This window comes from Rhizobium sp. 768_B6_N1_8, from assembly GCF_051811225.1.
In the GTDB taxonomy this organism is placed as follows: domain Bacteria; phylum Pseudomonadota; class Alphaproteobacteria; order Rhizobiales; family Rhizobiaceae; genus Rhizobium.
In genome coordinates, this window is the sequence record NZ_JBPWPV010000002.1 from 2,118,661 (window position 1) to 2,217,802 (window position 99,142).

At 61.0% G+C, this 99,142-nt stretch carries 95 protein-coding genes and 4 pseudogenes (1 of these 99 cut by a window edge); 40 read left to right on the forward strand and 59 right to left on the reverse strand.

Features of this window, described 5'->3' with window-relative positions:
- A protein-coding gene (locus tag AB8B33_RS34125) for a 2,3-butanediol dehydrogenase (protein WP_439018763.1) crosses the window boundary here: on the reverse strand, window positions 1–997 show its 5' portion. The gene continues 92 nt to the left of window position 1, outside the view; only the first 997 of its 1,089 coding nucleotides appear in the window; it begins with the start codon at window positions 995–997; its stop codon lies beyond the left edge, outside the window.
- Between the two features lie 90 nt (window positions 998–1,087).
- Complete coding sequence (locus AB8B33_RS34130; protein WP_439018764.1) at window positions 1,088–1,876, reverse strand: glucose 1-dehydrogenase; 789 nt, start codon at window positions 1,874–1,876, stop codon at window positions 1,088–1,090.
- 474 nt (window positions 1,877–2,350) lie between these two features.
- On the opposite strand from AB8B33_RS34130, the gene AB8B33_RS34135 reads away from it, so the two are divergent.
- Both AB8B33_RS34135 and AB8B33_RS34140 read left to right on the forward strand, forming a co-directional pair.
- Complete coding sequence (locus AB8B33_RS34135) at window positions 2,351–3,277, forward strand: NAD(P)-dependent oxidoreductase (RefSeq protein ID WP_439018765.1); 927 nt, start codon at window positions 2,351–2,353, stop codon at window positions 3,275–3,277.
- A gap of 76 nt (window positions 3,278–3,353) precedes the next feature.
- A complete protein-coding gene (locus AB8B33_RS34140; protein WP_113320229.1) occupies window positions 3,354–5,075 on the forward strand; it encodes an extracellular solute-binding protein in 1,722 nt (573 codons plus the stop codon).
- A gap of 82 nt (window positions 5,076–5,157) precedes the next feature.
- On the opposite strand, the gene AB8B33_RS34145 is transcribed toward AB8B33_RS34140, so the two are convergent.
- From AB8B33_RS34145 to AB8B33_RS34155, 3 genes and pseudogenes are all read right to left on the reverse strand, one after another.
- Window positions 5,158–6,219 (reverse strand): ketopantoate reductase family protein, encoded by a 1,062-nt coding sequence (locus AB8B33_RS34145; protein ID WP_439018766.1) that lies wholly within the window; start codon window positions 6,217–6,219, stop codon window positions 5,158–5,160.
- Window positions 6,220–6,329: 110 nt separating this feature from the next.
- A pseudogene (locus AB8B33_RS34150) lies at window positions 6,330–6,500 on the reverse strand (ketopantoate reductase C-terminal domain-containing protein); the annotation flags it as partial.
- A gap of 102 nt (window positions 6,501–6,602) precedes the next feature.
- Window positions 6,603–6,737 (reverse strand): hypothetical protein, encoded by a 135-nt coding sequence (locus tag AB8B33_RS34155; protein WP_310380319.1) that lies wholly within the window; start codon window positions 6,735–6,737, stop codon window positions 6,603–6,605.
- A gap of 405 nt (window positions 6,738–7,142) precedes the next feature.
- Between AB8B33_RS34155 and AB8B33_RS34160 the strand changes: the two are divergent.
- The 3 genes and pseudogenes from AB8B33_RS34160 to AB8B33_RS34170 all read left to right on the forward strand — a co-directional run.
- Window positions 7,143–7,631, forward strand: a pseudogene (locus tag AB8B33_RS34160) (transposase); the annotation flags it as partial.
- A 265-nt stretch (window positions 7,632–7,896) separates the two neighbouring features.
- Complete coding sequence (locus tag AB8B33_RS34165; RefSeq protein WP_439018767.1) at window positions 7,897–8,121, forward strand: antitoxin MazE family protein; 225 nt, start codon at window positions 7,897–7,899, stop codon at window positions 8,119–8,121.
- On the forward strand, window positions 8,118–8,441 hold the full coding sequence (locus AB8B33_RS34170; protein WP_439018768.1) for a type II toxin-antitoxin system PemK/MazF family toxin: 324 nt from the start codon (window positions 8,118–8,120) through the stop codon (window positions 8,439–8,441). The genes AB8B33_RS34165 and AB8B33_RS34170 overlap by 4 nt, the downstream gene beginning before the upstream one ends.
- A gap of 391 nt (window positions 8,442–8,832) precedes the next feature.
- Here the strand turns inward: AB8B33_RS34170 and AB8B33_RS34175 are convergent, their stop codons facing one another.
- Together AB8B33_RS34175 and AB8B33_RS34180 are read right to left on the reverse strand one after the other, a co-directional pair.
- Entirely contained in the window at window positions 8,833–9,066 is a 234-nt protein-coding gene (locus tag AB8B33_RS34175; RefSeq protein ID WP_439018769.1) for a hypothetical protein, read from the reverse strand.
- Window positions 9,063–9,551, reverse strand: coding sequence for a CHAT domain-containing protein (locus AB8B33_RS34180; protein WP_439018770.1), 489 nt, complete (start codon window positions 9,549–9,551; stop codon window positions 9,063–9,065). Before AB8B33_RS34180 ends, AB8B33_RS34175 begins: the two co-directional genes overlap by 4 nt.
- Before the next feature lie 359 nt (window positions 9,552–9,910).
- Between AB8B33_RS34180 and AB8B33_RS34185 the strand changes: the two genes are divergently transcribed.
- The 5 genes from AB8B33_RS34185 to AB8B33_RS34205 all read left to right on the forward strand — a co-directional run bounded on the left by AB8B33_RS34185 (window position 9,911) and on the right by AB8B33_RS34205 (window position 15,676).
- A complete protein-coding gene (locus AB8B33_RS34185) occupies window positions 9,911–11,164 on the forward strand; it encodes an ABC transporter substrate-binding protein (RefSeq protein WP_439018771.1) in 1,254 nt (417 codons plus the stop codon).
- Window positions 11,165–11,257: 93 nt separating this feature from the next.
- Window positions 11,258–12,157: a carbohydrate ABC transporter permease gene (locus tag AB8B33_RS34190; RefSeq protein ID WP_439018772.1), complete on the forward strand. Its 900-nt coding sequence runs from the start codon at window positions 11,258–11,260 to the stop codon at window positions 12,155–12,157.
- On the forward strand, window positions 12,154–13,038 hold the full coding sequence (locus AB8B33_RS34195; RefSeq protein ID WP_007812244.1) for a carbohydrate ABC transporter permease: 885 nt from the start codon (window positions 12,154–12,156) through the stop codon (window positions 13,036–13,038). The genes AB8B33_RS34190 and AB8B33_RS34195 overlap by 4 nt, the downstream gene beginning before the upstream one ends.
- Before the next feature lie 29 nt (window positions 13,039–13,067).
- Window positions 13,068–14,588, forward strand: a complete 1,521-nt coding sequence (locus tag AB8B33_RS34200) for a DUF5060 domain-containing protein (RefSeq protein WP_439018773.1) — start codon at window positions 13,068–13,070, stop codon at window positions 14,586–14,588.
- 17 nt (window positions 14,589–14,605) lie between these two features.
- A complete protein-coding gene (locus AB8B33_RS34205; protein WP_439018774.1) occupies window positions 14,606–15,676 on the forward strand; it encodes an ABC transporter ATP-binding protein in 1,071 nt (356 codons plus the stop codon).
- A 73-nt stretch (window positions 15,677–15,749) separates the two neighbouring features.
- On the opposite strand, the gene glpK is transcribed toward AB8B33_RS34205, so the two are convergent.
- The 9 genes from glpK to AB8B33_RS34250 all read right to left on the reverse strand — a co-directional run bounded on the left by glpK (window position 15,750) and on the right by AB8B33_RS34250 (window position 25,785).
- Window positions 15,750–17,246 carry a glycerol kinase GlpK gene (gene glpK / locus AB8B33_RS34210; RefSeq protein ID WP_439018776.1) on the reverse strand — a complete coding sequence of 499 codons (1,497 nt, stop codon included), beginning with the start codon at window positions 17,244–17,246 and terminating at the stop codon, window positions 15,750–15,752.
- Between the two features lie 115 nt (window positions 17,247–17,361).
- Window positions 17,362–19,092, reverse strand: coding sequence for an ABC transporter substrate-binding protein (locus AB8B33_RS34215; protein ID WP_439018777.1), 1,731 nt, complete (start codon window positions 19,090–19,092; stop codon window positions 17,362–17,364).
- 78 nt (window positions 19,093–19,170) lie between these two features.
- Complete coding sequence (locus tag AB8B33_RS34220; RefSeq protein ID WP_439018778.1) at window positions 19,171–19,452, reverse strand: DUF2160 domain-containing protein; 282 nt, start codon at window positions 19,450–19,452, stop codon at window positions 19,171–19,173.
- Between the two features lie 12 nt (window positions 19,453–19,464).
- Window positions 19,465–20,286 (reverse strand): carbohydrate ABC transporter permease, encoded by an 822-nt coding sequence (locus AB8B33_RS34225; protein WP_113320244.1) that lies wholly within the window; start codon window positions 20,284–20,286, stop codon window positions 19,465–19,467.
- Between the two features lie 14 nt (window positions 20,287–20,300).
- Window positions 20,301–21,167 carry a carbohydrate ABC transporter permease gene (locus tag AB8B33_RS34230; RefSeq protein ID WP_037108406.1) on the reverse strand — a complete coding sequence of 289 codons (867 nt, stop codon included), beginning with the start codon at window positions 21,165–21,167 and terminating at the stop codon, window positions 20,301–20,303.
- Window positions 21,168–21,170: 3 nt separating this feature from the next.
- Window positions 21,171–22,241 carry an ABC transporter ATP-binding protein gene (locus AB8B33_RS34235; RefSeq protein ID WP_113320245.1) on the reverse strand — a complete coding sequence of 357 codons (1,071 nt, stop codon included), beginning with the start codon at window positions 22,239–22,241 and terminating at the stop codon, window positions 21,171–21,173.
- Window positions 22,242–22,250: 9 nt separating this feature from the next.
- Window positions 22,251–23,327 (reverse strand): ABC transporter ATP-binding protein, encoded by a 1,077-nt coding sequence (locus AB8B33_RS34240; protein ID WP_113320246.1) that lies wholly within the window; start codon window positions 23,325–23,327, stop codon window positions 22,251–22,253.
- 42 nt (window positions 23,328–23,369) lie between these two features.
- Window positions 23,370–24,899, reverse strand: coding sequence for a glycerol-3-phosphate dehydrogenase (gene glpD, locus AB8B33_RS34245; RefSeq protein WP_439018779.1), 1,530 nt, complete (start codon window positions 24,897–24,899; stop codon window positions 23,370–23,372).
- Window positions 24,900–25,011: 112 nt separating this feature from the next.
- The gene (locus AB8B33_RS34250; protein ID WP_439018780.1) at window positions 25,012–25,785 is read right to left on the reverse strand and encodes a DeoR/GlpR family DNA-binding transcription regulator; all 774 of its coding nucleotides are present in this window, start codon (window positions 25,783–25,785) and stop codon (window positions 25,012–25,014) included.
- A 243-nt stretch (window positions 25,786–26,028) separates the two neighbouring features.
- Between AB8B33_RS34250 and ftsZ the strand changes: the two genes are divergently transcribed.
- Window positions 26,029–27,051 carry a cell division protein FtsZ gene (gene ftsZ / locus AB8B33_RS34255; protein WP_439018781.1) on the forward strand — a complete coding sequence of 341 codons (1,023 nt, stop codon included), beginning with the start codon at window positions 26,029–26,031 and terminating at the stop codon, window positions 27,049–27,051.
- 147 nt (window positions 27,052–27,198) lie between these two features.
- Window positions 27,199–27,363, forward strand: a complete 165-nt coding sequence (locus tag AB8B33_RS34260; protein WP_439018782.1) for a hypothetical protein — start codon at window positions 27,199–27,201, stop codon at window positions 27,361–27,363.
- A gap of 63 nt (window positions 27,364–27,426) precedes the next feature.
- Here the strand turns inward: AB8B33_RS34260 and AB8B33_RS34265 are convergent, their stop codons facing one another.
- On the reverse strand, window positions 27,427–28,650 hold the full coding sequence (locus AB8B33_RS34265; protein ID WP_439018783.1) for a flavin monoamine oxidase family protein: 1,224 nt from the start codon (window positions 28,648–28,650) through the stop codon (window positions 27,427–27,429).
- Window positions 28,651–28,754: 104 nt separating this feature from the next.
- On the opposite strand from AB8B33_RS34265, the gene AB8B33_RS34270 reads away from it, so the two are divergent.
- Entirely contained in the window at window positions 28,755–30,296 is a 1,542-nt protein-coding gene (locus AB8B33_RS34270; RefSeq protein WP_439018919.1) for a cation:proton antiporter, read from the forward strand.
- Between the two features lie 59 nt (window positions 30,297–30,355).
- Here AB8B33_RS34270 and AB8B33_RS34275 read toward each other — a convergent pair whose 3' ends face one another.
- The 3 genes from AB8B33_RS34275 to AB8B33_RS34285 all read right to left on the reverse strand — a co-directional run bounded on the left by AB8B33_RS34275 (window position 30,356) and on the right by AB8B33_RS34285 (window position 34,024).
- Window positions 30,356–32,353, reverse strand: coding sequence for a primary-amine oxidase (locus tag AB8B33_RS34275; RefSeq protein WP_439018784.1), 1,998 nt, complete (start codon window positions 32,351–32,353; stop codon window positions 30,356–30,358).
- 67 nt (window positions 32,354–32,420) lie between these two features.
- Window positions 32,421–32,570: a hypothetical protein gene (locus AB8B33_RS34280; protein ID WP_439018785.1), complete on the reverse strand. Its 150-nt coding sequence runs from the start codon at window positions 32,568–32,570 to the stop codon at window positions 32,421–32,423.
- A gap of 14 nt (window positions 32,571–32,584) precedes the next feature.
- A complete protein-coding gene (locus AB8B33_RS34285) occupies window positions 32,585–34,024 on the reverse strand; it encodes an APC family permease (protein WP_439018786.1) in 1,440 nt (479 codons plus the stop codon).
- Window positions 34,025–34,142: 118 nt separating this feature from the next.
- Here AB8B33_RS34285 and AB8B33_RS34290 point away from each other — a divergent pair, with 118 nt between their 5' ends.
- Window positions 34,143–35,156 carry an AraC family transcriptional regulator gene (locus AB8B33_RS34290; protein WP_439018787.1) on the forward strand — a complete coding sequence of 338 codons (1,014 nt, stop codon included), beginning with the start codon at window positions 34,143–34,145 and terminating at the stop codon, window positions 35,154–35,156.
- A gap of 68 nt (window positions 35,157–35,224) precedes the next feature.
- On the opposite strand, the gene AB8B33_RS34295 is transcribed toward AB8B33_RS34290, so the two are convergent.
- Entirely contained in the window at window positions 35,225–36,031 is an 807-nt protein-coding gene (locus tag AB8B33_RS34295; RefSeq protein WP_439018788.1) for a transporter substrate-binding domain-containing protein, read from the reverse strand.
- Between the two features lie 248 nt (window positions 36,032–36,279).
- Here AB8B33_RS34295 and AB8B33_RS34300 point away from each other — a divergent pair, with 248 nt between their 5' ends.
- Window positions 36,280–38,538: a putative bifunctional diguanylate cyclase/phosphodiesterase gene (locus AB8B33_RS34300; protein ID WP_439018789.1), complete on the forward strand. Its 2,259-nt coding sequence runs from the start codon at window positions 36,280–36,282 to the stop codon at window positions 38,536–38,538.
- A 23-nt stretch (window positions 38,539–38,561) separates the two neighbouring features.
- On the opposite strand, the gene fhuB is transcribed toward AB8B33_RS34300, so the two are convergent.
- From fhuB to AB8B33_RS34315, 3 genes are read right to left on the reverse strand one after another with little or no spacing between them, the layout of a single operon-like run.
- Window positions 38,562–40,526 carry a Fe(3+)-hydroxamate ABC transporter permease FhuB gene (gene fhuB, locus AB8B33_RS34305; protein ID WP_439018790.1) on the reverse strand — a complete coding sequence of 655 codons (1,965 nt, stop codon included), beginning with the start codon at window positions 40,524–40,526 and terminating at the stop codon, window positions 38,562–38,564.
- A complete protein-coding gene (locus AB8B33_RS34310; protein WP_439018791.1) occupies window positions 40,526–41,443 on the reverse strand; it encodes an iron-siderophore ABC transporter substrate-binding protein in 918 nt (305 codons plus the stop codon). The genes fhuB and AB8B33_RS34310 overlap by 1 nt, the downstream gene beginning before the upstream one ends.
- A complete protein-coding gene (locus AB8B33_RS34315; RefSeq protein WP_439018792.1) occupies window positions 41,437–43,581 on the reverse strand; it encodes a TonB-dependent siderophore receptor in 2,145 nt (714 codons plus the stop codon). The genes AB8B33_RS34310 and AB8B33_RS34315 overlap by 7 nt, the downstream gene beginning before the upstream one ends.
- A gap of 145 nt (window positions 43,582–43,726) precedes the next feature.
- On the opposite strand from AB8B33_RS34315, the pseudogene AB8B33_RS34320 reads away from it, so the two are divergent.
- The 3 genes and pseudogenes from AB8B33_RS34320 to AB8B33_RS34330 form a co-directional block, all read left to right on the forward strand.
- Window positions 43,727–44,623: pseudogene (locus tag AB8B33_RS34320) on the forward strand (LysR substrate-binding domain-containing protein); the annotation flags it as partial.
- A 250-nt stretch (window positions 44,624–44,873) separates the two neighbouring features.
- Window positions 44,874–45,119 (forward strand): type II toxin-antitoxin system VapB family antitoxin, encoded by a 246-nt coding sequence (locus AB8B33_RS34325; RefSeq protein WP_439018793.1) that lies wholly within the window; start codon window positions 44,874–44,876, stop codon window positions 45,117–45,119.
- Entirely contained in the window at window positions 45,119–45,523 is a 405-nt protein-coding gene (locus AB8B33_RS34330; protein WP_439018794.1) for a type II toxin-antitoxin system VapC family toxin, read from the forward strand. The genes AB8B33_RS34325 and AB8B33_RS34330 overlap by 1 nt, the downstream gene beginning before the upstream one ends.
- Before the next feature lie 38 nt (window positions 45,524–45,561).
- Here the strand turns inward: AB8B33_RS34330 and AB8B33_RS34335 are convergent, their stop codons facing one another.
- Together AB8B33_RS34335 and AB8B33_RS34340 are read right to left on the reverse strand one after the other, a co-directional pair.
- Window positions 45,562–46,296 carry a hypothetical protein gene (locus tag AB8B33_RS34335; protein ID WP_439018795.1) on the reverse strand — a complete coding sequence of 245 codons (735 nt, stop codon included), beginning with the start codon at window positions 46,294–46,296 and terminating at the stop codon, window positions 45,562–45,564.
- Window positions 46,297–46,453: 157 nt separating this feature from the next.
- Window positions 46,454–46,780: a hypothetical protein gene (locus AB8B33_RS34340; RefSeq protein WP_439018920.1), complete on the reverse strand. Its 327-nt coding sequence runs from the start codon at window positions 46,778–46,780 to the stop codon at window positions 46,454–46,456.
- A gap of 304 nt (window positions 46,781–47,084) precedes the next feature.
- Here AB8B33_RS34340 and AB8B33_RS34345 point away from each other — a divergent pair, with 304 nt between their 5' ends.
- Genes AB8B33_RS34345 through AB8B33_RS34365 form a run of 5 tightly spaced genes read left to right on the forward strand, consistent with a single transcriptional unit; the run spans window position 47,085 to window position 52,127 of the window.
- Window positions 47,085–47,921 (forward strand): metallophosphoesterase family protein, encoded by an 837-nt coding sequence (locus AB8B33_RS34345; RefSeq protein ID WP_439018921.1) that lies wholly within the window; start codon window positions 47,085–47,087, stop codon window positions 47,919–47,921.
- Complete coding sequence (locus AB8B33_RS34350; RefSeq protein WP_439018796.1) at window positions 47,918–49,081, forward strand: ABC transporter ATP-binding protein; 1,164 nt, start codon at window positions 47,918–47,920, stop codon at window positions 49,079–49,081. Before AB8B33_RS34345 ends, AB8B33_RS34350 begins: the two co-directional genes overlap by 4 nt.
- The gene (locus tag AB8B33_RS34355) at window positions 49,074–50,000 is read left to right on the forward strand and encodes a carbohydrate ABC transporter permease (RefSeq protein WP_439018797.1); all 927 of its coding nucleotides are present in this window, start codon (window positions 49,074–49,076) and stop codon (window positions 49,998–50,000) included. Before AB8B33_RS34350 ends, AB8B33_RS34355 begins: the two co-directional genes overlap by 8 nt.
- A complete protein-coding gene (locus AB8B33_RS34360; protein ID WP_113320261.1) occupies window positions 49,997–50,836 on the forward strand; it encodes a carbohydrate ABC transporter permease in 840 nt (279 codons plus the stop codon). The genes AB8B33_RS34355 and AB8B33_RS34360 overlap by 4 nt, the downstream gene beginning before the upstream one ends.
- 25 nt (window positions 50,837–50,861) lie before the next feature.
- Window positions 50,862–52,127: an ABC transporter substrate-binding protein gene (locus AB8B33_RS34365; protein WP_439018798.1), complete on the forward strand. Its 1,266-nt coding sequence runs from the start codon at window positions 50,862–50,864 to the stop codon at window positions 52,125–52,127.
- Window positions 52,128–52,148: 21 nt separating this feature from the next.
- Here the strand turns inward: AB8B33_RS34365 and AB8B33_RS34370 are convergent, their stop codons facing one another.
- Window positions 52,149–53,189, reverse strand: a complete 1,041-nt coding sequence (locus AB8B33_RS34370) for a substrate-binding domain-containing protein (RefSeq protein ID WP_439018799.1) — start codon at window positions 53,187–53,189, stop codon at window positions 52,149–52,151.
- Between the two features lie 87 nt (window positions 53,190–53,276).
- Window positions 53,277–54,194, reverse strand: a complete 918-nt coding sequence (locus tag AB8B33_RS34375; RefSeq protein WP_439018800.1) for a sterol desaturase family protein — start codon at window positions 54,192–54,194, stop codon at window positions 53,277–53,279.
- A 367-nt stretch (window positions 54,195–54,561) separates the two neighbouring features.
- Here AB8B33_RS34375 and AB8B33_RS34380 point away from each other — a divergent pair, with 367 nt between their 5' ends.
- From AB8B33_RS34380 to AB8B33_RS34420, 9 genes are all read left to right on the forward strand, one after another.
- A complete protein-coding gene (locus AB8B33_RS34380) occupies window positions 54,562–54,834 on the forward strand; it encodes a hypothetical protein (RefSeq protein WP_439018801.1) in 273 nt (90 codons plus the stop codon).
- 175 nt (window positions 54,835–55,009) lie between these two features.
- The gene (locus tag AB8B33_RS34385; RefSeq protein WP_439018802.1) at window positions 55,010–55,267 is read left to right on the forward strand and encodes a CrpP-related protein; all 258 of its coding nucleotides are present in this window, start codon (window positions 55,010–55,012) and stop codon (window positions 55,265–55,267) included.
- A 372-nt stretch (window positions 55,268–55,639) separates the two neighbouring features.
- The gene (locus tag AB8B33_RS34390; protein WP_439018803.1) at window positions 55,640–56,377 is read left to right on the forward strand and encodes a dienelactone hydrolase family protein; all 738 of its coding nucleotides are present in this window, start codon (window positions 55,640–55,642) and stop codon (window positions 56,375–56,377) included.
- Between the two features lie 272 nt (window positions 56,378–56,649).
- The gene (locus AB8B33_RS34395) at window positions 56,650–57,003 is read left to right on the forward strand and encodes a hypothetical protein (protein WP_439018804.1); all 354 of its coding nucleotides are present in this window, start codon (window positions 56,650–56,652) and stop codon (window positions 57,001–57,003) included.
- Between the two features lie 302 nt (window positions 57,004–57,305).
- Complete coding sequence (locus AB8B33_RS34400; protein ID WP_439018805.1) at window positions 57,306–58,079, forward strand: helix-turn-helix domain-containing protein; 774 nt, start codon at window positions 57,306–57,308, stop codon at window positions 58,077–58,079.
- A 113-nt stretch (window positions 58,080–58,192) separates the two neighbouring features.
- Window positions 58,193–59,152, forward strand: coding sequence for an alpha/beta hydrolase (locus tag AB8B33_RS34405; RefSeq protein WP_439018806.1), 960 nt, complete (start codon window positions 58,193–58,195; stop codon window positions 59,150–59,152).
- Between the two features lie 38 nt (window positions 59,153–59,190).
- Entirely contained in the window at window positions 59,191–59,718 is a 528-nt protein-coding gene (locus AB8B33_RS34410) for a nuclear transport factor 2 family protein (protein ID WP_439018807.1), read from the forward strand.
- A 29-nt stretch (window positions 59,719–59,747) separates the two neighbouring features.
- Window positions 59,748–60,239: a nuclear transport factor 2 family protein gene (locus AB8B33_RS34415; protein ID WP_439018808.1), complete on the forward strand. Its 492-nt coding sequence runs from the start codon at window positions 59,748–59,750 to the stop codon at window positions 60,237–60,239.
- Window positions 60,240–60,391: 152 nt separating this feature from the next.
- Window positions 60,392–61,369, forward strand: a complete 978-nt coding sequence (locus AB8B33_RS34420) for a L,D-transpeptidase family protein (RefSeq protein WP_439018809.1) — start codon at window positions 60,392–60,394, stop codon at window positions 61,367–61,369.
- A gap of 112 nt (window positions 61,370–61,481) precedes the next feature.
- On the opposite strand, the gene AB8B33_RS34425 is transcribed toward AB8B33_RS34420, so the two are convergent.
- Together AB8B33_RS34425 and AB8B33_RS34430 are read right to left on the reverse strand one after the other, a co-directional pair.
- The gene (locus tag AB8B33_RS34425; protein WP_439018928.1) at window positions 61,482–61,958 is read right to left on the reverse strand and encodes a TetR/AcrR family transcriptional regulator; all 477 of its coding nucleotides are present in this window, start codon (window positions 61,956–61,958) and stop codon (window positions 61,482–61,484) included.
- 28 nt (window positions 61,959–61,986) lie between these two features.
- Window positions 61,987–62,100: pseudogene (locus AB8B33_RS34430) on the reverse strand (TetR/AcrR family transcriptional regulator); the annotation flags it as partial.
- Between the two features lie 118 nt (window positions 62,101–62,218).
- Between AB8B33_RS34430 and AB8B33_RS34435 the strand changes: the two are divergent.
- Window positions 62,219–62,962 carry an SDR family NAD(P)-dependent oxidoreductase gene (locus tag AB8B33_RS34435; RefSeq protein WP_439018810.1) on the forward strand — a complete coding sequence of 248 codons (744 nt, stop codon included), beginning with the start codon at window positions 62,219–62,221 and terminating at the stop codon, window positions 62,960–62,962.
- A 39-nt stretch (window positions 62,963–63,001) separates the two neighbouring features.
- Here the strand turns inward: AB8B33_RS34435 and AB8B33_RS34440 are convergent, their stop codons facing one another.
- The 8 genes from AB8B33_RS34440 to AB8B33_RS34475 all read right to left on the reverse strand — a co-directional run bounded on the left by AB8B33_RS34440 (window position 63,002) and on the right by AB8B33_RS34475 (window position 72,693).
- Entirely contained in the window at window positions 63,002–64,936 is a 1,935-nt protein-coding gene (locus AB8B33_RS34440; protein ID WP_439018922.1) for a polysaccharide biosynthesis protein, read from the reverse strand.
- 172 nt (window positions 64,937–65,108) lie between these two features.
- Window positions 65,109–65,669: a sugar transferase gene (locus tag AB8B33_RS34445; protein WP_439018811.1), complete on the reverse strand. Its 561-nt coding sequence runs from the start codon at window positions 65,667–65,669 to the stop codon at window positions 65,109–65,111.
- A 75-nt stretch (window positions 65,670–65,744) separates the two neighbouring features.
- Window positions 65,745–66,011 carry a hypothetical protein gene (locus AB8B33_RS34450; RefSeq protein ID WP_439018812.1) on the reverse strand — a complete coding sequence of 89 codons (267 nt, stop codon included), beginning with the start codon at window positions 66,009–66,011 and terminating at the stop codon, window positions 65,745–65,747.
- A gap of 34 nt (window positions 66,012–66,045) precedes the next feature.
- A complete protein-coding gene (gene repC, locus AB8B33_RS34455) occupies window positions 66,046–67,257 on the reverse strand; it encodes a plasmid replication protein RepC (RefSeq protein ID WP_439018813.1) in 1,212 nt (403 codons plus the stop codon).
- A 206-nt stretch (window positions 67,258–67,463) separates the two neighbouring features.
- On the reverse strand, window positions 67,464–68,456 hold the full coding sequence (gene repB, locus AB8B33_RS34460) for a plasmid partitioning protein RepB (RefSeq protein WP_439018814.1): 993 nt from the start codon (window positions 68,454–68,456) through the stop codon (window positions 67,464–67,466).
- A 193-nt stretch (window positions 68,457–68,649) separates the two neighbouring features.
- Window positions 68,650–69,870 carry a plasmid partitioning protein RepA gene (repA, locus tag AB8B33_RS34465; RefSeq protein ID WP_007812135.1) on the reverse strand — a complete coding sequence of 407 codons (1,221 nt, stop codon included), beginning with the start codon at window positions 69,868–69,870 and terminating at the stop codon, window positions 68,650–68,652.
- Window positions 69,871–70,620: 750 nt separating this feature from the next.
- Window positions 70,621–71,898, reverse strand: coding sequence for an L-fuconate dehydratase (locus AB8B33_RS34470; protein WP_439018815.1), 1,278 nt, complete (start codon window positions 71,896–71,898; stop codon window positions 70,621–70,623).
- Between the two features lie 60 nt (window positions 71,899–71,958).
- A complete protein-coding gene (locus AB8B33_RS34475) occupies window positions 71,959–72,693 on the reverse strand; it encodes an SDR family oxidoreductase (RefSeq protein ID WP_439018816.1) in 735 nt (244 codons plus the stop codon).
- 367 nt (window positions 72,694–73,060) lie between these two features.
- On the opposite strand from AB8B33_RS34475, the gene AB8B33_RS34480 reads away from it, so the two are divergent.
- The 3 genes from AB8B33_RS34480 (at window position 73,061) to AB8B33_RS34490 (ending at window position 75,375) form a co-directional block, all read left to right on the forward strand.
- Window positions 73,061–73,846 carry an IclR family transcriptional regulator gene (locus AB8B33_RS34480; protein WP_439018817.1) on the forward strand — a complete coding sequence of 262 codons (786 nt, stop codon included), beginning with the start codon at window positions 73,061–73,063 and terminating at the stop codon, window positions 73,844–73,846.
- Window positions 73,847–73,923: 77 nt separating this feature from the next.
- Entirely contained in the window at window positions 73,924–74,748 is an 825-nt protein-coding gene (locus AB8B33_RS34485; protein WP_439018818.1) for an amidohydrolase family protein, read from the forward strand.
- A gap of 219 nt (window positions 74,749–74,967) precedes the next feature.
- Window positions 74,968–75,375: a helix-turn-helix domain-containing protein gene (locus tag AB8B33_RS34490; protein WP_113320281.1), complete on the forward strand. Its 408-nt coding sequence runs from the start codon at window positions 74,968–74,970 to the stop codon at window positions 75,373–75,375.
- Window positions 75,376–75,421: 46 nt separating this feature from the next.
- Here the strand turns inward: AB8B33_RS34490 and AB8B33_RS34495 are convergent, their stop codons facing one another.
- The 14 genes from AB8B33_RS34495 to AB8B33_RS34560 form a co-directional block, all read right to left on the reverse strand.
- On the reverse strand, window positions 75,422–75,688 hold the full coding sequence (locus tag AB8B33_RS34495; protein ID WP_007812121.1) for a hypothetical protein: 267 nt from the start codon (window positions 75,686–75,688) through the stop codon (window positions 75,422–75,424).
- 58 nt (window positions 75,689–75,746) lie between these two features.
- On the reverse strand, window positions 75,747–76,493 hold the full coding sequence (locus tag AB8B33_RS34500; RefSeq protein WP_439018819.1) for a TfuA-like protein: 747 nt from the start codon (window positions 76,491–76,493) through the stop codon (window positions 75,747–75,749).
- Window positions 76,490–77,752 (reverse strand): YcaO-like family protein, encoded by a 1,263-nt coding sequence (locus AB8B33_RS34505; RefSeq protein WP_439018820.1) that lies wholly within the window; start codon window positions 77,750–77,752, stop codon window positions 76,490–76,492. The genes AB8B33_RS34500 and AB8B33_RS34505 overlap by 4 nt, the downstream gene beginning before the upstream one ends.
- A gap of 13 nt (window positions 77,753–77,765) precedes the next feature.
- Window positions 77,766–77,909, reverse strand: coding sequence for a hypothetical protein (locus tag AB8B33_RS34510; RefSeq protein WP_439018821.1), 144 nt, complete (start codon window positions 77,907–77,909; stop codon window positions 77,766–77,768).
- A gap of 102 nt (window positions 77,910–78,011) precedes the next feature.
- A complete protein-coding gene (locus tag AB8B33_RS34515; RefSeq protein ID WP_439018822.1) occupies window positions 78,012–79,967 on the reverse strand; it encodes a BTAD domain-containing putative transcriptional regulator in 1,956 nt (651 codons plus the stop codon).
- A 684-nt stretch (window positions 79,968–80,651) separates the two neighbouring features.
- On the reverse strand, window positions 80,652–81,464 hold the full coding sequence (locus AB8B33_RS34520) for an aldo/keto reductase (RefSeq protein WP_439018823.1): 813 nt from the start codon (window positions 81,462–81,464) through the stop codon (window positions 80,652–80,654).
- 193 nt (window positions 81,465–81,657) lie between these two features.
- Window positions 81,658–82,557: a carboxylating nicotinate-nucleotide diphosphorylase gene (gene nadC / locus AB8B33_RS34525; protein WP_439018824.1), complete on the reverse strand. Its 900-nt coding sequence runs from the start codon at window positions 82,555–82,557 to the stop codon at window positions 81,658–81,660.
- Window position 82,558: 1 nt separating this feature from the next.
- On the reverse strand, window positions 82,559–84,103 hold the full coding sequence (locus AB8B33_RS34530; protein ID WP_439018825.1) for an L-aspartate oxidase: 1,545 nt from the start codon (window positions 84,101–84,103) through the stop codon (window positions 82,559–82,561).
- A complete protein-coding gene (gene nadA / locus AB8B33_RS34535) occupies window positions 84,100–85,071 on the reverse strand; it encodes a quinolinate synthase NadA (RefSeq protein ID WP_439018826.1) in 972 nt (323 codons plus the stop codon). Before nadA ends, AB8B33_RS34530 begins: the two co-directional genes overlap by 4 nt.
- A 71-nt stretch (window positions 85,072–85,142) precedes the next feature.
- Entirely contained in the window at window positions 85,143–86,039 is an 897-nt protein-coding gene (locus AB8B33_RS34540) for an NUDIX hydrolase (RefSeq protein WP_439018827.1), read from the reverse strand.
- A 99-nt stretch (window positions 86,040–86,138) separates the two neighbouring features.
- On the reverse strand, window positions 86,139–86,942 hold the full coding sequence (locus AB8B33_RS34545; protein WP_439018828.1) for a 3-methyl-2-oxobutanoate hydroxymethyltransferase: 804 nt from the start codon (window positions 86,940–86,942) through the stop codon (window positions 86,139–86,141).
- 50 nt (window positions 86,943–86,992) lie between these two features.
- Window positions 86,993–88,219, reverse strand: a complete 1,227-nt coding sequence (locus tag AB8B33_RS34550) for an NAD(P)/FAD-dependent oxidoreductase (protein ID WP_439018830.1) — start codon at window positions 88,217–88,219, stop codon at window positions 86,993–86,995.
- An 8-nt stretch (window positions 88,220–88,227) separates the two neighbouring features.
- The gene (locus AB8B33_RS34555; protein WP_192732019.1) at window positions 88,228–88,542 is read right to left on the reverse strand and encodes a MocE family 2Fe-2S type ferredoxin; all 315 of its coding nucleotides are present in this window, start codon (window positions 88,540–88,542) and stop codon (window positions 88,228–88,230) included.
- A gap of 36 nt (window positions 88,543–88,578) precedes the next feature.
- Window positions 88,579–89,667 carry a fatty acid desaturase family protein gene (locus tag AB8B33_RS34560; protein WP_439018831.1) on the reverse strand — a complete coding sequence of 363 codons (1,089 nt, stop codon included), beginning with the start codon at window positions 89,665–89,667 and terminating at the stop codon, window positions 88,579–88,581.
- A gap of 134 nt (window positions 89,668–89,801) precedes the next feature.
- Between AB8B33_RS34560 and AB8B33_RS34565 the strand changes: the two genes are divergently transcribed.
- Window positions 89,802–90,830: a LacI family DNA-binding transcriptional regulator gene (locus AB8B33_RS34565; RefSeq protein ID WP_310380182.1), complete on the forward strand. Its 1,029-nt coding sequence runs from the start codon at window positions 89,802–89,804 to the stop codon at window positions 90,828–90,830.
- Between the two features lie 215 nt (window positions 90,831–91,045).
- The gene (locus tag AB8B33_RS34570; RefSeq protein WP_439018832.1) at window positions 91,046–91,858 is read left to right on the forward strand and encodes a TIM barrel protein; all 813 of its coding nucleotides are present in this window, start codon (window positions 91,046–91,048) and stop codon (window positions 91,856–91,858) included.
- A gap of 5 nt (window positions 91,859–91,863) precedes the next feature.
- On the opposite strand, the gene cobM is transcribed toward AB8B33_RS34570, so the two are convergent.
- Entirely contained in the window at window positions 91,864–92,622 is a 759-nt protein-coding gene (cobM, locus tag AB8B33_RS34575) for a precorrin-4 C(11)-methyltransferase (protein ID WP_439018833.1), read from the reverse strand.
- 4 nt (window positions 92,623–92,626) lie between these two features.
- Window positions 92,627–93,856 (reverse strand): precorrin-6y C5,15-methyltransferase (decarboxylating) subunit CbiE, encoded by a 1,230-nt coding sequence (gene cbiE, locus AB8B33_RS34580; protein ID WP_439018834.1) that lies wholly within the window; start codon window positions 93,854–93,856, stop codon window positions 92,627–92,629.
- Here cbiE and AB8B33_RS34585 point away from each other — a divergent pair.
- Window positions 93,855–94,625 (forward strand): cobalt-precorrin-6A reductase, encoded by a 771-nt coding sequence (locus AB8B33_RS34585; protein ID WP_439018923.1) that lies wholly within the window; start codon window positions 93,855–93,857, stop codon window positions 94,623–94,625. The genes cbiE and AB8B33_RS34585 overlap by 2 nt on opposite strands.
- Here the strand turns inward: AB8B33_RS34585 and AB8B33_RS34590 are convergent.
- From AB8B33_RS34590 to cobF, 5 genes are all read right to left on the reverse strand, one after another.
- Complete coding sequence (locus AB8B33_RS34590) at window positions 94,589–95,353, reverse strand: precorrin-3B C(17)-methyltransferase (RefSeq protein ID WP_439018835.1); 765 nt, start codon at window positions 95,351–95,353, stop codon at window positions 94,589–94,591. The genes AB8B33_RS34585 and AB8B33_RS34590 overlap by 37 nt on opposite strands.
- Entirely contained in the window at window positions 95,350–96,075 is a 726-nt protein-coding gene (locus AB8B33_RS34595) for a precorrin-2 C(20)-methyltransferase (protein WP_439018836.1), read from the reverse strand. Before AB8B33_RS34595 ends, AB8B33_RS34590 begins: the two co-directional genes overlap by 4 nt.
- The gene (locus tag AB8B33_RS34600) at window positions 96,072–96,704 is read right to left on the reverse strand and encodes a precorrin-8X methylmutase (protein ID WP_439018837.1); all 633 of its coding nucleotides are present in this window, start codon (window positions 96,702–96,704) and stop codon (window positions 96,072–96,074) included. The genes AB8B33_RS34595 and AB8B33_RS34600 overlap by 4 nt, the downstream gene beginning before the upstream one ends.
- A gap of 2 nt (window positions 96,705–96,706) precedes the next feature.
- Complete coding sequence (cobG, locus tag AB8B33_RS34605) at window positions 96,707–98,068, reverse strand: precorrin-3B synthase (protein WP_439018838.1); 1,362 nt, start codon at window positions 98,066–98,068, stop codon at window positions 96,707–96,709.
- A gap of 78 nt (window positions 98,069–98,146) precedes the next feature.
- Complete coding sequence (gene cobF / locus AB8B33_RS34610) at window positions 98,147–98,911, reverse strand: precorrin-6A synthase (deacetylating) (RefSeq protein ID WP_439018839.1); 765 nt, start codon at window positions 98,909–98,911, stop codon at window positions 98,147–98,149.
- On the opposite strand from cobF, the gene AB8B33_RS34615 reads away from it, so the two are divergent.
- Window positions 98,838–99,142, forward strand: a 305-nt coding sequence (locus AB8B33_RS34615; RefSeq protein WP_439018929.1) for a hypothetical protein, incomplete at its 3' end; no start/stop codon positions are given. The two genes, cobF and AB8B33_RS34615, sit on opposite strands and share 74 nt — an antisense overlap.

Here is a 99,142-nt window from a genome sequence, read left to right on the forward strand (position 1 = left end):
TCTGCGCCGTGACGATCTTTTCGACCGGGAAGATTCCCGCTCCGATCATCTGCGCGATGCGCGGCCAGATCTGCACCGGATAGCACCAGGTGGCTTCGACGGTGATGTCCTTGAGCGCCCAGAGCATTGCATCGATTGCCGCCGGCCGGACGTGAAGCCCGACCTGCACGACCGTGCCCTGACGCCGGACGGCCTTGGCGCAAAGATTGAGCGACGCCTCGGCGCCGACGCATTCCAAGGCGACGTCGACACCGACGCCTTCCTCAGTGTGGCTGCGGAACAGCGCTTCGGTATCGGTCTCGCGCGGATCGAAGACAATCGCTTCAGGGACGAGCGTCTTGGCCAGCGCCCTGCGGTTGGGATTGAGTTCCGAGACGAAAATCGTCGTGGCGCCTGCCGCCTTTGTCGCCAGGAGCACGAGGGCGCCGATCGGACCGACACCAGACACCAGCACCGAGCTTCCGGAGGTGACGCGACCGCGATCGACGCCGTAAAGCGCGACGGCAGCAGGCTCGATCATCGCTGCCTGAACATCGGAGACGCTGTCTGGGACCGGAAAGACGTTATAGCCATTGACGACGGCGCGCTCGCCCATTCCGCCCCAGTCCCATGACAGGCCGACGCAGGCCATCTTTTCGCTGAGGTGGAAGAGCCCACGCCGGCCATAATAATCGTCGCGCGGCGAGATCAGCGGCTGGATCGAGACGCGCGAGCCTGGAGCAACATGCGTGACGTTCCTGCCGACCTCCAGCACACGTGCGGAAAATTCATGACCGAGGATCTGCGGCAGCGTGGCGCCGGAATAGACATGGGGGGTGGCCGGGGTGACGATCGGCCCTGCAATATACTCGTGGATATCGGTACCGCAGATGCCGCAAACCAGGGGGTCGATCAGCACCATGTCGTCGCCCAGGCGGCCGCTTGGCGCCGGCACGTCTTCGACGCGAATATCTTTCTTGGAATAGTACCGTACAGCCTTCATCTTCACGCCTTTCATGATGAACTTGTTATTGAGCCGCCGTCGCAGACCGGTCCGATGCCCAAAGCAAGACGCTTTCCGGTCGGTCCTGTCACAGCGCTCGCCCTTTTAGATCAGCACCATGCCGCCATCGACCATGATGGTCTGGCCGGTGACATAGTCGGATGCCTGGGAGGCGAGAAACGTCGTGACGCCGGCGATATCCTTGGGAAGCGATACCCGCCCCAGAAGGATCGATTGGGAAAAATCATTGATCGCCTGTTCCGGCTTTTCCGTCAGGCCGCGCTCGATGAACTCGCGGTCGAGCTGTTCCCACAGCTCGGTTTTGACGACACCCGGGCCGAAGCAGTTGACCGTGATCTTGTGTTCTGCAAGCGCGCGGGCAGCCGCCTGCGTGATCGCAACAACCGCGAATTTGGAAGCGCAATAATGGGCAAACAACGGGTAGCCCTGCTTTCCGGCGATCGAGGCAGTGTTGACGATCTTGCCACCATCGCCCTGAGCGATCATTTGCCGTGCCGCCTCCTGGGTTCCGATCAGAACGCCGCGGCCATTGATCGCCATGATCCTGTCGAAATCCTCATCCGTCACCTCCATGAAGGGGCAGGTCTGACTGATGCCGGCATTATTGAACATGACGTCGAGGCGGCCGAAACGAGATACGGTTTCGTCGATCAGCGCCCTGACGCTGGAACGGCTCGAGACATCGACGGCAATTGCAACCGCGCTGCCGCCCGCAGAGGAAATTTTTGATGCGGTTTGCTGCGCGCTATCAAGATTGAGATCTGCAATCACCACGCGCGCTCCATTTTTGGCAAGATCGGCGGCAATGCCCGCGCCAATACCGCGCGCCGCGCCGGTTACGATGACGACCTTATTGTTGACCGATCCACTCATGGCATTCCCTCCCAATAGAACTCCCGTCGCAGCTGAGACCGTCAGACGTGACGGACAGGGCGAATGCGACAGGTCGCGGTGCGATGGGATCCGACCGGGACGGCAGGCCGCCTCATCTGATCCACCCCTCCCCTGAACTGTCCGAACCGCTGACGACGCGGGATCAGGCGCGGAAGCGCTGGCTTCCGCGTCATCTCCAACATGTTGACGGCAATATTCCTCCCACAGGAACCGCCGTGCGATCCGAAGCGAAGGCTAGAGGATCAACCTGCGCTTCGACAAATCCTTAATTGTCCGAAATGGATATTTTCAATGCAGCAATAGGTCTTCGGCTGACGCTAGTATTTCTTCGGGAGGAGACGGCGCTTGCGCCGAGTTGAGGCATGTTTTCGCCCGGTTCGCTGGCGCTCCTTCGACATAGAGCTGCATCGAGAATTCCGGTTGGCGAACGCCTCCGGGGAAGGAAGGTTTTGCATGAGCGAGACGTTGAAAGTGGGATGGGCCGGAATCGGCAAGATGGGCGCGCCGATGAGCCGGCGCGTCCTCGAGAACGGATATGCCTTGTCCGTCTATGAGCCACTTCCGGAAAACCGTGCTTCCGTCGTTGCGCAGGGCGCGAACGTCGCCCACAGCCTGGAGGATCTGGTCGAGGCATCCGACATAGTGATCCTGACCATTCCGAATGACGAGGTGCTGCGTCAGCTCACACTTGCACCCTCCACGCTTGTCGAACTGCTCAAGCCCGGCCAGATCCTGGTGGAGATGAGCACCGTTTCGCCAGAACTTTCGGCCGAAGTTGCAGAAGCCCTTCACCGCAAGGGCGTCGACTATGTGCGTGCGCCCGTTTCGGGCAGTACGATCACCGCATCCTCGGGTCTGCTCTCGGTCATGGTCTCTGGTCCCGAACAGGCATATAAAAAGGTCGAGCCCGTTCTGGCGAGCTTTTCAGCGAAACGGTTCTATCTCGGCGAAGGCGAGCAGGCACGCTATCTGAAACTCGTGCTGAATGCGCTCGTCGGCGCAACGGCAGCCCTTCTTGGGGAGGCATTGACGCTTGGATTAAAGGGAAATCTGACCGTCGAGACCATGCTCAACGTCATCTGCGAGAGCGCTGTCTCGTCACCGCTGATCGCCTACAAGCGCGACCTGCTGGTCAACCGCAATTTCGATCCCGCGTTTTCCGTCTCACAGATGATGAAAGACTTCGACCTGATCCTTGGGGCGGCAAAATCCGATCATGTTCCGATGTATCTCGCCTCGATGATCCGCCAGCAGTACGAGGCAGCCTTCGCCGATGGTCTTGCCGAAAAGGACTTCTTCGTGCTCTTCGAACAATATGAGCGCCTTGCTGGCCTGGGCCGGGAAAAGGCTGCTGCTTCGCACGCCCTCAAGGCCATTTAGCGCATTGACGGGGCTGGCGAGCGGAAGAGTTGCCGGCTAGTCTGATTGCAGGCAGCGCGACGGTTGGGAGGCCGACGTGAACGAATATGAAATGCTGCGCGTCATCGATTTCATCGAGAAAACGCGCCGCCCCTTCAGAGAGGTCGTCGAAGCGGCCGATGATGATGCGATCTGGCTTATCGTCACGTTCCTGATCAAGTCGCATATTCTGAGCCAGCCTGTCTCGATCTCGACGCTCGGGCAGGAATCCGGTCTTCCCTATGCAACCTCGATGCGATTGATCAATCGCCTCATCGATGCCGGTTACATTCTCAAGGTCGCCAAGGGACAGACAGGCAAGAGCTTCGCGCTGCAGCCGAGCGAACAATTGCTTCGCTCCTTCGAGCTTTATGCCCGCAAGACGAAATCCCTGCTCGCCCAGACATTGGGGCTGCGGGCAGGCGAGGAGGAGGATGAGTATTATTTCGGGGGAACCCCGCTCGGTTCGCAAATCATCCCGCCGATGCGGCTGGTGCAGAAGCGCGCGGAATCGCAGATCGAGCTTCGTTTTCTCCTGAACGACGACAATTATTTCTCCGCAATGCGCAACATGTGGGCCGACTTCCGCAGCAACCTCGCTTCGCGCAAGAATTTCGACCTTCTGCCGCTTCCCGACCTTTATCGACGCGCGCGCGAAAATGGCGCCAAGCGGCTTTCCGATTACGACGTCATCGCCATCAACATGCCCTGGCTCGGCGAATTCGCCGAGAGCGGCGTTATCAGGCCGATCGACCAATATATCCAGAAGACGGGCATCAACCCGCTCGATTTCCATCCCTCCATCTGGTCTTCAGCGACCTGGGAAGGGCGTGACTATGGCGTTCCCGGCTATTGCACCATCGAGGTCCTTGCAGCGAGAAAGGACCTGTTTGCCGATGCGAGCCTGTCGTTCCCGAAGACATTCGATGATGTGATCAATGCCGGTCGCAAATTTCACGCTCCCGATGAGGGAATGTTCGGCGCGGTCTGGGATGGTGCGCGCGGCATGCCGATCGCCTCGAGCTTCCTGTTTTTCATGGGCGCCTGCGGTCAACCGGCGATTTCGCTGCGCAAGATCCGCGCGGGCTTCACGCTTGAGGGCGTCAACCTCGAAGAATTGAGCTGCACGATTCTGTCCGACGCTGGTTTTGCGGCGCTTGACTATATGCGCAGGCTGCTCGAAATCTCTCCGCCCAAGATCCTTGAAATGGCTTGGGACCAGACGCTCGCAGTGTTTCTCAAAGGAAAAGCAAGTCTCGGCTATTTCTGGACCATGCGCGCGGCTCGCTTCGAATATGACGTCCAGTCGGTCGTCAAGCGCAGGGTCGAATATCTGCCTCAGCCCTCTGGCCCGGGCGGCACGCGCGCCTCGCCGATCGGGGGCTTTCTCTTCTGCATTCCGACAAATCTGCCCGAGGAACGAGTGGAACTGGCCGCCGATGCAATCGCCTGGATGGCATCGAGAGAAGCAATGAAAGCGCATGTGAAAAACGGATTTCCGGTCGCGCCGCGCTTTTCCGTCAGTGCCGATCCGGAGGCTGCCGCAAGTTCGCCGATCGTGCGTTTCGTGGACCAGCTCGCCAAGAAGAACCTTCTGCAGACCTGGCAGCGCCCAAAGATCCCACAATATACGACGATCGAGAAGGTCCTCGGCGAAGAGATCCACGAGGCATTGCTCGGCAATAAGACGCCGCGGCTTGCCCTTGAGCACGCCGCCGCTCAAATTGAAGAAAGCCTCAAATCCACGCAGAGGAGCTGGACACGGCAAAGCACGGTCTAGCCAATCAAAATGCACCGGCGATGAACGACGACGGGTGGCCGTGGATATTTACCACGGCCCCAAAAAGCCGCCTGTTCTTGTCCTAGCTGTGTGCCATCACGGCCTGGTATGCCTCGATCAGTAGTGCTGCATTCTCCGGGCGCGCATCGATCTGACCGGCTTCGATATCAAAAGCCACGTCCATGACCCGTTGATTGACCGGGGCTTCCTGTCCGTGCACGCGCAGTATATCGACAACCCAGCCATTGACCTCCCCAACTTCCGCTCGGCGCCCCTTGCGCCAATCCTGCAGCGACGTCGTCAATGTGTCGGCCTGTGAAAAGGTCTTCAGCACTTCCTCGAAGATCTGATCGACATAACGTTCCGGATGATTGGTGGTCACCGGCGGCATGCCGATGATCGGAACGATTTTGGCTCCGTCGGCGAGTGCTGCCCGCATCGCCTCATATCCGGCGGCCCGCATGACCTCGAGCATGCCCGGTGCGCGCGCTGCATCGGCGAGCGGCAGATTGATGATGGCCGACGGAATAAGTTCGGCGGCATTGACGACAAGCTTCATCCACTTGGCGGAACGAATGTCGTCCATCACTTCGACCGTGCCGGAATTGCGCAGCAGATCGGCGACTGCTTCCACGCGATCCTGCGTCTTCGGATCGAGCGCGCCGAGCGCAAACCAGGACGTGTCATGATCGTTCTGCCGGTTGGTGACGCCGGCCACGAACATATTGGAGGCGATTTCGATGACGGCGCCGATCGTCCGCTCGCGGCCGACCACGTCGGCAATATCCTCATGCGTCATGCCGTTCTGGAGACCGACGACCAGCCCATCAGGCGCCAGACATGGCTCGATCAGCTGGCATGCCCATTTGGTGTCGTAGGCTTTTACCACGAGGAACACGACATCGAAGGGTTCCTTGATTTCGGCGACCTGACACAGGTGTAAAGCCGGGACCTTCGCATTGATGGTGCGTTTCGGCAGGTTCACCGTGATGCCCTTTTCACGGATCGCCATCACATGCTCCGGCCATTGCTCGATGAAGGTGACGTCAAGGCCTGCCAAGGCGAAATCCGCCCCGATGGACGCGCCTTGCGCGCCTGTTCCAACAAATGCAATCCGCGGACCGCGCGTCTCATCCCAACCCATGAACTTCTCCTCTCATACTGTTGCTCCGGCCGGTAACGGCCATTCATGCCTCGATAAGGGTGGCGTTTGACGGTTGCGCCGAAAGGCTGCCGCGCTCCGATGGCGCGGGCGATCTCGACGATCCGTTGATTGACAGGCGCGCTCTGGCCCGCCCTTTTCAAGGTTTCGACCACGTGACCCCTGAGATCGAGGACCTCCGCGCGCCGTCCCTTGCGCCAATCCTGGAGAGCGGTCGTCAGCGTATCCGACATCATCAGCAACCTCCCCTGTCGATGATCCATCACGCCACTCGATTAGAGGCCGATGTCCGTGGATACGCCGAAATCCTCCCGAGATTTCGTGAGAGATCGTAGGAAAAATCTCCAAAATGTGAAACGACGCAATTATCCATTCTGGATGCCGGGCGTCGTCCAATCACGCAGCCCGACCTCCGAGCCGGGCGAGATCGTCCGGGCCATGACTGGCTGGTGCAGCCTCGCGGCGATGGACGCCTCAAAGTCCGTCATGTCGAGACGCATGGCAACCCGCCTTCGACCGAACGAAGATCTGCTCGACTTGCCCGGTCCTACACAACCTATGAAGGCATGTAGAGGCGCTAGAGCTACGGCCACACGTTGCTGAAGCGCTCACTAAAAGTGACCGCGACCAAAACTGAAGCGTTTCCGCGATTGCTTGGTAGCTAATGCGTAGCGGCGATCAAGGTCCGATTCTCTCTCAGTCAGGATTAGACTAGCGCCCGCCACGAAGGGAGGGCGTAGTCCAACCGTAGTCACACCCGGCTTGGAGCAGATTTTCGGCGTCTCTCAATCGCGGTCGGTCCGATATTTTCGGTTTTCTAAATTGAGGAACCCGTTTGTGCCCGGTCGCGGCGATGACTGCGGACCTCTGGATTTTGAAACTGTAGCCGCGGACTTTTGCGTTCAGCCGCCGTGTCCAAGGTCCTTTCCGCTGCCTGGCAAAGATGCAGGGTTCACTTCATGCGCAATGCGCTGGCGCATGCCGGCAAGAGCGGGCGACGCGTGGTCTCAGCGTTCATTGCAACCGCTTTTGCCCAGGACACGCCGGAAGCTGCCAGCCAACAGTGGCGCAACGTCGCCGATCAGATCAGGCCGAAGGTGCCGAAACTCGCCGGCCTCATGGATAGCGCCGAGGAAGATGTCCTCGCCTATCTGACCTTTCCCAAGCAGCACTGGACCAAGCTTCACAGCACGAACCCCATTGAACGGCTGAACGGCGAGATCAAGCGAAGGACAGAGGTCGTCGGCATCTTTCCCAACGACGATGCCATCGTCAGACTCGTCGGCGCTTTGTTGCTGGAGCAAAATGACGAGTGGGCTGTTCAGCGCTCGCGATACATGACACTGGAAACCATCGCTACAATGAGCGATGATCCGCTTATCAACTTGCCCGCTCAAGTTGACCCGTTCCCGGCTCCGCCCGGGAAGCTCGACGATCGAACGAGCTACACCACTCCCAGGGACATCATCGCTGGTCGCTGGTGCTGGTCGCGAACACCCTGCTGACGGTCGTATATTCTCTAGTCGAATCGTTGCCTCGGTAAAAGCTTGTTCGTTTCCCCATGAGCCGAGGAAAGCTGGCGCTTCTCTTCTCCGGCCACGTTGACATGACAGCAGCTGGTTCTTATGTTACATGTAACAACGTCAAGGGAGTTTCCTCATGGCCACCTCTGTCAACGAAAGAGTTCAAAAGCGTCGTGAAACATTGCGGGCTGCCGGCCTGCGACCGGTGCAGATATGGGTCCCCGATACTCGCCGCCCCGGTTTTGCCGCCGAATGCCATCGTCAGTCCGTTCAGTCAGCCCTTGCCGATGCTGGCGACCGTGATTTGCAAGATTTCCTCGATGCCGCTCTCGGCGACCTGGACTCCGAAGGTGAAGCGTGAGGCGTGGTGACATCGTCACCGTCGTAATCAGCGGCGATTTCGGCAAGCCTCGTCCGGCACTTGTCATCCAGGCCGATCAGTTCGACGCCACAGGCACGGTCAGTGTGCTGCTGATTTCCAGTACACTCATCGACGCGCCGCTCATTCGGCCAACAATTCAGCCAACCGCGCAAAGCGGATTGCGGAAAGCCTCGCAAGTGATGGTGGACAAAGCCATGTCCGTGAAACGCGAAAGAATTGGTACGATGATTGGTCGCCTGGAAGATGATGCTCTCCTAGCAGTCACCCGGTCCCTCGCCGTTTTTTTGGGTATCGCGTAATTACGAATTTATGCCTACGTCAGATTCCTGTGTACTTCGACGTTTCAGTGACCACGAGGTTCAAGTATCGATAGTGGTTGATTTGAAGGACCGGCGGCCGGAAATGCCATCCCAGTCAGTCTTATCTCTTCGCCTTACTCGCTCCGGAAAACAGTCCAAGAAATGCCTTTACCGGCTCACTGAAATCGGCATATCCGGCCTCAGTGTTGATTTCTTCGAACGTTCCGTCCTTGCGCTGCCTGATGGTCCATTTCACATTCGTCGGTTTGTTCGGGCCGAAGGTGTAGATCGCTTAGAGGGCGATGAGTGTCACCGCGCCAATCTCCAACATCGGCATCTGGCGATCCGCGTGCGCGATCGCCTCGGAAATCAGTTGCTCGGTCTCCGGTTGCTACGCAGCGTGCGCAATCCACAGCAACGCAATTTCATTGAGGAGTTCTGGATGTTTGCGAAGCCTTTCGAGGGCCTCATCCACGTCTGCCTCGTCATCGACCACCGCTTTCAAATTCGACATCATCTCATCAGGCGATAGGTCGCCCGATGCTTCGAAGACGGTCGTATCCAGGACCTGAAGGATCGTCTCGGGCGTCGCACCCTTCTTGTTGAGATCATCTGCAATGCTCATTCCCAGGCTCCCTCGATGACAAAAGAATGGGCTTGCCATGCCGGCACTCCCCGGTTGATCGCGGCGGCGACGGCAGAGCTCATCGCCTTGTTCAGCGGTTGCCCGGCCACGAAGCCCGCTATCGCTTCGTCGAGGATGGGCAATGCCAGCTCTGCGTCAATTTTCCAGCGCGGCGCTACGACAGCGCTCGTGCCGACACGGCTCAGGAGCGTTGCGAAGCTCGTCCGTTCGTCCAGGCCGCCGATGGAGACGATACCCGACGAACAAGCCCCGAGAAATACCGTTCGAGCTGCTTTCGTCTTGTTCTTAAGCGCGGCACGGCCAAATCGATGTCCGCGGTTGGCGGCGACTAGAGCCGACATGGTGTAGCCTGGCGGCGGGTTGCCGTCGTGGTCAATGATGAGCGCGGCTTCACGATCGTCTTTCCAGACTTGCTCATGGCAGAGCACCTTCAAAACGTCGGTCGGAGCGAGCATGTCGCTCAACGCCGCACGCGTTTATCGATAGCTTGTCACTTGAGCCGATATCATTTCCATCTTGTTCAGTGCGGCAAAGAATGCTTCATCAGAGGCGATGGGGCAATCTCCTCATTGGTCAGCGCAACGAGCATCGAGCTACCGTGCACACACGAGGCTGGACGCCGAAGCTAGAAGGCGCCAGGTTTTCCAACCCGAAATAACCATTCCAACAAACGGATCCTCCCGGCCGCGGCCGCCTCCCCCAGGGCCTCAACGAAACTGGCATCGATCATAAGACGCCCATTCCTATGGTTAGCTCATCATACCAGTTGACATGTCAATGAGCATCCGGCAAGAAAGGCTCCAGCTTACAAGAGGAGGACGTAATGCTGACGCTTTCTGCAAAATTGAAGTCTTCATGCATGGCCGCCATCGCAATTGCGGCTGTTGCGGTCACCCCCGTCAAGGCCGAGGACATCACGCTCTGGACGCTGAACTTCGACAATAATGCCGCCAACGTGGCGTTGAAGAAGGTTGCGAGCGATTTCGAAGCGGCAAACCCGGGAACCCATATCGAGATCGTCCAGCGCGCCGTCGACGAGCACAAGACGGCGCTGCGCGTCGCTGCCGGTTCCAACCGCGGCCCGGACATCTATTTCAGCTGGGCAGGCCTTGGCCTCGGCGGCGAATATGTGAAGGCCGGCCTGTCGCTGCCGCTCGACAAGTACTACACCGAATACAAGTGGAACGACGAGCTGCTTCCCTCTGCGGCGGCCTTTGCCGATCTTTATCCGGGCGGCAAGCACGGCACCCCTTTCACCTTCAAGGGTGAGGCCGTCTATTACAACAGGAAGCTCTTCCAGCAGGCCGGCATCACCGAAGAGCCGAAGACCTATGACGAGCTTCTGGCCACAGCCGACAAGCTGAAGGCAGCCGGCATTCCGGGCTTCACCTTCGGCGGCACCGTCAACTGGCACGTCATGCGCCTGATGGATGTGATCCTGGAAACCAAGTGCGGTGCTGAAAAGCACGACCAGCTGAAGCTGATGAAGCTCGACTGGTCGAAGGAGCCCTGCGCGACCGACGCGTTCACCGAATTCGCCAAGTGGACGAAGGACTATACGCTGCAGCCTTTCATGGGCATCGACAACAAGCAGTCCTATAGTCTCTTCACCGCCGGTCGCGCGGCGATGATGCTGGAAGGCGACTGGCTGGTCGGCCAGCTGTCCGGCAGCGGCGTCAATCTCGACGATTACGGGATCTTCCCCTTCCCGACCAACACCAACCGTCTCTACGGTTTCGCCGAGTACAACTACATCAGCACCAAGACCAAGAACCCGGACATGGCTGCGAAATTCATCGACTATTTCCTGTCGACGAAAGTGCAGCAGGATCTCGTCGGCCAGATCAGCTCGATCTCGGTCAACAAGAATGTCCAGTACACCAACCAGAAGCCTCTGGAAGCCGAGTGGTTGGATATCTTCAAGACCTATAGCAAGATCTACATGAACGGCGACCAGGCCTTCCCGCTTGACGTGACGACGGAATATTTCCGCGTCATCAACGATGTCGCCTCCGGCAGCATCGAGCCGGCAGCAGCAGCCAAGCAGATGCAGGCCTTCATCGCCGGTAGAACCTAACTCCTCCCGAGACGCCGGCTGGCCGACACAATGTCGGTCGGCTGGCGCCGCATTCGCAAGACCGGCAGGGCCGTGCCCTGCCCGGAGGTGAGCATGTCATTGCGCCAAACAACTCATGATCCACGCATGCAGGCCTTCATCCTGCTCGTCCCGGCTCTGGCCATCTACGCGATCTTCGCGCTCTACCCGATGCTGAACGTGGTTATTATCAGCTTCCAGAAGTGGAACGGGCTCGATCCGCAACGGCCTTTCGTCGGCCTCGCGAATTATACGGCGATCTTCACGCGCGATCCGGTCTTCTGGGTTGCTTTCCGCAATACCGTGATCTGGACGCTGATGAGCCTGATCTTCCCGCCGCTGGTCGGGCTGCTCTTGGCGCTCAGCCTCAATCAGAAGATTTTCGGCCGCAACAGCCTGCGCGCCATCTTCTACCTGCCCGTCATCATTGCGCCGATCGCCGTCGCCACCATGTGGAAGTGGATGTACGATCCCTTCTTCGGCCTGTTCAGCCAGATGCTGACCTCCTGGGGCATGCAGACCTGGATCAAGGACTGGCTCGGCAACAAGGATATCGCGCTTTATTCCGTCTTCATCGCCTATCTCTGGCAAACCGTCGGCTTCTCGATGGTGCTGTTCCTCGCAGGTCTTCAGAACGTCTCGCAGACGCTGGTGGAAGCCGCCCGCATCGATGGCGCCGGCCGCTGGGCCGTCTTCAAGCATGTTACGCTGCCGGCATTGCGGCCCACCATTACCATCGTTCTGGTTCTCTCCATCATCTCGTCGCTGAAGGCCTTCGATATCGTCTATGGCCTGACTGGCGGTGGTCCCGCCCAGTCGACCCAGATGCTGGCACTTTGGGCCTTCACCCAGGCCATGCAGATATTCGATTTCGGCCGCGGTGCTGCGATCTCGGTGGTGCTGCTTTTAATCACCATGGCGATCGTCATCCCCTATCTGCGCTGGACGCAAAAGCATGAGGAGGTCGAATTGTGACAGTTCTCGGAGCGCAAGCCGATGATCTCGACATCGATACCAAGCCCCTTCGCCTGAAGCGCGATCCCATCCTCATCGGCTTGTGGATCGCCCTCATCCTTGTCGCGCTGATCTGGGTAGCACCCTTCGTCTTCATCGTCTTCACCTCACTGAAGACACCGGCCGCAGTCACCAGCACCGGCGCCTTCATGCCGCCGACCGAACTCGCCTTTCAAAACTACGCCGACGCCTGGAGCCGCGGCAATTTTGCCAGCTCCTTCTTCAACAGCGTCATCATCACGGTCATCAAAGTGCCGCTCGGCCTCGCGCTGTCGGCAATGGCCGCCTACGCGCTTGCCAAGATCAAGCTGAAGATCAGCAAGGCGCTCCTGCTGCTCGTCGTTTTCGGCACGATGATCCCTTTCCAGGTGATGCTCGCACCGCTCTTCACGCTGGTGAATTCCTTCGGGCTCATCGACACCTATCCGGGCGTCATCCTGCCCTATATCGCCTTCGGCGTTCCCTATCAGGTCTTCATCCTGCACGGCTTCTTCAAGGGCATTCCGAAGGAGCTGTCGGAGGCAGCCCTCATCGATGGCGCGACGCATTTCACCATTTTCCGGCGGATCTTCCTGCCCGTCTGCCTGCCGGTTCTCGCCGCATTGCTGATCCTCGACTTCGTCTCCACCTGGAACGAATTCGCCATGGCACTCGTCCTTTTGCAGGACCAGCACATGTGGACCCTGCCGCTCGGCCTCATGTCGTTCCAGGGTCAGTTTTCCAGCAATTACGGCCAGCTCAACGCCGCGATCGTCATGACCGTGCTACCGGCGACGATCGTCTATCTCATGTTCCAGCGCTACTTCGTGTCCGGACTGACCTCCGGAGCCGTCAAGGGCTGACCGAAATCTTGTTTACGAGGAGAGACAGAATGTCCGATGCAGCAGTCGAAAAATGGGGCGTGTTCGAAGCGGCCTTTGCCGGCCCGTCCGAAGGCAATCCCTATCTCGACGTGGCATTCGATGCCGTGTTCACGCACAAGAGCCGCGAGGTCCGCGTGCCGGGCTTTTATGATGGAAACGGCACCTACCGCATCCGCTTCATGCCCGACGTCGGGGGCGAATGGTCCTTCAAGACGCGCTCAAAGACGGCTGCACTCGACGGCAAGACGGGTTCGTTTACAGCAGCCGCGCCGTCGGCAGGCAATCATGGACCGGTGCGGGTGCGCAACAAGTTCCATTTCGGCTATGCCGACGGAACGCCCTTCTTCTCCTTCGGCACGACCTGCTATGCCTGGACGCATCAGCCGCTGGAGATGCAGAACCAGACACTGGAGACGCTGAAGAAAACCCGCTTCAACAAGATCCGCATGGGCGTCTTCCCGAAGGACTATCCCTATAATACCAATGAGCCGCTACATGCCTGCTTCGAAAAAGGCGCTGACGGCAGGCTAGATTTCGACCGGCCGAACCCTGCCCTCTTCCAGCATTTCGACCGGCAGGTGGCAGCCCTTTGCGCGCTCGGCATCGAGGCCGATATCATCATCTTTCACCCCTATGACCGCTGGGGTTATGCCGACATGTCGGCCGAGCAGGATTTCCGCTATGTCGCCTATCTCGCGGCGCGGCTTTCTGCTTACCGGAATGTCTGGTGGTCGCTTGCCAATGAATATGACTTCCTGATTGATACCAAGCCAATGGAGCAGTGGGACCGCTACTTCCATATCCTCGAAGAAAACGATCCCTACCAACACCTGCGCTCGATCCATAATGGCGACGTGACGGCGAATTTCGACCATCGCAAGCCCTGGGTCACCCATACCTGCATCCAGAACCCCGACGTCAAGCGCACGCAGGAATGGCGCAACGCCTATGGCAAGCCGGTCGTCAACGACGAGCCGGAATACGAGGGCGATATCCTGCAGTCCTGGGGCAATCTCTCCGCTCGGGAACTGGTGCATCGCTACTGGATCACCATGGCGCGCGGCGGTTATGCCGGCCACGGCGAGACCTATTCGCATCCCGAGGACCTGATCTGGTGGGCCAAGGGCGGCGAGTTGCGTGGCGAGGCCTGGAAGCGCATCGGTTTCCTGCGCGATCTGCTCGAGGCGGATGTGAAGCACGGGCTGGAGCCGCTCGGCATTATCGGTGAATGGCCCTGGTCGCGTGTCTCGGGTGCGCGGGACGGCGACGATAATTTCCGGCTGATCTATCTCGGCGAGCACCAGCCGGTCATCTGGTCATCGGGTCTGCCGCTCGACGACGACAATTACGATGTCGATATCATCGATACCTGGGAGATGACGATCACACCGGCCGAGAAGGTCGCCGCACCCATCCCGCATCCCACCCGTCATGGCGCGATCGTGCGCGGCGGCAAGCCGGATGCTGCTTTCGGCGTCAAGCTTCCCCGCAAGCCGCATCAGGCGCTGCGCGTGCGCAGGAAGCGCTAAGGATAGAAGGAGCCCCCATGTCCGGATTGAGCATCAACAAAGTCAAGAAGTCCTTCGGTTCGGTCGACATCATCCACGGCATCGATGTCGAGATTGCCGATGGCGAGTTCGTCATCCTCGTCGGCCCGTCCGGCTGCGGCAAGTCCACGCTCTTGCGCATGATCGCTGGTCTTGAGGAGATCAGCGCCGGCAAGATCAGCATCGACGGGCGCGTCGTCAACAACCTGCAGCCGAAGGACCGGGATATCGCCATGGTCTTTCAGAACTACGCGCTCTATCCGCAGATGACGGTCGCCCAGAACATGGGCTTTGCGCTGGAACTGGCCGGCGCCAAACGGCCGGAGATCGACAAAAAGGTGGCGGAGGCTGCCGCGATCCTCGGCCTGCAGCCGCTGCTCGAACGCAAGCCGGCGCAGCTTTCGGGCGGCCAGCGCCAGCGCGTCGCCATGGGCCGTGCCATCGTTCGCGATCCGAAGGTCTTCCTCTTCGACGAGCCGCTGTCGAACCTCGACGCCAAACTGCGCGTCAAGATGCGGGCCGAGATCAAGGCGCTGCACCAGCGCCTGAAGACGACGATCGTCTATGTCACGCATGACCAGATCGAGGCCATGACCATGGCCGACAAGATCGTCGTGCTGCAGGGCGGCCACGTCGAACAGATCGGCAGTCCGCTCGAACTCTACGACCGGCCGCGCAACATCTTCGTCGCCGGTTTCCTCGGCTCACCGGCGATGAATTTCCTCGAGGGCACGCTTGAGAACTCCGGTAGCCCGAGCCTCGCTCTTCCCGGCGGCGCGCGCGTCAAACTCTCGCAAGCGCCGGAGAATTCCGCTGGCAAGTCGCTGACGCTCGGCATCCGTCCGGAGGATATTTCGCTCGCTGGCGATGAGGGCATCGAAGCGGTCGTGAAGGTCATCGAGCCGACCGGTTCGGAAACCCATGTCGCCGTCGAGGTCGAGGGCAAGGAACTCACCTGGGTTGTGCGCGAACGCGTGAGCCTTGCACCCGAACAACGGATCAAACTGTCCTTTGCGACCCCGAAAGTGCACTTCTTCGACCGGCAGACACAGAACCGGCTCGACGCTTGACGCAAGACATATCGATGAGCCGGGCGGCCTGACACCGCCCGGCTCTTTCCCGACGGTGGTGGTCCGCGCTAGGTCAGGTCACCGTGCTGAGTGTTCGCGCAATCGCGTTGCGCCAGCCGACAATTCTCGCCTGCCTGTCTACGTCAGTCATATCGGGCTCAAAGCTACGGTCGCTCGCCCAGGCGCGCGCGAACTCCGTCCGGTCCGGCCAGACACCGGCCTTCGATCCGGCAAGCCAGGCTGCACCGAGCGCTGTCGTCTCCAAGGTCGCCGCCCGATCGACCGGACTTGAGAGAATGTTGGCGAGATGCTGCATGGTCCATTCGGAGGCCGACATGCCGCCATCGACGCGCAGCACGGTTTCGATCGGATGGTCGCCCCAATCGCTGCGCATCGCCACCAGCAGGTCGAGCGTCTGGTAGGCGACCGATTCCAGGACGGCGCGCGCCAGCTCCGCCGGGCCGCTGTTGCGCGTCAGGCCGAAGATCGCGCCCCGCGCCTCCGGATCCCAATAGGGAGCACCGAGGCCGGTGAAGGCGGGCACGACATAGACCCTTTGCTGCGGATCGGCTCTGTCAGCCAGAGCACCGGTTTCCGATGCGTTCCCGATAATGCCGAGACCATCACGCAGCCACTGCACGGCCGCACCGGCAATGAAGATCGACCCTTCCAGCGCGTAGGTGGTCTTGCCGTTCAGACGGTAGGCGATGGTGGTGAGCAGCCGGTTCTTCGAGTGGACGCGGTCGTCACCGGTATTCAGGAGCGCGAAACAACCGGTGCCGTAGGTCGACTTCACCATGCCCGGTTCGAAACAGGCATTGCCGATTGTCGCCGCCTGCTGGTCGCCCGCGACCCCGAGGATCGGGATCGCCGCGCCGAAGATGTCAGGATCGACCGTGCCAAAATCGTCGGCACTGTCCTTGACCTCGGGCAGCAGCGCCCGCGGGATGCGCAGGATCTCGAGAAGCTCGTCGTCCCAGCGGTTCTCGGCGATATTGTAGAGCAGGGTTCGCGAGGCGTTGGTCGCATCGGTGACATGCGCCCGCCCGCCGGTCAGCTTGTAGATGATCCAGCTGTCGATGGTACCAAAACAGACCTCTCCGGCTTCGGCACGGGCACGCAGTCCCTCGACATTGTCGAGCAGCCAGCGCAGCTTCGTGCCGGAAAAATAGGGATCGAGAAGCAGACCGGTCTTGGCGGTGAAGAGCTTTTCATAGCCATCGACTTTCAGCCGGTCGCACATTTCCGCCGTGCGCCGGTCCTGCCAGACGATCGCCTTGTGAAGCGGCCGGCCGGTGGCTTTTTCCCAGACGACGGTCGTCTCCCGCTGGTTGGTGATGCCGATGGCGGCGACTGCGCCAGGAGCTGCGCCGCTCTTTGCCAGGGCGTCGCGGGCCGTCGAAAGCACCGTGTCCCAGATTTCGTTTGCATCATGCTCCACCCAGCCGGTCTGTGGGAAATGCTGGGTGATCTCCGTCTGGGCCGACGATACGGTCCGCATCTGAGGGTCGAAAATTATGGCTCGTGACGATGTCGTGCCCTGGTCGATGGCAAGGATGTGGCCGCTCATGACATCTGTTTCCTGCGCAGCAGCCGTCGTTCCGCCGGAACGGCAGCTCTGTTCCCGTTATTATCATGGAAATTTAGGGATGGCCGGGCGCAGCCGCGCCCGGCCAGTTTGACGCCTACTTCTTGGCGTCGGCCCAGCTCTTGACGAGATCGTCATAGTTGATGGTGACGGGCTTTTCCTTCTCGTTCTCGATCTTCAGCTGCGGCGCAAGGTTGCCCTTCTTCACCGCGTCTGCGTTCCAATAGGCGAGATCATGCTCCTCGGCGAGTTTCGGGCCAATATCGCCCTGCACCTTCGCGCGTTCCAGGCGCTGCAGCACCTTTTCCTGTTCGCCGCACAGCGAGTCCATGGCTTCCTGCGCCGTCTTTGCACCGGAAGCGGCGTCGCCGATCGCCTGCCACCACAACTGCGCGAGTTTCGGATAGTCAGGAACGTTCGTGCCGGTCGGCGACCACTGAACGCGGGCCGGCGAGCGATAGAACTCGATCAAGCCACCGAGCTTCGGAGCACGTTCGGTGAAGCTCTTGTCGCGAATGGTGGATTCGCGGATGAAGGTGAGGCCGACATGGCTCTTCTTCACGTCCACGGTCTTCGAGGTGACGAACTGCGCATAGAGCCATGCAGCCTTGGCGCGATCGTCAGGCGTCGACTTCATCAGCGTCCAGGAACCGACGTCCTGATAGCCGAGCTTCATGCCGTCCTTCCAGTAGACGCCGTGCGGGCTCGGAGCCATGCGCCATTTCGGCGTGCCGTCATCATTCATGACCGGCAGGCCGGGCTTGACCATGTCGGCGGTGAAGGCCGTGTACCAGAAGATCTGCTGGGCGACCGCACCTTGTGCCGGCACCGGACCGGATTCGGAGAAGGTCATGCCGCCTGCCTCCGGCGGAGCGTAGGCCTTTATCCAATCGAGATATTTCGCGATCGAATAGACGGAAGCCGGACCATTGGTATCGCCGCCGCGTGCAACGCACGAACCGACCGGACGCGAATTCTCGTCGACCTTGATACCCCATTCATCGACAGGAAGGCCGTTCGGCAGGCCCTTGTCGCCATTGCCGGCCATCGACAACCAGGCATCGGTGAAGCGCCAGCCGAGCGACGGGTCCTTCTTGCCATAGTCCATGTGGCCGAAGACCTTCTTGCCGTTCACATCACGACCGGTGAAGAATTCGGCAATGTCCTCATAAGCAGACCAGTTGACGGGAACGCCGAGGTCGTAGCCGTATTTGGCCTTGAAATCGGCCTTGTTCTTCTCGTCGTTGAACCAGTCATAGCGGAACCAGTAGAGGTTCGCGAACTGCTGGTCGGGAAGCTGGTAGAGCTTCTTGTCCGGCGCGGTCGTGAATTTGGTGCCGATGAAGTCGTCGATATCCAGGCCCGGATTGGTGACATCCTTGCCTTCGTTTGCCATCCAGTCCGTCAGCGAGCGGGCCTGCTGGTAGCGCCAATGGGTGCCGATCAGGTCGCTATCGTTGACATAGGCGTCATAGATATTTTCGCCCGACTGCATCTGCGTCTGCAGCTTTTCGACCACGTCACCTTCGCCGATGAGGTCGTGGGTGATCTTGATCCCGGTGATCGCGGTGAAGGCAGGCGCGAGCACCTTCGATTCATATTCATGCGTCGTCAGCGTTTCGGAGACGACCTTGATGTCCAGGCCAGCGAAGGGTTTGCCGGCATCGACGAACCACTGCATTTCTTTTTCCTGGTCGGCGCGGGAAAGCGTCGAGAGATCGCCGACTTCCTTGTCGAGGAATGTCTTGGCCTCGTCCATGCCGGCATAGGCCGACGCGGTCATTGCCAGCAGCAAGCCTGCTGTCGTCGTCAGTAAGTGCTTTCGCATAATATCCTCCCGGGTTTGCGATTGCAGGTCTCACGTCTCAGGCGGCCAGTACCCCCGGCCATCTGTATCACCCTGGCATCACACGTAGCGGAACACGCCGATCGCGTAGATCACGGAGATGCCAAGAGCCCACCACAGGTTGGGTCCGATGAGACCCAGCCATGCAAGATGAATGAATGCTGCGCCGAGCAGCGAAATGAAGAGCCGGTCGCCGCGCGTCGTCTCGAAACGAAGCAAGCCGACGCGCGGCGAGCCGCCCGGCGAAAAATATTCCCAGACGCTCATGCCGATCAGCAGCGCCAGGATCGTCAGGAAGAACAGCGCCGTCGGCAGCGTCCAGGCCATCCAGGAAAAGCTCATGTCCGGTCCTCCTCAGACGCGACCCAGGGCAAAGCCCTTGGCGATGTAATTGCGGACGAAATAGATGACGAGGGCGCCGGGAATGATGGTGAGCACGCCGGCTGCCGCCAGCACCCCCCAATCCATGCCGGAAGCCGAGACGGTGCGCGTCATGATCGCCGAGATCGGCTTTGCGGCCGTGGTCGTCAGCGTGCGGGCAAGAAGCAGCTCGACCCACGAGAACATGAAGCAGAAGAAGCCTGCGACACCCACCCCGCTCGCGATCAGCGGAATGAAGATCTTGATGAAGAAGCGCGGGAAGGAATAGCCGTCGATATAGGCCGTCTCGTCGATCTCCTTGGGTACGCCCGACATGAAACCTTCGAGGATCCAGACCGCCAGCGGCACGTTGAACAGGCAGTGGGCAAGCGCCACGGCAATATGCGTGTCGATCAGGCCGAAGGCCGAATAGAGCTGGAAGAAGGGCAGCGCGAAGACCGCCGGCGGCGCCATGCGGTTGGTCAAAAGCCAGAAGAACAGGTGCTTGTCGCCGAGGAAGCGATAGCGCGAAAAGGCATAGGCAGCCGGCAGTGCTGCGGCGACCGAGATCACCGTGTTCATCACCACATAGATGATCGAGTTGATATAGCCGTTGTACCAGGACGGATCGGTGAAGATGACCGCATAGTTGCGCACCGTCGGGTTCGTCGGCCACAGCGAGAAGGCGCCGGTGATCTCGGCATTCTCCTTGAAGCTCATATTGACGAGCCAGTAGATCGGCAGGATCAGGAAGATGATGTAGATCGTCGGGACGAGCCAGGAAAGGTTACCTGCAGGTTTGTATTTTTTGGTCATGTCTGCGCCCTCCTTCAGCCGTTCGCGTCGCCGCTGGTCATCACGGTGTAGAACACCCAGGAGAGCAGCAGGATGATGAGGAAGTAGATGATCGACATGGCCGCCGCAGGGCCGAGATCGAACTGGCCGACCGCCATTTTCACCAGATCGATGGAGAGGAAGGTCGTAGAGTTGCCGGGGCCGCCGCCGGTGACGACGAAGGGTTCGGTATAGATCATGAAACTGTCCATGAAGCGCAACAGCACGGCGATCAGAAGCACACGCTTCATCTTCGGCAGTTGGATGTAGCGGAAGACGGACCAGCGCGAGGCTCCGTCGATCTTGGCCGCCTGATAATAGGCATCCGGGATCGAAACGAGGCCGGCATAGCAGAGCAGCACAACAAGGCTCGTCCAATGCCAGACGTCCATGATGATGACGGTCACCCAGGCATCGACCGGATCGCGCACATAGTTGTAGTCGAGGCCCATCGCTTCCAGCGTGTGACCGAGCAGGCCGATATCGACACGGCCGAAGACCTGCCAGATCGTGCCGACGACGTTCCACGGAATAAGGAGCGGCAAGGCCATCAAGACGAGGCAGACGGGAACGCCCGGTCCCGATTTCGGCATGTTGAGCGCGATGAAGATGCCGAGCGGAATCTGCAGCGCCAGAATGATGAAGGAGAAGAGCAGGTTGCGCTGCAATGCTTCCCAGAAACGGTCGGAATGCAGGGTCTGGACGAACCAGTCCGTGCCGGCCCAGAAGAACTCGTTATTGCCGAACGTATCCTGCACCGAATAGTTGACGACGGTCATCAGCGGGATGACGGCCGAAAATGCCACGAGCAGCAACACCGGCAGGACCAGAAACCAGGCTTTGTTGTTCCACGTCTTCTGCATGGGTCAGGCCTCCCTGCCGACACGCCAGCTGTCGGCGTAAATGCTGATGGCTGAGGGATCGAAGCTGACGCGGGCGTCATCAGGGATTTCGCCATCCTCAGGCACGACGATTGCAATCGGCTGGCCGGCGAAACGGGCGCGCACGATCTTCTGGCGGCCGATATCCTCGACCTTGCTCACCGATACCGGCATGCCCTCCCGTCCGAGCCGGATGAATTCCGGCCGGATGCCGAGCTCGGTCTTGGCCGCGCCCTCGGTCTTCGGCGCATAGTCGAGCGTCAGCGTCTCGTCGCCGACCCTGACGCTGCTGCCGTCGATCTTTGCCGGCATCACGTTCATGCCGGGCGAGCCGATGAAATAACCGACGAAGGTGTGGCTTGGCCGCTCGAAGAGCTCGGCCGGCGTTCCGATCTGGACGATCTGGCCATCATACATGACGACCACCTTCTCGGCGAAAGTCAAAGCCTCGGTCTGGTCATGGGTGACATAGACCATTGTGAAGCCGAACTGTTTGTGCAGCCGCTTCAGCTGCGAACGCAGCACCCATTTCATATGGGGATCGATGACTGTCAGCGGCTCGTCGAAGAGGATGGCGTTGACGTCGTTGCGCACCAGCCCGCGCCCGAGCGAGATCTTCTGCTTCTGGTCGGCGGTCAGGCCCTGCGCCTTGCGCCTCGCCCAGCCGGCAAGGTCGATCATTTCGAGAATGTCGCGTACGCGTCGGTCGACATCCGCTTCTGCCACGCCGCGGTTGCGCAGCGGAAAGGCAAGATTGTCGTAGACCGTCATCGTGTCGTAGATGACCGGAAACTGGAAGACCTGCGCAATGTTGCGGCTTTGGGTCGAAAGGTCCGTGACATCCTTACCGTCGAACAGGATGCGGCCATGTGACGGCTGCAGAAGACCGGAGATAATATTGAGCAGCGTGGTCTTGCCGCAGCCGGAGGGGCCGAGTAGCGCATAGGCGCCGCCGTCATTCCATTCGTGGTCGACTTCCTTCAGCGAATAATCCTTATCGCTCTTCGGATTGGCGCCGTAAGCGTGGCGGATATGGTCGAGCGTGATGCGTGCCATTGTGCTCTCCTAAACCTTTCCAACCGTGGCGATGGCCTGCCCATCGGCGCCGAATGCCATCAAGTGGCGCGTGTCGAGATAGGCTTCGATCTCCATGTCCGGATCGATGTCGTGAATGCCGTGCGCCAGCATCACCCAGCGCACGCCGTCATAGTCCAGATGAACGAAGCTCTCCGAGCCGGTGATTTCCGACACCAGCGTGCGCGCCTTGAGGCGAGCCGCATCGCCGGTCTGCGGCGCCAGCCCGAGATGGTGCGGATGGAAGGCGATCGTCACGGGTCCATCGGACACGGTGGAAAGATGGGCCGGAACCGGAAGCGTGCCCCCGCCCGGGCGCACAAAGACATGACCTGATTTGGTGACCTCGATGGCGTTCAGCGGCGGATCGGCGAAGATGCCGGCGGTGGCGAGATCAACCGGTCGCCGATAGACATCGATCGTCGGCCCGAACTGCGTGACCCGGCCGGCGTTCAGCGTTGCCGTATTGCCGCCGAGCAACAGCGCTTCGGAAGGCTCGGTGGTGGCGTAAACGAAGATTGCCCCCGACTGGGCGAAGATCTTCGGCAGTTCCTCGCGCAATTCCTCGCGCAGTTTATAGTCGAGATTGGCAAGCGGCTCATCCATCAGCACGAGGCTGGCATTCTTGACAAGGGCGCGAGCGAGCGCCGTGCGCTGCTGCTGGCCGCCGGAGAGATTGAGAGGCGTGCGATCGAGATAGGGCGTCAGTTTCAGGAGTTCGGCTGCCTTGCGCACATCGCGGTCGATCGCAGCCGCATCCTTGCCGGAAATGCGCATCGGCGAGGCGATGTTCTCATAGACGGTCAGTGCCGGATAATTGATGAACTGCTGGTAGACCATGGCGACGTTGCGCTTCTGCACCGGCATGCCGGTGACATCGGCGCCGTCGAAATGCACGGAGCCTTCCGTCGGCCGATCAAGCCCCGCCATCAGCCGCATCAGCGACGTCTTGCCCGACAAGGTCGGCCCCAGCAGGACATTCAGCGTGCCCCGCTCGAGGACCAGATCGGTCGGATAGATATGATAGTCCGCGCCCACCATCTTGGCGGCGTTTCGCAGCTCCAGCATTCCGATTCCCGTGCCTCCTCGCAACGGGGACCACACGCCACCTTATCCGGCCATCTGTGCCGGTATGGCAGCCATGTACTCCTCCAGTGATCTCACCTGCTCCTTCGAAAGACGCAGGCCATCCTTTGTTCTTCGCCAGAGCACGTCTTGCGCGTGCCTGGCCCATTCATGTTCGATCAGGTAGCGAACCTCGGCCTCGTAGAGATCGGATCCGAACAGCCTGCCGAGATCTTCTGTCTTCTGGGCATTGCCGAGAAGCGTGGCGGCCTTCGTGCCGTAGCGGCGGACAAGCCGGCGGGCATGGGGCTCGGTCAGGAACGGATAGCTCGCCTTGAGCTTGCCGACTTCGCCCTCATAGCCCTGCACCGGAAAGTCGCCGCCCGGCAGATGGCTGCCCGCCGTCCACGGCCTGCCCTTGACGCCGATCGCTTCGCCGATCTTTTCGAGTGCATGTTCCGACAGCCGCCGATAGGTGGTGAGCTTGCCGCCGAAGACATTGAGAAGCGGTGCCTCGCCCTGCTTGCCCTCGACCTTCAAGACATAGTCACGCGTCGCTTCCTGTGCCTTCGAGGCGCCGTCGTCGAAAAGTGGGCGAACTGCCGAATAGGTCCAGACGATATCGTCGGGCTTGACCGGCTCCTTGAAATATTCCGACGCCGCATTGCAGAGATAGAGCGTCTCTTCCTCGGAGATCTTCACGTCCTTCGGATCGGCGGTGTAGTCGCGATCGGTGGTGCCGATCAGCGTGAAGTCGGTCTCGTAGGGGATGGCGAAGATGATGCGGTTGTCGGGGTTCTGGAAGAAATAGGCGCGCGGTCCCTCGAACTTCTTCCTGACGATGATGTGGCTGCCCTGGACGAGACGCACATGGCGGGCCTCGTTCTGGCCGAAGGCGGAACGGATGACATGATCGACCCAGGGACCGGCGGCATTGATGAGCATGCGGGCCTGATGGCGCTCGCTCTTGCCGGTCACCGTGTTGATCGTCTCGATCGTCCAGACGCCATTCTCCTGAGCATCTTTCTCCTGTCTGGCCGACACCACCCTGGTGCGCGGCATGATCAGCGCGCCCTTGTCGGCGGCATCGCGGGCATTGAGCACCACCATGCGGGCATCGTCGACCCAGCCGTCGGAATATTCGAAGGCTTTGGAAAACAGCGCCTTCAGCGGCTTTGCCGCCGGATCGGTGCGCATGTTCAAGACCGCCGTCGGCGGCAAAAGCTTGCGGCCGCCGAGATGGTCGTAGAGGAACAGGCCGAGCCGGATCATCCAGGCCGGACGGATGCCGCCCTTGTGATAGGGCAGCACGAAGCGCAGCGGCCAGATGATGTGCGGGGCCATGGCCCACAAAATCTCGCGCTCCATCAGCGATTCCCGCACCAGCCGGAACTCGTAATGTTCGAGATAACGCAATCCGCCATGGATGAGCTTGGTCGCACCCGACGAGGTGCCGGAGGCGAAATCATTCATCTCGGCAAGCGCGACCGTATAACCACGGCCAACCGCATCGCGCGCGATCCCGCAGCCGTTGATCCCGCCCCCAATGACGAAAATATCGTTGATACGGCTCATGCTCCCCCTCTTTGAGCCAGGACAGCGCAACGGTTCCCCCACCATTGCGAAAGTGAGGATGATTAAACCGAAAATTTTTCGAATGTCAAACGAATGTTGTTCACCGCTAAAATCAGCGGTTAGCTTTCGCTGTTTCGACCAGCACAACACCGCTCTGCTGACAGATAGTGCGGATAGAAGGCGAATCGCATTGGTCGGTGATGAAGGTATGGACCTGCGAAATCTGGCCGATACGGACGGGTGCTGTCCGTTCGAACTTGGTCGAATCTGCTACCAGGATGACGTGTCTGGCATTGGCGATGATGGCCTGGGCCACCTTCACCTCACGGAAATCGTAGTCGAGCAAAGCGCCATCCGGATCGATCGCGGAGGCGCCGATCACGGCATAATCGACCTTGAACTGCCTGATGAAATCGACGGCCGCTTCCCCGACGATACCACCGTCGGATTGGCGTACCACGCCGCCGGCAATCACCACCTCGATATTGTCGATCAGCCGCAATCTATTGGCGACATTGATGTTATTGGTGATCACCATCAATTCGTGATGATCGGAGAGCGCCTCTCCGACCGCTTCCGTCGTCGTGCCGATATTGATGAAGAGCGAGCTGTTATTGGGGATGAGATCAGCGGCAGCAACACCGATCGCCTGTTTTTCCGTCGCGGCGATCTGGCGCCGGGCGTCATAGCGGACATTCTCCGTCCCTCGCGGGAAGGTTGCGCCGCCATGAATGCGCGTCAGAAGCTGCGCATCGCAAAGATCGTTTAGATCCTTGCGGATCGTCTGCGGTGTCACGGCAAACTGCGCCGCCAGATCATCGACCAGTACCCGGCCCAACGACCTCGCAAGCGCGATGATCTTCTCCTGACGATCCGACAGAAACATGCGCCCTCCCTTCGTTTCACTTTCATCTTTAGCCAAACTTCGCCTCGAGGCAAAGCAATCGCTGCTGGTGCGATCCTCCGGATCAATCTCACCGTGCGGTCTTTTCGAACATGAACGAGTGCTGAAATCCCTTTGGATATTGCAAAGCTCGCCCCGCCTCTGCCTTGTTGCGCACTTAACGTATTATGCGATTCGCTATCCGCGACGGGGCGGAGCATGCACGAGGGACAAAAGGAGAGTTCGATGACAGACGCCAAGAGCGGCATTACAGGACTACGGCCGCAGATCACGGTGATTGGCGTCGGCGGCGGTGGCGGAAACGCGATCAACAACATGATCGCCGAAAAACTTGCGGGCGTTGATTTCATCGCCGCAAATACGGACTCCCAGGTGCTGGCGACCTCCAAGGCGACGCGCCGCATCCAGCTCGGCGCCCATGTCACGGAAGGTCTCGGCGCCGGCTCCCTGCCGGAAGTCGGCCGCGCTGCTGCCGAGGAATCGCTCGACGAGATCATGGATCACCTGAGCGGCTCGCATATGTGTTTCGTCACCGCCGGCATGGGCGGCGGCACCGGCACGGGTGCGGCACCCGTCATTGCACATGCGGCACGTTCGGCCGGCATCCTGACGGTCGGCGTCGTCACCAAGCCCTTCACCTTCGAGGGCAATCGCCGCATGAAGATGGCGGAAGCCGGCATCGAAGCGCTGCGCCAAGCGGCCGATACCGTCATCGTCATTCCTAACCAGAACCTGTTCCGCATTGCGGATGCCAAGACCACCTTCGCCGATGCCTTTATGACGGCGGACCGTGTGCTTTATGCCGGTGTTGGCTGCATCACCGATCTCATCGTCAAGGAAGGCCTGATCAATCTCGACTTCGCCGATGTGAAGTCCGTCATGCGCGGCATGGGCCGCGCGATGATGGGCACGGGCGAGGCTGAGGGCGAGGGACGCGCGATGAAGGCGGCGGAAGCTGCCATCGCCAACCCGCTGCTCGACGATATCTCGATGAAGGGTGCCAAGGGCGTGCTGATCTCGATTTCTGGCGGCTCTGACATGACGCTGTTCGAAGTCGACGAGGCTGCAAGCCGCATTCGCGACGAAGTGCAGGACGACGCCGAAATCGTCGTCGGAGCGATCTTCGACCGCAGCTTGGACGGCAGGTTCCGTGTCGCTGTCGTGGCGACCGGCCTGGAAGGCGCTGGAGCGACCGCTGCCGCGCCGGGCTTCGCCGCGGGGCAGCTCCAGGGCCGCACGTTGCAATAAGGCGACAAGATCGCCTGGCCGATTCTCCAAATCACACCTGGATCGGTGTATCGGAGAGGCAGGATCGACTGCCCCTCCGTCCATTCGCTAAGCACAAGTGTCCAATGGCGATTGCGCCTCGGAGAATGAAGTCATGCGCGAAAAGATATGGGCTTGCAGGAGCACGAGAACGCCATCGAGCACTGGCTGCGCACGGACGTTGCGGCCGCCTATGATGCCCATAAGGCCGATCCTACCAAGGCCAAGCCCATCGATGAAGCCTGGAAGTATCTGGAAACACGAATGGACGAAATCGACCGGGACGAAGATTGATGGAGCACTATCCGCCCGTCACCGAAGAAACGAAGTTGGATTTGGCGCATATTTAAGCCGGTCCTAGCCACTGTCGCCGATCACCTCGTCGGCGGCCCGCAACCCGCTTTCCCAGGCGCCATGCGCTGTCGAGAAGTCAGATTGATGCGTCGCCTCACCGGCGAAGAACAGTCGGGCGGCGACCGGACGCGCGAGGATGGTGCGGGCGCCGGCATGGCCGGGCAGCGCATGGCTGTAGGAGCCGCGAACCCAATCCGTGTGGCACCAGGACGAGGCTGCGAGCGGACGCAGGTGGCGGCGGATGTTGTTCCCCAAGAGCGATGACAGCTGGTCGAGGGCGAAGGCGAAGGCATCGAGCAGGCCAGCCTGTTCGATGACGACGGCGCCCTTGCCGCCGAAGAAGCCTTCGACGACTGGGCGTCCGAGCGGCCGGATATAATAGCTGCCGGTCTCGTCGTTCCTGGCATCGCCGAGCAGATGGGTTTCCGGCTCGAGACCATGATTGCCGTGAAGCTCCATGAACAGCTTGTCGGCAAGGCCGAGCGGCAGTTGCGCTGCGGCATGCAGGTGATCATCGGCCTCAGGGTCGAAGGCGATCGTGCCACGGGCGAGAACATTGGTCGGGACCGTGACGATTGCCGCACCTGCCGTGACCGGACCGCGATCGGTTTCAAGCCGGACACCCTCAGCGGTCAGCGCGATACGGCGCACCGGCGTCGACAGGCGCAGGGTCACATCGGGAACGGCAGCCCCGATCAGATTTCCATAGCCCTCGTGCACCCGCCAGTTGGCATCGGTTGCGGCATTGTCATAGGCGAGGAAATCGGCGATCGACAGCCGCTCCAGCGGCGCGCCGTTCAGATAGCCGCTGAGCGACTGGCAATAGGCGTTCCACTCACCATTCGGCTCCAGCGCGTCCGAGGCCCTGTCGCTTGCGGGTGGATTGGCCCGCAGCCGCCCTTCAAGCACCTCCCAGGCAGCGGCGGCAGCCGCACGTTCCTCCGGCGAGAAACCGAGATCGCGCCACTGGCTCTGCCAGGCCGTCGGCCCGCGCTCGATCGTAAAGCCTGCCTCGCGGCCGATCGCGACAAGGGGATTGCGCTCGGCCGAATGCAGCCAGCCACAGCCCATATCGAGCGGCATGCCGGAAAGTTCGACCGTCCAGGCCCGGCCGCCGACACGGTTGCTGGCTTCGAGGATGACGACCGAGCGTCCGGCATCGGTCAGCCTTCGTGCCGCAGCAATGCCTGCTGCGCCGGCGCCGATAACAGCCACATCGTAGTCCATCGTCACCGCTCCGCCCCGCGTTTCGTCATCACCTTGATAGGCTTAAGCTTTACATGGGAGCCGCACCCGCTTCAATGCGCCCGAAAGCCTGCTACTATGCCGTCATGACCTTCTTCGAAACCCTCGTTGCCCTGCTGGCCGTCGCCATCCTGCTCCTGCAGATCACCCGGCGCATGCATCTGCCCTATCCCGGCATTCTAGCCGCTGCCGGCGTCGGCGTGGCGATGCTGCCCGGTGCGCCTGTCATCCCGATCGACCCGCCGACGGCGCTTGCCCTATTCATCGCACCGGTGCTTGTCGATTCCGCCTATGATTTCCCGATGGGGGCTGCGCGGCGCATGCTGCTGCCGCTGATCTTCTATGCCGTCATTGCCGTTCTGGTGACGACGGGCGTGGTGGTGTCGATCAGCATGCTGACGGTCGGCCTGCCGATTGCGGTTGCGGTGACGCTCGGCGCCATCGTTGCTCCGCCCGATGCTGCTGCCGCGACCGCCGTGCTTTCCAATCTGCCGGTGGATCGGCGTGTGGACGCTCTGCTCAAGGGCGAAAGCCTGTTTAACGACGCAACGGCGCTGTTGCTGTTTGGAGCGGCACTCACGGTCCAGGCACGCGGCGGGCTCGACGGAGCAACAGCGCTCCAGATTGGCTTTGCCGCACCCGGCGGCATTCTCCTCGGCATCGTCTTCGGCTTTTTCGTCTCGCGGCTGCGGCCAATCACCGAAAATACGGTCGGCGGCACGCTGCTGCAGTTCGTTTATGCCTTTTCGACCTGGCTGATCGCCGAGCATCTGCATCTTTCGGCCGTGCTTGCGACGGTTGCGAGCGCCATGACGATCGCCACGCTTTCGACAGTCGACGATTCCCCGCGCATGCGGGTGCATTCCTTTGCCGTGTGGACGACCGTCGTCTTCCTGCTGAACGTCGTCGCCTTCCTGCTCATGGGGCTTCAGGCGCGCAGCATTGTCGAATCCATGTCGGCCGAGGCCCTCGAGCGGTCGCTGGGCTTTGCCACCATCGTCGTGGTCGGCGTCATCCTGGCGCGACTGACGATGGCCTTCCTGCTGCATGCCTTCGTCATTTCGCGCCACCGGCGCGGCAATCTGCTGGCGCCCTTCAGGCACGGGGAGACCTTTCTGGTCGGCTGGTCCGGCATGCGCGGCTTGGTCACGCTCGCCACCGCCTTTGCCCTGCCCGCCGACTTTCCGGAACGTGACCTCGTCGTGCTGACAGCCTTTGCCGTGGTGCTGGCAACGCTCGTCATCCAGGGGGCAACGCTCGCCCCGATGATCCATTTCCTGAAACTCGGGCGGCAGGCGCAAGTTCACGACGAACTGGAAGCCGCAAGGCGCTCGCTTGCCGAAGCTGCATTTGCGCGGCTCGAGAAGGAAGGTGGCGTCGAGGCTGAGGCCATCAGGACGATCTGCAAGGATCACTGGACGGTGTCCTCTGACGCCGGCGAGACCTCGCCGCTCGTGCGGCGCCGCAAGCTGACGATCGCCGCCGTAATCGCCCAGCGCCAACGCCTCGAAGAGCTGCGCGATAAGAACAAGATCGGGCCGACGCAATATCTCGAATTGCAGGAAGATCTCGACTGGAAGCAGCTCTCGGTCGGCTCCGACGAGGATCGCCGCATTACCGAGAGCTGAGGGGAGATTGCAGATAGGGCGCGCCCTTGCTGTCGCCCCTTATCTGTATGCGATCCCCGTCAATGTCCGCAGCAACTGCCGCTGGCCTTATCCCCCTGATCGGAAGCGGCCGAGCCGTGGTTGTCACGGCTATGCTCATTGCGGGCAGCGGGGAGGTTCATGGCAATGTTGCTGTCGAAGAAGCCGTTCGGCTTCAGGGTAAAGCCCGCATATTCCACCGGCATGATCGGAAAATCCTCCGGTTTGCAGACATGCGTATGCCCGAAAGAATGCCAGAGCACGATATCGGCGTTTTCGATATTCCGGTTGTTCTCGACATATTTCGGCAGGCCGTCTCCGCCTGCATGCACATTCGGATAGTCGCCGGACGCATATTTTTCCTTCGCGTCGAAAGCCGTCACCCAGATGTGCTTCTTGGCAAATCCGCCACGCTGAGCAACGGTCGATCCCTCCTGGGCGAGCATCAGGGGACTTGGCATGACCACCATTTTATAGCCGGGCGCATTGCCCACGGAATTCTGCTCGTTGGGGTTCTGGACCTTCCAATACCTGCCGGTCTCGCCATTGGCGACGGCGGGACTATCGAGTTCCCGTTTCAAGATTTTCGTCTTCGTATCGAAGACGTTGCCATAGGGATTGTCCTCGCCCCATGGGCGTGGCTGGAACTCATGCTCGCTGACGGTATTTCCGCCGCCATCGATATCCATGTGCAGGCGGGCATTGAAGAAATGCTGGTGGGTCGGGCCGCCGAGTTTGTCGTCGACCATTCCACCCCAGGCATATTTCTGGCCACTCGCCACAGCCGCGGTCTGGATAATTCCGGTAAGCTTTGCTTCGAGCTGGATGGTGCCATCCTGATAGAGATACCAGTAGAAGCCGTAGTCATAATTGCCGACCGTCGCGAAGAAGGAGATGACGAGACGGCGCGATCTCCTCACTTCAAAAATGCCGTTTCTGAACTCGTAGTGCTTCCAGAGGATTCCAAAATCCTCCTCATGCATGCAAACGGCGTTCTTCATCATTACCGGCTGGCCGAAATCATCCGCCGACGGGATATCGAAATAGTGTATCTGGCCAAGGCAATCGCAGCCGAGCTCAAGGCTGTTGGCGAGCCGCCCCAGCCCATATTCTCCGGCGTCGAAAGCGCTCTTCCAATAGTGGTTGGCGGTCGGATCGGCATAGGGCACGACCATTTCGGTCACCGAGGCACGGAAGATCACGGGACGAAGCTTGCCGCCATTTTTAATCCCGAGCTCATGCAGGACGAGACCTTCGCGAGGCGTAAAACCGACACGAAACGACCAGTCCTGCCATTGCACTGTCCAGCCATCGACCGAGAAGCTCGGCCCCTCCGGCTGCACGATGTTGAGCGGCTTTACATCCTGGCGGACATCGGGAAAGGACTCCTGTCCATAATTCCGCTTCTTCCTCGGCACCGGAATGACGGTCTCGTCGTCGACGAGATCGACCACCTGATTGCTGATCAGGTCGACAACGGCAACGACCCCTTCGATCGGATGGGCGTAGCCGTTGTCGCGGATATCCTCGCGCCAATAGGAGACGGCGCGAACGATGCGGGCGCCCTTTTCAAATTCCCGTCCGAAAAAACCCGAGGAAAACGGATCGATCTGGACAAGCGGAATATCCTCATCGGTGATACCGCGCTTTTTGACCGCAGCAATCCAGCGGAGGTCCGATTTGACTGTCGCCTCGACGGTCTCGAACTCGCAAAGCATGACAGGTGGCTGCCCGTAAGGCGCAGTTTCAAGCGGCAGCCTCTTGTGCTCGAAGACAGCTTTTTTCGACAGGTCGACGATCGATTCATGGACCTCGCCCGAGCTGGAATCCAGCGACAGGACAAATGCCAGCCGGGGAAGCTTGCTTCCGTCGCGATGCATGGCCATGTCGGATTTGGTCGGCTCCTCCAGGCGAATGATCGGGAAGCGGATCGATTGCGGCAGTTGCTTTTCGTCCTTCAGAATTGCGACGGCTTCCGAGATCTCGGTCAGGCTCAACGGGTCGAGCGGATAAGCAAGCGTTTCTACAATGGCGTCCATTGTCAGTCCTTCATGTGCTTTGGGTGGTGGCAGTGCGCATCTGGCTGCACACTGCAGGGCTCAGCCGTCAGCGGCCGGAGCAGATGTCCATTTCGGGCATGCGATCACCATGGATGCAGAAGACAGAGCAAAATGCGTGTGCTTCTGCCGCCATCAGGATTGTGGCGATGGTCAAAGCCATCAAAGTGATCAGCGACATCCGGTCGACGAGGGTCAAAGGTTGAAGTCTCGTCATTCGAAGGCTTTCCCGAGCGAGGCATAGAGTTCAGGCTTCACGGTCCTGATGCGCACCGCAAAGGCGGCCCCGATCAGGCCGGTCAGCACCACCAGCAGTGGGAAGGATTTCACAATCACGCTTTCCGATCCCGACAAGAGCGGCAGGTTGACGATAACGAGGACGATCGAGCCGAGGATACCGAGCAGCGCCAGGACCGGTGCCACCGTCGTGGTCCATAGACTGTAGCGATGCGGCAATCCCCGGAAGAACAGGACGATGGCAACGCAGACGAGGGCCTGGACGGCCAGGATCCCGAGGACGGCCAGAGCGGACATCCAGGAAAAGACGACCGTATACGGATCGGCGCCAGCTGCGATGAAGCAGACAAGCGCGAGGGCGGCAATGGCGCTCTGGATGGCACCCGCGATGTGGGGCGAACCGTGGACCGGATGGACCTTGCCCATAGCCCTGACGGCGAGCCCTTCGCGTCCAAGCGCGTAGAAATACCGGTTCAGCGTGTTGTGGAAGGACAGGATGCAGGCAAAGAGGCTGGTGATCAGCAGGATATTCATCACCTGCGACGACCATTGTCCGAGGACCGCGTCGGAGGCGACGAAATAGAAAGTTTCCAAGCCGCTGCCGGCAGTCGCCTGCACCTTCGAAGGGCCATAGAACTGCACGATGGCCCAGGTCGACAGCGCGTAGAAGACGGTGATCAGCAAAACGGCGGCATAGGTTGCGCGCGGGATCGTTTTTTCCGGGTTTTCCGCCTCTTCTCCGAAGATGGCAGTGGCCTCGAAACCGATGAAGGAGCCGACCACAAAGACGAGCGCGACGCCGAGGCCCGGCGAAAATACGATGGCCGGGCTGAAGGAGGAGAGGCTGAAACCTTCCGGCCCGCCGCCGGTCAGCAAAATGCCGATATCGAGAAGCAGAAGGATAGCAACCTCAGCCAGCATGCAGATGCCAAGGATCGTGCCTGAAAAGGCAATGTTTCGCTGGCCGCAAAGATGGACGGCCACCAGTGCAGCAAAGGACCAAGCCCACCACGGAAGCGTCACGATCGATGCCACGGCGCCGCTCATGAAGACGCCGAACAACCCGTAGATGGCGATCTGTACCGACGAATAGGTCAGAAGCGCCATCAGCGCACCACCGACACCGGCCGGCTTGCCGATGCCCTGGGTGATGTAGGTGTAGAAGGCGCCCGTCCCGCCGACATGCCGGCTCATCGCCGTGAAGCCGACCGAGAAGATGAGATACAGGATCCCTGCCAGGACGAAGGCACCCGGGACACCGGGTCCATTGCCGAAAGCGAAAGCGGCAGGAGTGGCGCCGACGACGGCGGTGAGCGGCGCTGCTGCTGCCACGACGAAGAAGACGATATGGGCAAGGCCGACGGAATTTTTCGCGAGGCGATCGGGAGGATTTCCCAAAGTGGCGTGCGTTGTCATGAGAACCCCTGTTTTTGATTTTCATCAACACGGTAGCCACGACCGATTGGCCTCAAAATTGCAGTTCATGCCAATGAATCGATAATTTGCGCCATCACTGGCGGCGGGGAACAAAAACATGTCATCTGCCCAGCAAACCGGCACGTCCGCGCAGATATTTGCTTCAATTCGTGCGTCTGTGCTGCTGCCGCTCATCGAACAAATCGACCGGAAATCCGGCAAGGCAGATGTATTGCTTGCCCTTCATGGTCTTCTGCGCAGCCAGCTTGACGATCCCTATGCCATGATTCCCATGAACCGATATGTGGCGATCTTCGAAGATGCGGCATCGATCGTCGGAGATCCGACGATCGGCGCATTGCTTGGAACCCTGTTCAAGCCGAGCGATATCGGCCCGATCGGTGTGCTGTTTTCGATATCGAGCACGATCCGTACCGGCTTCGAACGATTGGCGAAATATGTGAACACCGTCCAGAGCGGCACCAATTCCGGTGTCTTTCAGGAAGACGGCAATCTGGTCTGGAGCTACCGCCTCGACGATCCCAGGCTCTGGCCGAGACGGCAGGACAGCGAGTTCACGCTAGCCGCGTCCTGCCAGCTTGTCCGTGCCTGCTTCGCACGCGGATGGAGACCCGTCGAAGTCCATTTTGAACATCGGACGCCTCGTGATCCGACGACCTTGCGACGGATTTTCCGGGCTCCCTTGAAATTCGGCGAGTCTGCCAATCGCATCGTGGTTTCGGCAGAAGACGCCCACCGCGTCTACCGGCAGGAGCAGCCCGACCTGGCGGCGGTCCTGGAGCGCCATATCGCGGATCTGAGCGGCAAGTTGTTGCAGTCGGACTCGACCGTCGATCATGTGCGATCATTGATCGGGATCTATCTGGGACACAAACCCATCACGCTCGTCGGGCTTTCGCAGGAGCTCAGCCTTTCGCCGCGAACCTTGCAACGGCGCCTCTCCGAGCAGGGGACGTCGTTGAGGGATCTGATGCGGGAATATCGACAAAGTATCCTTGCGCTGCAGAAACAGAACGGCGCGGTCAGAATGAAAGAACTTGCGCAAGTCCTGGGTTACGCGGACGAAACGGTGCTGTGGCGCGCCCGCAAACACTGGGAACGCATGCCTTAGGCGGCAAACAATGCCGCGGCAGGCCCATAGGACCAGCCGCAGCGATCAAGGGAATTCGGCCGGCGCCCTCAACGGATGCTGAATGGGAAATATTTCGCGTTGATCGTGTCGTAGGTGTCGTTAGCCTCGATCTCTTCGAGCGCAGCATTGAGCTTGTCCAGCAACGGTTTGTCGGTCGGGCGCACGGCGATGCCGGCTCCGTCACCGAAATATTCGGTGTTCTTGATATCCTCGCCCTTGAATTCGCAGCAGCTGCCCGCCTTGGTGTTTGCGAGCCAGTCGTAGACCGCCAACTTGTCTTCCAGGATGATATCAACCTTGCCGTCGGCAAGGCCCTTGTAAAGATCCGGCGATGCCTGGAACACCGTCGTTTCGACACCGCTGTAGAATTTCTTGGCGTAGGATTCCTGGGAGGTTGCTGCCGTCACCCCGAGCCGCAGTTTCTTCAGATCATCGGATGACGTGCCGGCAATCTCGTCGTTTTTGCGCGCGATGAAGACCGTCGGGCTGTCATAATATTTCTGGGTGAAGGCAACCTTTTTTCGCCGCTCCGCGCTCATCGACATTGACGAGATGATCGCGTCATATTTGTTGTCGAGCAGGTTCGGGATCATCGCCGTCCATTCCTGGATGACAAATTCGCACTTCAATTTCGCGGTCTCGCAAAGGGCCTTGGCGATATCCACGTCGAATCCCTGAAGCTGATTATTGGAATCGACATAGTTGAACGGCGGAAATGCGCCCTCGACGGCTATGCGGATGCTGTCATTTTCGGCAGCCCGGACAATAGCGGGCTCAAAAATACTGACCGCAACAACGGCCGCACAGGCAAATGCGAAGAACTTCGAACGATAGAGAGATCCTAATCGCAACATATCAATCACCTTGATGTAGAGCTCGATCGCCAACCTTGCATCGGCAAGCGTTGCGCAATGAGCAGCCAATCACAAAACGATTAAAAAGCTCATCATTTTGGGCCATTAATTTTGATGCTGCTTGAAAAGCATTTTGTAAACAATCGCGGTCAGTATCAGGGCGCTCGGGAGAAGACTGCGTGCCTGCTGATCCGTCTTTAAGATTATTCGCTCACAGAGCGACCTGGACGTCGTCCGGGTCGATACTGGTGCTGCTTGCTATCAGCGGCCTGGCAATTCTTGGCCTGGTGTTCCTGGCTGCCATCTGGGCCGGTAGGGAAAGCGACGCAGCCGCCCTCGATCGGCAGCGCCAACTCGTCAACAGCCGCCTCCTGGATCAGGTCCAGCGCGTATCGCAGGACATCCAGCTGATGGGCGCAGGCTATGCTTCGCTGCTGGTGGCGGATTCGGCAACGGCCGGCGGCAAGAGCGAGCGCGCAGGCGCGACATCGGCCGCGACATTCGGCAAGATCGCGACAACGGTATTCGGCTACAATGCGGCATTCCTCGTGACCCCGGCAGGCGAGCTTGCCCTACAGTCCGATCCCGAAACGAAACGCCGCTTCAAATGGGTGCGACCGCTGCTTCAGCCGATGATCCAGGATATGGAAGCAACGCACCACGGTGCGCCGCAGGGGCCGAGCTCCGATCCGGAACCCAGCCGGGTGGAGCTGATGCGGCTTGAGGGCCGCCCTTCGGTCGCCGGCGTCGTTTCGGTCACGGGCTCTTCGAAAGTGGATCCGCAGGAAGGGAATGACGCCAACAGGCTCTACCTCGTGGCGTTCCGCTTCCTTGACGGTATCACGCTCGATACGCTGAGCCGCGAACAGGGCTTGGCCGGCGCTCGTTATGCCCGCACCGCGGACCAGGAGCAGAATGAAGTTGCGTTCGAAATCGAGGCAACGGTAAGCGGCGACCCCATCGGCTTCATCATCTGGAGGCCGGATCTGCCAGGCTCACGCGTCATCGGCCGGCTTGTTCCCGTGCTCTCCGTGGCCGGCCTTGTCATCGCAGGCCTCTTCTTCGCCTTGATGGGCCGTTTGCGCGGCAGCCTCAGAGAACTCAGCGCCAGCGAACATCATGCGCGGCATCTTTCGCTGCATGACGTATTGACGGGCCTGCCGAACCGGGCGCTGTTTGCGGCTCGTTTCGAGCAATGCCTTGCGGCCATGAAATCGCCCGGCGAGCTCGCCGTCCTTGCCCTTGTCGATCTCGACAAATTCAAGGAAGTGAACGACATCCATGGGCATGCGGCCGGTGATGAGCTGCTGCGTGGCGTCGTCGACAGGATGAATGCCCTGATCGAAGCAGGCGACACGCTTGCAAGGCTCGGAGGCGATGAATTCGCGCTGCTTCTTCCCGATATCAGGGAGGGCGACGATAGCTACATCCTCCTCTGCAACGCCATTATCGAGGCCCTGGGCAAGCCGTTCCAGCTTCGCGGCGGTGACGTCGTCGTCCGCATTGGATGCTCGATCGGCATCGCTGCCTTTCATGATGCGGCCCAGGCAACCAGCGAAATTTTGCGGCGTGCGGACGTCGCCCTTTATGAAGCCAAGACCAACGGGCGCGGCCGCTTGATCGAATATGATCCTTCGCTGGATCACCGGGTGGAGGCACGGGAAAATCTCAAGAACGATCTTCGCCTCGTGCTGGAAGATCGTACGCGTCTCGCCGATAGCGCGGAGAATGCGCATTCAGGTGATCCGGGCCATCTGGAGGTCTTCTTTCAGGGCGTGCATCGTGCTGACGCGCATGGAAAACTTTCGGGTGCAGAGGCCCTCGTGCGGTGGCGCCACCCCACCCAGGGATTGCTGTCGCCGGACAAGTTCATCCCGATCGCCGAGGAAGCCGGCATGATCGACCAGCTCGGGGGCTGGGTGCTGAGGAACGCAGCAATGGCAGCCGCAGGCTGGCCAGCCGACATGTCGGTCGCCGTCAACGTCTCGCCCTCGCAAATCCGCCATCGGGACTTCGACCGCCACGTGCTGTCGATCCTGGCGGAAACCGGCCTGCCACCATCGCGCCTCGAGCTGGAACTGACGGAAGCCGCCCTCTTCAACATCGACGAGACCGCGCAGGGAACACTCGGCAGGCTTCGATCCCACGGGATCCGGATTGCGCTCGACGATTTCGGCACCGGCTTTTCTTCGCTCAGTCACCTCATTCAGTTCAACATCGACCGCATCAAGATCGACCGGTCCTTCGTTCGGTTGCTGGGAACACAGGCCGAGGGCGCCGCCATCGTTTCGGCGATCCTGGGCTTGAGCCGCACGCTTGGAAAAGCGACAACGGCGGAAGGCGTCGAGACGAAGGGGCAGAGAGACTTTCTCGTTGCTGCCGGCTGCAACGACTTGCAGGGCTTCCTGTTCTCCCGCCCCTTGCCTCCGGCTGATTTCCTCTCGTCATTGCCATCTGCCGAAGCCATGCGGCCACAGTCGGTTACCGCATCCGCCCCGCGCGGCTGACCGTCCACTAGGAGGGGCTGCTCTCACGGCCTCTTGCCTATCATCCAAACAAGGTATGGCGCGCCGGCGAAGGCCGCAAAGAGACCGAGCGGCAGTTCATAGGGAAAAGTGACGGTGCGGGCGCCGAGATCGGCGATCACCATCAGCACGGCGCCGACGACGGCGGAGGCGAGCAGCCTGCTGCCGGCCTTTTCGAAGCCGGCACGGTGGGCGATGTGCGGGGCCATCAGGCCGACAAAGCTCAAGGGGCCGACAAGTAGCGAGGCAGCAGCGGTCGCAATGCCTGACGTCAGCACCATCAGCATGCGGGCGCCGACAAGCGGTAAGCCAAGCGCAAGCGCAGTGGGTGCCCCGAGTGGCAGGATCGTCAGCCATCGCGTGAAGATCAGGCCGACTATCAGGATGACAACGGTGAGGCCGGCGAGGAACACAGCCGCATCCGGCGTGGCGGCCGCAGCCGAGCCGGCGAGCCAGGAAAGGATCTGCCAGGCGCGCTGGTCGCCGACGGCAAGAAGCGCGCTCAGGATCGCCGACGAAAAGGCGCTGACGGAAATGCCTGCCAGCAGCAGGCGTTCGGGCGGCAGATGCCGGCGGGCGGCAAAGAGTGCCACGATGACAAGCACGACGATCGCGCCGCCGCCGGCGCCAAGAAAGAGGGCTGGCGCGCCGGCATTGGCGGAGAAGCTCAAGGCAACGGCATAACCGACGCCGGCCCCGCCGCTGACACCCAGCACCTCGGGGCTTGCCATCGGATTGCCGGTCAGGCGCTGCAGCATAGTGCCCGCCATGGCGAGCAGGCCGCCGGCAGCGGCCGATGCCACCAGACGTGGCCAGCGGGCGGGAAAGAGCTCCCAGAAGAGATCGCCGCGGAGCAACGTCCATCCGTCCGGCAGGCGCGCAACGCAAAGGGCTGCCCAGACGAGCGGCGGCAGCAGGCAGGAGATGAGGACGAGGCGCGACAGCGGCGCGCGGGAAACGACGACGCTATCGGGCGGCTGCGGCGGCTCGACGGCGCGCACCTGCGGCAGCAGCCAGAGCAATAGCGGCCCGCCGATCAACGCCGTCACCGATCCCGTCGGGAAGGTCTCGCCGGCCGAGGAGGCGACGAGCTGGACGACGCCATCGCAGAACCAGAGCAATAGCCCACCGGCAATAGGCGAGAGCAACAGGATGCTGCGCGTCGTGCGGATACCAAGCAGGCGCACGAGCGCCGGGGCGGCAAGGCCGACGAAGCTGACGAGGCCGACGGCGGCGGCAACGCCGGCACTCAGCGCCACGGCAAGGCTTGCAACGGCAATGCGCGTGCCGGCGAGTGCCACGCCGAGCGACCGCGCGCTGCTGTCGCCGAGGCCGAGCAGGGTGAGCGGGCGCAGCAACAGGAGGGTGATGGCGAGGCCGAGCAGCAGTTCGAGGCCGAGTGTTACCGTCGCCGACCAGTCCTGCTGGCTGAGCGAGCCGCCGTTCCAGGTCACCAGCGACATCAGATATTCGCCCTGCGAGAGCGTCATCGCCGCCGACAGCGCGCTGCAGGTAATGCCGACGAGCAGGCCGGAGACCACCATGGTGATGGGCTCGAAGCTGCGCCGCCAGCCGAGCAGGAAGACGGTGGCGGTTGCCGCGGCCGCACCGGCAAGCGCGACAAGCGCGCGGTAGCCATCGAGCACCTCGGGAAAGAACAGCGTGGCGGCGACGATCGCAAGCTGTGCGCCGGAGGAGACGCCGAGCGTCGAGGGATCGGCAATCGGGTTGCGCAGGAGGCGCTGCAAGAGGGCGCCGGCAAGCCCGAGGGCCGCCCCAGCCAGAATCGCAACCGCCCCGCGCGGCAGGACAGCATAGGCGAAAATGATCTGCTGCGTCGTCATTTGGCCGGCATCGAAGGGCAAGAACGGCCAGTCGGCAAAAGGCAGATGGCTGAGTGCCGCCGACAGGAAGAGGCCGGCGGAGGCGACAAAGGCGAAAAGCGCGGCGGCGAGTGCGGCTGGTCTCATCACGGCCTTTCCCCTGACGACAGCATCGCCGCCTTGAAAAGCCGCGTGAAGCGGGCGGCCGCCCAGATGCCGCCATAGGGATTGATATTGGAAAGCATCAGCACGCGGCCAGAGCGCACCGGCTGCAGCGATTGCCAGATCATGCTGTTCTTCAGGCCGTTGCGGGCTTCGACCGGGATATCGGAGATGATGACGATGCGCGCCTGAGGCTCTGCGGCGAGGTTTTCGATCGGCACCGGCGCGGCGAACGTATAACGGGAGCGGTCCGTCCAGGCATTCGGCAGGCCGAGCCGGGACAGGATATCGCCGAACATGCTGTCGGCGCCGAAGACGCGGACGTGCCTGCTATCACCGATATTGACGAGATAGGTCGGGCGCGCGGCAAAAGCCTGGAGGCTGAGGCGCGCCTCCTCGACAAGGGCTGCCTGTTCAGCCACGACTTCGCGGCCTTGCGCTTCGCGGCCAAGCTCCTTTGCGAGTGCCGAAACGGCATCCACCGCCTTCTGATAGGGCGGCTCGCCCCTGTTATAGAAGGGCAGCGACAGGACAGGCGCAATCGCCCGAAAGCTCGCCTCGAACCTGACATAGAAGGGCGAAATCAGAATGAGGTCCGGGCGCAGCAGGCGCAGGAGTTCGAGGTTCGGCGATCCGCGCAGGCCGAGATCGGCAACGCTCTCGTCCAGCACGGGCTCGACCGCGTCCTTGCGGAACTGCACGAGCTCGGTCGCGGCAACTGGCTTAATTCCGAGTGCCACCAGCGTTTCCAGCATGGCCCAGTCGATTGCCGCGATGCGCTTTGGCGCGGATTGGGGCGTTTCCGCAAAGGCCCTGCCGGGAATTGCGAAAGCCGCCAGCAGTGCAAGCACCCGCCGACGGCTGATGCCCCGTCCATATGCATCTCGAAATTCACTCACCATTGAAAGGTCAGCTTGCCCATCACCGTTCTGCCATCGCCGTAGGTGCAGCCGAAGGAGCTGCAGCTTGCAACATAGTCCTTGTCGGCAAGGTTCTTGAAGTTCAGCGAGGCAGTCACATTGTCCTTCTTGTAATGCACTGCTGCATCGAAGAGGGTCACGGCGTCAAGATCGAGCGTGTTCTTGGTATCGCCATAGCGCTGGCCGACATAGCGCACGCCACCGCCGAGACCGAAGCCTTCGAGCGCCGTATCCTCGGGGAAGGTGTAGTCGAGCCAGAGGCTGGCCGCATGCTCCGGCACATTGTCAGGGCGCTTGCCATCGTCGACACCGCCGACGATTTCGGCCTGCATGTAGGTGTAGGCGGCGCGCAGATCGAGCCCGTCGGTAAGGCTGGTAACGCCTTCCAGTTCGATGCCCTTGACCGCAACCTCGCCGATCTGCCCGGTCGCCGTGCCGCCGGACGGCAGCGCAAAGGTCGTCAGCACATTCTTCTGCGTAAGGTCGTAGGCGGCCAGGGTGAAGAAGCCATTCCAGCCCTCCGGCTGATATTTGACACCAACTTCTACCTGCTCGCCCGTCGTTGGCTGCAGAGGACCACCGGTCGCAGGCACCGGGACCGGTTCGAAGGAAGTGGCATAACTGATGTAAGGGGCGATGCCATTGTCGAAGACATAACTCAGGCCGGCGCGACCGGTCAGCTTCTGGTCGTCCTTGTCGAGTGAGCGCGACACACCCGTCAGTCGGTTCGTCGACGTTCCCTCGGTGCTGGCCCAGTCCTGGCGAAGGGCTGCCGTTGCGCGCCAGTTCCCATAGGCAAGCTCGTCCTGCACGTAGAGGCCGACCTGCGTCATCTGCGAATCGACATAGGTACTGAGCGTCGGGGCGATCAGCCTGACCGAACCGTAGACCGGATTGAAGGCATCGAGCGACGTGGCGCGCCAAAACTGCGTGCCGACATTGTTGCTGTAATAGCGATAGTCGAGACCAAACAGCATCTTGTGCTGGATCTCGCCGGTATCGAATTCCGCAAGCAGGTTGTTGTCGACGTTGAACGTGTTGAGAAGCTCGTCCTGGATGGTGGCGTTGCGGTTGATCGTCCGGCCGCCTGTAAGGCCTGCCGTCGACATGCCGAGCGCCTTATAGTTCCAATCGAAATTCTGATAGCGCAGGTTCTGGCGGAAGGTCCAGGTATCGTTCAGGCGCTGTTCCAGCTCATAGCCGAGATTGGTGAGCGTCCGGTCGGACGTATCGAAGCTCTTGTCGCCGACGAAGAAATCCCGCGACAGGCGGTTGGCGCCCGTCGCATTGAGCGTGAGCTGGGGCGGCAGACCGGATGGCGTGCTCGGATTATCATGCTGGATGCTGGTCAGGATCGTCAGCTTGGTGTCTTCATCCGGCTGCCAGGTCAGTGCCGGGGCGATGAAATAGCGGTCATTGTCGAGTTCGTCGACCTGCGCTGAGGCTGTCCTTGCAAGCCCCGTCAGACGGTAGGCGAAATCGGAATTGCCGGGCATGATGTCGCCAAAATCGAAATAGGTGCCGTAGGTATCATAGCTGCCGGCCTGCACGCCGACTTCACCGAAACGTTCGAAGACCGGCCGCTTGCTGATAAGATTGATCATGCCGCCCGGATTGCCCTGGCCATACATGACAGAAGCCGGGCCGCGCAGCACTTCGATGCGCTCGAGCTGATAGGGGTCGACCGGGGGCGCTCCTGCCGTGCGCATCATGCGCAACCCGTTCAGGAACTGCGCCTGGCGGCTGTCGAAACCGCGGATACGCGGCGAGTCGAAACGTGGGTCGGCGCCGTAGGGCTCGCCGACGACCCCGGGCACGTAATCGAGCGCCTGGCCGACGGTTTCGGCGTCCTGCGACTTCAGCTGGTCGGCCGTCAGCACCGAGATCGATTGCTGGGTTTCAATGAGCGGCGTGCCGGTCTTGGTCGCCGTAGCACTCGTCCTCGCAACGAAGCCCTGTACCGGCGCCGTCGGGTCCTCGTCCTTGGAGCCGCTGATGACGATCGGGGCGAGCGTCGTCGGATTGGCCTCTTGCGCGGTCGCCGGAAACAGCGGCGCCAGAAGCACGCTTGCCAGCGCTGTGGTCGAAGCAAATTTGAGGAGGTGAAGAGAACCAGTCATTGGGGGCTCGTTATATGCCGTAAAACTGGATTTTTCTAATCATGTTATTTTTCGAAGGTCCAATAAACACGGCTCGAATTTTTTATAAGTGTGGATTATGAAACTCACCCGTTGTCATAGATTTGAATTGTTCCAGGAGAGAAATTTGGCGCTGACCGACCCCGGCTTCGAACTCCGCCACCTGCGATATTTCGTGACCCTGGTCGAGGAGCGGAATTTCGAACGTGCGGCTGTCAGGCTCGGCATCGCCCAGCCGGGTCTCAGCCAGCAGATCAGGAGCCTCGAAAAGATTGTCGGCACGCCGCTGCTCGATCGGAGCCGGCGCGGCGTGCAGCTCACGCATTCGGGCGAGACGCTGTTTCAGGAGGCGCGCAAGGTGCTGGTACAGACCGAGGCGACGGTCGCCGCCATCAACCGCGCCGGGCGCGGCGAAAGCGGACGCATCTCGATCGGCTATGTCGCGTCCGCTGCCTATTCCGGCGCGGTCGTCGGCTCGATCAGGGACTTCATGCGCGACTATCCCTATGTCGAAGTCGAACTGCAGGAAATGGAGCTGCGCCAGCAGCTGCAGCGCATAGCCGACGGTCTGCTCGATTTCGGCTATATCCGCGCGCCGGCGCCAATACCGCCTGGCGTTTCCGTGCAGGTCGTGCTGCGCGAGCCGCTGGTTGCGATGGTTCCAAGCGACCATGAATTCGCGGAGCGACCCATCGATACACTCGCCCGGCTGGCGGCCGACATATTCATTACACCGCGGCAGCCGCCGGAAATCGGCTTTCACCGCAACACGCTGCAGGCCTGCCGGGAGGCGGGCTTCGAACCCTCCGTCAAGGCCATCGCACACGACTTCACCGAGATCGCCGCCCTCGTCGGCATCGGCACCGGTATCGCTCTCGTGCCGCAATCCATGAGCCGGGTGGAACTGCCCGATATCCACTACCGGCCACTTCAGAGCGTCACGGTGACGTCGGACGTGGCGATCGCCTACCGCAAGGGCGAAAGTTCGCCTGCCACCAAGGCTTTCATTGGCCAGCACCGACAGAAGATCAGCCCTCCGGCATCCGGCGAGACGATAGTCAAAGCGCCGGTGTCTGGCGAACCATCGGACACGACCTTGTCTGCATTGCGCCGTTCGCCCCTTGTCGGGTCCGAACTTGATCTGTCGAGAGCGGAAGAGGAAGGGCGTAAAGTCGATCTGTGACGCAGATCCATCTGTCATCCCGCTTCAAAGCTTGGAATGAAGAACAAGGTGATCTACATTATTTGCGAGAACTATCTACATGGAGCCGGCTATGGCCATCAACGTCAACAACACTGAGGCGGATGCGCTGACGCGGGAGTTCGCCACCATGGCCGGGGTCAGTATCACGGATGCGATTGTGATCGCCATGAAAGAGGCTATCGAGCGTCGCACCAGTAGCGAGAGCCCGGCCGAGACTGCAGCCCGGCTCAGGAAGAAGCATGGTATTTCCCTGACACCATCCTCCCGCAAGCCGCTTTCCCATGAGGTCTTTGATTCCCTATGGGGCGAAGGCTGATGTTCATCGACGCCTGCGCGATCATCGCCCTCTTGTCGGATGAACCGGAGGCCAAGCGGGTATCCGATGCGATCGCGGCGGCGCGCGACCCATTCACCTCTCCTGTCGCAATGCTCGAGGCAGCTTTGGGGCTCGCGCGACCCGACAAGTTTGGCTTGCCGCTTGATACAGTGGAAGCGCTGCTGATGGAATTTCTGGAGGCTCGTAGGATCGAGATCCGCGACCTTCCCCCGGCTCGTGAAACAACGCACCTCGCTCTTTCAGCTGCGCATCGATATCGCGCCGGCCGCAGAGGCCTTAACCTTGGCGACTGCCTCCACTACGCCTGTGCGAAATACTATGGCGTTCCTATTCTGGCGACGGATAACGAATTTCGTGAGACTGATATCGAAACCGTTCTGTAATTTTACGCCAACGCCGGCCCGCAAATCGTCAGGACAATTCATACAGGCTTCGGATCCGACGGTATTGATCGTCCATCCGCGCGTCTTTGGCTAACGACCAGATACCCTAGCGCACTGACGAAGATGGTAAGAAGTATCCATAGCTCGTTGACATATGTGATCCAATGTTCCCCGAGCCTGAGGCTCAGAACGCGATCCATCAGAAACATCAGGTCAGTGGTGGACCCCGGCGGCAAGCCCACGATCCAGCCGAATGATGCGACCATCGGGATGCAGATGACCGCGGAGATCATCGTCGAGACAAACGCGCTCACGCCCGCAAACCGCCAGGAGATCGTGAGCGCGCCGGCGCGGTTTTCATCCTCTCCTTTCCAGATGGACAGGAAGGTGATGAAGGCGAAGAAGAAGAGCAGCGTTACGGGAAATCTGAAGGAAAATATGCCAAGGGAAAAACCGACGGCCCAGAAATTGAACCCGGCAAGAAGAACATCATGGGCTGCGAGCAGCCACAGCACCGCGGCAGGCGTCCACAAGACGCTCAAGCCCGCACGCGCACATCGCCTCGCAATGAACGTCAGCATTGCGACGGCGTAGACAAATACCAGGATGATGCGGCCAAACAGGCCGAACACCAGAGCGACGGCGCCGCAGGTGTCGGCCGCGCAGGCGGTTGTCTTGACGGCAGCAAAGAGGAGAAGCGGAAAACCGCCGATGAGGGCAATCCACAGTGCGGTGAACACGCTGCTATATATCGCGAAGCTTTTGCGGGTCATGGTCTCTCCATCGTCAGCAGAAGCTTGCCAGACGGCGCTTAAGGACGCGAGAAGCCAATCGATAAAATGCTGCTGCTCGCTGCCCGGGATCGACGACAGGTCAATCGGCTGCGTGGCGGTGACTTCCGACGTGCGATCGCCTACTGTAAGCGCGGGCTCACTCGCATTCGAGCTGCGGCTGCCTGAAACTCGTCACATACCATTCGCTGCCGGAATTGCGGGTGTAGAAGGTGTAGAAACATTCCGTCCGCTCGACATGACCAGGCGTCTCCGTCACCTCGTAACGTTCGCCGCGGCGCGTCTGGCGTACCTCGCCGCTGGAACTGCCGGAGACCACCTGCGTCTTGTCCTTGCGCCATTGATAGGCCCGCTCACCAGGGCGCATCTCATAGAGATTGTCGGGCGGGCCGTAATCCAGCATGACGCTGCTGATCGGCACGCCGACATAGCTCTTCATGATCTGCGAGGCACAGGCTGCCAGCATGAACGTGGCCGCAAGCACGGGACAGCCGAGAAGAATTGGCCGCGGCCAACTCCGTTTCCCTGTCTTCATCGATCGGTCCTCTGCGCGTGGATTTATCCTCGCCAAGATGGATAGGGCCGATGGATTGCCGATACATTGCGGCTTTGGCGTCAGCCGCGATCCGCCCTTCATGACAATTACACGACACAATTGGAACAAGGGTGGAAACGCTTGTAACCCGCCTGACATTGGGGCGCTCTAAAGAGGCGGCATGAGCATTGCCTGCCGCCGGAAACTGCCGCGGGCCTTATTGGAGAGCGCCGGCATGAAGATCGTCCAGATCACCGACACGCATTTCAGCCCGTCGATACCGCATTTCAACGGCAACTGGCAGCCGCTTGCGGACTGGATCAACGGCAGCGGTGCGAATCTCGTCATCCATACCGGCGATCTTGCCGTCGATGGCGCCGACAAGGACGAGGATCTGACCTTCTGCATGGAGCTGATGCAGCAGGTGAAGATCCCGATGCTGATCGTCCCGGGCAATCACGATGTCGGCCATCTGCCGGGCTCCCTGCAGCCGGTCGATGCGACAAGGCTCAGCCGCTGGCGCAGCCTCGTCGGCCCCGATTACTGGCTGGAAGATGCCGGCAACTGGCGCCTCATCGGCCTCGACAGCCTGCTGATGGGCATGGAGAACGACGAGCAGGAAACGCAATTCGCATGGCTGGAAAAGGCGCTTGCCGAGCGCGGCGGCCGGCGCATCGCGATGTTTGCCCATAAGCCGCTCTTCGTCGATACGCCCGATGAAGGCGACACCGGCTACTGGAGCATCCGCCCGGCCCAGCGTCGGAGGCTTTACGATATGATCGCCGCCCATGATGTCGCGCTTTATGCCAGCGGCCACCTGCACTGGGCCTGGAAGGGCCGTTTCAACGACACGTCGCTCGTCTGGGGACCATCCGCCGCCTTCATCATCGGCACGATGGAGCGAGAGATGCCGGGCCAGAAGCTTGTTGGAGCCGTGCTTCACGACCTCGGCGACGACGTCATGAGCAAGATCGTCGCCGTTCCCGGCATGGTGGCGCATGTGCTCGACGATGTGGTCGCCGAAGTCTATCCGCACGAGGCCCACAAGGTGCAGAAGGAGCCGGCGCAATGAGCGCGCTGACACTTTCGGCCATTTCCAAATCCTATGGCGACAACGCCATTCTCAAGAACATCAGCCTTGATGTGCAGTCGGGCGAATTCATCGCCCTCGTTGGCCCCTCGGGCTGCGGCAAGAGCACGCTCCTGCGCATCCTTGCCGGCCTCGACCATGCCGACACCGGCGAGATCCTCATCGGCGGGCGAGAAATGTCCAATGTGGCGGCCGCAGACCGCAACATCGCCATGGTCTTCCAGTCCTACGCGCTCTATCCACATCTGACGGCCGGCCAGAATATCGCCGTTCCGCTTGCCATGCGGCGCTTAAGCCGCATTCAGCGTCTTCCCTTCCTTGGTCCTGTCCTGCCCGGCTACCGGGCCATTCGTTCGGGCATTTCCCGCGACGTGCAGGAAACCGCCAAAGCCCTGAAGATCGACCATCTGCTGGAGCGCAAGCCTGGCCAGATGTCTGGCGGCCAGCGGCAGCGCGTGGCGCTCGCCCGCGCCATGGTGCGCCATCCGAGCGTCTTCCTGATGGACGAACCGCTGTCGAACCTCGATGCCAATCTGCGCGTCCATGCACGCGGCGAAATCGTCGAATTACATCGCCGCGCCGGCGTGCCGACCGTCTATGTCACCCACGATCAGGCCGAGGCGCTCTCCATGGCCGACCGCGTCGCCGTGATGATCGGCGGCCAGCTTTTGCAGCTGGCGCCGCCGCAGGTCATCTATGACGATCCTGCTCATGTCGAGGTCGCCCGCTTCGTCGGCCAGCCGCGCATCAATCTCTTGCCGGCGCGCGCCGATGGCGGAACGATTGCTTTCGGCGATATCAGGCTCACGTTGGAAGAAGCCAATCCTGCCGGGTCCGACGTGACGATCGGCATCCGTCCGGAGTTCGTGCGGCTTGCGGCAGAGGGCCAGACCTCGCTTCCCGGCCGCATCGAGCGCATGGAATTCCTCGGCTCCGAGGTGATCCTGTTCTGCCGCCTCGATGCAATCGGCGAGGCCGTACTTGCCAAGCTTGCGCCTGCTGATGCCGCAGGCCTTTCTGCCGGCATGCCCGTCGCCCTCTCCTTTCAACCCGACAAGGCTATGGTCTTTGCACCCGACGGCCGCCGGCTGCGCACTGCCGCACTTTCCGCCGATACCAGCAGGGAGAAGGCACATGGCTAGCATTGCCGCAGGCGAGATCCGATCGGTCGCACCATCCGTCAGGCATGAGCGACGCGAGGCACAGACGGCCTGGCTGCTGACGCTGCCAGCGATTATCCTGATCGTCCTCTTCGTGCTGCTGCCGATCGTCGCCGTCGTCTTCCTCGGCTTTACCGATTTCGAACTCGGCGTCGGCAAGTTCCGTTTCGTCGGCTTCGATAACTATGCCGAGCTCTTTGCCGACCGCACCTTCCGCAAGTCGCTATGGAACACCACGGTCTATACGGCGATCGTGGCACCCGTCTCGATCCTGCTCGGCCTTGGTGTGGCCATGCTGATCGAGAGCGAGGGCTGGGGAAAGAGCTTCTTCCGCACTGCCTATTTGCTCCCCGTCGTCTCGCTGATCGTCGCCATGGCGACCGTCTGGCAATATCTCTTCCATCCGACGATCGGTCCGCTCAATGCGCTCATCGGTCTCGCCGGCCTGCCGAAGCCGAACTGGCTCGGCTCCTCGGCAACAGCACTTTACAGCCTCTCCATCATCGGTGTGTGGCAGACGGTTGGCTTCAACATGGTGCTGTTCCTCGCCGGGCTGACGGCGATCCCGCGAGAACTCTATGCCGCCGCCGAAATCGATGGCGCCAAATCCTCGCTCGACCGCTTTTTCCTCGTCACCTGGCCGATGCTCGGGCCGACGGCGCTTTTTGTGACCACGATCAGCATCATCAACGCCGTGAAGACCTTCGAGACGGTGAAGACGCTGACGGATGGCGGCCCCAATCACGCCTCCGAAGTCCTGCTTTTCACCATCTATCAGGAAGGATTCGTCTACATGAAGGTTGGCTATGCCTCGGCCATGACCGTGGTCTTCCTCGCCATCCTCGTGGTGATGATGTTCCTGCAATACCGCTTCCTCGACCGGCGGGTGCACTATTCATGAAGACGCGCTCCAGCTTCACTCCCGGCCGGCTCGTACGTCTGGCACTGCTCATACTCGGCGCGGTCATCTTCCTCGCGCCCTACATCTTCATGATATCGGCCGCCGGCAAGTCGCAGGACGACATCTTCACAGCCGCGCTCTCGCTGATCCCGACGCAGTTTTACTACGTGCAGAATTTTACCAAGGCGCTCGACAAGGTAGCGATGGGCACGCTCTTGTGGAACGGCGTAGTGGTCTGCGCGCTGATCTTCGTCTTCCAGGTGCTGGTCGCGATCCCCTGCGCCTATGCCATGGCGAAGCTGAAGTTCCGTGCCGGCCGCATGATGATGGTGCTCGTGCTGCTCGGCCTCTTGGTGCCGATCCATGCGACGGCGCTGCCGCTCTACGTCGCCTTCGACAGCCTGTCGCTGCTCAACGGCTATACGGCGCTGGTCGCTCCCTTCACCATCTCTGTCTTTGCGATCTTCCTGTTCCTGCAGTTCTTCCGCGCCATGCCGGACGACCTGATCCATGCTGCGCGTCTCGACGGCATGTCCGAGCTCGGCATCGTCTCACGCGTCATCGTGCCGAATGCCTGGCCGGCGGTCACGGCTTTCGCGATCTTTTCGGTCGTCGCCCATTGGAACGACCTCTACTGGCCGCTGATCGTCATCAGCAAGCCGGGTTACGCCACCCCGCCGCTCGGCCTGATGAACTTCCGCGCCGCGGAAGCCGGCGACGACTACGGCGCCCTGATGGCAGCTACCATCATCATCACTATTCCCCTCGTTGCAGCTTTTCTCTTCGCGCAGAAACGCTTCGTCGAGGGCATCACCATGACCGGTCTCAAAGGCTGACCGGCTGAACCCAGGAGAACGAGCGATGAAGCATTTCACCCAGTTCCTCGCAGCAGCGGCTCTGTCCGTGGCGGCGGCACTGCCGGCCCACGCCGAAACGACGCTGACGATCCATTACCCGATGCCGGGCTTCTTCAAAGACGTGATGGACACGATCTCGAAGAAGTTCATGGAAGAAAACCCTGATATCAAGATCCAGTTCGCCGCTCCCTCGGCGACCTATGAAGATGGTATCCAGCTGATCCTGCGCCAGGCCGGCACGTCTGAAATGCCCGACATCACGTTCATCGGCCTCAACCGCCTGCGCATGCTGAACGAGCGCAATGTCGCCATCGACATGACGCCGCTCGTCCAGAAGGAAGGCAACATGGCCGAGAAGGGCTTCTCGGACACGATCCTGAAGCTCGCCCAGGTCAACGGCAAGCAGGTGGGCCTTGCCTTCGCCACCTCCAACCCGATCATGTATTACAATGCCGATCTCGTGAAGGCAGCCGGCGGCAATCCCGACACCCCGCCGAAGACCTGGGACGAAGTCATCGCGCTCGCCGGCAAGATCAAGGCGCTCGGTAACGGCGTCGACGGCATGGACTTCCGCTGGCAGGGCGACGATTGGATGTTCTCCGCCCTGCTCTTCGGTGCCGGCGGCAAGATGCTGAGCGATGACGAGCAGAAGGTGGCCTTCAACGGTCCGGAAGGCCAGAAAGCCGTCGAACTAATCAGCCGCTTCGTCAAGGAAGGCGGCATGCCGGTCTTCACCAAGGCAGCCGGCGAACAGGCCTTCGCAGCCGGCAAGGTCGGCTTCGAATTCCAGACAACAGGCGCGCTCGTCAACACGATCAAGAATGTCGGCACCAAGTTCGATCTGCGTACCGCCCAGATCCCGCTGATCGATCCGGACAAGGGCCATCTGCCGACCGGCGGCAACGCCGTCGTCATCCTCGCCAAGGATGCCGCCAAGCAGGACGCCGCCTGGAAGTTCGCCAAGTTCGCAGCTGGCCCCTATGGCGCCTCCGTCGTCGTTCCCGGCACCGGCTACGTGCCGAACAACGAGCTTGCCGCCAAGTCCGCCGAATATCTCGGCGACTTCTACAAGAAGAACCCGCTCTTCCAGGCAGGCCTCAGCCAGATGCCGCGCATGATCCCCTGGTACGCCTTCCCCGGCACCAATGGCGTCAAGGTCACGCAGACGATCGTCGACAACCTGTCGCGCATCGTCGATGGCTCGGCCGAGCCGAAGGAGGCCCTCGATGACGCAGCCTCCGACGTCGAAGGCATGCTGCCGCGCAGCTAAATCTCGCCGTTAAGTCGCGGCTCAAGCCGCCCGCGGTCTCGATCCGGAACCGCCGCATCCTGCAGGTGCGGCGGTTTCTTCGTTTTGGAGGTTTCGCACCGTGCCGCCTGGGCGCAAGGCATGCGACAATTCCAGGTGTCTCAATGGCGCATCATTCTCGACGATATCGAGCAGCAGCGACGCTGCCGTCGCGCCCATGCTGAGATCGGGCATTTCGATCGAGGTCAGCGTCGGATTGATGAGCTTGCCGATGGCGATGCCGTCGAAGCCGGCGACCGAGATATCGTCGGGAACACGCAAGCCCTCGCGATGGATGGCGCCGATGACGCCAAGCGCGATCAGATCGTTCGAGCCGATGATGGCGGTCGGGGCAAATGTCCGCAAGGCCTGGCCGAGATCCATTTGGTCGTAGCCGATGACGAAGGGCACCTCTACGGCCTCGAGCGGGGCCACGCCCGCTGCCTCCATCGTCTGCAGATAGCCGCGGTAGCGCAAAAGCGCACGGTCTGAACCCCTGAAGCTGCCCGAGACATAGAGGATGCGCCGGTGGCCCATGGATAAGAGATGTTCGGTCAGCCGGCAGCCAGCCGCATAATTGTTGACGGTAACGGCAGCCGGATATCGGATGGTCGGAGAGCTGCCAAGCAGCACTGTGGGCGGCAGGTCCTGCGCCAATGCCGGGCTTGTCTCACCATCACAGACCGTTAGGATCAGCCCGGTCGGCCGCTCGCCGAGCAGCCCCGCCACGGCATTGGCCTCCTGGTCGGGATCGTAATTCGACTGGGCGATGAGAACGCTGTGGCCGGCAACCAGCATGCGGTTCTGGATGCCCGAGAGGGACGAAGCGAAAACCGGATTGGTCACGCTCGGCACCAGCACGCCGATAACGGGCCGGCGGCCGCTGCGGGCAGACGGCGCGGCAGCCCGATAGCCGACTTCGGCTGCAGCACGGCGCACGCGAAGTGCCGCCGCCTGGCTGACGGGACCGCTGAGGTTCAGCACGCGGCTTGCCGTCGCCATCGAACATCCGGCCCTCAGCGCAACCTGTTTCAACGTCGTCATCGCCGCCCTGTCCGTCTCCGTCGAGGTTTGGCAGGCTCTTACGGGCAGATTGTCATGAAATGATGACGGCAAAGACCGTTTTCGGTCTCAGCCGCGTTTGGGTTGACGGCCGAGGATCTGGCGCACGCCATCCTTGGTGAAGGGCTGCGCCAGTTGGCTGACGAAGCCGGGGGCGATCTGGCCCTTGATGCCGATATCGGTCGAGGATGGGCGGTCGGGATTGAAATAGGTGCCGAACAGCTGGTCGAACAGCACGACATTCTCACCGTAATTGGTATTACCTTCGCGCAGATCCTTCGAATGGTGCCAGCGGTGAAGCCGGGGTGTGCTGAAGACGAAATCGAAAAGGCCCGTCCGCATGTCGACGTTGCAATGGGTCAGGATGCCGATGAAGGCCGTGACGGCGCCGAGCCACCAGAAGACCGGCAGCGGGGCGCCGAGCAGGTAGAGGGGGATCTGGCTCAACGCTATCTTGAACAGGGAATCGATGACGTGGAAACGGCCGGTATTGATGACCCAGAGGCGGGTGACGCTGTGGTGCAGCGCATGGAAGCGCCAGAAGAACAGCCGTTCATGGGCGATGCGGTGCGCCCAGTAGAGGCCGAACTCGGCGATGACGACGGCGAGGGCCGCCTGGAAGATCATCGGCCAGGATGATGGCCAGAGACTGAACTGCATGGCGGCGAGCGGCTGCAGCAGGCCGGCGGCGAGCATCGGAAAGATCGCTGCCGAGAGTGCTGCCAGCTGCACCAGCCCCTTGGTCAGAACGGTGTGGGCGATATCGTTGGCCGTTTCGCCATCCGCCTCGAGCCAGCGCTGCTCATAGGGAATGGTGCGTTCGAGCAGGAAGAGAAGCAGGACCTCGCCCGCATAGACGGCCGAAAAGGCGACCATCGGCCGATCGCCGGCGAAGGCGAAATGGGCGCCTGTCAGGCCGGAGAAAAACACCAGTGGCCATGACAGATGAGCAAGAATATGTCTTGCGGCGGCAGCGGCTTTCGACATCGATTTCAGATCCCCTCAGTCACTCATCGCGTTTCATGCGTCGTCTGTCACGCCAGTCGAACGGATCCCCTGAGGGGATCGGCAGCCCGTTACCGGCCAGTCGGGTCGGGTTCCCATCCCGTATCCCTGGCTGCCGCCTGCTGAGCAACGAGCAAAATCGAACAGATCACAATGATCGCCATTCGCATAGCCACGCGCCTTTGTCATCCCGAGTTCGAATATAAACTTCCACGAGCTGCACTACGTCGTTTTGAGGTGGCGAACCAACCGACTGCCGAATTGATTGATGTTAACCTTTGATTAACCATGGCTCCCTAGCCTTCAGGAGACGCAGCAGCACTCTCCCGTAACTTTGTAGGAGGCCAAAATGTCGCTCGTAACTGTGCCCGGTAAAATCCGCCTTTGTGGCACTCACGCTGTTCTCGTCATGGCGGAAGGCAGCCTGCATCAGGCCGTATGCATCGCAGGCGATGCTCTTCCTTCTTCTGCTGGTGATATGATCCAGGGTCTCATCGAGAGGCTAGACTTCTACGAATGTATCGCTGACCGCAAGTTCATGGACGGTGAACTAGCCTATGACGGGCGCGTCTGGATTACCTCATCGGACATCGATCCGTTGGCGCCGCAAAATCGGCTTTGACGACCGCCGGGGCTCGCAAAGAACGCTGATGGCCTGCACGCCAGTCAGCGCTGGCTTGCTCATTCGATCAGATTGCCGTTCCGCAGCCAGATCTTCGCGGATTAACTCATTAATTAGCAATTACTTGCGTTAGTATTCGATGATGTTAGCCTCGTCGTATCGTTGAGGATTAAGTATGACGATTGAAGAGTTGATCGATTTGCAGGAAGCAGGCTCACGGGCTCGAGTGCTCGGATTGAAGGCGTACGAGAACCCGTATCTCGAAGCGCACAGGATGCCCACTGGTGATACCGGCGCTCTCGGCGATTGGCTTGCGCGACACGACGCGTGGAAATTCGGTTGGGAAGCGGAAGACGCCAGTCGCGAGGGCCGAATTTCCACTCACTTCAAGGAACTGATCTCGCTTTCCAAACGGCCTGCGCTCGACGCATGATCCGGTTGCGGTTCACGCACCAACGGCCCGTTCGGTCCTCCTTTGAGCACCATCGCGCAGTATCGGACTTCACTCGACAGTTCGAAATCATCGGCCTGGAGCATCGGGGCCCGAAATCGGAATCGATTTTTGGAAAGTGTGATACGTCGATTCAAAGAGTTGGAGTGCCGGTTGGCCTGACGGCAGCCTGATGCGCTGGACGATCCGCTTGACCGGAAAATCGCTGTGAGCCCGAGGGCCGGATACGACCGTCAGATAAACGCGAGCGAAGATCTGCCGCCACACATTCGTGTCTTGAGACTGTCGCCCGCCTTTGCCAGATTGGCGGCAGCGGCCGTAAAGTCGCTTCAATAATATCAAAGGGATTGGTCGATGAAACGCGATATTGAAATCACGACGGCTGACGGCGTTGCCAGGGCGTCGATTTTCCGCCCCGCCGGCAGCGAGGGCAAGGTTCTGCCAGGCGTTCTCTACTATATGGATGCGCTCGGACCGCGCGAGGCCATCGACATCATGGGCGAGCGTCTCGCGAATGCCGGCTATGTCGTGCTTGCACCCGATCTCTTCTACCGTTTCGGCTCATACGGCCCGTTCGACGGATCCTCCTTCGGTAACGAGGCCTCGCGCGCCGAGATCATGAAGATGATCCGCGAGACGACGCAGGAAATGACGAAGCGCGACAGCGCAGCCTTCCTCGACACGCTTGAGGCCGAAGGCGTTTCCGGTCCGGTCGGCACCGTCGGTTATTGCATGGGCGGCGGCCGGGCGCTGACGGCAGCGGCCACTTATGCCGACAGGATCGCGGCAGCGGCAAGTTTCCACGGCGGCAATCTGGCAAGCGAGGCGCCCGACAGCCCGCATCGCCTCGCCGGCGACATCAAGGCGCGCGTCTATGTCGGCGTTGCCGGCGTCGACGGCAGCTTCCCGCCCGAACAGTCAGCGCGGCTTGCCGAGGCGCTCCGCACGGGCGGCGTCGACCACATTATCGAGAACTATATCGGCATGTCGCATGGCTGGACCGTTCCCGATCGCGGCGAGACCTACAGCGAAAAGGGTTCTGAGCGGCACTGGAAGCGCCTGCTCGAACTTTTTGCAGAAACGCTGAGCTGAGATCAGCGGATGCGGCCCGCCCGGCCTCGGGCGGGGTCTGAGATCACTGCGACCTGCCATACAGTATCCAGACTTTGCTGGCGCGATCATGCCGGCCACCTGCAGTGCCCTACAGAACGACGCGCCGTTGCACCGAAGCAGGAAAGAAACATTAACCCGTTGTATTTACAGAGAGAATTATCTCGCCGCGTGGCGGCAATACTCTTGGCCATCAGTTTGCCACGATGTGCCCTACCCTCCGCAGGCGTGTGCCCCAAACGAGAATTGGATTGATGATCAACTTCACGAAATCTGCCATCGGCATTCTGCTTGCCTTTGGCACCGTTGCCTCCACGTCGAGCATCGCGTCTGCGCAATATTACGATGGTTACGACAGAGGCCCGCCGCCCCGTTTTGAACCTGACAGGGATTGGGGCAGGCCTCCCCCGCCGCCGCCCGGTTGGGGTCGGCCGCCGCGCGGTGGCTGTGACCCCCGATGGGCAGAGGACAAGGCGCGTGATTTCGGCTTCCGCCGCGCTCGCGTCGTCGACGTCACGCCCCGGCGTGTGATCGTTCAGGGCTGGACACGACGAGGTCCCGGCGAGATCAGCTTTGCCAATGTCCGCGGCTGCCCCGCGCTCCGGTAACGGCTTCCGGCCGATATGAAACGCCCTCGGTCGGGAAACCGGACCGAGGGCCTGCGGACGAATTCTGTGCCCGGAGTTAAGCTGATAGCTTATAACGGCCATGACTTGTCCCCGCGTTTACATCCAGCGCGAGGCTCCGCCGATTTTTCATCAATCACGAGGATGGAGAATATCTCGTCGAGCCGCATCAACGTCCACCCGCCAAACATACGGTTGGACTTCTGACGAAGCCGTGAACGGACCGTCATCCGATTGAATTTCACGCTGTCCGGCCTAACATCAGCTCTATGAGCGGATTGCGGGTGCGCACAGCGCAAAAGCGACTGATGGCCGAAAGCTTCAATGTGCCGCCTGGAGGCGGCGCATTCGTCCTGCCGCGCCTGGCGGTCGGCCTGTTCCTCACCGATCAGCCGGGCCACCGCATCGCCGTCGGATCGGACAGGCGAAAGCCCGTTCCGCTTGTCGCGGGCGAAGGCTGGATCCTGCCGGCAGGCGCATCCGGGATCTGCGAATATGATGCCGCCCTCTCCTATCTGAAACTCGAATTGCCGGATGTATTGCTTGTCGATGTCGGCTTCGACCGGGCAAGGGATGCAGGCCCGGTCGTCGGCCGCATCGATCCGCTGCTCGCAGAGTTGGCGCGCCAGGCGGTCTCGACAGCCGCGGAACCGGCATCGCTCTATCGCGAGACGATGGAGCTCGCGCTTGCCGCCCATCTTGCGCATCTGCTGTCGCCGCGCACGGATGGGGCGGCAACGATCGATGACCGGCGCCTGAAGCGCGCCGTCAGCTATATCCATGACAATATCGCCGAAGATCTGTCGCTGGACGAGATGGCTGCCGAGGCGGCGATCAGCCGCTTTCATTTCGTGCGCTCTTTTCGGAAGGCTTTCGGCATATCGCCTTACCAATATGTCATCCACGAAAGGATGGAGCGTGCCAAAATCCTCCTGAAGACGACGCGGCTACCAGTAGCGGAGGTCGCAGCCCGCGTTGGATACGACGACATCTCCCGCTTCGGCCGGCATTTCCGACGTCATGCCGGTGTCACACCGGCCGCCTTCCGCATGGATTGACCGCCACAAAGAGCAAGAAACACCTATCGGTCGCCAAGATTGGCTCCGGCGGCTGGTGCTCATCCCTGCCAAATTTCCTTCGACCCTAATGAGGAGCGGATGGAGAATTTGCGATGAGACGCCTTGCTCTTTCGACGATCGGTGCGGCCCTGATGAGCGCGAACGCCTTTGCCGCCGATATTCAGACGCGGCAGGTCTCCTTCGAGAATGAGGGAACGACACTCGCCGCCACGCTCTACCTGCCGGCCGATTTCCGACCCGGAGAGAAGCGCCCCGGCGTGCTGGTCACCGGTGCCTGGACATCGATCAAGGAGCAGATGTCGGGCCTCTACGCCCGCGAGATGGCCGAGCGCGGCTTCGTGGCGCTCGCCTTCGATTTCCGCGGCTGGGGACAATCGGGTGGGAATATCCGCTTCAAGGAAGACCCGACCGCCAAGACCGAAGATATTTCAGCCGCCGCCGACTACCTGGCCAGCCTGCCGGAGATCGATGCGTCCAGGATCGCCGGTCTCGGCATTTGTGCATCGGCCGGCTATATGGCGGCGGCCGCGACCGGGAACGCCCGTTTCCGGAGCGTGTCGCTGGTCGCCCCCTGGCTGCACAATGGCGGCATTGTCGAGCAGGTCTATGGCGGCAAGGATGGCGTCGACAGGCTGATCGCGCTGTCACGCCGGGCCGAAGAGGCCGAACGGAACGGCACGCCGCAGCTCATCACGGCCGCCAGCTTGACGGACGAGACGGCGCTCATGTACCAGATCCCTTATTACACCGAGACCGGCCGCGGGCTGATCCGCGAATATGACAACCGGTTCAACCTCGCCTCCTGGGAGCCGTGGTTGACCTATGATTCCGTCGCGCTCGGCAGCCGCCTCGACAAGCCGCTGCTGATCGTTCATTCGGAGGCGGCCGCCGTGCCGCAGGGCGCCCATGCCTTCTTCTCGCTGCTAACGGCTGACGCCTCCGAGCTCTGGCTCGACAATGTCAGCCAGTTCGATTTCTACGACAATCCGGAGGATGTCTCGCGTGCTGCCGATGCCGCGGCCCAGCATTTCCGGCGCTTCAACAAGCCCTGACCCGACCGTCCTCAAGCCTGCCCTTCAAGGAGAGACCGATGAAACGCCTGACCCTGATGGCGGCGATCTGCGCCCCCTTTGCCTGCCCGGATATAGCGGGCGCCGAGCCGATCGGCATCGACGACCGCATGGCCATCATCGACACGATCACCGACATCGCCGCCGGCGTCGACCGGCACCAGTGGAGCCGTGTGCGCGGCGCTTTCGCCGACCAGGTGACGCTCGATTATACCGGCCTCTGGGGTGGGCAAGCGACAAGCCAGAGCGCCGACGAGATCGTTGCCCAATGGTCGGGCTTCCTGCCGGGCTTCGACCGGACGCTGCATCTTGTCGCCAATCACGCGATCGTCGCGGCGGGCGATAGGGCGGCGACAGCCGAGGCCGATTTCCAGGCCGTTCATCGCATTGATGCCGATAGCTGGACGCTGATGGGCCACTATCGGTACGAACTCGCCAAACGCGACGGCGCCTGGAAGGTCACGCGGCTGGTGATGACGCCGACGCATGAGACCGGCGACCGCAGCCTGGTGAACCGTGCCGCGGAACGTGCCAAGGCGTCCCGCTGAGCAATCCCTCTCGACCCAAGGAGATCGACATGCGTATTTCACAGGCTCTCACCATCTCGCTCGCGCTGTTCTCCGCGGGCGCGTCCATGGCCGCCAGTCCCGATGAGAACAAGCAGGTGGTTGCCGATTATTACGCCGCCTATGCGAGCGGCGACATGAACCGTGTCGCCGGCTTCTTCGCCGATGATATCGAATGGCACATTCCCGGCCATCATCCGCTTGCCGGCACCAAACGCGGCAGGAACGAAGTCGCCGCCTTCTTCCGGGAACTCGGCAAGTCCGGCTTCCGCGCCGAACTCATCGCGCTTATGGCTGACGAGAACTGGGTGGTCGACATGCATCGGGGCTGGTCCAACCGCGAAGGCGCGGCCAATGTCGATACGATCTGGGTGCTCGCCTTCCGCATTGAGGACGGCAAGATCCGAGAAGCCCGCAACTTCGCCTTCGACCAGGCCGCCGCCGACATCTTCTTCTGGCAAGCCTATCCGCTGAAGCCGCTGCCGGAGAGGCTGGTGGAGTAAGACGGGCAAAGGGCAGGCTTACCCACGGTCATGCCGTCGAGGGGACTGCAGCGCGGTCCGCCGCCACGCCCGGCCTGCCCTTTGCGGATCAAAAAGAACCTGTCCGGCAAAGGTCCTGAAGGAACCATTTTATCCTCCGTGATTTAAACAGCATGATCAGATCCATGCTCGTTTGCGGCTTCATATCGCTTTCAATCCACGGTGTCGGGAACGCCCAGCCGCTTGCGGCTCAAACCATCAATGACGCGTCGATTGATGCTATCTCCTCGCCCCCTCCGAGTGAAAGATCAACGACGCCGGATCCAGCCATCATTCATCTGCAGGTTCTGCTGGATCGCGCCGGCGCATCGCCCGGGGTGATCGACGGCTTCTACGGTGAAAACGTCGTCAAGGCGATTGCCGGCTTCGAGATCATGCAACGCCTCCCGGTCGACGGAAGGCCCGACCTGGAGATGCTCTCTCGCCTCCAGGACGATCGGAAGGTTATCGGTCCATACGTCATTGCACCGGATGATGCCGCTGATCTCGTCGAGAACATTCCGAAGGACTACGCAAAGCAAGCAAGGATGACACATCTCGGCTACACAAGCGTCGCCGAGCGGCTGTCCGAGCGCTTTCATATGGATATCGACCTGCTGAAGGCATTGAACCCTGGGGCCCAATTCGCCCCCGGCGAAACGATTTCCATTGCGGTCATCGGTACGCCGAGAAAGGGGAAGGCCAAGCGTATCGAAGCCCGCAGGAAAAGCGGCGAGGTGCTGGCCTTTGCGGAAGACGGATCTGTTCTGGCAGTCTACCCGGCAACGATCGGCAGCGACGACAACCCCTCGCCTGCGGGCCGGCACAAGGTAAACGGTGTCGCTCGTAATCCCAAATACGTCTATAATCCGAAAGTAAATTTTCAGCAGGGCCATAACAAGAAGCTGCTAGAATTGCCGAGCGGCCCCAACAACCCGGTCGGGACGGTCTGGATAGATCTTTCCGAGCCGACCTACGGCATTCATGGATCGCCGGAGCCTTCGCTGATCGACAAGGCTGGTTCGCACGGCTGCGTGCGGCTGACCAATTGGGATGTCGAGGAACTTGCCAGCATGGTGAAGCCCGGCGTCGTCGTCGACTTCGTCGATTAAGCGATCTTATGCGGAACGGAGCGCGTGGACGAACACTTCGACAGGATCCTTGATCTGCGGATGTCTGTTCGGTGGTGTCGCCTGCGTTGGTACAGAGAGCGGATGCACAAGCTCAACCGCGGCGATGATCGCGGGTCATTCCTTCGAGCGCAGGACTTCCGCTGCGAGCGACAGCCATCAGCGCCGCCTCTCCGCCGCCGTCACGGGCAAGGAGCGACATGCCATTCTGCAGCGTGGCGAAGAAGACGGCAGCGGCCTCGCAGTCGAAGGTGTCGGTCAGTTCGGCTTCGCTGACCGCCCGCTCAAATCTTTTCATAAGCTGGCTAATATTTTCGGCGCGGCGCTGCCTGAGATCCTCGCCGATCGCTTCGATTGCGCTGGCCGCCGGATTGGAACCGAGCACGATCATGCAGCCAGGCGGCTGATCCGGACGGCTATAGGCGCGAGCGGTATTGACGAGAAAACCTTCGATCGCCGCGGCAATCATCTCCCCCTCGTCGAGGGCGTTCCAGATCTCGTTGTTGACCGTCGCCTGGTAGAGATCGAGCGCTTCGGTAAAAAAGCGCCTCCTTGGAACCGAACGCGGCATAGAGGCTTGGAGGCGCGATGCCCATGGCCTGAGTCAGGTCACTCATCGACGTTTCCTCAAAACCCTTTTGCCAGAAGAGATGCATGGCGCGCGAAAGCGCCTGCTGCCTGTCGAAGCTTCTCGGGCGCCCACGTTCGCTCATCTCAGGTTCTCCCCGCGCAGTCGAATCTGAATTCTGTATCACTCAATACATAAATCGCTTGACGACACGATTCAATCGCAGCATGACTTCTGTATCAATCACTACAGAAAGGAACTCTATGTCTACCCTCAACGGAAAAGTTGCGCTCGTCACCGGCGGAAGCCGCGGCATCGGCGCGGCAATCGCAAAACGGCTGGCGGCCGATGGTGCCAAAGTCGTGCTGACCTATGTGAATGGGGCGGAAGCGGCCGCCAATGTCGTCAAGGCGATCGAGGTTGCGGGCGGAACGGCGCTTGCCCTCAGGGCTGATGCGTCCGATCCCGCCGATGTCGAGGCTGCCGTTGCCGGGACCGCGGAGACCTTCGGTCGCATCGATATCCTCGTCAACAATGCAGGGATTTTCCACGCCGCGCCAATCGAAACCCTGTCGCTTGACGATTTCGATCAGACCTTCTCGATCAATGTCCGCTCAGCCTTCGTTGCGTCGAAGGCAGCGCTATCAGTCATGCCAGATGGCGGGCGCATCATTTCGATAGGCAGCAATCTTGCCGTGCGCGCCACCTCCCCCGGCCTCAGCCTCTATACGGCGAGCAAAGCGGCGATTGCCGGCCTGTCGCAGGCGCTCGCCCGCGAGCTCGGCCCGCGCGGCATCACCGTCAATGCCGTGCATCCCGGTTCGACGGATACGGATATGAACCCGGCAGACGGCCCGCATGCGCGTAAGCAGAAGGGCCTCATGTCCAATCCGGCGGGCTTTGCCAATCCCGGCGAGATCGCCGATGTCGTTGCCTATCTCGCCTCTCCGGCCGCCCGCTCGGTCACGGGTGCAGCCTGGACGGTCGACAATGGGGCGAATGCCTGAAACTGAGCAGAAAAAGCCCGGCGCAAAACCGGGCTTTGATCACGCGGCCGTATTGGCCTCGGCAGCGCTCAGCGCCAGATCGGTCACCTCGCCGGTCGAGGCATAGCCGGAAACGAGTTCGGCGAGCATCAGGCGGGCGGTGGGAATGTCGTTGCGGTCAAGCGCGGCATCGAGAACCTTCAGGCGCTTGGAAAGCTCCGGCCAGAAGAGGAAATCCTCGCGAGCCTTCATGATGCGCGGATGCTGCGTCGTCTCGGGATTGTCGCCGATCAGCAGTTCCTCATAGAGCTTTTCCCCGGGGCGCAGACCCGTGACCGAAAGCTCTATATCGCCTTCGGGATTGTCGTCGCTACGAACCGACAGGCCGGAGAGATCGATCATCCGGCGGGCGAGGTCGGCAATGCGCACCGGCTCACCCATGTCAAGCAGGAGGACGTCGCCGCCATCGGCCATGGCGCCGGCCTGAATGACGAGCTGCGAAGCCTCCGAGATCGTCATGAAGTAACGGGTGATGTCGGGATGGGTCAGCGTTACCGGGCCGCCATCCCTGATCTGCTGGCGGAACAGTGGCACGACGGAACCGGAGGAACCCAGCACATTGCCGAAGCGGACCATGGAAAAATTGGTGTGCGTGCCGGTCAGCTTTTCGGCCGACAGCGCCTGCAGCACCATTTCGGCCAGACGCTTGCTGGCGCCCATCACATTGGTCGGGCGGACCGCCTTATCGGTGCTGATCAGTACGAAATTGGAGACCCCGTATTTTTCGGCCGCCTGTGCGGTGATCAGCGTGCCCATGACATTGTTCTTGATACCTTCCACGGCATTCTGCTCGACGAGCGGCACATGCTTGTAGGCGGCGGCATGATAGAGCGTCTGCGGGCGCCAGCTCATGATGATATGTTCCATGCGGTCGCGATCGCGCACCGAACAGAGGATCGGCACGATCTGTACCTTCTGTTCATAAAGCTCCGAAAGCTTCAACAACTCGCCATGGATCGCATAAAGGGCGTATTCGTTCTGATCGACGAGGATCAGTTGCGTTGGGCCGCAGCGCAGGATCTGGCGGCAGAGTTCGCTGCCGATCGAGCCGCCGGCGCCCGTCACCATCACCACCTTGCCAAGTGTGGCCTTGTCGAGAAGCTCCTGGCGCGGCGCCACGGCCTCGCGTCCGAGCAGATCCTCGATTTCGAGTTCGCGTATATCGGAAACGGCGATGCGGCCCTGCGCGAGGGCGGTCAGATCCGGCAGCGTGCGTACATTCACCCGCGCCTTGCGGATCTGTTCGAGAATCTCGTTGCGTCGCTGGCGCGTTACCGAGGGCAGCGCCAGAAGCACGTTGTGAACATTCAGCGTCTGGACGAGCTCGGTCAGGTCGGAGGGATCGTAGATCGGCAGGCCGCCCATGATGCCGCCCTTCAGCTTCGGATCGTCGTCGAGATAACCGACGGCGTTGAGCTCGGCACTATTCGTCAGTGCAGCGGCAAGCTGCCGGCCGGAGCTGCCCGCGCCATAGATCAGCACCTTTGCCATCACACCCTGGTGCAGAATGCGCTGATAGGTATCGCCGAGCCAGTAGCGGATGCCGAGGCGGGAGAGGCCGATTGCGATCAACAGAAGCAAGGGCTGCAGAATGCCGACCGTGCGCGGAATGCCGGGAACGCTGAGTGCGGTGAAGATCGTCGCGAAGGCAATGCCATAGATCGCGATCGCCTTCAGCACCGCCAGGAAAGCGGCAATGCCGGCATAACGGAAGATCGCCCGGTACATGCCCATGACGATGAAGATCGGCAGCGCTAGACACAGCGACACGAGAACGGCGAGCCACTGCACGCCCGTCAGCACCGTCCATTCATTCAGGCGGAAACAATAGGCAAGCCAGATGGTGAGAACACAGAGGCTGGAATCGACGATCAGTGCAAGAATGCGCTTGGCCGGACGCGGCATCGCCAAAAGCGGGCCGACCAGTGCCTGCATCGACGTCCAGGACCGGCTGGCCTTTGATCCGTCGTTTGAGGGATCATAATGCATGTCTATACTGCCCACCCATCATTCCAGCCTGACTTCTTCTTGTCCTTTTCGATTTCAAGCGCAACCGAAATAATCGAGGGTCGCGCACGCAATCTGTTCATAACCTTAAGTCGTAACCTCAATGGGTTATGCCCTTACTGCCCAATACCTTGGCGACAGTCATTCCGAGAATGCGCATATCCATGAAGAAGGAGCGGCGCTGCAGATAATCAACGTCGAGCGTCACCTTTTCAGGAATCGGCAGCTCGTCGCGCCCGTTGACCTGCGCCCAGCCCGTCAGCCCCGGAAGCAGCGCATCGACACCTTCGGCCGTACGCAGCGCAATCAGATCGTCCTGGTTATAAAGCGCCGGACGCGGGCCGACGAAGCTCATCTCGCCCTTCAGGATACACCAGAGCTGCGGCAGTTCATCGAGGCTCGACTTTCGCAGGAAGCCGCCGATCGGCGTCAAATAGCGAGAGGGATCGTCGAGAAGATGCGTGGCGACCGTCGGTGTGTCGATCCGCATGCTGCGGAATTTTGGCATCCGGAAGATCTCGTTGCGGCGCCCCACCCGGTTCGACCAGTAAAGCGCAGGCCCCGGAGAGGTCAGACGCACGCAAAGCGCCACGACCACGATCGGAACGATTAGGATCAGGGTTGCCACCAGAGCCAGGAAAAGATCCACTGCCCGCTTCAAGTCCGTCCTCGCTTTTCCGATACTCTTGTGGCCTTCAATGGCCTGACTTGCCCTATCGTCTCCGGCCAATTCACGTCAACGACCCTTTCCGGCCTCGGGACGCTTTATGCGTTGTTTCTCAGGCATTTGCGGTAATTCCGCCACCGTTTTCCAAAACAATTCGTCAGCCAAGCCATTGAGAATACTTGCCTCTTCTTCCGTTGCGGAAGTTAATTCTGCCTTCATTTCCGACACCTTGTTCTTCATCTGAAAAACGATGCGTCTTCCAATCGTCCCAATAACAGCGCCAAAACTAGACCTTGCAATCTTTTTGGCAGCCGTCCCGCGGGAACGAGCAGTCACGGGGTCAGTTGTCGTCCCGTTATTCGAAAAGTGTTCAAGCCCTTCGCGCAACCGGACTGTTCTGCCGTGCCAGCGCCATCAGCATCGGACCAAGCGAGAACTCTCCGCGCGCTCCCTTACGGGCTAGGTCACGCAGATAGCCGCCTGGTGAGTTGATATGGGTGGCCCGTTCCAGCATGCAGGCGACAACGACAGCGGCATTTTCCCGGCCAAGGCTTTCGCAAGCCGCCTGATAGGTCTCTGGGGTGATCCCCAGCATCGACCGGACGGTAACGGCAGTGATCACAAGATCTCGCCAGCCCCTGATCGATCCTCCCTGGGCATAATCGCTGATTTGCGGACAAGCCTGCAGGATGAGGGCGAGGGGGAATATCTTGTGGGATCCGTTCAGATGAACCGTCCTGGCTGCAATCGGTAGCGTTTCCACTTGCACCACCGGTAAGGATTCTAATTCGAGAGAGTCTATATCTGAATTCTGTATGTGCGGTTCATTTTGGACCACACTGGCGGTCGTTTTTTTGAAATTATCGAAGTTCGTCAAGAGATTGACGATGTCGGTGCGTAGTTCTTCGAACTTCAGCCGCACGCTGTCCAGATCGGAAGCTTTGGGATTGCGAGGCAGGCATGCGAGGTGACGGGCATAGGCAGCCTCGATCTCGTCCCAATTGCCGGGAACGGTGTCCCCGATTGCGGCATCGATCAGTTTGCGGACATCGCGGCGGCAAATCGTCAGTCGCTCGCGCGCTCGCCGGAGTGCTATCCGGTCGGCTTCGATCTTTTGAGCCATGGCAGCCAGTTCCTCGCTGCGGGCAAGAAGCGGCGCCAGGCTGAAGCCATAGGCATCCTCCAGCTCACCGGAGGTCTTGCGGCGGGCAAAACGTTTTCCGTTGGCACTGTCCTTGCGAATGATCAGACCGGCGTCGACAAGAGCCGCCAGATGCCGGCGCAGCGTGGTGACTGCAATGCCGTGCGCCCGTACTATCAGCTGCCGGTTGGATGGAAAGACAACCATGCTCGCCTCCCCGGAGAGACGGTTCTCGGGATAGAAGGAGAGAAGGGCGTTTAGAACAGCGAGTGTGCGATCAGAAATGTCGAGCAGCGGGCGTGCTTCGCAGACGTCGCGAAACACCTTCCACTTGTCGGCGGACTTATCTGGTTTAACTGATTCGGCCTGAAGCTGACCTCTCATCAAGGCAAGCGACATCGGCCGCCGCCCGAAAGGCGTCGTCACAAATCCCGTATTCATCGTGGTTCACCTTATACAAAGGCAAATCATCGGCGCCCGCCAAAACGGCGTTCAAAAACCTTGACAGCGATTCCGGGAAGTGCGATTCTCTAGGTGCTAAACGAGAGAAGAGGGCTTCCGGATGTTTGTTCGGGGGCCTTTTTCTTTGCCTATTGGCTCCTTTTCCTAACAGTCAAATCCTCGTCAGCGGCTTAACCAGCCAACAGTTATCGTTGTGACCTGACGGCGCCGAACTCGTCGAAGAGCTCATCCAGCCGGGTGGTGAGATAATCGGCAAATTCAGGCACCATGCGCTCATCGAAAGTGATACGCGTCTTGTTGCCGGAGCGCTCGATTTGCGCTGCTTTCTGTCCTTGCCGTGTTTTCCAGATATCGCCCGCCGACTTCTTCGTATCGCGCGCTGCCATTTTCGACAGCACACGCTGCAGGCGTTGATCGCTGTCGAGATCGGCAAAGGCATCGTCCTCAATGATCGCCTCGACCTTCTTCGGTGAGGAAGAGACAGCATCGACAAGTGCCAACCATCGGGCGCGGCCTGCCTTCGGTGCCGGCCCGATCGCAAGGATCACTGTCTGCGGTACGCCACGGGCGACCGAGATGTAACGGCTGAGATCGGCCTTGTCGGTCGAGAGTGCTGCTATAATGACATCACGCGGGTAGCCTGCTTCTTCCAGACGATGGGCAAACAGCGCCTTCTCGATGAAGGAGAGATCCTGCCGGTCGAGATTTTCCTTGCCCTGGGCAATCACCAGTTCGTTGTCGCTCAAGCTCTGGACGATCGCCTTGACCTTGAGCCCAAGCTTTGCCGTGGCACGCAGACGGCGACGGCCATAGGCAATCTGGTAGTGCCCTTCCATTTCAGGGTCGGGACGTACCAGGATCGGCACCTTCTGGCCGTGTTCGGCGATGCTTGTTACCAGTGCATCGAAATCAACATCGCGCTCGACCGGGATACGGTCGCTGATCGAGGAATTGGAAATATCCGCTGGGTCGATTTCAAGAACGGAGAACCCGGAGGAAATCTGCGCCTGCAGCCGGCCGGCGGCACGCGCAGCTTCCGTCATTTCCTGCAGCGATGCACCCATGGCTGAGACGGCGCCGGTGCGCACGCGGTCCGGGTTCTTCTCGACGCCGGCGGAAGGCGCCGGCGTATCAGTCTTGCGCATGAAGATCGAATTGACGGTATCGCGTCGGCTCATCAATTCTCTCCTTTCCAGTAGAGAGCTGGCAAGCCGGAAGAGCGCAGTTGGGAGCTCCCAACACGCTTATGGGCTACCGATAGATGGAGGGACTTTTGCCAGGCGCTCACACGGCGGCTCCCTCTGTTGGGAGCTCCCAACAGGCCGGGTGTACCGCTGAAACCTGATAGACCGGTATCGGTCAGGGAGAACGTCACGTGCGCCCCCATGCTTGCCGGATCAGCGTCTCGACCTCGCCATTGACAGCATCGAGAGCTTCCATGGCCCGGTCATAGGTCGAGCGTGTCAGGTTCTCGCGGCCGATCTCGTAGAGCGTTTGTTTGGTGAGGCCAGCATCGGAGACCGCTGCCGATTTCACCATCGCATTGATCATGACGTGATCGTCGAACAGATTGCGCAAGAGGGCCGCGACCTTCGTCTGCGGCGCATCCTGCGGCTCGTAGCGGGTAAGCAGATATCGAATGAAATCGTAATTGAGCTCGCCGCCTGCTTCGCGCACGACGGAGAGAAGGTCATGCGTCATCAGCAGGAACTGGCTCATGGAGGCCACGTCCAGCATCTGCGGATGCACGGTGACGATCATCGAGGTTGCTGCGCAAAGGCCGCTCAAGGTCAGGTAACCGAGCTGCGGCGGGCAATCGAGGACAACGACGTCGTAGTTCTCGGCAACATCGTCGAGCGCCTTGGCGACGCGCATGAAGAACACGCCTTCGCCATCCCGGGAGCCGCGCATCAACGCGCGCGGCGTCGTATGCTCGAACTCCATGAGTTCGAGATTGCCGGGAATGAGATCCAGGCCGTCGAAATAGGTATTGCGCACGACCTCGGAGAGGGGGCGTCGCTCCTCATCGTAACGGATTGCCGCATAGAGTGTCTCGTTGGAACGGACATCGGTCTCCGGCATGACGCCGAGCATGGCGGACATGCTGGCCTGCGGGTCGAGATCGAGGGCGAGCACGCGGTAGCCCTGCAGCGCAAGATATTGCGCAAGATGCACCGATGTCGTGGTCTTGCCCGATCCGCCCTTGAAATTGGTGACGGCGATGACCTGGAGATGTTCGTTCTCCCTGCGGCGCGGCAGGAAGTCATATGCCTCGCGACCACGCGCAGAGGCGGCAAGCAGGGCACGCAGCTCATTGAGCTGGCGTAGAGAATAAAGGCGCCGGCCGTTGCTGCTGACATCGGGCTGCGGGCCTTCGCCGGCAAGCGTCATCTTTCGTAAGGTTGAATCCGAGACGCCGATCAGCTTGGCCGCCTCGCCGGATGTGAAGCGGCGCAGCGTCTTGCTCGCGGTCGGCGGAAACAGGGCTTCGCTGATCGCCTGCAACTGCGAACTGATCGTCGACGCATGGGCGCCGATCGTCTCATCGACGCTACGCTGAAGGGTCCGAGAAGTCCTTTGTGGCTTGCTCACGCTCTAATCTTTCATCACGGAAAAACACCAGAAACGGCTGTTTATCCGTGACGATTACCGATCGCAGCGATTCTGGCAAGCTACTCCAGCAGAACAGGGCTTTGGCGGCAGCGGTCACGTTCATGAGTTTACGACAGAAGGATTACAATTTCCCTTGATATCTCCGCCAGTTAACAGAAATCCGATTCGCCTTGCAAAGCCGTGCCATCCTCACATCATTTTTTCTATCGATGCGGCAAAGCTGATGTTTTGATCCCGCAGACGGCCCCTGGCGCATCCCATTGAGAAGAATCAGCTATTACCGATTCCTAATCTTTGCCGGCAAAGGATCTGATGACGAAGGGGCGAGGCGGCCCTGTTGCCACGTTCCCTGGGCGGTGACGAAGACAGAGGGCGCCCTCGTCTGTCGAAATCCGAAGACGAGCTTGGACAAGCCATGCCTGCCTGGAACGCGGATATGCGCGAAAGGACGCCTGAGGCGCCGTTTTCGGCCGCGGGACGTCCCAAAATCGAACAGGGGTGTGACGGAATCAATCCACGAAATAGATTCCGTATCGATGAAAAATGTGAGAAAAAACAGCGAGTTGAAAACGCACCAAACAGGCTGTCCGAAGCTCGCGAAGATGGCTCTTTCGAGCCCATCTCCATATACCTTTCTTATAAAGCATCCGGGACGTTTCTGCAATGATTGGCATGCTTCTATCCCCAGCAGACAGCCGGGGAAGCCATGCTCGCATGATGCCGCCTGCCCTAGCCGCGGAATGTGTAGCCGGCAATCGAAGCCGGTTTCATCTCAATCGAGAAGCCTGGCTGGGTTGGCCGCATATAGGCCGCGTCCTTGATGATGCAGGGATCGAGGAAATGTTCATGCAGGTGGTCGACATATTCGATGACACGGCCATCCTTGGTGCCTGACACCGCCACATAATCGATCATCGACAGGTGCTGGACATATTCGCAGAGCCCGACACCGCCCGCATGGGGCCAGACCGGTAGGCCGAATTTCGCCGCGACCAGCAGCACGGCCAGCACCTCGTTCAGCCCGCCCATGCGGCAGGAGTCGATCTGGACGATATCGATCGCGCCTTCGGCGATGAACTGTTTGAACATGATGCGGTTCTGGCACATCTCGCCGGTCGCGACCTTTACCGGTGTTATGCCCTGGCGGATCTTGCGGTGGCCAGCAACATCGTCGGGGCTCGTCGGCTCTTCGATGAAGAAGGGTTTGGCGAAAGAGAGTTGGTTGACCCAGTCGATCGCCTGGCCGACCTCCCAGACCTGGTTGGCGTCGATCATCAGGTAACGGTCCGGGCCGATCACCTCGCGGGCGATCCTGAGGCGGCGGATATCGTCCTCAAGGTCGCGGCCGACCTTCATCTTGATGTGGTTGAAGCCGGCATCGATCGCTTCCTGGCAGAGCCGGCGCAGTTTCTCGTCCTCGTAGCCGAGCCAGCCGGCCGAGGTCGTGTAGCAGGGATAGCCTTCCTTTTCGAGCGTGGCGATGCGCTCGGCCTTGCCGGCTTCGGCCTGTCTCAGGATGGCGATCGCCTCATCGCGCGTCAGCACGTCGGTGAGGTAGCGGTAATCGACGATATCGGCGATCTCTTCGGCAGGCATGTCTGCAACGAGGCGCCAGACCGGCTTGCCGGCCTCCTTGGCAAGCAGATCCCAGACGGCATTGACGATCGCGCCGGTCGCCAGATGGATCGCGCCCTTTTCAGGACCGATCCATCGCAGCTGGCTGTCGCTGGTCAGATGCCGCCAATATTTGCCGGGATGAGCCAGCACGTCTGAAAGTTCGGTGCCGACGACGAGATGCCGCATCGCCTCGATCGCCGCGCAGCAGATGTCGTTGCCGCGGCCGATGGTAAAGGTCAGGCCGTGGCCTGCAAGACCGTGCTTGTCGGTTTCCAGGATCACGTAGGCGGCGGAATAATCCGGATCCGGGTTCATCGCATCGGAACCATCGAGGCTTTGCGAGGTCGGAAAGCGAAGGTCGAAGACGCGGAGGTCGGTGATGCGGGTCATAATGTTCTTCCCGTTAAGGGGCCGGTATCCTTCCTTGGAAGAAGCCGGCCATGCGAAAGCTCAGATCGTCCAGCCGCCGTCGATGGCGTAGGCCTGGCCGGAAGTGTAGGTCGCACCGGCGAGGTAGACGGCGAGATCGGCGATCTCCTCCGGCGTGCCGAGGCGGCCCATCGGCTGGCGGGCGATGAAGGCGGCGCGCGCCGTGTCATAGTCGCCCTGTGCGCGCATGCGATCCTGCAGCGAGGGGCTTTCCACGGTGCCGGGGCAGATGCAGTTGCAGCGCACGCCCTGCGTCACGTAGTCGGCAGCGACCGACTTGGTGAGCCCGATCACGGCTGCCTTGGTCACACCATAGGCAAAACGGTTCGGCACGCCTTTGATGCTGGATGCGACCGAGGACATGTTGATGATCGCGCCATCCTTGCGCTCCAGCATGCCAGGCAGCACGGCGCGGATGGTGCGGATCATCGCCTTGACGTTGAGATCGAAGGCAAATTCCAGATCGGTATCCTTCATGTCGAGCACGGAGCCGTTATGGACGGTGCCGGCGCAGTTGAAGAGCACATCGACGGCGCCGATTTCGGCCGCCAGCGCCTTGACCGCCTCGTCTTCGAGCACGTTGAGCTTGTGGGTGGAAACCTTGCTCTCCGCCGCAAGGGTCGCCAGCGCGTCGGTATTGATGTCGGTGGCATGCACCTTGGCGCCGGCAGCGGCGAAGGCAAGCGCGCTAGCTCGGCCGATGCCCTGACCGGCTGCGGTGATGAGAACGGTCTTGCCGGAAAGATTGCTTATCATGTCATGGCCTCTTTGGGGATTTTTCGCGCGCTGGCGTGGTACTGAAATCTATCTCAAAAGGATCAGTCGGGATGAAGGCCGCGTTCGGCCACGTGCCTTGCAAGGCGATGCCACCTTTGTGCAGGCAATCACGATGTCCATGCATTGCATGGCCTTCCTCCCTCTCCCGTTATCTTATTTTTGTCTCGCCTTGGCGAGCCTTTCCGGGGATTGCGATCGTTCGGCGTGAGAATACGCCGAACAATGTCCTCACATTAATTTGTCTGTTTATAGACAAACAGACGATAGCCTCATGGTCAAGCGCGAACTTTTTCTTTTCCGTCTGCCCGTCTGCGTATATGCAGAATGATATTCACAGGGGGGAAGAATGGAGACCGACGAGTCAGATCGCTATCGCGCTCCGGCGCTCGACAAGGGTCTTGATATTCTCGAACTTCTGGCAAGCGTCGACAGCGGCCTGACGCAGGCGGAAATCGCCAAGCGGCTGGAGCGCAGCCCGAACGAATTCTACCGCATGCTCGACCGTCTCGTGAGGCGCGGTTACGTGACGCGGCTCGATGGCGACCGTTATTCTTTGACCCTGAAACTTTTCGGCCTGGCGCAGCTGCATGCGCCGGTGCGCCGGCTTGCCTCCTATGCGACGCCGCTGATGCGCGATCTCGCCCAGCGCTCGCGCCAGGCAAACCATCTTGCCGTATTCGACCGGGGTGCTGCCGTCGTCATCGCCCAGCAGGAGGCGCCGGACTATTGGGGCCTGTCGATCCGCGTCGGTTCCCATATCAGCCTTTTCGACACCGGCTCCGGCCATGTGCTGCTTGCCTTCCGCACCGACGAAGAGCGCGCGATGATGATCTCGGAACATGTGCGCAGCCGCAACGACGCCGATCTCGGCCCGGAATTTTACGAGCGGCTGAACCAGATTCGCGAGCGCGGCTATGAAATGATGGCAAGCGCTCAGACGGCCGGCGTCTATAATCTCTCGGCACCGATCCTGGGGCCCGACGGGCGCGGTATTGCCGCGCTGACCTGCCCCTATATCGCGCTGGTAAATGCGCCGGCAGCGCCCGATATCAGCCAGGCGATCGGCATGGTGCAGAAGACGGCGGCTGAGCTTTCGGCGCTCGCCGGCGCAACGATTGCCGTGCCGGGTTAAGATCCAGCAGAATTTCTATTTGAATAATTCATTCACCAAAGATAGGTTCTGCCAACCACTCTTTGGAGGAGAAGAGCGTGTTTATCGACACCCATCTGCACGTCATCGACCGGTCGGCGCTGAATTATCCCTGGCTTGCCGATGTGCCGGCCCTCGACCGCGATTTTCTCTACGAGACCTATGCGACCGAAGCCAAACGCTGCGGCATTACCAAGGTGCTGCACATGGAGGTGGATGTCGATCCGGTCATCATGCAGGCCGAGACCGATTATATCAGCCGCCTCGGCGATCTGGTCGCTGGCGCGGTCGTCTCCTGCCGGCCGGAAGAAGATGGTTTTGCCGACTATCTGGAGCGCCAGAAGGCTGATCCCTTCGTCAAGGGCTTTCGCCGCGTGCTGCATGTGGTGCCTGACGATGTCTCGGAAGGTGTGCTCTTCCGCGAGAACATCAGAAGGCTCTCAGGCACCGGCCTGACCTTCGACCTCTGCACGCTGCCGCATCAGGTCGGCAAGGTGGTTGCGCTCGCCGATGCCGCCCCCGATGTGCACTTCATCCTCGATCATTGTGGCAATCCGGATATTAAGTCGAACGCCTTCGAGCCCTGGAGCCGCGGCATTGCGGAAATCGCCCGCCGGCCGAATGTCGTCGCCAAGATTTCCGGTATCGTCACCAATGCCGATCCGGCAAGCTGGACGGCGGAAAACCTGCGGCCCTATATCGAGCACGTCATATCGAGCTTCGGCTGGGATCGTGTGGTCTGGGGCAGCGACTGGCCTGTCTGCACGCTGGCGAACGGCCTTTCCACCTGGGTCGCGGCCACCCAGGCGGTGCTGTCAGGCACCGCGGAAACGGAGCGTTCGAGGCTCCTTCACGGCAATGCACAGCGTCTGTGGACGCTCTGAGTTTCACTCAGCTTCGCCCTTTTAGGGTTCAATTCTGCCGGATTCCCGCTTGAAGTGATCTGTCGCTACGTGCAATCCGTAGGCGCTCTCGGTTGGCGCGATGTTTTGGCCCAGCCTAAACTACATCCAAGCAATTGCTAGGTTGAACTAACTCGGCTAAAAGTTGTTGTTACCGGCCGTGTAAGTTGTCGGCCCGGTTTTCGCAGGAGGGAATATCAGATGAAAGAAGAACCGCATTCCGTAGATGTTCACGTCGGCAAGACGATCCGTATACAGCGCCTGCTGAGAAAGGTTTCTCAGACGGAGTTGGGCGATCGTGTTGGCGTGACCTTCCAGCAAATACAAAAATACGAAAAGGGCTCCAACCGCGTCTCTGCCAGCATGCTCGTCGAAATCGCCGGCGCGCTCAGCGTCGATGTCAGGACCTTCTTCGACGACCTGACGGCGCCCGCCGCCAACGCAAACGATAATCCCGCTCCGAGCGAAGAATTCATCATTTCGCGTGAAGGCGTCCAGCTCAACGCTGCCTTTTTCTCGATCAAGAACGAGCAGCTTCGCAAGAAAATCCTAAAGCTCGTCCAGGCGATTGCCAGCACCGAGCAGACTGAAGTCGACGCTGCCGAATAACGCGTCGGCCTGATTTTCTAGCGCTCAGTCGCACCCTGCATCAGGGCTAATGGCGATCGATCACGATCAGATTTTCGCCAGCGTCCTTCATTGCGATCTTAGCTTTGCTGCCGACGAGTTTTTCGAGGTTCGCATCGAGTTCCCTATCCGGATCGATGCCGTCCCAATCGATGACGACCTGCAGCAGCGCCATGTTTGTCAGGTGCATGAGATTGCGCAGCTGAAGTTTTTCAGCCTCGTCCTTGGCTGCCGACAGCAGCCGGAAGAGTCTTGCGTATTCCCTGCCTGCACCTTGGTCCCTTTTTTCGAACATTGTTTTGGCCCTCGACAACAGTCATATCCCCACGCAGGTTACCTTGGGCTTGGAACCGTTATTCGAGCGTTACAGGCTGCGTCTGCTGCGTGACTTCGGCCTGCAGCACTTCGAAATGCGAGGTCGCAGCAAAGCTCCAATCACGCTTCGCTGACGCAAACTCTCCCTTTTGCAGCCATTCCAGCACGAGCCTTGCGTCGGTACGCTTGCGTTCGACGCGATTGGCGCGGATCGCCGCCAGGATCTGCTCGCGCCGCGGTTTGCGGGCAAAGTGAGACTCTTCGACCACCTTGGCATAGGTCCGTTCCGAGAAATGCAGGAAGCGGCCAGCGAGCAGCAGCTTCTTGCGTTCGCTGACGGTAATCTCACCCTTCGCATAGAGACCTTCGATCGTCGGCTCGAAATCGACCCAGGGAACGGAAAGCGGCAGCCAGCCAAGCTCCTGCGGTGCATGGACGAGCGCCACTGCCTCGTCATCGATGAGATCGCCGGATTCGTAATCGTCGAAGATCGAGCCGATGCCGACCATGCCGAAGGCGGCGCATTCGGCAGCGCGCAGCGCGCCCATGCTGGAACCGCCGGCAACGGCAACGCCCTTTTCCAAGGCAAAGAGGATTTCCTTGTGCCAGACGGACGGCAGATCGCCGAAATAGCCGTCGATCAGACCGATTGCTGTCGCCCCCTCCTGCGCGGCTTTTAGAATGTCGCCGCAGGCCGCAGGCGGGCGGAAATCGATATCGGGATGCTGCTTGCGGGCATCAGCAATCTCGCTTGCAAGGCTCGGACCGACGAAGAGGATCTTCATGCCGCGGCCTCCCTGATGACGTTGACGGCGCGCAGGCCAAGCTGGATGTACTGGCCGCTGATATCGACCTCGAGGCCTGGCACGATGACGCGCACGATCGAAACCGGAAGGGTGGGGTGTGACAGTGGCACGGCGATGATCTGGCCGATGCCGGCAGCCCTCAGCCGGCCGGAAACGTGGCGGACCGTATCCTGGATCGTCATCGGGCGCTGCGGGCGCATCGGGAAGGGTTTTAGCGCCGCATCATTGTTGCAGAGATCGACGACCTGGCGCATGCCGGCGCTGCGGTCGATCCGCTGGTAGATCTTCGGTGAAAAATCGTCGCGGCTGCCGGCAATCGCCGTCAACCGGCTCTGGGCAGCCTCGGTAATGGCGCGAAGAGCTGCGCGCACCGGATCAGGATGGCAGCCGCAACCGCCGCAGACCTGGGCCCAGCGGGCATCGACGCGGTCCGAGAGATTGCCGGGAATGATGACGGCAAGAAAAGCCGGGACACCGATATCGGTGGTCATGTCGATCAGCAGAAGGCGCATGCCGGCCTGGCGGATGCGATCGACCAAGACGTCGATTACGGCATCGCCGAAGGCGAGCGGATCGATGCGGTTCTGCTTGAGCTGTTCAGGAGATTTGAGCTGGGTCAGCGCCCAGGCATCGCGCTCGACGAGTTCGCAGAGCCCGTGCAACACGGCTTCGGCCGGCGTATTGCCCGAGGCCAGGCCATCACTCGATTGTTCGAAGCCCGGCGGGCGTTCGCCGCGATGGTCGAGGCCGACCAGCCACCAGGGCACGAAAGTGGTGCTGCCCGAAAGAAGATCGAAGCCGGAGCACCAGGGGATTTGACCATCGCCGATCTCCTCGGGCACGCAGCGCGCCACGCTGTCGACATCGATCATGGCGGCCCGTTCGGCCCTCATGGTCTCGAGGCTGGAAAACGTCAGATCGGCAGGTGCAATTTCGGCGATGCGGGTCTCGATCGCCTCCATGGCGGCAGAGGTCATCGCCGCTTCCTTGTCGATGCCCTTGCCCTGGAAGACCGACAGCGTGTGGCTGTTCGGCCTTGTGGCGAAGGCAACCGGAATGTTCAGCACGTCAAGGCCGGTCACCAGTCCGACGCGGGTGATGCCGAATTCGCGCAGATGCGGCTTGATCGCCGCAAAGGTCTGCGCCGGGGTCATCGACCGGTCGTGGTAGCTGTTGATGCCTGCCGATGATCTGTTGAGGTCAGCGGCAAGCGTTTCAAGGTCGGCCAAAGCAGACATGCTGATCGATTCCTCAGCGGAACCTCAGTGCATGCGTCAGGCTTTCAAGGCCATTTGCCGAAACGCTGAGCTGGTCCTGCTTGACGGCTGCCTTGGCAGCAGCAGAGAAACGGAGTGTGGGGGCCTGGATTGCAGCGTTGGTTTCAACGGTTTTCATGATCTCTCTCCAAATGGTTGGGCGGCTGACCGCCGTTAACCATTCAAAAAGAACATTGCCTGCGTCATTTAAGCGTTACAGGCTTCGTTAAAAGGCTGTGTATCACGGAAGACCGGCGAGTTGCAGGCCCTTTATCAACGGTTCGGTGAAGGCCGGATCGCGATCGGGGACGAAATGACGGATCCCTTCGCTGCGGAAATCGGGGAAGTTTTCCAATACCACCTTGGCGTAATTCCGAGCCTTCGCAGTATCGCCCGCCATGGCATGGGCGGCTGCGAGCAGGCGCGCCGTCGCCTGTTTTGCCTTCACCGGCTCCAGCGCATCGATCGCCTTTTCATACTCTTCGCGCATGAAATGGATGCCGCCGAGGTTCCAGTAATAATAGTCCGGCGGCAGCGGATTGAGCTTGAAGGCAGCGCGGCTGAGCTCGAGGGCCCGATCGAAATCGCCGTCATGGGAAAGTGCGTCGGCGAAATCGGCCAGGATGTCGGCATCGTTGGGATTGAGATCCTGAGCTTGCTGGAAGGAATCGAGGCTTTCTTCGAACCGGCGGCGATAGAGCGCCACGAAGCCGAGTTCGCGATAGGCCCGGCCGCTGTTCGGGTCGGTCTGCCGCGCCATCCTTGCGGCGCTGTAGGCTTCGTCCAGCAGTTCCCGATCGCGCATCCCGCGGATCAGCCATTCCATGCCGAGGGCGCGAGACATGCCGGCATGGGCCGGCGAGAAATGTTCGTAGCGGCTGAGCGACGACTTGAACCATTTGCGCGCCTGCCGCAGGTGCTGCAGGTCGGTCTGTGAAATCAGCCGCTTGCCTTCGAGATAGAGGCGATAGGCGGAAGCCGGCACGTCGCCAAGCGGCATCGCCAGTTCGTAGCGCTCGATCGTATCGGCAAGCGTCATCACGATGCGCCGGGTCAGCTGGCTGAAGGCTTCGCTGATTTTCTGCATCGCAAAAGGAATTTCGACCGCCCAGAGCACTTCGGAGGTCGACGTGCGCGTCAGCCGGCAGGTGGCGTAGACATCCTCGTCGCGGCTCTGGATCGTCACATAGACGGCATAGTCGAAGGAGAGGTCGAGCGGACCGATGGTCGGGCGCGTCGGGTCGAGCGCGCGGCTCAGCATTTCCAGGCTGGTATGAGCGGCAATCACCTTGAAGCCGCGCTGCTGGCTGAGCCCGATTGTGACATCTTCGAGCAGCGCGCGGCCGACGCGCTCCATCAGCGGATCGGTAAAGATGCTCTCGGGCGGCAGGATGACGATGCGCGGCTGGCCGACCGGATCGATCAGCAGTTCCGACACCGGATGCGGACGTTCCGTCGCCGCCGGCTGTGCCGCGGACAGGATGCCGAGTTCGCGGGCAAGGGCCGTCGTGGCCTCGTCCGGTTCGATATCGAAATCGTCCTTGAGCTGGCTGCGGCATTTCAGATAGGCCTGACGCGCCGCCGGCAGGTCATTCATGCGGGCGTGGGCGCGCATCAGCGCGCGGCAGGCGATCTCGTTGGCGGGGTCGAGCTCGATCAGCCGCTTGGCAAAGGCGACCTGTTCCTCGTCCGGACGCTCGTCCTTGCTTTCCAACAGGCGGACAAGATGCGCCATGCGCGCTTCGTTAATCCGCTGGCGCTCGAACGTCAGCCAGTCCTCGGCACCCTGCGTTGGAGATTTGACGCTTTCGAGCAATTCTCCGAGCAGGATGCCGCTTTCGTCCGGCCCCAACACATCCTTTTGTTTGAGGATATTGAGGTCGATCTCCCAGCCGGGCGCAAGGCCGAGATGGGTGCGCGTGGCAGTGAGCAAGGGCGGCAGGCCCTCGGGAATGCTCTGTTCGATGCGCGACAGAAGCTGGCGAAGGCTACCGGCCCGTTTTTCGGGAAGTTCGGATTGCCATAGCTGGCATCGGATGGTTTCGCGGTCCACCAGCGGTTCTGACGACAGCGCTAACATTGCCAGCAGGAAATAGGACTTTTCGGGCAAAGGAAGCTCAGTCCCGGCGGCCAACAATCGCGGCCTGCCGAGCAGACATAATCTGTTCGCTTTCACTTCCCCGGTTGACCCGTCCATCAGGGTTCTCACCTTTAAAAGCCGGAACGCTTGGAACGGACCGACCGATTACATGATGTTAGAGTGAATAGCGGGCAACGGGAAGCGCTTTTGCTTTGCTGGAGCAATATTTTCATCGAATATTTACGCTCCGGCCGGTGCTTGCTGCCAACACACTTTACGAATACTGCATATGACGTGAGACGCCGCTCTATTTCGGAGCATCATCCCGCCATGCGAACCGGCGCTGCCGCCATGTATTCGTCCAATGCCGCGGCTTCCTCGATCCCGCCGCCAATGACAAAAATATCGTTGATACGATCGCCCACACCCAATCTCCAAACCGTCGCCCAAATCAGGGCACTGCGCGTTCCGATACCGGGGAGGCACCGGCGTTCTGTATCGCCTCCGAAGACTCAAGCAGCCGCAATTCCGCCACTGCGGCAGCAGCGGTTCATTACTCTGTCAGACCGACTATCGTGCACGTTACGACGTGATTGAGACAATGATGTAAAGGCTGAAATCAGCGGCCAAGCGCCGCAACTGCGGCCTGTCGGACGAACGCTTGGTCCAGTCCGGCTAACGAAAACGAAGGACTGCCTGCATGTGCAACGCTTGCCCTTCACGCCGACACGCGGCTTGGTTTAGCGATCATCGCGACCGCGCTCGATCCAGTCGCACGCGACCGTCGATCGTCGGAAAAACCTAGTCCCACTTCGGGCCCCAGTCCGGATCGACGACGCGGTGATTGCGGTCGATGGTTTCGATGCGGGCGACTTCCTCAGGGGAAAGCCTGATCGAGCTTGCCTGGAAGTTCGAGCGGATGCGCTCCGGGCGGCCCGATGTGGGGATGGTGCAGTAGCCTTTGGCGAGTTCGAAGGCGATCGCCACCTGTTCCGGCGTCGCATCGTGTTTTTCACCGATTGCGCGCAGCACCGGCTCGTCGGACAGAATGCCACGGGCGATCGGCAGGTAGCAGGTGACGAGAATGTCTTTTTCCCGGCAATAGTTTGCGAGCTTCTTGTTCTGCAGGATCGGATTGAGCTCGAACTGGTTGTTGGCGATCCTGCCCTTGCCGAGCAGTGCTTCCGTCTCCTCCAGAAGGGCGATCGTGAAATTCGAAACGCCGATCAGCTTCGTCAGGCCGCGGGCCTGCGCTTCTGCGATCTGGGTGATGTAGACGTCGAGCGGAATGCGGCCATTGGGCGAGGGCCAGTGGATCAGCGTCAGGTCCACCTGATCGACCTTGAGCGCTTCGAGGCTCTTTTCCAGCGAAGGAACGAGTGCGCCGGCACCGAAATTATCGGTCGAGATCTTCGTCGTCAGGAAGACCTCGTCTCGGTTCAGGCCCGAGCGGTGCAGCGCTTCGCCGACTTCGAATTCGGTATCATAAGTCTGCGCAGTGTCGAGGTGCCTGTAGCCGGTTTCGAGCGCACACAGGATCGCATCGATACCATCCTTGCCGTTGCGCCCAAAGGTGCCAAATCCCATCAACGGAATAACATCATGTTTTTGCAAATCTATTTCCTCCAATTCGCCTCACTCCTCCAGCGGGCTCATGGAGCTTTGCAATAGCTTGGGGCTCTGTCCAGCGAAAAACGCCGATAGAATTTCGGGCAAATCCTGATGGGGGTTTAAAGAAAATACGGGCGTGAATTGGGCCCTGATACGGCAGCCGGCAGAGGTCGGCTACCGTATGGGAGGAATTGCTCTAGAATGCCTGGGCAAGACGGCGGAACGGCGACGCACTTTCGGCAGCGGCTTCGACGAAATCAAGACCGATATCGAGAACCGGGGCGCTGTGCGTCAGCCAGCCGACCGAGATCAGATCGACGCCGGAGGCGGCAATGGCCGGTGCGGTTGCCGGCGTGACGCGGCCGGAGGCCTCGGTGATGGCGCGACCGGCGACGATGCTGACGGCCTCGCGCAGCTGATCGGGCGTCATATTGTCGAGGAGGACGGCATCGACCCCTTCGCCCATGGCCTCGTGCAACTGGTCAAGCGTGTCGACCTCGACCTCGATCTTGACCATGTGGCCAACGCCTGCCTTGGCGCGGCGGATTGCTTCTGCCACGCCGCCGGCAATGGCAACGTGATTGTCCTTGATCAGCACCGCATCATTGAGCGCAAATCGGTGGTTCATACCGCCACCGGCCCGCACGGCATATTTTTCGAGCGCCCTCAGCCCCGGCGTCGTCTTGCGGGTGCAGACGACGGCGGCTTTGGTGTTGCGGATCGCCTCGACTATGCCTGATGTCACTGTGGCAATGCCCGAGAGATGACCGAGGAAATTCAGCGCTGTGCGCTCGGCCGTCAGCAGCCCGCGCGACGGGCCTTCGATGGTGGCGATCAGGCTGCCTGGCTCTACGGCGGCACCATCAGGCAGATGCCGCCTCATCGTGATGGCGGGATCGACGAGCTGAAAGGAAAGGTCTGCGGCGTCGAGACCAGCAACCACACCCGGCTGGCGGGCCGCCATGACGACCGTCGAGCGATGTTCTTCCGGGATGACAGCTGCCGAGGTGATATCACCGGCAAGGCCGAGATCCTCGGTAAGGGCGGCACGCACCAGCGGCTCGACAATGACGCGCGGAAGGGAAGCGAGGTTCATCTCAGGCACTCCTTGCAAGGGGATGGGAAGCGGTCGCCCGGGCAATCTCCAGGGCGTCAGTCAGCGTCATTTTCCGCCGTGCGGCTTCGGCCCGCCTCAGCGGAAAATCGGTGCGGGCATGGGCTCCGCGCGATTCCGCCCGAAGGCTGGCGAAGACGGCAATCAACAGCGCAACGATCGCCGGATCGGAAGCCGGCCCCTCGGCTTCGACAAGCGGCAGCAGGCTTGCGACGGCGCCATGGATGGCGCCTGCATTGCGCAATACGCCGAGATGGCGCGAGACGATCGGTCGGACGGGGGAAGGATCGGCCGCCGCGGGCAGCGTTACTATGGATTCAGCTGTCGAGGGTTTTGCGGCTGGGGTCGCAAGAATGTCACGTGCCGCACGTATGCCCATGACGGCGGCCTCCAGCAGTGAATTGCTGGCGAGCCGATTTGCGCCGTGCAGGCCGGTTGAGGCCGCCTCGCCGGCAACCCACAGGCCTGCAATGGAGCTGCGGCCGGCAGCATCGGTCGCTACCCCGCCCATGTGATAATGGACGGCAGGGCGCACCGGGATCAGCTGACGCGAGGCATCGAGACCGGCTTCCCGGCACAGAGCGTCGATGACCGGAAAACGCGTGGCGAAACGATCGCCAAGTGCTGCGCGCGCGTCGAGAAACACCCTGCCGCCACGCGCCAGTTCTGCGCTGATGGCGCGGGCCACCACATCGCGCGGCGCCAATTCAGCGCCCGGCACGCCGGCCATGAAACGGTCGCAGCTCTCATTGACGAGCACGGCACCCTCCCCGCGCACGGCTTCGCTCACCAGCGCCAGTGGCCGGCGGCGGGAATCAAGTGCAGTCGGGTGGAACTGCACGAATTCCATGTCGGCAAGTTCGGCTCCGGCGCGCGCGGCAAGCATGATGCCCTGCCCGAAATTGCCGGTCGGATTGGTCGTCGCCTCATAGAGGCCGCCGATGCCGCCGGTCGCCAGCACGATCCGCCGTGTCGGAAGGATGACGGCGCCATTCTCGCTCGCGCAGACGAGGCCGCTGACACCGCTCTCGTCCGTCAGGATGCGGCGGGCCTCCAGCCCTTCGAGCACGGTGATGGAGGGTGTCGCGGTAACGGCTGCGACCAGTGCACGGACGATCGCCGCACCCGAGCCGTCGCCGTCCGCATGCACGATGCGGCGGCGGCTATGGGCGGCCTCAAGCCCCAGCGAAAAGCTGCCATCCGGCGTCTTGTCGAAGCCGACCCCTGCTCGCTCCAGCGCGGCGATCGCGGCCGGCGCCTCGGCGACGATGCCGGCAGCGATGACGGGATCGCAAAGCCCGTCGCCGGCGGCGAGTGTATCGGCCAGATGCAGGTCGGCGCTGTCATCGGCGCCGAGACTGGCGGCAATGCCGCCCTGCGCCCAGGCGCTTGACGTTTCAGCGCCGAGGCCAGCCCGAGTAACGATGACAACGGGCTCCGGCGCAAGCGTCAGCGCCGTCATCAGGCCTGCAAGGCCGCTGCCGACGATGACGGTGCGGCCGGTGAGTTGGTCAGCAATCTCGCTCATATTGCCAGCATCCTCTCGACAGCGCGGCGGGCAGCGACAGCGACCGCGGGATCGACAGTCACTTCGTGGCGGTTTTCTTCCAGTGCCGCGCGGATATTGGAGAGCGTGATCCGCTTCATGTGCGGGCAGAGATTGCAAGGGCGGATGAATTCGACATCGGGATGATGCACGGCGACATTATCGCTCATCGAGCATTCGGTCAGCAGCACGACGCGGGCCGGCTTCTTCTGCCCGACATAATCGGACATGACGGCGGTGGAGCCGGCGAAGTCAGCCTCGGCAACGACATCCGGCGGGCATTCGGGATGGGCAAGCACCGTCACGCCGGGGTGGTTCTCCCGCAATTGGCGAACATCTTCGGCAGTGAAAAGCTCATGCACCTCACAATGGCCATGCCAGGCGATAATTTCGACATTGGTTTCCTTGGCGACATTCTGGGCAAGATACTCGTCCGGGATCATCAGCACCCGGGGAACGCCAAGGGATTCGACGACCTGTTTGGCATTGCCCGAGGTGCAGCAGATATCGGAGGCGGCTTTGACGGCTGCAGACGTGTTGACATAGGTGATGATGGGCACGCCTGGATGAGCCTGGCGCAGCAGCGCGATATCCTCGGGCGTGATCGAGTCCGCCAGCGAACAGCCGGCCCCCATATCGGGGATCAGCACTGTCTTTTCCGGGTTCAGGAGCTTTGCCGTCTCGGCCATGAAATGCACGCCGGCCAGCACGATCACGTCGGCATCGACCTCGATGGCTTTTCGTGCCAGAGCCAGGCTGTCGCCGACGATATCGGCCACGCCATGGAAGATTTCCGGCGTCTGATAGTTATGCGCCAGGATGACGGCGTTGCGCTTGCGCTTCAACTCGAGGATCGCATCGACATCGTCCTGGAACATCATCCATTCGGCTTTGGGAATGACGCGGCTGACGCGATCATAGAGGGACGACGCGGATACAAGGTGGTTCATGGCCGGCTCCATCAATTATGCTCGATTTGAGCATATCCTGCGCATAGAGATATTCTCACAGTGAGCATATGTCAATTGCGGGAGAGCGGTAATTTCGTTCCGGCGAGCGCGCGCTCTTCGAGAATGGTTTGGCGGAAGCGGAAAAGCTTGGCCGGCCGGCCGCCGGTTTCGCTCGTCGCCTCGCCGGTTTCCTCCACCAGTTCCTGCTGTTCGATCAGGCGGCGGAAGTTCTGCTTATGCAGCGTCAGCCCGGCCAGCGCTTCGACGGCCCGCTGCAATTGCAGAAGGGTGAAGCTTTCGGGCATAAGTTCGAAAACGACCGGGCGGTATTTGATCTTGGCGCGAAGCCTTGCAATGCCGGTCGCGAGAATCCGTCGGTGGTCGGCAAACATCGGTCGGCCGAGATTGTCGTTCTTGCTAGAGCCGGCTTCCGTGACGAGGCCCGCCTCATAGAGCAGTTCGTAACGCTGCAATGTCAGGTCTTCGTTCCAACCGCCGCCGTCGAGCCCGAAAGTGAAATCGGCGCGGCGGTGGCGATATTCGCGCCTGGGGGGATCGGCGTCGGCCCACAGGCGCAGGCGAGCGATCAATTCGTCCATGACGGCTGGCCGCCCGTCGCGATGGTCTTCCCAGGGGAAATATTCATACCAGCCGTGCCAGCCCGGCCGGCCGGCGCCCGTCTGTTCGTAAACGAGGCCGAGATAGCTGATGGATATGGTGCGTCCGCCCTGGATATCGTTGTTCCGGTCGCGGTCGGCAAATGTGTAGAGCTGCTCGAGAAAACCGACGGGATGGGCGGTCTGTTCCTGGATCCATTCACGCAGGCCCGATTGCAGCGTGCGATGGCCCATTTCGAAAGGGCCGGACGGAAGTGCATCGCCACTCTGGATCGTCATGACACGCGGTTCATCGCCCGTCACCGCGACGAGAACCGCGATCAATTCCGCATGTGCAAAGCCTATCGTCACCAGAGCCTGAGAATCTGTTCGTGATCGCTCTATTCTCTGACATAGGCCGGCACCGATGCCAATGGCAGGTTCCTCTTCTCCCCAGCGACCGAGGGCCTTCTATCCCTCGGCTTCCAGCCGATGCAGGAAATTGCGCAATTCGGCTTCGTCGATACCGACAAGGTGACGCTTTTCCGGATAGGCTCCCGAGCGGATATCCTCGACAAATTCGCTGAAGGCCGCAATGCGCTCGCGCTGTAGCCGGTCATATTCGGCTGCGAAGTTGCGGTAGACCTTGGCGTGTCGCGGCGTGTGGTCTCTGGTCGTGCCGAGCACGTCGTCGGCGAAGAGATACTGCGCATCGCAGCCGCGCCCGGCGCCCATGGAGATCATCAGCAACGAGGTGCGGTTGGAAATCGCAGCCGCGACATCGCCGGGAACAACCTCGATCTCGGCCGCGAATGCGCCGGCATCCTGAAGCGTCTTCGTCTGGCGCCAGACGTCGAAGGCGCTAGCGGCCGACTTGCCGACAGCGCGAAAGCCGCCGGTCCAGGTCGCCTTCGAAGGGATCAGTCCGACATGGCCGCAGACGGGAATACCCTCGTCGCGCATGCGGCGGATCGTCTGCAGGCTTGCGGCGCAATAGACGGCGTCGCCGCCTGCCTTCAGCGCCTTGAAGGCCTCGCCTATATAGTCCTCGGCCGAGACATGGTCGCCATACTCGAGGCCGGGAATGGCAAAGGGTGTGGGGGCCGCCTCGCGAAAGACCGGTCCCAAGAGGGTTGGCGGCACGGAGATCATGTCAATGCCGGCTTTTTCCGCCGCTTCCGCCTCATCGAGCGAGGTGACGCGCAGCATCGTGAGCTGCCGTTTTCCCTTGAGCGCCAGGAGGTCGGCGACCGTGGCGCGATTATGTTTTTTCATCGCAATATCCTTTGGACCAGTATTCGTTGGGTCGGTATTCGGGGAAGCGATCAGGCGGCGAGAAGCGTCTTCAGCTTGACGTTGCTGGCCGTCAGCGCGGCCGGATCGGGATGGGCGCGTGCGGCAATCAGCATTTCCGCCAGACGGATGTCGCGGGCGACCGCATTGCCGGGTCCGATGCCGCTTGCTGCGATCAGCCGGCCCTCGGCATCGAGATGGAAAAGGATGAAGGCCCCCTCGCCGAGATCGCGGCGCAGATGGGCGACCGCGCCATCGGCAAGCCCTGTTATCTGCAACGTCATCTCATACTGATCCGACCAGAACCACGGCACGGCGGAGACCGGCTCATCGGCGCCCAGCATGTTGGCGGCGGCAAGCGTGCCCTGTTCCTGCGCATTGCGCCAGGATTCCAACCGCACACGCCGGCCGCCATAGATTGTGAGTGGAAAGGAGCAGCAGTCGCCGGCAGCGAATATATCGGCGGCGGACGTGCGCAGCCGATCATCGACGGCAATGCCGTTGTCGGTATGAAGTCCGGCCGCTTCGGCAAGCTCGGTATTCGGCCGGGCGCCGATGCCGACAAGCGCCACGTCGGCCTCGACCGTCTCTTCGTTGGAAAGCCGAATGACAGCCTTGCCCTCCCGCTCGGTCAGGGATTCGATGGAGACACCGCAGCGCAGATCGACGCCCTCGGCGCGATGGCGCTCGGCCACGAAATGGGCGACATCCTCGGGAACGCCGCGCTTCAGCACGCGCTCCAGCCCTTCGATGAGAACGACATCGGCGCCGAGCTGACGCGCGGTTGCTGCAACCTCCAGGCCGATGAAGCCGCCGCCGATGACGGCAAGCCGCTTGCCGGGCCTCAGCACGGCGCGCAGCGTCACCGCATCATGGTGCGTACGGAGCGACCGGATATGGTTGCTATCAGCAGGCGCATTGGGAAAGGCGCGAGCGCTGGCGCCCGTTGCAAGCAGCAGCCGGTCATAGTTGAGGCGATTGCCGTCTGACAGGGTAATGGTATGGACCGTGGCATCGAGGCTGGTTGCCGTCATACCGGTCAGCAGGCGGATATTGCCGGCCTCAAAGGTCTCCCGTGCCGCGATGAATTTGGGATCGACATTGCCGGCAAGGCCAGCCTTGGAGAGCGGCGGGCGCTCATAGGGAGCGTGCGGTTCGGAACCGACGAGCGTGATCTCACCGTCAAATCCCTTTTCCCGCAGCGCGAAGGCGGCGCGTGCCCCGCATTCCCCTGCCCCCAGGATGACAAAATGGGCCATGGCGCACCTCAGATCGCGATGAAGACGGCGCCGCCTTCGATCTTGACGGGATAGGTTTTCAGGTTGACGCAGACGGGGGCGCCCTTGGCCTCGCCCGTCTTGTAGTTGAAGCGGCCATTGTGCTTGGGACATTCGATGATCTCGTCCATGACGAGGCCGTCGGCGAGATGGATCTGCTCATGGGTACAGAGCCCATCAGTCGCAAAGAACTCATCGTCCGGGCTGCGATAGACTGCGAAGGTGCGCCCGCCATGGTCGAAGCGGATGACATCCTCCTCGTCGATCTCGTCCTTGCCGCAAACCTCGATCCAGTTTCCGCTCATCTCTTTTCCTCCCTCGATCTTGTTCTATTGAGCAGCCTACTGGGCTGCAGGCGCCAGCTCGGCGTGAAATTCCTCGCGATAGGGCCGCGCTGTCGCCGGCAGTTCCCGCTTCAGGAAATAATCTTCGTTGCGAAGCTGGCGCAGAAAGGCCGGGATCATCTCCCTATAGCCGGACCAGATCGACGGATTGGGCGCCGGCAGGTCGTGCATGATCATCGCGTGCAGCTTCGGCAGCGCGTGGTAAGGCACCATCGGGAACATGTGATGCTCAACGTGGTAGTTCATGTTCCAGTAGATGAAGCGGCTGATCGGGTTCATGTAGACCGTGCGGCTGTTCAGCCGGTGGTCGATGACGTTGTCTGCAAGCCCACCATGCTGCAGCAGGCCGGTCAGCACATGATGCCAGGCGCCATAGAGGCGCGGCAGGCCGATCAGCATCAGGGGCAGGATCGAGCCCAGGTAAAACCCAAGCGCAATGGTGACGGCGTAGATCGCAAGCCAGATACGCGCAATGCGGATCGCCTTCGGCTGCTCCATCTCAGGGATGAAGGTCTTTTCCGCCGCACTGATGATGCCGGCCGAATTTCGGACCATGTCGATGACGGCATGCCAGGCATCGAGAATGCCGAAGAAATTCAGGATCAGCCGAAAGAGATCGGGCGGGCGCATGACGGCGATCTCAGGATCGCGGCCGACGATGACGGTGTCGGTATGGTGGCGGGCATGGCTCCAGCGCCAGGTCACCGGATTGCGCATGATCATGAAGCAGGCGATCTGGTAGACGACATCGTTCATCCAGCGCGTCTTGAAGGCGGTGCCGTGGCCGCATTCGTGCCAGCGGCTGTCGGAGGCCGAACCGTAGAGCACACCATAGGCGAGGAAAAAAGGCACGGCGATCCAGGAGCCCCAGAAGAAAATGCCGAGCGCGGCAAAGATCACCATACTGCCGAGCCAGAGCGCGGTGTCACGGATCGCCTGGTCGTCGGAGCGCTGCATCAGCGCCTTCATCTCCTTGCGGGCAATATCGGTATGATACCATTGCGCGGCCGCAAGACCGGTTTCCACCGCCGTCCTGCCGCTCTCTCCCAAGAGGCTGTAATCGCGCTTCGTTGCCTCGCCAGCCATGCCTTCCTCCTCATCAGCTCTTGCATCAGGAGAATAGGTTGACTTCGAAAGGCGCTCAATGCAGGCTTGATATATTCTATCAAAAGCCATCAAAGACGGCTTTCATTCATGATTGAAAACCATCAGGAATAGCTATGCGCCGCCCAACCATCTCCGATCTCGCTCAGGTCTCCGGCGTTAGTGTTGCGACCGTCGATCGCGTGCTGAACGGCCGCCATCGGGTGCGCGAGGAAACGGCGCGTCGTGTTTATGATGCCGCGCAATCGATCGGCTACCATGCCGTCGGCCTGATCCGGCAGCGCGTCTTCGAGGATCTGCCACAATATCGGCTGGCCTTCCTGCTGCAGAAGCCGACGCAGCCTTTCTATCAGGCCTTTGCCCGCGAGATCGAAACGGCGGCCCGCAACGTCACAACTGCGCGGATCCAGACGCAAGTGGAATATCCCGCTGCGGCTACGCCCGCCGCCATCATCGAAAAGATCAAGCTGCTCGGCGCCCGCAGCCAGGCGGTCGCGCTTGTCGGGCCGGATTATCCGGCCGTGACGGCAGCCGTCGAGGAGTTAAAGGCGCGCGGCGTTCCGGTCTTCTCGCTGCTGTCCGATCTCGCGACAGGGGTGCGGGACGCCTATGTCGGCGTCAACAACCGCAAGGTTGGTCGCTCCGCCGCCTGGATGATTGCCAAAGCTGCCCGCCGGCCTGGCAAGGTCGCCTGCTTCGTCGGCAGTCACCGTTTTCATGGCCACGAGCTTCGCGAAATGGGCTTCCGCTCCTATTTCCGCGAGGAGGCGCCTGATTTCGAGGTGGTCGAAACGCTGATCAATCTGGAAACGCCTGAGATCACCCATGAGGCGACATTGACGCTCCTGCAGAAACATCCCGATCTCGTCGGCCTCTATGTCTGTGGCGGCGGCATGGAAGGGGCGATCTCGGCATTCCGGGAAGAGGAGATCGGCGGCCGCATTGTGCTTGTTGTCAACGAGCTGACCGCCGACAGCAAGGCAGGCCTTGCCGACGGCATCGTCACCATGGCGATTGGAACGCCGCTGCCGGCGCTCTGCAAGGAAGTGGTGGCGCTGATGACCGGCGCGCTGGAACAGGGCGAGATCGCCATCCCCGGCCAGTCCTTCCTGCCCTTCGAGATCTTTCTGCCTGAGAATATCTAGAGCAATTCCACCACAAGTGCGTAGCGGTTTTGCGCCCGGAATTGCGAAACAGGCTGTTCTAGAATGATGGAATTCTATCATCGCTCCAGAAAATCTATCAGCGATGATAGGCTTTGATGCCGCGCAACAGATGGATTGGCGGATAAATTCCAGTAGAGATTCGATCAGACATTCATACTGCTTCTCACTCACGAGGGGCGAGAAGGAGATTTCGCATGGCATCCATTCGTTTCGCGCTGAACCATATGGCAGCACCTTCGCTTTCGATCGAGGATTTCTTTGCGCTTGCCGCCTCGCTCGGCATCGATGCGGTGGAAATCCGCAACGATCTCGCCGGCAATGCCATTCTCGATGGTACAAAGCCTGAGGTCATCAAGGAGGCGGCGGCCCGCCACGGCGTTGCGATCATCTCGATCAACGCGCTGCAGCGCTTCAACGAATGGAATGCGACGCGCGAGCGGGAAGCTCGCGAGCTGATCGATTATGCAAGGGCTGTCGGGTCGCAGGCGCTGGTTCTGGTTCCCAAGAATGATGGTACGGGCCGCGTCGACGGCGAGCGCCAGGCCAATCTGCGCCAGTCGTTGACGGCACTCCGCCCCATGCTCGATACCGCCGGCATCGTTGGTCTAGTAGAACCGCTCGGTTTCGAAATCTGCTCGCTGCGCTCCAAGGCGGAAGCAGCCGATGCGATCGAGACGCTCGGTGCGCAGCCGACCTTCCGGCTGGTGCATGACACGTTCCACCATCACCTTGCCGGCGAAACGCCCTTCTTCCCGCATCTGACGGGGCTCGTGCATATTTCCGGCGTCAGCGATGCCGCCGTTTCCGTTTCCGACATGCGCGATCCACACCGTATTCTCGTCGATGCAGATGACCGGCTTGGTAATGCCGCCCAGATCCACGCTTTGCTGGAGGCAAGCTACAAAGGCCCCTTCTCCTTTGAGCCCTTCGCGTCCGAAATCCATGCGCTGAAGGACCCCGGCGCCGCGTTGAAGGCGAGCATGGATTATATCGCCGCGAAGGTTTGAGAAGCCTATTCGCGTCCGCGGAAGCGGCGCTGATAGGTGGCGTCGTAGAGCGAGCTTTCGCGGAAATCTTCTGACCCGAGCGAGCGGCCGACAAAGATGATGGCTGTCCGCTCGATCGGCTCGGCTGCCACCTTCGCCTCGATATCGGCAAGCGTGCCGCGCAGGATACGCTCGTCTGGCCAGCTGGCTTTCACCACGATGGCGACAGGGCAATCGGCGCCATAGAGAGGCGTCAGTTCCGTGACGACCTCAGCCAGCGCATGGATGGCAAGGTGGATTGCCAGCGTTGCTCCCGTCACGCCGAATTTTTCGAGCGTCTCCTCATTCGGCATCGGCGAGGCGCGGCCGGAGACACGCGTCAGAACGAGGCTCTGCGCCACGGCCGGGATCGTCAATTCGCGGCCGAGAGCCGAGGCCGCTGCCGCAAAGGCTGGAACGCCCGGCGTCATCGTATAGGCGATGCCGTGCTTCTCCAGCCGGCGGATCTGCTCTGCGACCGCGCTCCAGACAGAGAGATCGCCGGAATGCAGCCGCGCCACGTCCTGGCCGGCATTGGCGGCATCAAGAAATACGGCCTCGATCTCGTCAAGCGACATCGGTGCGGTATCGACGATGCGCGCGCCCGGCGGGCAATATTGCAGGAGCTCGGGCGAGACGATGGAGCCGGCATAGAGGCAGACAGGGCATTTGCCGATCAGGTCGCGTCCGCGCACCGTGATGAGATCCGCTGCACCCGGTCCGGCGCCGATGAAATGAACGACCATTCTTCTATTCCTTGATCCAGCGCCATTGCGTGACGGGCATGGCCGGCCGCCAGCAGCTCATGCCGCCGACGGGTGCGGCGCGGGTGATTTCGATTTTCGTCAGCGCGCCGCCGCGCGCCGCATATTCGGCGAACAGCAGTGCTTCCATTTCCAGCGTGACGGCGTTGGCAACGAGCCGACCTCCCCGCTTCAATGCTTTGATCGCGGCATCCATGACGCCGATCTCGCTGCCGCCGCCGCCGATGAAGATCGCATCCGGTGCGGGCAAGCTGGCGAGCGCAACAGGTGCCGTCCCCTCGATGAGGGCAAGCTGCGGCACGCCGAATGAGACGGCATTGCGGGCAATGCGGGCAGCCCGTTCCGGCGCCTGTTCGATGGCGATTGCTTTGAGCGACGGATCGGCCAGCATCCACTCGATGCCAACAGATCCGGAACCGGCGCCGATATCCCACAGCAGTTCGCCATGGCGCGGCGACAGTGCCGACAGGGTAACGGCGCGGATCTCCCGCTTGGTGATCTGACCGTCATGCTCGAAGAGATCGTCGTCGAGACCTGAAGTATAAGGCAGGATGCGTGCTCCTGGCGCTGCCACGATTTCCAGCGCGCAGACATTCAGCGGGTCGCTCGTGTCGAGATCGAAGCCCGATGCCGTCGTGCTACGGATGCGCTCGCGTCCGCCGCCAAGCGCTTCCAGGACCGTCAGGCGTGTTTCGGGGAAGCGGTTGGCGACAAGCAGGTCGGCCAGCGCCTGCGGCCCTTTCTCGTCAGAGGTCAGCGCCAGAATATGCCTGCCGGCATGCAGGTGCGGGCGGATGAGGTCGAGCGGGCGTCCGTGCAGCGACACACAGGCCGTCTCCTGCAGCGGCCAGCCGAGACGCGCCGCAGCAAGACTGAACGCGGAGGGTGCCGGGATGGTGTGCATTTCGTGTGCCGCGATATGGCGCGACAGCGTCGCCCCGACGCCGTAGAGGAAGGGATCGCCTGATGCCAGCACGACGACGGGCGTGCCGCGCCGAGCCTCGATCGCCTCGACCGACTTTTCGAAGGGGCTCTGCCAGGCAAAGCGTTCGCCGGTGATCAGTGTATCGGCAAGTTCAAGATGACGCGCACCGCCGAAGACGGCGGGTGCAGCAGCGATCCGGCGCTTTGCCTCCTCGGCGAGCCCGTCTGGACCATCTTCGCCGATGCCGATAAGAGTGAGCCAGCGCGGGCAGGAGGGGGAAGTGTCAGACATGGAGAAGACCCGTATTCTGATCCTCGGCGGCACCAACGAGGCGCGCAGGCTCGCTGCAGAACTGGCCACGCGGGAAGAGTTCGACATTCTCCTGTCGCTGGCGGGCCGCACGCAGGCTCCCGCCCAGCAACCGGTTCCCGTCCGTATCGGCGGTTTCGGCGGTGCGGAGGGGCTGGCGAAATTCCTGACGGGAGGAGGCTATCACCTGCTGGTCGATGCCACCCATCCCTTCGCCGAGCGCATTTCGGCCAATGCCGCCGTTGCTGCTGAACGCACCGGTATCCGCGCGCTCGCGCTCGTTCGCGCTGAATGGATGCCCGAACCGGGCGATCACTGGCATATCGTTGCGGATATTCCGGCGGCGATTGCGGCACTTGGCCCCGCCCCGCGCCGCGTCTTTCTGGCGACCGGACGACAGGGCGCCCATCACGCCGAGGTCGCCCCACAGCATTTCTATCTGGTGCGCAGCGTCGATCCCGTCGATCCGCCGCTTGCCCTTGCCGATGTCGACTACGTCCTCGACCGTGGGCCCTTCACGCTCGAGAGCGAAATCGACCTTATGCGGCAGCACAGTATCGACGCCGTCATCACCAAGAACAGCGGCGGCATGGCGACCTATGCCAAGATCGAGGCCGCGCGCCTGCTCGGTATCAAGGTTGTCGTGATCGCCCGCGCGCCCGCTGCCATCATGACGTCGGTCGAAACGGTGGAAGCGGCGCTCGAGGCGATCGATCATCTCGTCTCCCCGGCCATCAAGCGCGGCGTATAGATCAGATCCGGCTGTCCTTCACGGGCAATCACCCGGGTCTCGGGTGAACCGATGATCACGCAGGTCGCCATATCGGCAATGGCGGCATCGGCCCTTTCCAGCGGCTGCACGGTGATCCGCTCGTCGGGTCGTCCGGCCGCGCGGCCGAAGATGACAGGTGTAGTGGCCGGCAGATGCCGGCGCAGCAGTTCAAAGGCACTGCCGAGCTGCCAAGGGCGGGCCTTGCTGATCGGATTATAGAGGGCAATGACGAAGCCGGCTTGTGCGGCCATCGCCAAGCGGTTTTCGATGACGGTCCAGGGCTTCAGATTATCCGATAGCGACAGCGCGCAGAAATCATGCCCGAGCGGTGCACCGACGCGCGCGGCAACCGCCAGCATGGCGGTGATGCCGGGAAGGACTGTGAGATCGACGTCGCGCCATTCCGCCGGCCCCTTGTCGATCGCTTCGCAGACGGCAGCGGCCATGGCAAAGACGCCGGGATCGCCGCCCGAGACGACGCAGACATCTGCGCCCCTGGTGGCAAGGGTCAGGGCAGCCCCCGCGCGGTCCAACTCCTCGCGATTGTCGGAAGCATGGCGGTTCTGGTCGGTGCGCAGCGTCAGGCGGTCGAGATAGGGTCCGTAACCGAAGAAATCAGTGGCCGTTTCAACGGCGGTCAGCGCTTGCGGCGTCATCTGCTCCGGATTGCCGGGACCGGTGCCAATCACGAATAGCCGGCCGCTCATCGGCGGGCCTCCCAGCCGGGCACCAGCACCAGCGAGAAATAGGGCGCATCGCCCTCGCCCCGTTCGGCAAGCTTGACCATTGCGGCATTTGCCATGGTGCCGCGTTCCACATAGAGCGCGTCGCCAAGACGCCCGGCAGCCTCCAGTGCACGGCGGATCTTCGGCAGGTTGCGGCCGACCTTCATGATGACGGCGGCTTCTGTATCGGCAAGACGCCGGGTGAGCTCTTGCTCGCCCATCGTGCCCGGCAGGACGGAGAGCACGTCGTCGCCCTGGACGATCGGCATGCCCGCCAGCGACCAACAGCCGGACATGGCGCTGACGCCGGGAATGACCTCCGTCGGATAGCGCTGCGACAGACGCACATGCAGATGCATGTAAGAGCCATAGAAGAGCGGGTCGCCTTCGCTCAGCACCGCGACCGTGCGGCCTGCCTTGAGATGAAGGGCGACTGCATCGGCGGATCTATTGTAGAAATCGGTGATGCGGCTCTGGTAGAGCGGGTCGTCCTTGTCGAGCTCGGTCGTGACAGGATAATAAAGCGGCAACAGTTCGATGTCGGGCTTCAAGAGATGCTCGACGATTGCCTTGCCATTGCCGCTTCTGCCCTGCTTGGCGAAATAGGCAATCACGTCGGCACCCTCGATTGCGCGCACCGCTTTGATGGTCAGAAGCTCTGGATCGCCGGGTCCGGTGCCGACGCCGATCAGACGGCCGTTCATAGGCCGGGCCTCGAAAGCGCATTGACGGCGGCGGCCGTCATGGCGCTTCCGCCGAGCCGGCCGCGCACGATCGCATAGGGAACGCCATAGGAGTTTTCCGCAAGCGCATCCTTGGATTCGGCAGCCCCGACAAAGCCGACCGGCATGCCGATGATCGCCGCCGGTTTCGGTGCCCCGTCGCGCAACAATTCGAGAAGATGGAAGAGGGCCGTGGGTGCGTTGCCGATCGCAACCACGCTGCCGGCGAGCCGGTCGAGCCAGAGATGGATAGCGGCAGCCGAGCGGGTATTGCCGGTCCGATGGGCAAGCTCGTGGGTGCGCTGATCATGCAGAGTGCAGATCACCTCGTTCTGAGCCGGCAGGCGGGCGCGCGTCACGCCATGCGACACCATCTCCGCATCGCAGAAGATCGGGGCGCCATCCTGCAGGGCGATGCGCGCGGCATGGACGAAATCGGGTGAAAAGACGAAATTCTGTGCGGCTTCGACCAACCCGCAGGCATGGATCATGCGGACAGCAATATCGGCTTCCTCGGGCGAGAAACGCGAGAGATCGGCTTCGCTGCGAATGATTGCGAAGGAGCGCTCGTAGATTGCGTCTCCGCTGCGGATATAATCGTAGTCTGGCATTGCTATTCCTGTTGCAGCGCCTCGGCGAGGCCGTTGGGGCCAAGCCTTTTCAGGCAATCGGCGCTCGACTCGCCGGCGCTTCTTTTGTCTTTGATCAGCCGGGCGAGCCTCTCTATAGCGAAATCGATCCGTCCGCCAGCAATCCTTGCAGCCGGTCTGTCTGCCGCGAGACCGTTGATGATGAAGCCGTAACCTTCGCCGGTACCGACAATCGCGAGATCCGCGCGACGATGCGCGCAACCTTTCGCACAGCCGGAAAGGTGAAGCTTCAGCGAGCCGTCGAAGAGATCGGGAACCTGATCGATCAACTGTCTTGAGAGAGCCCTGGTATCGTAGAAGGCCGAAGCACAGGCCCCTGCCCCGGCGCAGGCAGCGATCTGCTCGGCCGGCTCGTTCGCCGTGACGCTGAAGCCATGATCGACGGCCGCTTCTTGAATTGCCGGCATTGCCGTCTCGGTCAGACCAATCACGAAGAAACCACGATCCGGAGCCAGCCGGATTTCCCTTGCGCCAGCGCTTTCGGCTGACGTGAGAAAGGAGAGCAGATCAGCGGCCCTTGCCTGACCGAACTTCAGGCGCACGCCGAGTACCGTGCTGCCGTTTCTCAGTTTTGTAACACCAACGAAGGACGATTTCCTTGGCGCTGGCCGGGTAGATCGGATGCTATCGATCTGCGGATAATGGGCGCGCAGTATTGTTGCGTCGATATCTCGGGCGCGTGTCCGGCGGCCCCCTGCAATCAGCATCTGGAGCAGATCGCCGACCGCATTGACGGCGGCATCTGCACTACAGAGGGCCAACGGCATCGCGCCATCTTCGTCGCCGGCGATTGAGACCAGCCATTGCCCGGCGGGCTCTGCGACGATGCGGATATCGGCAACGAGCGCGGAAAGTGAAAACGGACCGCCCCCATCGATCAGGATGGAGAGTTTCGGAGCAAGGTGCGGAGAGTTGAGAAGGTCGCCGAGCTTGCTGCGCAGCACTGCTTCCATGTCTGCCGCATCGGCGATCTCGTCGGCATCGACGCCGTGCAGCGGTGACATTTCAATCGCCACGCCCTCAGGCACAATGATGCCGCTAGCATCGATCTCGGCTGCCAGCGGCCCAACGGAGCCGGTTTGAAGACCCCGGATCTGCAAATTGCCGCGGGCGGTGATTTCAAGAATACCGTTTCCATGTCGCGCCGCTCCCGAGGCCAACTGCTGGAACTGGGAGATCGTGAGTGCGCCGCCCGCTGGCCGCAGGCGAACGAGCAGACCATCGCCGGTTTGCATGGGGGCTGCGAGCGCCGGGCAGGCGCCACGGTGCATGCCTGTTATATCAGGGCTTTCTGCTTCCAAGATCTTGCCGGCAGCGCTGCGCATTCAACCATCCTTTGGCCCATGTCTTACATGATCGCGCCGGATGCAGCAAAGCGAGATCGGGGTTGGATATGGGGACAGCTACTCTTCGAAGTCCCGTCCCTTGCGCAGGAGATAGATATCCATGATCCAGCCATGCCGCTCGCGCTCTTCGGCCCGGAGCCGGAGGATGTCGTCAGCAATATCGCCAAGCCGGCCCGAGCGGATCACTTCGTTCTCCGTGCCGAGATAGGCGCCCCAGAAGATCTCCGCATCGGGATCGTCGATCTTCGAGAAGGCCTGTTCGCCATCGAGCATGACGACGGTGCTCTCACGCATCAGCCCCGTTTCGCTCAGCCGCCGGCCGGTGGTGATCTCGACCGGCTTCCCGACGAGATTGACAGGGATGCGATGGCTTGCCGCCAGCGCCTGGATGCTGGTGATGCCGGGAACGACATGATAGTCGAAGGAGCAGGCACAGGTGTTGCGCACCCGTTCGATAATGCGGATCGTGCTATCATAGAGGCTTGGATCGCCCCAGACGAGGAAGGCACCAGCACCGTTTTCCGGCAGGTCGCCGATCAGTCCTTCATAGATAAGGGCGATCGCAGCATGCCAGTCGTCCACGCTCTGGACGTAACTCCGGTCCTGGGTTGCGCGCTTCGGTACCTCGAATTCAACGATGCGCACAGCTTCGCGGGTCAAATATCGCTCGCAGATTTCCCGGCGAACCTCGGCAAGATCCGCCTTTGCGGCACCTTTGGTCGGGATGAACACGACGTCTGCAGCGTTCATGGCGTTGATCGCCTGGATGGTCAGATGTTCGGGATTGCCCGTTCCGATACCGATGATGTGGATATGCCGCACGCTTTCTGCCTCGCGATTTCCTGCGGTTTGTGCCGCCAAAGCAGGTCTTTGGCAAGGGCGCACCCAGGAGTTGGCCGCGGCCAACCTTCTATCTGTGTGGTTTGCGAACCGTTTATTGTCGCTATCCCCGAATCATGTCATCTTCGATACGCTTTTTGACGCTATGTTGAAAGAAAAGCGCTTTAAGAAGGGGCAAGTGTTTTGGACAACATTAGCGTATCAACGACGGAC

Coding starts and splice junctions, on each gene's coding strand:
- AB8B33_RS34130 (WP_439018764.1), bottom strand. CDS start 1,876: ATGAGTGGATCGGTCAACAATAAGGTCGTCATCGTAACCGGCGCGGCG.
- AB8B33_RS34135 (WP_439018765.1), top strand. CDS start 2,351: ATGAGCGAGACGTTGAAAGTGGGATGGGCCGGAATCGGCAAGATGGGC.
- AB8B33_RS34145 (WP_439018766.1), bottom strand. CDS start 6,219: ATGGGTTGGGATGAGACGCGCGGTCCGCGGATTGCATTTGTTGGAACA.
- AB8B33_RS34155 (WP_310380319.1), bottom strand. CDS start 6,737: ATGCGTCTCGACATGACGGACTTTGAGGCGTCCATCGCCGCGAGGCTG.
- AB8B33_RS34165 (WP_439018767.1), top strand. CDS start 7,897: ATGGCCACCTCTGTCAACGAAAGAGTTCAAAAGCGTCGTGAAACATTG.
- AB8B33_RS34175 (WP_439018769.1), bottom strand. CDS start 9,066: ATGAGCATTGCAGATGATCTCAACAAGAAGGGTGCGACGCCCGAGACG.
- AB8B33_RS34185 (WP_439018771.1), top strand. CDS start 9,911: ATGCTGACGCTTTCTGCAAAATTGAAGTCTTCATGCATGGCCGCCATC.
- AB8B33_RS34190 (WP_439018772.1), top strand. CDS start 11,258: ATGTCATTGCGCCAAACAACTCATGATCCACGCATGCAGGCCTTCATC.
- AB8B33_RS34200 (WP_439018773.1), top strand. CDS start 13,068: ATGTCCGATGCAGCAGTCGAAAAATGGGGCGTGTTCGAAGCGGCCTTT.
- AB8B33_RS34205 (WP_439018774.1), top strand. CDS start 14,606: ATGTCCGGATTGAGCATCAACAAAGTCAAGAAGTCCTTCGGTTCGGTC.
- glpK (WP_439018776.1), bottom strand. CDS start 17,246: ATGAGCGGCCACATCCTTGCCATCGACCAGGGCACGACATCGTCACGA.
- AB8B33_RS34215 (WP_439018777.1), bottom strand. CDS start 19,092: ATGCGAAAGCACTTACTGACGACGACAGCAGGCTTGCTGCTGGCAATG.
- AB8B33_RS34220 (WP_439018778.1), bottom strand. CDS start 19,452: ATGAGCTTTTCCTGGATGGCCTGGACGCTGCCGACGGCGCTGTTCTTC.
- AB8B33_RS34225 (WP_113320244.1), bottom strand. CDS start 20,286: ATGACCAAAAAATACAAACCTGCAGGTAACCTTTCCTGGCTCGTCCCG.
- AB8B33_RS34230 (WP_037108406.1), bottom strand. CDS start 21,167: ATGCAGAAGACGTGGAACAACAAAGCCTGGTTTCTGGTCCTGCCGGTG.
- AB8B33_RS34235 (WP_113320245.1), bottom strand. CDS start 22,241: ATGGCACGCATCACGCTCGACCATATCCGCCACGCTTACGGCGCCAAT.
- AB8B33_RS34240 (WP_113320246.1), bottom strand. CDS start 23,327: ATGCTGGAGCTGCGAAACGCCGCCAAGATGGTGGGCGCGGACTATCAT.
- glpD (WP_439018779.1), bottom strand. CDS start 24,899: ATGAGCCGTATCAACGATATTTTCGTCATTGGGGGCGGGATCAACGGC.
- AB8B33_RS34250 (WP_439018780.1), bottom strand. CDS start 25,785: ATGTTTCTGTCGGATCGTCAGGAGAAGATCATCGCGCTTGCGAGGTCG.
- ftsZ (WP_439018781.1), top strand. CDS start 26,029: ATGACAGACGCCAAGAGCGGCATTACAGGACTACGGCCGCAGATCACG.
- AB8B33_RS34260 (WP_439018782.1), top strand. CDS start 27,199: ATGGGCTTGCAGGAGCACGAGAACGCCATCGAGCACTGGCTGCGCACG.
- AB8B33_RS34265 (WP_439018783.1), bottom strand. CDS start 28,650: ATGGACTACGATGTGGCTGTTATCGGCGCCGGCGCAGCAGGCATTGCT.
- AB8B33_RS34270 (WP_439018919.1), top strand. CDS start 28,755: ATGACCTTCTTCGAAACCCTCGTTGCCCTGCTGGCCGTCGCCATCCTG.
- AB8B33_RS34275 (WP_439018784.1), bottom strand. CDS start 32,353: ATGGACGCCATTGTAGAAACGCTTGCTTATCCGCTCGACCCGTTGAGC.
- AB8B33_RS34285 (WP_439018786.1), bottom strand. CDS start 34,024: ATGACAACGCACGCCACTTTGGGAAATCCTCCCGATCGCCTCGCGAAA.
- AB8B33_RS34290 (WP_439018787.1), top strand. CDS start 34,143: ATGTCATCTGCCCAGCAAACCGGCACGTCCGCGCAGATATTTGCTTCA.
- AB8B33_RS34295 (WP_439018788.1), bottom strand. CDS start 36,031: ATGTTGCGATTAGGATCTCTCTATCGTTCGAAGTTCTTCGCATTTGCC.
- fhuB (WP_439018790.1), bottom strand. CDS start 40,526: ATGAGACCAGCCGCACTCGCCGCCGCGCTTTTCGCCTTTGTCGCCTCC.
- AB8B33_RS34310 (WP_439018791.1), bottom strand. CDS start 41,443: ATGGTGAGTGAATTTCGAGATGCATATGGACGGGGCATCAGCCGTCGG.
- AB8B33_RS34315 (WP_439018792.1), bottom strand. CDS start 43,581: ATGACTGGTTCTCTTCACCTCCTCAAATTTGCTTCGACCACAGCGCTG.
- AB8B33_RS34325 (WP_439018793.1), top strand. CDS start 44,874: ATGGCCATCAACGTCAACAACACTGAGGCGGATGCGCTGACGCGGGAG.
- AB8B33_RS34330 (WP_439018794.1), top strand. CDS start 45,119: ATGTTCATCGACGCCTGCGCGATCATCGCCCTCTTGTCGGATGAACCG.
- AB8B33_RS34335 (WP_439018795.1), bottom strand. CDS start 46,296: ATGACCCGCAAAAGCTTCGCGATATATAGCAGCGTGTTCACCGCACTG.
- AB8B33_RS34340 (WP_439018920.1), bottom strand. CDS start 46,780: ATGCTGGCAGCCTGTGCCTCGCAGATCATGAAGAGCTATGTCGGCGTG.
- AB8B33_RS34345 (WP_439018921.1), top strand. CDS start 47,085: ATGAAGATCGTCCAGATCACCGACACGCATTTCAGCCCGTCGATACCG.
- AB8B33_RS34350 (WP_439018796.1), top strand. CDS start 47,918: ATGAGCGCGCTGACACTTTCGGCCATTTCCAAATCCTATGGCGACAAC.
- AB8B33_RS34355 (WP_439018797.1), top strand. CDS start 49,074: ATGGCTAGCATTGCCGCAGGCGAGATCCGATCGGTCGCACCATCCGTC.
- AB8B33_RS34360 (WP_113320261.1), top strand. CDS start 49,997: ATGAAGACGCGCTCCAGCTTCACTCCCGGCCGGCTCGTACGTCTGGCA.
- AB8B33_RS34365 (WP_439018798.1), top strand. CDS start 50,862: ATGAAGCATTTCACCCAGTTCCTCGCAGCAGCGGCTCTGTCCGTGGCG.
- AB8B33_RS34370 (WP_439018799.1), bottom strand. CDS start 53,189: ATGACGACGTTGAAACAGGTTGCGCTGAGGGCCGGATGTTCGATGGCG.
- AB8B33_RS34375 (WP_439018800.1), bottom strand. CDS start 54,194: ATGTCGAAAGCCGCTGCCGCCGCAAGACATATTCTTGCTCATCTGTCA.
- AB8B33_RS34380 (WP_439018801.1), top strand. CDS start 54,562: ATGTCGCTCGTAACTGTGCCCGGTAAAATCCGCCTTTGTGGCACTCAC.
- AB8B33_RS34385 (WP_439018802.1), top strand. CDS start 55,010: ATGACGATTGAAGAGTTGATCGATTTGCAGGAAGCAGGCTCACGGGCT.
- AB8B33_RS34390 (WP_439018803.1), top strand. CDS start 55,640: ATGAAACGCGATATTGAAATCACGACGGCTGACGGCGTTGCCAGGGCG.
- AB8B33_RS34395 (WP_439018804.1), top strand. CDS start 56,650: ATGATCAACTTCACGAAATCTGCCATCGGCATTCTGCTTGCCTTTGGC.
- AB8B33_RS34405 (WP_439018806.1), top strand. CDS start 58,193: ATGAGACGCCTTGCTCTTTCGACGATCGGTGCGGCCCTGATGAGCGCG.
- AB8B33_RS34410 (WP_439018807.1), top strand. CDS start 59,191: ATGAAACGCCTGACCCTGATGGCGGCGATCTGCGCCCCCTTTGCCTGC.
- AB8B33_RS34415 (WP_439018808.1), top strand. CDS start 59,748: ATGCGTATTTCACAGGCTCTCACCATCTCGCTCGCGCTGTTCTCCGCG.
- AB8B33_RS34420 (WP_439018809.1), top strand. CDS start 60,392: ATGATCAGATCCATGCTCGTTTGCGGCTTCATATCGCTTTCAATCCAC.
- AB8B33_RS34425 (WP_439018928.1), bottom strand. CDS start 61,958: ATGCCGCGTTCGGTTCCAAGGAGGCGCTTTTTTACCGAAGCGCTCGAT.
- AB8B33_RS34435 (WP_439018810.1), top strand. CDS start 62,219: ATGTCTACCCTCAACGGAAAAGTTGCGCTCGTCACCGGCGGAAGCCGC.
- AB8B33_RS34440 (WP_439018922.1), bottom strand. CDS start 64,936: ATGCAGGCACTGGTCGGCCCGCTTTTGGCGATGCCGCGTCCGGCCAAG.
- repC (WP_439018813.1), bottom strand. CDS start 67,257: ATGAATACGGGATTTGTGACGACGCCTTTCGGGCGGCGGCCGATGTCG.
- repB (WP_439018814.1), bottom strand. CDS start 68,456: ATGAGCCGACGCGATACCGTCAATTCGATCTTCATGCGCAAGACTGAT.
- AB8B33_RS34470 (WP_439018815.1), bottom strand. CDS start 71,898: ATGACCCGCATCACCGACCTCCGCGTCTTCGACCTTCGCTTTCCGACC.
- AB8B33_RS34475 (WP_439018816.1), bottom strand. CDS start 72,693: ATGATAAGCAATCTTTCCGGCAAGACCGTTCTCATCACCGCAGCCGGT.
- AB8B33_RS34480 (WP_439018817.1), top strand. CDS start 73,061: ATGGAGACCGACGAGTCAGATCGCTATCGCGCTCCGGCGCTCGACAAG.
- AB8B33_RS34490 (WP_113320281.1), top strand. CDS start 74,968: ATGAAAGAAGAACCGCATTCCGTAGATGTTCACGTCGGCAAGACGATC.
- AB8B33_RS34495 (WP_007812121.1), bottom strand. CDS start 75,688: ATGTTCGAAAAAAGGGACCAAGGTGCAGGCAGGGAATACGCAAGACTC.
- AB8B33_RS34500 (WP_439018819.1), bottom strand. CDS start 76,493: ATGAAGATCCTCTTCGTCGGTCCGAGCCTTGCAAGCGAGATTGCTGAT.
- AB8B33_RS34505 (WP_439018820.1), bottom strand. CDS start 77,752: ATGTCTGCTTTGGCCGACCTTGAAACGCTTGCCGCTGACCTCAACAGA.
- AB8B33_RS34510 (WP_439018821.1), bottom strand. CDS start 77,909: ATGAAAACCGTTGAAACCAACGCTGCAATCCAGGCCCCCACACTCCGT.
- AB8B33_RS34515 (WP_439018822.1), bottom strand. CDS start 79,967: ATGGACGGGTCAACCGGGGAAGTGAAAGCGAACAGATTATGTCTGCTC.
- nadC (WP_439018824.1), bottom strand. CDS start 82,557: ATGAACCTCGCTTCCCTTCCGCGCGTCATTGTCGAGCCGCTGGTGCGT.
- AB8B33_RS34530 (WP_439018825.1), bottom strand. CDS start 84,103: ATGAGCGAGATTGCTGACCAACTCACCGGCCGCACCGTCATCGTCGGC.
- nadA (WP_439018826.1), bottom strand. CDS start 85,071: ATGAACCACCTTGTATCCGCGTCGTCCCTCTATGATCGCGTCAGCCGC.
- AB8B33_RS34545 (WP_439018828.1), bottom strand. CDS start 86,942: ATGAAAAAACATAATCGCGCCACGGTCGCCGACCTCCTGGCGCTCAAG.
- AB8B33_RS34550 (WP_439018830.1), bottom strand. CDS start 88,219: ATGGCCCATTTTGTCATCCTGGGGGCAGGGGAATGCGGGGCACGCGCC.
- AB8B33_RS34555 (WP_192732019.1), bottom strand. CDS start 88,542: ATGAGCGGAAACTGGATCGAGGTTTGCGGCAAGGACGAGATCGACGAG.
- AB8B33_RS34560 (WP_439018831.1), bottom strand. CDS start 89,667: ATGGCTGGCGAGGCAACGAAGCGCGATTACAGCCTCTTGGGAGAGAGC.
- AB8B33_RS34565 (WP_310380182.1), top strand. CDS start 89,802: ATGCGCCGCCCAACCATCTCCGATCTCGCTCAGGTCTCCGGCGTTAGT.
- AB8B33_RS34570 (WP_439018832.1), top strand. CDS start 91,046: ATGGCATCCATTCGTTTCGCGCTGAACCATATGGCAGCACCTTCGCTT.
- cobM (WP_439018833.1), bottom strand. CDS start 92,622: ATGGTCGTTCATTTCATCGGCGCCGGACCGGGTGCAGCGGATCTCATC.
- AB8B33_RS34585 (WP_439018923.1), top strand. CDS start 93,855: ATGGAGAAGACCCGTATTCTGATCCTCGGCGGCACCAACGAGGCGCGC.
- cbiE (WP_439018834.1), bottom strand. CDS start 93,856: ATGTCTGACACTTCCCCCTCCTGCCCGCGCTGGCTCACTCTTATCGGC.
- AB8B33_RS34590 (WP_439018835.1), bottom strand. CDS start 95,353: ATGAGCGGCCGGCTATTCGTGATTGGCACCGGTCCCGGCAATCCGGAG.
- AB8B33_RS34595 (WP_439018836.1), bottom strand. CDS start 96,075: ATGAACGGCCGTCTGATCGGCGTCGGCACCGGACCCGGCGATCCAGAG.
- AB8B33_RS34600 (WP_439018837.1), bottom strand. CDS start 96,704: ATGCCAGACTACGATTATATCCGCAGCGGAGACGCAATCTACGAGCGC.
- cobG (WP_439018838.1), bottom strand. CDS start 98,068: ATGCGCAGCGCTGCCGGCAAGATCTTGGAAGCAGAAAGCCCTGATATA.